Source organism: Donghicola tyrosinivorans, assembly GCF_003003355.1.
GTDB lineage: Bacteria > Pseudomonadota > Alphaproteobacteria > Rhodobacterales > Rhodobacteraceae > Donghicola > Donghicola tyrosinivorans.
On record NZ_PVTQ01000003.1, the window covers coordinates 1 to 113899 of the forward strand.

The following is a 113899-nucleotide window of genomic DNA, read 5'->3' on the forward strand; positions in this document are numbered from 1 at the left end:
ATCTCGACCCCTGCCGTGTTGATCACCGCGCCGATGCCGGTGGTGACGCCGCAGCCGATGTAGCAAATCTTGTCGAAGGGCGCGTCATCGCGGACCTTCGCCAGCGCGATTTCCGGCATCACAGTGTGCTGCGCAAAGGTCGAGCAGCCCATGTAGTGATAGATCGGAGTGCCATCCAGCATGCTGAAACGGGTGGTGCCATCGGGCATCAGGCCCTGACCTTGGGTATTGCGGATCGCGGTGCACAGGTTGGTCTTGCCCGACAGACAGCTAGGGCATTCGCGGCACTCGGGCGTATACAGCGGGATCACGTGATCGCCGGGTTTCAGGGTGGTCACGCCTTCGCCCACCTCAATCACAACGCCTGCGCCTTCATGGCCCAGAATGGACGGGAACAGCCCTTCGGGGTCCGCGCCAGAGCGGGTAAATTCGTCCGTGTGGCAAATGCCGGTCGCCTTGATTTCAACCAGAACCTCGCCCGCTTTCGGGCCTTCGAGGTTTACGGTCATGATTTCCAATGGTTTTCCGGGGGCCAAAGCCACCGCTGCGCGGGTTTGCATTCAGAAATTCCTCACCTAATCTGTGGGTGTAACGTAGGGGTATGTTTCCCCGCCATGCAATGGGAAGTCGAAAGGAATTAATATGAAAAAAGCGATAATTTTCGCAGCTTTCGCGACACTTGCAGCATGTTCTGCCACGGAAGAGGTGATCGGCGTCGATACCTCGGTCGAGGAGGCCAATATTCAGGCCGACAGCTGCCATTCGGAAGAGTACCGCCATCTACTGGGAACGCCGGTGTCCGAATTTGACGCGACCAAGGTCAGCGGCCCTGTCCGCGTCTTGGGCATGAACGACATCATGACCGAAGACTACCAGCCCCTGCGCCTGAACATTTTCTATGACGGCAACGGCACCATCATCAACATGTACTGCCAGTAATCAGGCAATGCAGTCCCGGTACCTGGTTTCCTCTGGGGGAAGGAATGATCAGATACCGGGGCTTTAGCGATGTCGCTAGATCATGTTTTCGCGGCGCAGAACGGCCAATCAAAGGCGGGCTTGCGGCGATTTCGTGAAACTGTCCTAAGAATGTCTTGATTTGCGCCCCGCGCGGCGCAACTCTTTAAGAATGAACATGCAATCGCCCCCGAATGTCACGGACATGCCCGAACAGGTGGCCTTTGACCGCCATGAGTTGGGCGCGATCCTTTCCCTATACGGCCGCATGGTCGCCGCCGGAGAGTGGCGCGATTACGGGCTGTCCCATTTGCGCGAAGCGGCGATCTTTTCAGTTTTTCGTCGCACCGCCGAGCACCCGCTTTACCGGATCGAGAAACGCCCCAAGTTACGTAACCGGCAAGGGATGTATTCAGTGATCGGGATGGACGGGCAGATCCTGAAACGCGGTCATGATCTGCGCGGTGTCCTGCGGGTGCTAGAGCGCAAGCTGATCAAAGCGGTCGAGTGACCCTGCGGCGGCTGGTCACCGGTCCGTCCCCCTGAGAGCCGATGCGGAAGATCGCGCTGTCCAGCGGCTCATAGGCCACGGACATGGTGCTGGCATTGGCGTGGATCAGAACATCTGCGTCCACCATCATGGCCACGTGGCCCTTCCAGAACAGCAGATCGCCTCTTTGAAGGGGCTCTTTCGGGTCCAGCAGATCGCCCAGTTCGGCCTCTTGCATATCGCTGTCACCGGGGCAGTCGATCCCGCAAGCGCGGAAGGCGGCCTGCACCAGACCAGAGCAATCAATCCCCCAAACGCTGTTACCACCCCACAGATAAGGCACGCCAAAGAAAAGCTGCGCCACGGTCGCCGGATCGGTCATCGGCTTGTTCGCGGGCCGGATATGCGGGCGCGGCACGAACCAGCCTTCAGAGGTTTGAAAGAACGCCCCTTCGGCCCCCGTGATTTGCAGGCGGCTGCCGTGGGACAGAGCCATGACCTCGGGCGATTTTAAATCCGCCGCGCTATAGGCGTGGCTGGCCGGAACGCAGATCGTGTGGCTGGTGATCGCAGGCGCACCCAGCGCATCGCTGCGCACCCAGCCCACATAGCCATCGCTGTGGGCCTGAACAAAGCTCATGTCGGCTTGGACCTCAATCACCGTCACATCGGCCCCATACAGCACCTGACGGTCCCGTTTCGGGTGATCGGGCGCGGGGTGCAGATCGGCGACCGGCGCGGTGATCCGCGCAGGTGTACCATCGACAAAACTCACGCCCTCAACCTGCCCCATAAGGCTGCGCAGGGCGGTTTGGCCGGTGCTGGCCAGACGTCTGCGGTCGGTCATAGGCCCAGAGCCTTGGGCAGCGCCGCGAACAGCGCGCGTGCCCCCTGCTGAACGCCGCCTTTGGGGCGGGCAGGCAGCGGCGACGGGCACCAGCCGTAAATATCGAAATGGGCATAGTGGCCCTGCCCCGCGAAGCGGCGCAGGAAAAGGGCGGCGGTTATCGAACCTGCAAAACCACCTGACGGAGCATTGTCCAGATAAGCAATACCGGGTTCAATCATGCTCTCATACGGGGCATGGAAAGGCATCTGCCACACGGGGTCGGCCATCTTGGGCGCAGCCTCGGTCAGGGCGGCGGCGAAGCCTGCGTCATCGGTGTAGAACGGCGCCAGATCGGGGCCGACAGCCACACGGGCCGCCCCTGTCAGGGTCGCCATACTGATGATCTGATCGGGGCTTTCCTCTGCCGCCAAGGCCAAGGCATCGGCCAGCACCAAGCGCCCTTCGGCGTCGGTGTTGTTGATCTCGACCGTCAGGCCATTGCGGGCGGTCAGGATATCACCGGGACGGAAAGAATTGCCCGCCACCGCATTCTCGACCGCGGGGATCAGGACGCGTAACTGCACGGGCCAGCCGCTGGCCATGATCAGCTCGGCCAGACCCAGCACCGTGGCCGAGCCGCCCATGTCCTTTTTCATCAGCCCCATCGATGCGCCGGGCTTGAGGTTCAGACCACCCGTATCAAAGCACACGCCTTTGCCCACCAAGGTCAGTTTTGGCCCCACCTTGCCCCAGCGGATATCGATCAGACGCGGGGCCTGTTCGGCGGCGCGACCCACCGCGTGGATCATGGGAAAGTTCTTTTCCAGCAGCGCCTCGCCGACAGTCACGTCGATTTTCGCGCCGTGCGCGTTGGCCAAAGCCGTGGCTGCAGCCTCTAGCTGGATCGGGCCCATATCGCTGGCGGGGGTGTTGATCAGATCGCGGGTCAGCGCCTCGGCGCGGGCCATGCGTTCGACGCGGGCGGCGTCCACACCTTCAGGCGCAACCAGCATCGCGCCAAGGGGCGCCTGATCCTTGTAGCGGTCAAACCGGTAGGTGGTCAGCAAAGCACCCAAGCATTCCTGTTCCAACTGATCTTCGGGGATACCGCCCGCCAAGCGAAACACCTTAGCGGCCAAAGACGGCACCGCCGCCGCCAGATGGAACCGGCCCCGTGCCCGCGAAGCGGCACTGCCATAACCCACCAGTGCCAACGCAGGGGCACCGTCTGGCCCCGGCACCATCAGCGCCTGACCGATCCCGCCTGAAAACGAAGACGCCCGAACCCAGATGGCCTGAGCGGGCGTCAAAGTTGTCTCAACGAAATTGTCCAGCGCCTCGCCCTCGATCGCGTAAAGCGGCAGGGCGTCAGCGGTATCGGGCGCAAATTCCAATGTCATAGCGGGCTCCTAGTTGCGGTCTTGTGGCAGAGCCTACTCTGCCACGCAGCGACCGCAAGCCCGCGCCGATCACACCTTACGCTGGTTCGCCCAAAGAGCGGCCTGCGTGCGGTTGTCCACGCCGATTTTCGAGTAGATCGACCGCAGGTGCATCTTCACGGTGGTCTCGCTCAGACCCAGCTCATTGGCCACGTCCTTGTTCGAGCGCCCTTCGGCCACCAAAAGCAGCACATCGCTTTCTCGGGCCGAGAGGTTTTCGATACGGGGCTTCTTGGGCTCGACCTTGCGGGTGAAGAATTCCGCCGGCAGGAAGGTTTCCCCCATTAGCAGAAAGCGGATCGCGTTGGCGAAGGCTTCGGCGCGGCTGGTTTTGGGGATATAGCCCTTGGCCCCCATAGACATCGCGTCATAGATCGCCTCACGCGGCAGATCGGACGAAATGATCGCAGTAGGCGTATTTGCCGAACGCTCAAGGATCTTGTTCAGGCCGGTCAGACCCGACACGCCGGGCAGGTTGTAGTCCAGCAGGATCAGATCATAGCTGTTCTCATCCACCAGATCCAAAGCCGCATCCAGATCGGACGCGGTATCAACCACTGCATCAAGCGCCGAGTTGAAATAGCGCATCAGGACGTCCAGCATCAGCTGATGATCATCGATCATCAGAATGCGCTTGGAGTTATTGTTCTCAGCGTTCATCGCACGCTCTCCGTTTCTTCTGATCCGCCTTTCGGGGACCGGGGTCAGTTTACTCCCGTCCGGATGGACGGATCGGGATTGCTGCACTGCCTGTCTGACACATCTGGTTTGACACCATGCCACTCCCCCAAATGACAAACGTCTAACCGATGTGCTCACCTCAGGTCGGCTCTCCGGTCCTTGCAGACGGGATGAGCGCCTTCGATCTGGTGTGAACGATCTGGCAGGCAATAGGCCCAACGAGGGTGAAGATACCGTAAGTACGCGGCACGTAAATTGCACTCATACCAATTACAAAGCCCAACATACGTAAGGAGTATCTTTGGATCGAACTGACTATTCGCCTTTATCTGTAAGATTACATTACATTTCATGCGACATCGCGACCTTGGTTAGCTCCCCCTTGAATCCAAACGTTTAAATCTCCTCGCAATTCCTTAAATTGCGGGGTATCCACGTTCAAATTTGGCTAGGAGGACGATGAATGAAGCACGCAAAACCGCTTCCGGGATATCTGGTACAAAGATATGAGGGCTGGCGCGCAACGACATACAGCGAAAACCAGGCTTGGTACCGCCGTCTTGCCAACGAAGGCCAACGCCCCCGCGCCATGGTAATTTCGTGCTGCGATTCTCGCGTCCATGTCACGTCGATCTTCGGAGCCGATCAGGGCGAATTCTTCATTCACCGCAACGTGGCCAACCTTGTGCCCCCGTATGAGCCCGATGGCGATCACCACGGCACCTCGGCGACTGTGGAATACGCGGTCACCGCGCTGAAGGTTTCACATCTGATTATTCTGGGCCACTCCAGCTGTGGCGGCGTGCAGGGCTGCCTGCACATGTGCAATGGCACCGCCCCCGAACTGGAAGAGACCACCAGCTTTGTCGGCCGCTGGATGGACATCCTGCGCCCCGGCTATGCGCAGGTCGATGCCATGAATCTGCCGACCGAGACCGAGCAGCTACGCGCACTCGAAAAGAAGGCAGTACTGGTTTCGCTCGAAAATCTGATGACCTTCCCCTTCGTCGCAAAAGCGGTCGAAGAAGGCGAACTTTCGCTGCACGGTCTGTGGACGGATATCGGCGAAGGCTCGCTGGAATATTACGCGCCTGAAGACGATAGCTTTAAGCCGGTCTAAACCGGCTTAAGCTTTCAGGAACTTGCGCGGCGCTGCAACGTGCTGTGCAGGTTCAATTCCTGCCGGAACAGCTTTTCAATTTCGTTCCGGCTGACATTGGCCCGCTTGGCGATAGCGCGGGCATCTTTCTGGGACATGGCACTTTTTACGGCCTTCCCACCAAGTGCTGCATACCCCCCGGAAAATACAGCCTGCTTAATTTGTTCTAACATCGTCTGCACCCCCAAGTGCTTGTAACGTTCTTAGGATACAGGCAGTGGCCTTTGGGGTATCTCTGACCCTTGGGATATTTTGATTGTTATTTGGTGTGTGCCAACACACGAACGTACGTACTGCGCGGGCAAACCCACACCTAAGATCATCCTTTTGCGCGCTAATGTTTTGGCACCTCGTGCCGTTACGTCAGCGCTGCCATATCACGGCCCCAGAGCACTGATTCTCTACCCCAAGGCCCCAGAACCCATGAAAAAAGGGCCGGACAGCGCCGACCCCTTTCCCAACAACAAGGCGGTGAGTGCTGCGATCAGCTATCGCTGACGCGCGCGATGATGGTGCATTCGCCATATCCTTCCAGAAGCGAGGCGTTGCAGATATCAAGCGCGATCGTGTCGGCAAGTTCCTGCGTGGCGAAATTGTTCGACAGGCCCGATACAACTTCCGGGTTCTGCTGCGAGCAGTCGTCGGGAACATTGCTGGGAAGTGTGGGCACCGCCATCGCGGCATAACCTTCGGTGTTGGCGGCCCAGTCAATCACATTGGGCTTGTCCCGTTCGCACATACGCGCGTCCACAATCAGGTGGCGTGTGCCGGGAATGCCCGTATCCATCAATGCCACAGGCGTATTGGTGCTGTCGGGCGCATTATACATGACCGGATTGCCCGTCGAATTGATCAGGGCCGCTTCGCTGGCCGCAAAACCTGCCACCGGCAAGAGAGCAACGGTGGCCGTGGTCACAAAGGTCTTGAAAGTCATAGCTTTTTCCTCGCGGTTGATATGCCCTGCCAACCAACCGGCGCGCCAAAACGTTCCGCTACAGACCTGCAATCACGGACCATGCAAGGATGCACGGAACAAAAAAGGCGCAGCCGGAAAGCTGCGCCTTTTGAAACTGTCAGGGCCAAGTCCGGCCAAGGGCTTAGCCCTTTTTCAGAACCCGCTTGCCCAGTGTCTCGGCAATCTGAACCGCGTTCAGCGCCGCGCCTTTGCGCAGGTTGTCCGAAACGCACCACAGGTTGATGCCGTTCTCGATGGTCACGTCCTGACGGATGCGGCTGATGAAGGTCGCATAGTCACCAACGCATTCGATCGGGGTCACGTAGCCACCGGGCTCGCGCTTGTCGATCACCATGATACCGGGCGCTTCGCGCAGGATGTCACGGGCTTCGTCTTCGTCCAGGAACTCTTCAAACTCGATGTTGATCGATTCCGAGTGGCCAACGAACACAGGAACGCGCACGCAGGTAGCCGTGACCTTGATCGAGGGATCCACGATCTTCTTGGTCTCGGTGACCATCTTCCATTCTTCTTTGGTGTCGCCGCTGTCCATGAACACATCGATCTGCGGGATCACGTTGAAGGCGATCTGCTTGGGGTAGACCTTAGGCTCTTTCTCCTGACCGGGGACGTACATGCCCTTGGTCTGATCCCAAAGCTCGTCAATCGCCTCTTTGCCGCTGCCCGACACCGACTGGTAGGTGCTGACAACAACGCGCTTGATCTTGGCGCGGTCATGCAGGGGCTTCAGCGCCACAACCATCTGCGCGGTCGAGCAGTTGGGGTTCGCGATGATGTTCTTTTTGGCGTAACCGTCTACGGCCTCGGGGTTCACTTCCGGAACCACCAGCGGCACGTCGGGGTCATAACGGTAGAGCGAGCTGTTATCGATCACGATACAGCCAGCCGCCGCCGCGATGGGGGCGTATTTCTTGGTCGCATCCGACCCGATTGCGAACAGAGCAATGTCCCAACCCGCGAAATCGAATTGCTCGATATCCTGGGTAGTGACTGTCTTGTCGCCAAAGCTTACTTCAGTGCCGAGACTGCGGCGGCTTGCCAGCGCAGCCAGTTCATCGACAGGAAACTGGCGCTCGGCCAGGATATTCAGCATTTCGCGGCCCACATTGCCCGTGGCGCCAGCGACGACGACCTTATAGCCCATAATCGGGTCCTCCGTTACATTACGGCGCGGGGTGTAGCCGAAACAGGGCCTGTGGAAAAGGGCTTCCCCCTGCACAAAGCATGTGAAAGATGGTCTTCACGCAAGAAAGTGACCAAAATGAACCGCCCCAGCCCCTTTTCGATTGGCGATCATCTGATTCCCGCAGGGACACGCCGGACCGTCGCCCTTCCTGTCAGCGTTCAATCGGACCATACGCCAGTGAATCTCTCGGTCCACGTGATCCACGGCAGCCGCCCCGGCCCCACGATGTTCGTCAGCGCAGGCGTCCACGGGGACGAAGTCATAGGGGTCGAGATTGTCCGTCGCCTGCTGCGCGCACCAGCTCTGAACCGGTTAGCAGGCACCCTGATGGTCATTCCGATTGTCAACGCCTTCGGCTTTCTGAACCGGTCGCGCTACCTGCCCGACCGGCGCGATCTAAACCGCAGTTTTCCGGGCCACCCCACCGGCTCGCTGGCAGGGCGACTGGCTCATATCTTCTTGAACGAGGTGGTCCTGCGCTGCGATCTGGGGATTGACCTGCACTCGGCCGCCATCCACCGAACCAACCTGCCCCAGATCCGTATCTCGGCCGGTCGGCCTCACCTGCTGGAACTGGCGCAGGTCTTCGGCGCTCCGGTCATCATGCGTTCCAAGCTGCGCGACGGCTCGCTGCGCGGCGTGGCCCAAGATCGCGGCGTAGAAATGCTGCTGTATGAGGCAGGCGAAGGCTTAAGATTTGACGAGATCGCCGTCCGGAACGGCGTTGCCGGTATCCTGCGCGTCCTGCACCATAAGAACATGATCGCCAAACGGGGTGTGCCCCATTCCAAAGCGACCCCACTGATCTCGACCTCATCCGGATGGTCCCGCGCCCCCATCGGCGGCCTCTTCAGGCCCTACAAGCAGCAGGGTGAAGTGGTGGTCGAAGGCGATATTCTAGGTGTCGTGGCCGATCCCTTCGGCGAGATCGAAGCCGAGGTCCGAGCCGAGGACGGCGGCATCATCGTCGGCCGCGCCGTCATGCCTGTGGTGAATGAAGGCGACGCCCTTTACCACATCGCTCAAATCGCCCGCCCCGCCAAAGGGGAAGAAACCATCGAACAGATCAACGCCGACCTTTTGGCCGCCCCGATGTTCGACGAGGACGAGATCATTTAAAATCGGTCCTCTGGCGGCGCCGATGGAATTGAGTATTTGAGCAATAAAGAAGTGCGGATCTGCTGCTTCTTTATTGCTCAAATACTCAAAATTCACGGGCGCAATCAGCGCAGTTTTTTCAAGAGTCGCAGAGACGGGTAGCCATCCGGCACCAGACCCTTGCTACGTTGGTAATTGCGCACCGCGTTGATCGTATTCGGACCGATCCGCCCATCAACGCCCTGAGTGCTAAAGCCCGCGCGGGTAAGGCGGTCTTGCAGTTCCTCGCGCTCAGAAAAGGTCAGGGCACGGTCGCCTCGGGGCCAGTTGGCCTGAATGGGGCTACCGCCTTTCAGACGATCACTCAGGTGGCCGACGCCGATCACATAGGCATCAGCGGTGTTGTAGCGCTCGATCACGTCAAAGTTCTTGAAGATCATAAAAGCCGCGCCATCGGCTCCGGCGGGTAGGAGGATCGAGGCCGAGCCAAAATCTGCGACGGGCTTTCCGTTTATATCTGTGACACCGCGGCGCGCCCAATCGCTCGGCATGTGTGTGATCTTGCGATTGGCTTGTGTGTAGTCGAAATCGCTTGGCAATTTGACCTCAACGCCCCAAGGCATGCTTTTTACCCAGCCAAATCGCGCCAGATACGCGGCGGTTGAGGCCAGCGCGTCTGTGGGATCATCGCTCCAGATATCGCGGCGGCCATCGCCGGTGAAATCGACAGCATAGGCCAGATAACTGGTCGGGATGAATTGGGTGTGCCCCATCGCACCCGCCCAAGAGCCGGTCATATTGCGGGGAGCAACATCGCCCGATTGCAAAATCTGTAGGGCAGCGATCAGTTGCTCTTCGAAAAAAGCGCCGCGGCGGCCTTCGTAGGCAAGGCTGGCCAATGCGCTGACCACATCGATATTGCCGCGAAAGGTGCCGTAGGCGCTTTCCAGTCCCCAAACCGCTGCAACGACTTCTTTGTCGACGCCGTAACGCGCCTCGATCGCATCAAGAGTACTTGCGTGTTTGCGCAGAGCGGCTTTGCCGTTCTTGATCCGTGCATCTGATGCGGCGCTGTCCAAATAGTCCCAGAGGGTCTTGGTGAACTCGGACTGGTTTCGGTCTTTCTCGATCACCGATGGCAGATAGCCCGCGCCGCGAAAGGCGTTGTTCAGGGTCGCATCGGAAATACCCTTCGCTTTCGCACGGGCGTGGAAGCCGACCAGCCACTGATCAAAACCGGAGTTGGAGGCGATATTCATGGCAGACGGGATCTCGGACTTTTTAGCGATGGCGGGGCGGGCGATGGGCCTAACGGCCAGCGGACTGTAGCGAAGTGTGGCCAGCTCTGCCACCTGCGTCTGGGGCAGATTGGTGGGGCGCAGACGCGGACGCTCTGGCGCCTCTAACCCAAAAGCAGAGGATGCACCCAACAAGAGTGCAAACGACAGCATTCCGGTGCGCGTGCCTGTGGTCATTCCGGTTGATCCTGCTCTTGTATGTTTCGTGTAAGTTTAGACCGATTTGGGGGCTATCACAAAGGTCTGGAAAGGCTGCCTGACGGAACTGTCATTTCTTTGCGCAAGAGCTTGCCGATTTTGCGCGTTTCGCAGGTTTGCCTGATCTTAAGGCACCAGAGGCGCGGGCACCTGTGCCATAGTGCCAATGGATTTCAGCAGGATGCCTTAATGATTACGCTTTTCGCCTTTTCGCCCGGTCTGACCGAACCCTCTGTAAGCCCGTTCTGCACCAAGGTGATTTATCTGTTGAAGATGGCGAACGCCGATTGGCAGCGCGAGAATATCCTTAATCCCCGCGCCATGCCCCACGGCAAAGTGCCTGTGGCCCAGATTAACGGTCAGATGATCGCCGACAGCCACTTGATCCAAGCGGCGCTTGAGGCCCGTGGTGCCGATTTTTACGCGGGCCTTGGCCCTGCGGCCCGTGCGACGGGGCAAGCGGTGATGCGGATGATCGAGGATATGCCCCTCAAGGCGCTGGTCCATGACCGTTGGGCCACGAAACATGCGTGGCCCATTTGCCGCGAGGCGTTCTTTGCCGATGTCCCCGGCCCTGTCCGTCATCTTGTGGGTGCGATGGTGCGGCGGCAGGTGGTGCGCGGCTTGGCCGCCGAAGGTCTGACCCGCATGACCGATGCCGAGCGGATGGCCATTGTCAGCCACGAACTACGCGCCCTCAGCGATCTGCGCGGGGACCAGCCCTTTGTGTTGGGAGAGACGGTGACAGCCGCTGACGCCGCCTGTCTGGCGGTTTTGGGGGCGATCAGCCATTTGCCGGTGGAAACGCCCCTGCGGGCGCGGGTGCGCGGGGATGCGGCCCTGATGGACTACATCGCCCGCGTGCGAGAGGCGATCATGCCCGCTTAATCGCGGGCGCTACGCTTGCGCGAGACCTTGCGGTCAATCCGGTCCTTCTTGCGCTTGGCCTTCACCAGTTTACGCTTATGGGGCTTGTTCGAACGGGGGCCACGGCCACGGGGCAACGGCTTGCCTTCGATCTCTAGCAGTTCCAGCGTCAGGCCACCGGTCACGGCGACTGCTTCGGCGATGCGAACGGTGACGCGCTGGCCAATTCCGATCAGCATGCCGGTCTCGGACCCCATCAGGGTCTGGCTTTCCGCGTCATGGACAAAGAATTCGCGGCCCAAGGTTCGGATCGGCAGCAGACCATCCGCACCGGTTTCATCCAGCTTCACGAAGGCCCCGAAACGGGCAACACCGCTGATGCGGCCGCTCATCTCGGCCCCGACACGCTCGGACAGGTACGCGGCCAGATAGCGGTCGGTGGTGTCCCGTTCTGCCATCATCGAGCGCCGCTCGGTTTCCGAGATATGCGTCGCGGTGGTGTCCAGACGCTCGATATCTTCAGGGCTGAGGCCGTCCTTGCCCCAACCGTGGGCACTGATCAGGCCGCGATGGACGATCAGGTCCGCATAGCGGCGGATGGGCGAGGTAAAATGCGCGTATTTCAGCAGCGCCAGACCAAAGTGGCCAAAGTTTTCAGGGCTATAGTAGGCCTGTGTCATCGACCGCAGGGTCGAAAGGTTGATCAGTTCCGCATCATCGGTCCCAGCCGCCGCTTTCAGCAGACGGTTCAGGTGGCGGGTTTGCAGAACCTGACCTTTGGCCAGCGTATAGCCTGCCTCGGCTGCGGTTTCGCGCAGAGCTTCCAGCTTGTCGGCGGGGGGCTCTTCGTGGACGCGGAACAGCAGCGGAGTTTTCTTTTTCTCCAGCGTCTCGGCAGCGCAGACGTTGGCCAGAACCATCATCTCTTCGATCAGCTTATGGGCGTCAAAGCGGTCCTTCATGGTGATAGACTGCACTTTGCCGTCATCGCCCAGAACTACTTTGCGTTCGGGCAGGTCCAGATCCAGCGGCTGGCGATCATTGCGGGCGGTCTTCAGCGCCTCATAGGCATCAAAGAGCGGGTTGATCACCTCATCCATCAGGGGCGTGGTCTGCTCATCAGGATTGCCGTCACGGCCCGCCTGCGCCTGCTCATAGGTCAGCGACGCCTGAGAGCGCATAATCCCCCGCACAAAGCGGTGGCCGATCTTCTTGCCGTTGGCGTCAATCCGGATTTCGCACGCGATACAGGCACGCGGCACCCCTTCGTGCAGCGAGCACAGATCACCGGACAAACGATCCGGCAGCATCGGCACCACGCGGTCGGGGAAGTAGCTGGAGTTCCCGCGTTTGCGCGCCTCAAGGTCCAGCGCAGAGCCGGGCGTGACGTAGTGGGCCACGTCCGCAATGGCGACCCACAAGACGAAGCCGCCCTTGTTCTGGGGGTTCTCATCCCGATAGGCCCAAACGGCGTCATCGTGGTCGCGGGCATCGGCAGGGTCGATCGTAACAAGTGGCAGATCGCGCAGGTCTTCGCGCCCTTTGAGGCCTGCAGGTTTGTGGGCGTCAGCCTCTTCCATCACCTTATCGGGGAAGGCGTCGGGGATGCCGTGCTGGTGGATCGCGATCAGGGACACCGCCTTAGGCGCGCTGGGATCACCCAGCCGTTCCACGATCCGCGCCTTGGGCAGACCCATGCGGTGGGCGGGTCCAGCAGATTCGGCCTCGACCAACTCGCCATCCTTTGCACCGCCGGTCAGGCCCGCAGGCACCAGCCATTCCTTGTCGCTGCCCTTGTCGATAGGCAGAATGCGGCCCCCTTCAGAGGTCTGCTTGAACACCCCAAGAAGGCGCTGCGCATTGCTGCCGATCTTGCGGATCAGTCGGGCCTCATAGTGGTGATCCTGCCCACGAATGGCGGTCAGCTTGGCAAGGATACGGTCCCCTGCCCCCAGCGCCGGATCGGTCTGGCGGCGGATGTACAGCAGGACCGGCTCGGGGCCTTCTCCGTGCCATTCCAACGGCTTACAGAACTGGTCGCCATCAATATCGGCCTCCAGCATCTGGCAGACGCTGACAGGCGGCAGCATGTCGGGATCGCGATAGGATTTCTTGCGCTTTTGCAGATGCCCTTCGTCCTCCAACTGTCGCAAGATCAGCTTGAGTTCGATCCGGCCAGCCCCTTTGATGCCAAAGGCTTTGGCAATGTCACGTTTGTTCGAGAGGGTCGGGTGCGCCTCGATCCATTCAAGGATTTCGGCTTTTGAGGGCATTTGCTTCATAACCGCGCCGTACCACAGGCAAAGCGCGGCGTCATTCACAATCCGTCAGAGCGTCTTGCGCATCATCAAATGCGGGATGCCGGCGTCATCGAATTCATCGCCTTCGGGCACAAACCCCAGCTTTTCATAAAAGCCGATGGCGCTGGTCTGCGCCCCAAGCATAGCCTGCGTGATCTGCGGATCATCCGCCATCTCATCCAGACAGGCGCGGATCAGCGCCGCGCCAAGACCGGTGCCACGCGCGGCAGGCAGCACGCAAACGCGGCCGATCTTGCCCGTGTCGCCCTTGGCCACGATCCGCGCTGTGCCCATCGGCTTGCCATCAATGGTGGCCAAGAGATGCGTGGCGACAGCGTCATATTCGTCCCGCTCAATCTCAGCGGGGACGCCCTGTTCATCCACAAAGACGGTAAAGCGCAGGGCCATGCAGGCCTCTAGATCATCGGTGCGGGTGATCACGATGCTCATGCGAAGTAGTCCTTCAGAATGCGGCTGTAGATGTCTTTGAGCTGGCGGATGTGATCCTCGACCACGAATTCATCGACGCGATGCATCGACTGCCCCACAAGGCCGCATTCGACCACAGGGCAATGGTTCTTGATGAACCGCGCATCCGATGTCCCGCCCGAGGTGCTGAGTTCCGGCACGCGCCCCGTCACCGCCTTGACCGCATCCACGATCATCGCGCTGAACGGGCCCGGCTGGGTCACAAAGCTATCGCCCGAGATATTGGTGCTCATCTGCACCTCAACCCCGAATTCGGAGGCCACACGGTCAGCCTCGGACCGCAGCCACGCGATCAGGCTGTCGCCCGTGTGGGCATCGTTGAAGCGGATATTGACCGTGGCCTTCACCTGATTGGGGATCACGTTGGTCGCCGCATTGCCCGTATCAATCGTGGTAATTTGTAGGGTCGAGGGGTCAAAGTGGTCAGTCCCCTCATCCAGCGTATGGCTTGCCAGACGATCCATCAGGCGCACCATAGGCGACATCGGCGTCTTGGCGCGATGGGGATAGGCCACGTGGCCCTGCTGTCCAATCACGGTGAACTTGGCTGTCAGCGACCCGCGACGACCAATCTTGATCATCTCGCCCATCTCATTGGGACAAGTGGGTTCGCCCACCAGACAGTCGGTCATCGCCTCGCCATGGCTGTCCATCCAGTCCAGCAAGGCAACGGTGCCGTCATGGGCGGGGCCTTCTTCATCACCGGTAATGGTCAGGACAATCGCCCCATCAGGCGGGCTGGATTTCACGAAATCCACGGCGGCTGCAGCAAAGGCAGCCACGCCCGATTTCATATCGCAAGCGCCACGACCAAACATGATCCCGTCCACGCTTTCCGCGCCAAAGGGGTCGTGTTTCCAGTCTGCCCGATCACCAATCGGCACCACATCCGTATGCCCGTTAAAGCCAAGCGTCCGCGCCCCCTTAGCCCCCCAGCGGGCAAACAGGTTCGGCGTACCATTCCGATCCACCCGAGTGCACTCGAACCCTGCGCCTTCCAGCAGATCAGCAAGCAAAACCAGCGCACCGCCTTCTTCGGGTGTCACCGAAGGGCAGCGGATCAGATCAGCGGTCAATTGTACGGGGCAAGTATCGGACATGGGGTGGCTCCTTTCAGAGGGCCACTCTTACCGCAAATCGCCCCCAAGAACAGGGGGGCGCATGCAATCCCATGCTTAGTCGAAGAACGGGTCCATCTGCGCGATGATGACCGAGTTCTCATCCAGAGCGCGCTGCATCAGTTCGCGCTCATGCTCGTCAATCTCGTGGCCCTGCTCTTCACGCTCTTTCAAGGTGCCGTAACCGGTCACATCCAGCGGGGCCAGATCGGCCTGCTTCAGGATCAGAACGGTTTCGCGCACGGCCTCGGCCTCATCCACGCCGCTGGCATAGCACATCAGCGCCGCGCCGGTCGCGCCCTTGGGCAATCCGTCGCCCTTCTTGCGGCCCACCTCGATCACAAGGGTATAGACCTGCTGGGGACGCTTTTCCTTTTTGGGCTTTTCCGCCTTGGGGGTGCCTTCAGGGGTCTGGGTCTCGTCGGTCATGGAATGCCTCTGATATGGGTGAAACGGGCAAGGGCGGACCACACCGGCCCGCCCCTATTATCTTGGCCTGATCGCCGGATCGGATCAGTCGCGCAGCAGCTCGTTGATGCCGGTCTTGCTGCGGGTCTTTTCATCCACGCGCTTCACGATCACCGCACAGTACAGGTTGATGCCGTTCTTCGAAGGCATGCTGCCCGAAACGACAACCGAGTAAGGCGGCACTTCGCCGTACATCACTTCACCGGTTTCGCGGTCAACGATCTTGGTCGACTGGCCGATGTAAACACCCATGCCAAGGACCGAGCCTTCGCGGATGATGCAGCCTTCGACGACCTCGGAACGAGCACCGATAAAGCAGTTGTCTTCGATGATGGTCGGACCCGCCTGCATGGGCTCCAAAACGCCGCCGATGCCAACACCACCGGACAGGTGCACGTTCTTACCGATCTGTGCGCACGAACCAACGGTCGCCCAAGTGTCCACCATCGTGCCTTCGCCCACATAGGCGCCAAGGTTCACGAAAGACGGCATCAGCACCACGCCGGGGGCGATGAAGGCGGACTTGCGGACAACACAGTTGGGAACAGCGCGGAAGCCAGCAGCTTTCCACTGGTTCTCGCCCCAGCCTTTGAATTTGCTGTCAACTTTGTCCCACCAGCCGCTGCCCTGCGGGCCGCCATCCTGAATTTCCATATCCTTGATGCGGAAACCCAGCAGAACCGCTTTCTTGGCCCACTGGTTCACATGCCAGTCACCGTTTTCGCGGCGCTCGGCCACGCGCAGGGTGCCACTGTCCAGTGCGTTCAGCGTGTCTTCGATCGCTTCACGGGTCTCGCCAGTGGTGGCAGGGGTGATCTGGTCGCGGGTTTCCCACGCCGCCTCAATGGCGGCTTCCAGCTGCGCGTTGGACATAGGCAGGCTCCTTGGCTCGGGGTCAAAGGTTCAAAACTCGACGGCTTTTAGCCCGTTTATCCGGCACTGTGAACGGGAAAGTCACATGTTTTACACGCCCGACTGGCAAAGACCTTTCGAAACAACTACCTATAAAGACAAGACACCAACCCGAGGGCCCTATGAAAGACGACCGCCAGAACCCCCTACCCGACGCCGAACGCGACATCCGCCTGGCCGAGGGGGTCCCGCGCACCCCGCAAACCCTATCGCCGTCCTACCAGCTGGCCTTCCACGATCTGGACTTTCTCAAGCATGACGCCCTGCGTCCCGTGCGCCTGCAACTGGAACTTCTCAAGCCCGAGATGATCCTGGCTGAACAGAAGGTCCAGTCCACCATCGTCATGTTCGGCGGCGCCCGCATCCCCAGCCCCGAGCGGCGCGATATGGCCCGCAGCCCTGCAATGGCCGAACTCTCGCACTACTACGATGAGGCCCGCGAATTCGCCCGCCTGATGACTGCGGAATCCCTAAAGTCCGGCGGCACCGAAAACGTCATCGCCACCGGCGGCGGCCCCGGCGTGATGGAGGCGGGCAACCTTGGCGCCCATGACGCTGGCGGCAAATCCATCGGCTTCAACATCGTGCTGCCCCACGAACAGGCACCAAACCCCTATGTGACGCCGGAACTCAGCTTCAACTTCCACTACTTCGCTGTCCGCAAGATGCACTTCCTGATGCGCGCCCGCGCCATCACCATCTTCCCCGGCGGCTTCGGCACCCTTGATGAACTGTTCGAGACCCTGACCCTCATCCAGACCAAACGCATGAAGCCGGTTCCGATCCTGCTCTTCGGGTGCGAGTTCTGGGAAAACATCATCAACTGGGACGCCCTGAAAGACGCAGGCACCATCGCCCCCGAAGACCTCGACCTCTTCCGCTATGTGGAAACCGCCGCCGAGGCCGTCGCGATCATCGAAGACTACGAAGCCAAGTCCTGATTTCATCTTGGCATAAATACCTGAAACGGCGCGCCCTTTGCCAAGAGCGCGCCGTTCTCGCATTCATCCCCCCGGACAAAACACGCAGTCAGAGCCGTCTCAGGAGAATATCTCCAACTCTGCCATGCTGCGCTGACGATCCACCGCGTTCAACTGGCGCAAATCCTTGCGGTAGGCCCGCGCGGCGCGAACCAGCGCGCGGAATAGGCGGCGCTGGCGGCGGGCGTAGAATAGATGCTCAGGATGCCACTGGACGCCCAAGGCAAAGGGCTCTGTCACGCTTTCCACCGCTTGGATCATCCCGCCCTCATCGCGGGCCGCAACCCGCAAACCGTCGCCCACCCGATCAACCGCCTGCGAATGCAGGGCGTTTACCGTCATCGGTTTTGTCCCTGCAATATGCGCCAATCGTGTGTCATCGCAAACCAGAACCTCTTTGCGGGGCAGGATGGTGTAGTATTTCTTGCTGGCCTTAAAGACCCCATAGGCATCCTGATGCAGCGTGCCGCCTCGGGCGACGTTGATCATCTGGCTGCCACGGCAAATCCCCATCACCGGCATCCCGATCTTCTGACACCGTTCGACGACACCGCGCTCCAACGCATCCCTTTCAGCGTCCAAACGGGCCGAGGTGACGATCTTGCCGCCATAAAGATCAGGCGAGATATCGTCGCCGCCGCCAATGATCACCCCGTGCACCTGATCCAAGGGCGCATCACGCCCCGCACCCCATCGCACAGAGCGGCCTCCGGCAATCCAGACGTTCAAGGCAATCAACGGGAATATCCGCCATCCAGACCGGTTCGAGGTCGTGACTGCGATAACAGGTCGGCTCATGCGGTCTCGGGGACCAGCCCCGCCTCATCCAGAATCTCACCGCAGCGATCCGCCCAAGTGCTCCGAAGCAAGGTGATCTTGCCGTGGTTTTCCTTCCACTCGGTTCGCAAACGCGCCATCAATTCGGGATCACACGCGATCTTCTCGACCAGCCACCAACGATGCCATTCCTTGGCCAAAGACCATTCGGGATCATCAATCAGACAATCCGGAAGGCGGAAGTGAAAAGTAGGACGGGCGTTAATCTCGTTCGCTTTTGAGGCACCAAGGATGGCGGTGACCTTGTCCGGATAGGCCTCCATCAACAAAGGCAGCATATCCAACCCACGGTTCCGGTCGGGACAATGAGCCAGATAGGTCTCGACCAACTGATCAGCCGAAGGCGCCTCGCCCAGATCGATCAGGTCAGAGACCAGACGGGTCGGATAGGCCTCGGTAAACGGGATGATCTGGCGCGAGCCGTCAATGGGCATAGCCTTGCGCATCCAGTCCTCGATCATCGCAAAAGCCATCAGGGGGCGCAGGATGCTGTGCACATCCGAACCTTCAGACTGCACATTCAGGTGGATGCCGAACCCGTAGAGAACGCCGTCACCGCTGCCCTTGGCCCCAGCATCGCGCAGGGCATGAATGCCACGATCCAACTGCTTCATCTGATCAAAGCTCAAAGGCTCGGTGACCACTTCGACGGGGATCACCTCGCGGCCCACTTTCAGACCCAAATCACGCAGCGCGCTTTTCTCGGCGTTGCGCAGGAAGATATCCAGATAGACCTCGAAATCGCCAAGGCTGCTGCCTTCCACAACCCAGATCGGATCTTTTTCAAGCTGCGCTTGGCCACCATAGGTCCGGGCTAGAATTCGGGCGGCCTTGTCTTCGGGCAGACCGCCAAATTCAATCTCCACGCCAATCCGGCGCGGATTGCCACGGCGGTCACTGGGGACAGGAAGGGGAGTATATTCGAACGTCATAAGCGCCTCTTTTACCCAATCAACGGGCAAAAGGCGCTTTTGGTTCCCGATTAACCGGCTTTGGTTTCGGCTTCGATCTGCGCGCGCGATTTGCGGGCGCGTTCGGTAGCCGATTTCAACTGGCCACAGGCGGCCATGATGTCCTCACCGCGCGGAGTGCGGATTGGGCTGGCGTAACCGGCTTTGTAGATGATGTCGGCAAAGCTCTCGATCCGCTCCCAATCCGAACGCTGGTAGGGCGAGCCGGGCCATTCGTTGAAGGGGATCAGGTTGATCTTGGCGGGAATGCCCTGGATCAGTTTGACCAGACGGCGGGCATCCGCGTCGGTATCGTTCACGTCCTTCAGCATCACGTATTCAAAGGTGATCCGCTCGCTGTTGGACAGCTTGGGGTAGGCACGCAGGGCCTCAAGCAGTTCCTTGATGTTCCACTTTTTGTTGATGGGTACCAGCTTGTCGCGAACCTCATCGGTGGTGGCGTGAAAGCTGACGGCCAGCAGACAGCCAATCTCTTCGGCGGTCTTGGCGATCTCGGGGACAACGCCGCTGGTGGACAGGGTAATGCGGCGGCGGCTCAGGCTGATGCCTTCACCATCCATAGCGATCTTCATCGCGTCACGAACGTTGTCAAAGTTATACAGGGGCTCGCCCATGCCCATCAGAACGATGTTCGACAGCAGACGGGGACGTTCGCCCGCAGGCTCACCGGGTTTGGGCCATTCACCCAGATCATCACGGGCCATCATGATCTGGCCGACGATCTCGCCCGCGGTCAGGTTGCGCACCAGCTTCTGCGTGCCGGTATGACAGAACGAACAGGTCAGAGTACAGCCCACCTGCGAGCTGACGCAGAGTGTGCCGCGATCGGTTTCGGGGATGTAGACCACCTCTACCTCATGGCCACCCGCGATCCGCACCAGATACTTGCGGGTGCCGTCCAGAGACACCTGCTTGCTGACCACCTCGGGGATTTCGATGACGAAATTCTCATCCAACTGGGCGCGGTAGCCCTTGGCCAGATTGGTCATCGAGTCAAAGTCGCGCACGCCCCACTGATAGATCCACTGCCAGATCTGGTTCACACGCATCTTGGCCTGCTTTTCCGGCGTGCCGATGGCCAGCAGCGCATCGCGCAGACCGTCGCGGGTCAGGCCGACCAGATTGGTCTTGCCACCCTCGGGCAGTTTGCGGGGCATGGTCAGTACGTCTTGAGTGATCGGTGCAGAGGCCGTCATGAGCGTTCATCCTTTGGGCTGAGCGCGCCGTATAGCGGATTCGTTAGAAAAACACAAAAGGAACCGAACGCGCCTGCGTCCGGCCCCTGTCATGTCAGGTATGCGTCTGGCTGATTACTGGGCGCAGCGCTTTTGAGCGTCGTCGACAGCAGCGGTAAAGCCGGTCAGCGAGAAAGTGTCTTTGGTCTGGGTACCACGGCTGGACACACCCACCAGAGTCGCATTCGCGCCGCGCTTCATTGCGGCAACGATCTTTGCGTCATCTGCGGGGTTCGCGGGCCATGCCCATTCACCTTGGGTGAACATGGGGAAGTTGGTGCCATCCACGGTCAGACCCACTTCAGAGCCGTCACGGAACGGATAGCCGCCGGTAAAGGCAACCTGCTGCGCAACACTTTGAGCAGGACGGAAGAACACCATCAGCTGGATTTCACCGCGCGACACCGAAACGACGCGACCGTCTTTCGTGTTTACAGTTTCTTTGGGCACAGAAACGGCCCAACATTCGCGGGGGTCCTGTCCCTCAAAGACGTTCCAATCCTGCATCACTGCAACCTGATTGTTCGACGTCTCTTGCGCAGATGCGCCTACAGCGATCATCGATACCAGTGCAGCTGCAAGCCCACGCGCAACCAATGCCTTCATATGTCCAGCCTCCGAGCTGTCATGCCTCTTCCCGTGATCCCGAATATCGAGGTTTTGGCACCTCGTGCCACGGGATCATTTTCATCTCGACGGACGGACTGTAACGTAAAACATCATGCAGGATAAAGCCCCTACGGCGGCTTTCTGCCAAGACCCTACGGAGACGTGAACCTATGTCAAATCCTGCCCCTCTGGCCGAACTGTGGCGCGGCGACCTTTTGGAAAGCCTTCATACGGGTCATGCGGTTATCTGCGACAGTTCAGGCCAGATCGTATGGTCCTGTGGCAACCCTGATACCATCATCTACCCCCGCAGTTCGGCCAAGATGATTCAGGCTTTGCCCCTTGTGGAATCCGGCGCCGCAGACGCGGCGGGCCTTGGTGTTCCGCAACTTGCGCTTTCATGTGCCTCTCACAGCGGCGAGGCGCAGCACACCACCCGCGTGGCCGACTGGATCGAAGGACTGGGCCTGAGCGAAAACGATTTTCGCTGCGGCGTCCAGCAACCCTCGCATTCAGAAACCCGAAGAACGCTTTTGTTGAACGGAGAGGCGCCTTGCCAATTGCACAACAACTGCTCGGGGAAACACGCAGGGTTTTTGACCCTGAACCGGCACCTTGGTGCGGGGGCCGAGTATGTTGAGGTGGATCATCCGGTCCAAACCGCCTGTAAGACGGCCTTTGAAGAGGTCACGGCCATGGACAGCCCCTGCTATGGCATCGACGGATGCTCGGCCCCGAATTTCGCGACCAGTGTTCACGGGCTAGCGCGGGCGATGGCGTCCTTTGCCAGCGCCCATACCCGTAGCGGCGTGCGGGCCGAAGCCCAGAGCCGTCTGGTGCAGGCCATGATCACTCACCCCGAACTGGTGGCGGGCACAGGACGCGCCTGCACAGAGTTGATGGGTGCGGCAGCGGGCCGCGCCGCGCTGAAGACCGGCGCAGAGGCGGTCTTCGTGGGGATGATTCCCGAAACCGGCTTCGGCATCGCGCTGAAAGTGGTGGATGGCGGTACCCGCGGCGCGGAATGCGCGATTGCGGCGCTGATGGTGCGGCTGGGAATTCTGGATGCCAATGATCCAGCAGTGCTGAAGCGCATGAACGCAGTGCAAAAGAACTGGCGCGGGATCGAGACCGGCATCATCCGCCCCGCCGCGCATCTGTTGTCCTGAGCCAGCTGTCTTAATCCAGCGGAGCGGGCGCTGGTCGCGCCCGCACAGGTTTTATTTATTCACGCCCACTGATTTCGGGGATCTCATGGGCCTCGGCCACCTCGACCGAGCCGCCCATCGCGATCATCGGACAGCCGCTGGCGATATCCAGCGCCTCTTGCAGGGTCGGAACCTCGATCACCGAAATCCCCATCGTGGGATTCGCGCCGCCGTTCGGGACCGTGCCGCTGACTGAAACCGTGTGGGACTGGCCGACCGGAAAGCCTTCGTCGATCCAGACGCCTGGATGATGGGCGACCCAGCGGTTCCATGCCTTGATGGTGTTGACCGCTTCATCGGGCGATCCGGGCTGTTCGCCCCCGTGATAAACGAAGAGAAATTTGGGCATTGATGCTTCCTTCAGAAATGACCTGAGCAAATGAAAAACGCGTGGCCAGCCTAGCCGGTCACGCGTGATTCGCATTGATCTGAATGAAGTGCAGCCCTTAGGCGACGAATTCGTCGCGGCTGTAGCCCTGAATATAAAGCAGCGCCGTCAGGTCACCGTGGTTGATGCGGATATCGCATTGCGCCGCGACCGAGGGTTTCGCGTGCAGGGCAACACCAAAGCCCGCGCGGCCCAACATGCCAAGATCGTTCGCCCCATCTCCGACGGCGACCACATCAGCCTCGGTGATGCCAAGACGGGCCGAGATTTCTTCCAGCGCCTGCACCTTGGCTTCGCGGCCCAGAATCGGGCGGCCCACATCGCCGGTCAGTGCGCCATCTGCGGCGATCAGCGTATTGGCACGATTTTCGTCAAAGCCCAGTTCTGCAGCCACTTTCGCTGTGAAGGCGGTAAATCCGCCCGAGACCAGCGCGCAGTAGCCGCCTTGCGCCTTCATGGTGGCCAGCAATTCCCGCCCGCCGGGCATGAATGTGATGCGCTCGGCCAGAACCTTGTCGATCACGTTCTCGGGCAGACCTTTCAGCAGGCACACACGCTCGGTCAGGGCTCCTTCAAAGTCCAGCTCGCCGTTCATAGCGCGGGCCGTGATATCTTTCACACGCTCGCCAACACCCGCCTCATCGGCCAGCTCATCAATGCATTCCTGCTGGATCATGGTGCTGTCCATATCCGCCAGCAGCATCTTCTTGCGGCGACCTTCGACGGGCAGGATCACAAGATCAACGCCTTGGTCCTGTAGGTCCGCCCAAACGTCCCACTGGTTATCGGGCAAAGTGTCCAAGGCAAACTCGGCTGCAACATCGGGCGCCAGCCACTGGATGTCGCCGCCGCCCCATGCGTTGCGCAGCGAATCGACCAGCACAGGCTGGAGCGCAGGATTGGCGGGATTTGTCAGAAGCGTTGCCACATACATGGGGGAAGTTTCCTATAGAAGACACGGAGCGTCGTATTTGGGGTCTCAAGCGGCGCTATAGCGACAAAATGGCTATTGTGAAAGCCCGCGAAGCCCCGTATCTGCGTCGGCGGGACACCTCTCCCCAACGAGAGGCGATTATCTGGAAGGGTACCAGCAATGGCTATCGCACAACCGGCAACGCGGCCGGCAAACCCGCGTTTTTCTTCTGGCCCCTGCGCCAAAATCCCCACATTCTCGCTGGATATGCTGTCGGACGCCGCACTGGGCCGTTCGCACCGCGCTGTCGTTGGCAAAGCCAAACTGAAGGCTGCCATCGAAGAAACCCGCGAACTGCTGGGGGTTCCTGCCGACTACCGTATCGGTATCGTGCCTGCCTCTGACACCGGCGCCGTCGAAATGGCGCTTTGGTCGATGCTGGGTGCCCGCAAAGTGACCATGCTGGCATGGGAAAGCTTTGGTTCGGGCTGGGTTACTGACGTTGTCAAACAGCTGAAGCTGGATGCCGAAGTCCGCACCGCAGATTACGGCCTGCTGCCCGATCTGGCGACCGTCGATTTCAACACGGACGTTGTGTTCACCTGGAACGGCACCACTGCCGGTGTCCGCGTGCCCAACGCTGACTGGATCGCGGCTGACCGTGAAGGTCTGACCATCTGTGACGCCACCTCGGCTGCGTTCGCGCAGGATCTGGACTGGGCGAAACTGGATGTGACCACCTTCTCGTGGCAGAAAGTCATGGGCGGCGAAGGCGCACACGGCATCATCATCCTGAGCCCCCGCGCTGTTGAGCGTCTGGAAAGCTACACCCCTGCATGGCCCCTGCCGAAGATCTTCCGCATGACCAAAGGCGGCAAGCTGATCGAAGGCATCTTCGTGGGTGAGACCATCAACACCCCCTCGATGCTGGCGGTTGAGGACTATCTGGTTGCCCTGAACTGGGCCCGTGAGATCGGCGGCCTGAAGGCACTGCAGGATCGTGCGGATGCAAACGCAAAGGTCATCTTTGACTTCTGCGACCAGAAAGACTGGATCGCGAACCTGGCAGAAGTGGCGGAAACCCGCAGCAACACTTCGGTCTGCCTGAAGTTCACCGACGATCGCATCAAGGACGGCGCTGTCTTCGCGAAAGCGGTTGCCAAGCGTCTGGAAAAAGAAGGCGTTGCGCTGGACATCGGTGCATACCGTGACGCGCCTGCCGGTCTGCGCATCTGGTGCGGTGCCACCGTGGAAACCGCCGACGTCGAGGCTCTGATGCCTTGGCTGGAGTGGGCTTTCGAAGCAGAAATCGAAGCGCAAGCCTAAGCCTTTCCCTACGGGGGCGCTGTGACGCCCCCGACCTTTCCCATAGAATTCTCAGATCAAAGGACCATCAAAATGGCTCCCAAAGTTCTCGTATCCGATAGCCTGTCCGAAACCGCAGTTCAGATCTTCCGTGATCGCGGCATCGACGTGGATTTCATGCCCAAGCTGGGTAAAGACAAAGACGCGCTGGCCGAAATCATCGGCAACTACGATGGTCTGGCCATCCGTTCGGCCACCAAAGTGACCGCAGCCCTGCTGGAAAAAGCCACCAACCTGAAGGTCGTCGGCCGCGCTGGTATCGGCACCGACAACGTGGACAAAGAAGCTGCCTCGAAGCACGGCGTGATCGTCATGAACACCCCCTTCGGCAACATGATCACCACCGCCGAGCATGCCATCGCCATGATGTTCGCCGTCGCTCGTCAGATCCCCGAGGCGTCGGAATCGACCCACGCGGGCAAGTGGGAAAAGTCCAAGTTCATGGGCGTCGAGCTGACCGGCAAGACCCTTGGCGTCATCGGCGCTGGCAACATCGGTGGCATCGTGTGCGACCGTGCCCGCGGCCTGAAAATGAAGGTCATAGCGTTCGACCCCTTCCTGTCGGAAGAAAAAGCCGAGAAGATGCAGGTCGAGAAAGTCGAGCTGGAAGAGCTGCTGAAGCGTTCGGACTTCATCACGCTGCACGTTCCGCTGACCGACGGCACCCGCAACATCCTGTCGAAAGAGAACCTGGCAAAAACCAAGCCCGGCGTGCGCATCATCAACTGTGCCCGCGGCGGTCTGGTGGACGAAGAAGCTCTGGCAGAGATGCTGAAGTCGGGCCACGTTGCTGGCGCGGCCTTCGACGTGTTCGCGGTTGAGCCCGCAGTCGACAACGTTCTGTTCAACCTGCCCAACGTGGTCTGCACCCCTCACCTGGGCGCGTCGACCACCGAAGCACAGGAAAACGTGGCCCTGCAGGTCGCCGAGCAGATGTCGAACTACCTGCTGACCGGCGCTGTTGAGAACGCGCTGAACATGCCCTCGATCACCGCTGAAGAAGCCAAGGTCATGGGTCCGTGGATCGAACTGGCAGGTCACGAAGGTGCCTTCATCGGCCAGATGACCGATGATCCGATCAAAGCGATCAACGTTCTGTATGATGGCGTTTCGGCCAGCATGAACACCGCCGCGCTGACCTCGGCTGTTGTGGCTGGCATCATGCAGGCGACCAACCCTGACGTGAACATGGTTTCGGCACCCGTCATCGCGAAAGAGCGTGGCGTGCAAATCTCGACCACCACTCAGGACAAGTCGGGCGCGTTTGAAGGCTACATCAAGGTGACCGTGGTTACCGAGAACTTCGAGCGTTCGATCGCTGGTACCGTCTTCAGCGACGGCAAGCCGCGCTTCATCCAGATCAAAGGCATCAACATCGACGCCGAGATCGGCGAGCACATGCTCTACACCACCAACGACGACGTACCGGGCATCATCGGCACCTTGGGTGGCGTTCTGGGCGACAACGGCGTGAACATCGCGAACTTTACTCTGGGCCGTAAAGCATCGGGCGCCGAGGCCATCGCGGTTCTTTACGTTGATGCTCCGATCGACGCGAACGTCGTTGCTGCACTGAAAGCAACCGGCAAGTTCAAGCAGGTCAAGCCGCTTCAATTCGACGTCAAGTAATCGTCGAAAAAGCGTGTTAACACAGGCCTGTCGCAGCGATGCGGCAGGCATTTTTTGTTCGGAGACTGTTTATGCGTCATTACGCCATCGGGGATATTCATGGGCATCTGGACAAGTTGCAGGGCGTCCATGCACTGATCGAGGCTGACCGCGCCGTGACCGGCGATCACGCTGCCCCCGTCGTGCATCTGGGCGATTTCGCGGATCGCGGCCCCGATGTGAACGGCGTGCTGGAATACATGATCGCAGGTCAAACCGAGGGCCGTCCGTGGATCAACATCCTTGGCAACCATGACCGGATGATGTGGCACTTTCTGCAAGAGGAAGAGCAAAGCGATCCGTTGCGGGACGATCTGCACTGGCTGATGCTGAACATCAACATCGGCGGGCGGAAATCGCTGGCCTCTTACGGGGTGGATGTGTCGGACGACCGTCCCGTCGCCGAGATTCACGCCGAAGGCCGCGCCAAAGTTCCTGCCGCCCATCTGGATTTCATCACCAGCTTGAAAGAGTATCACTGGGCCGATGATCTTTACTTCTGCCACGCAGGCGTGCGCCCAAATGTGGCGCTGGATGCGCAGGTGCAGGATGATCTGGTCTGGATCCGGAAGGACTTTCACGACCACCACGACAGCTTTGGCCCGCTGATCATCCACGGGCACACCCATCTGGACGAAATCACCCACTACGGCAACCGCCTGAACATCGACACCGGTGCCGCCTATGGTGGGCCGATTTCTGTGGTAGTGATTGAAGGCCGCGATGTGTGGGAGTTGACCGAAAACGGTCGTCGGCCTGTGACACCCGCCTGAAGACATAGAAACGGGGTGCCCAACAGGACACCCCGTTTTTTAACGTGCCATTTACGGCTTACGACAGACCGTGTGGCCAAACCGATACAACACTAGGTGGCGGCTTATAAATGTGAGACAAAAACTTACATTCAAACCCTGCCATATACCTCGTTAGGCGTACACCCTTTAGATAGAAATCGCGAAGTTGCAGTTTTGCTTGTTAAGTCCAATCCAGAACGATTTTGCCCGATTTGCCGCTGCGCATGATCTCGAACGCCTCGGCATAGTCGTCCTTACCAAAGCGGTGAGTGATCACGCGGCTTACGTCCAAACCGTTCTGAAGCATGGCGATCATCTTGTACCAGGTCTCAAAAATCTCGCGGCCGTAGACGCCTTTGATGGTGATCGCTTTGAAGACGATGCGCGACCAGTCCACGGGGCTTTTGCCCGGCGGAATACCCAGCAGAGCAATTCGCCCGCCCATCACCAGCGCCTCGACCATCTGGTCCAGCGCCTGCTGGTTGCCGGACATCTCTAGGCCCACATCAAAGCCCTGCTTCATCTTGAGGCGGGCGATCACGTCTTTCAGATCTTCTTCGGCCACGTTAACGGGGGTGACATCAGCCACCTGCCCTGCCAGCGAAAGACGGTCCGCGTTCACGTCAGTGATCACCACATGACGTGCGCCTGCGTGACGGGCCACCGCGGCGGCCATGATCCCGATGGGACCGGCGCCGGTGATCAGCACGTCCTCGCCCAACAGATCAAAGCTTAGCGCGGTGTGGACAGCGTTCCCCAGCGGATCAAGGATCGCGCCGATGTCGTCGCTGATCTCATCAGGCAGGGGCACCACGTTAAAGGCGGGCAAGCGCAGGTATTCAGCAAAAGCGCCCTGTTCATTCACTCCGATGCCCCGCGTTTCGGGGTCCAGATGGAACCGTCCCGCACGGCTTTGACGGCTGGTCTTTCCGATCAGATGCCCTTCGCCGCTGCACCGCTGGCCGATGGACAGCCCTTCCACGTTGCGGCCCATATCCACGATCTCACCTGCAAATTCGTGGCCAGTGACCAGCGGGACGGGAATGGTCTTTTGCGCCCATTCATCCCAGTTCCAAATGTGAATATCGGTGCCGCAAATGCCGGTCTTCTTGATACGGATCAGCACGTCATCGGGGCCAATTTCCGGCACAGGACGCTGTTCCTGCCACAGGCCAACGGCGGGCTGCGCCTTAACCAAAGCGCTCATGGTGTTGGGACGGGTCATGCGATCACTCCGATCTTGCGGCCAGCATTGGCAAAGGCGTTCAGGCCGAAATCCAGATCCTCGCGGGTCAGGGCGGCATTCATTTGGGTACGGATGCGGGCTTGGCCCTTGGGCACGACGGGGAAGAAAAAGCCCGAGACATAGACGCCTTCTTCGAACAGAGCATTCGCCATATCCTGCGCCTTTTGCGCCTCACCCAGCATGACGGGGACGATGGGATGCTCACCGGGCAGCAGGTCAAAGCCCAGATCAGTCAGCCCCGCGCGCCAGTACTTTGCGTTCTCGAACAGTTGCGCACGCAGATCATCGCCCTGCTCGACCAACTCCAGTGCCTTGAGGCCCGCAGCCACCACCGACGGCGGCAGCGCGTTTGAGAACAGGTAAGGCCGTGCCCGCTGGCGCAGCAGATCAATCACCGGCTGCGGTCCCGCGATATACCCACCCAATGCACCACCCAGAGCCTTGCCCAAAGTGCCGGTCAGGATATCCACGTCCACCTCTTGGTGCGCGGCAGTGCCTTCACCCTTCGGCCCCATAAAACCGGTCGAGTGGCAGTCATCTACCATGACAATCGCGCCGTATTGAGCCGCCAGATGGGTGATCCGCGGCAGATTGGCCAGATAACCGTCCATGCTGAAGACGCCATCGGTGGCGATCATGATGTGACGTGCGCCAGCCTCGCGGGCCTCGATCAGCTTGGCCTCAAGATCCGCCATGTCGGAATTAGCGTAACGGTAACGCTGCGCCTTACACAGGCGGATGCCGTCGATGATCGAAGCATGGTTCAGCGCATCGGAAATAATCGCGTCTTCCGGCCCCAGCAGCGGTTCAAATAGCGCGCCGTTCGCATCGAAACAGGCGGCAAAGAGGATCGCATCATCCTTGCCCAGAAACTCGGCCAGACGCTGTTCCAATTCGCGGTGCAGGTCCTGCGTGCCGCAGATGAACCGGACCGAGGCCATTCCGTAGCCATGATCATCCATCGCGCCCTTGGCGGCCGCGATCAGGTCAGGGTGATCTGCCAGCCCAAGATAGTTATTCGCGCAAAGGTTCAGCACCTGACGTCCGCCCACCGTCACCCGACCCGCTTGGGGCGAGGTGATCAGCCGTTCGCGCTTCATCATCCCGTCCGCTTCGATCTGATGAAGGGTTTCTGTGATCTGGTTCAAGAATGCGTTCGTCATGAATCACCTCCGTGTTTCAACGAAGGTTATCATGGCGGATTAGATTCCGAAATACCGGAAATCCGTCTTAAGGGAAAATATCCGTGATCGCGGATTAACCGTCCTGCACCACTAGAAAGACCTGCGCAGGGCCGGTCTCGGCGCTGATGGTGTGGGGCTGATCCACGGGATAACGGGCGGTGTCGCCTGCCTTCAGCAGTTCCACTTGCGTACCTGCCTTCAGGCGCACGATGCCACTGATGACCGTCAGATGCTCACGCGAGCCGCGCTTGTGCGGGTCACTGTCCAGAATGCCCCCTTCGGCAAAACGGATATCGTAGACCTCATGGCGGCCCACCTCTTCTGGCGGCGACAGAATACGGATCGAGCAGCCCTGCCCTTTGTTGTTGATCGTCGGCACGCTGGCGTCGCGCAGCACTTCGATCCCCGGCGCATCGGTCGCGCCTTCCAGAAGGCCCGCGAAATCCACCTGCAAGGCACGGGTCAGGTTCCACAGGGTGGCGATGGTGGGGCTGGATTCACCACGCTCTATCTGGCTGACCATACTGCGGGACACCCCTGACAGCTTGGCCACCGCATCCAGCGACAAGCCCTGATCGCGCCGTGCGGCCCGCAGGCGAGCTGGCAGCAGCGAAAGGACTTCGGTTTCGGGGGGCGTGCTATTGTCCGTCATAGCGGAAGTCATGCCACGTCCCCCGTTTGTGTCAAGTCAGACCGACACCGCTTGCATCACTTGGTCACGGCTGACCTCACCCTTCGGGCCGGACAGAGTGACCTGACCGCGACGCAGGGCGTAGAACTGGTCCGCAAGATCGAAGGCAAAGTCAAAGTACTGTTCCACCAGAACAATCGCCATATCGCCCCGTTCCCGCAGGTGAGAGATCACGCGGCCAATCTGCTGGATGATGTTGGGCTGAATGCCCTCGGTCGGCTCATCCAGCAGCAAGAGTTTCGGCTTGGTGATCAGGGCGCGGCCGATGGCCAACTGCTGCTGCTGCCCGCCCGAGAGGTCACCGCCACGGCGATGGCGCATCTCTTTCAGCACGGGGAACAGCTCATAAATCTCGTCAGGGACAAAGCGTTCGGACTTGGGCAAGCAGCCCATGCCGGTCTCTAGGTTCTCTTCCACAGTCAGCAGCGGGAAAATCTCGCGCCCTTGGGGAACATAGCCGACACCATTCTGCGCCCGCATGTGGGAACGCATTTTTGTCAAATCAACGCCATTTAGCGTAACTGCGCCACCCGATGGCAAATGCGTGCCTGCCAGCGCCTTCAAGAGGCTGGTTTTCCCAACCCCGTTGACGCCCATGATACAGGTGACTTTCCCTGTCTCAGCCTGCATCGAAATACCCGACAGGATTTGCGAAGCGCCGTAGTGCAGGTCCAGATTATCTACTTTCAGCATAACTCAGCGCCCCAGATAGACGTCAATCACGTCCTGATTGGAGGTCACGTGGTCAAGGCTACCCTCGGCCAGAACGGACCCTTCGTGCAGAACGGTGACTTTGCAGTTCAGACGGCGGACAAACTCCATATCGTGTTCAACCACCACAACAGCGCGGGTTTTCGCGGTGCGGACCAGCAGATCGGTGGTGTGCTCACGCTCGGGCGCAGTCATACCAGCGGCAGGTTCATCCACCAACAAAAGCTGCGGGTCTTGGGCCAGCAACATGCCGATCTCCAGCCACTGCTTTTGACCGTGGGACAGATAGCCCGACTGCTTTTCCAGATGATCCTTCAGGCCGATCTCTTCGGCCAATGCCTCAATATCCGCTTTTTCCTGCGCGTCAGGACGGTGGCGCAGGACCGAGAACGGACTGCGCGGGCGCTTCAGCGCCATGCGCAGATTTTCCGTGACAGTCTGCGCCTCAAACACGGTGGGGCGCTGGAATTTACGGCCCACACCGGCGTTCGCAATCTGCGCCTCGGTCATCTTCAGCAGGTTTTCGCTGCGGTCCCCCCACAGAATACGGCCCTCATCGGGTTTGGTCTTGCCGGTGATGATGTCCATGAAGGTCGTTTTGCCCGCCCCGTTGGGACCGATCACCGCCCGCATCTCGGCCTTACCGATCTGGAACGAGAGGTTGTTGATCGCGCGGAACCCGTCAAAGGTCACAGTGACGCCGGAGACTTCTAGCAAGGTACTCATTTGCTGTCTCCTTTGCGGAAGATGCCGTCAACCAAGCCCGCAAGGCCCTGCGGCGCAAAGAGGGTGACAAGGACAAAGCCCAGACCCAGCAGCACCTGCCACCAATCCACCCACTGGATGGTGTAGAAGCCCAAGGGCAGATCGGGGGCCTGACCGCCGGTGAACCATGTGGACGCCAGCGACACCGCAGCCGCGCCAATGACCGCGCCATAAAGACGCCCGCGGCCACCAATCGCGACCCAGACCGCCAGATAGATGCTGGCGATGGGGGCCATCTCGGCGGGGTTCACGATGCCCGCTTGGGGGTAATAGAGTGCACCGGCAATCGCCGCCATCACGGCAGTCAGGGTGAAAACCAGCAACTTGTAGTGTTCGACTTCATAACCAAGGAACCGCAGGCGGGCCTCATCATCGCGGATACCGCGAATGACCGAGCCGAACTTCAGGTCCATGATCCGCGACGCCAGCAGATACCCCAGCCCCAGCGCCAAGGCCGACGCCCACAGGAACCACAGGGACAGGATCGACTGGGGCACATGGCCCAGACCGGGGATGTTTTGCAGACCCGACAGGCCGTTATTGCCGCGCAAGCCGCTGTCGTTCTGGAACAGGTACAGGGACAGCGCCAGCGTCATGGCTTGGGTCAGGATCGACAGGTAGACACCCGTCACACGGCTGCGGAAAGCCAGCCAGCCAAAGACCAGCGCCAAGAGGCCCGGCACCGCGACCACAAGGATCAACTGCACCACAAGGCTATCGGCAAAGAACCAGATCGCCGGAATGTCCGAGCCACCCACAACGCCAAAAATCTGGTTGCCGATGGCATCGGACAACTCTTGCGGGGTCAGAGGCAGCGGTTGGCTGGTGGCGGCCTCCATGACGATGTTCTTGGTCCGCTCGAACATCAGCCACATGCCGATCAGGTAGCCGCCAAGGGCAAAGAACGCCATGTGGCCAAGGCTAAGGATGCCGCAGTAGCCCCACACCAGATCCAGCGCGATTGCTGCCAGACACAGGCACAGGGTCTTGCCCAAAGTCTTGACCATAGAGGTCGAGATCAGATCGCCGCCTCCGCCGGTGGAAAAGACCGACACGATCAGGGTGAACAGGAACAGCAGGAACAAAACAGCCGGCAGCGACGGGGTACGTTTGATGAAATCCATAACTTAGTTCCCCGCAGCGCGGCCTTTGAGGGCGATGATGCCCCGTGGCCGGAATTGGATGAAAAGGATCACCAGCAGGATCATGTAGGTCTGCGCGGCGAGGGTGTTCGACGGATTGAACCACTCGATCCCCTTCTGGGCGAAACCGATCACGGTCGCACCGGCCAGCGTGCCCCAGACGTTACCCACACCGCCAATGACCACAGTCATGAAGCTTTCTACGATGTAGTCCTGCCCCAGTTCCGAGGTCACTTTGGCAAAGAGGCCAATCGCAACGCCTGCGATCCCAGCGATGCCAGAGCCAAGCCCGAAGGTCAGCATGTTCACGCGGTCAGGGTTGATGCCCATCGAGGCCGCCATTTTGGGGTTCTGCGACACGGCGCGCACCTCAAGGCCCAGACGAGTCTTCTTCAGAACGAACAGCAGCAGACCAAGGAACACCATCCCCAGCACGAAAATCGCGATCCGGATATAGCTGATCGAGACCACATCGTTCAGCACCCAAGCCCCATCCAGCCACGCGGGCGAGGTCAGCGGACGCGCCTGCGTGCCAAAAATGTTCTTGGCCAGCTGTTGCAGCGCGATCGAGATGCCGAAGGTCGCCAGCAAGGTCTCAAGCGGGCGATGGTAGAGCCAGCGGATCACCAGACGCTCCATCGCGACACCAGCGGCGAAGGTCACTGCAAAGGCCAACGGCAAGGCGACGATCAACGACAGGGTGTAATCGGGGATAATCTGCTGCACCACATAACCAGTGTAGGCACCCATCATGATGAATTCGCCATGGGCCATATTGATCACGCCCATCACGCCGAAAGTAATCGCCAGACCAATCGCCGCGAGGAAGTAGATCGAGGCAAGGCTTAGCCCGTCCAGCGTCAGGTCGAACAGGCGGCCGACCATCACTTTGGTCTCAATGTCTTTCAGGGTTTTGACAGCGGCGGCGGTGACGGCGGCATCGGCTTCGGTGTAGGCGTCAAAATAGACGTGACCGTCCAGAAGCGCTTGCTTGCCCTCTTCGCTAACGTCCGTGGGAACAATGCCCTTAGCGGCCAGCGCGGCATAGGCACGGTCGCGGGCCTCGTCAGTATTCAGGGCGTGCAGCGCAACGCCGCCCACGGCAGCGCCTTCGATATTGGCCAGCAGCGCCTCTTTCACCTGCGCGGGGCTGATGTCGGCGGTGGCGATACCTGCACCCACCAGCAGGGCGTAGGCTTCGTCGTGCGTCAAATCGCGGCCGATCCTCAATTCTTTCGCAATATTGGCTTCTTCGGGCAGCGTTTCTGCCACCTGACGCTTGGTCGCCAGCAGCGGGTTCAGCGCCCCGCGGGTCGATACATCAAGCGAGCCCGCAAAGCTTTCAATCGCCGCCACACGCTCTTCGGTGGTTTCGGCGTATTGGATGGTCAGCAGGCGTTCCAGCCGCTCTTTACGGGCGGCAAGGGCGGGATCGGGATCAGGTTGCGCCTGCATCGCTGCGCGCAAGGCCTCAAGGTGCATGGGTTCAGACGCACGTTCAATGCTGGTCAGCGCGTCGGCACGAATGCGGGCGCTGTCATCATTCAGCTGGAACGGCACCAGCGCGGCACCAATCGCACGACGCACACCGGCGTTGGGCTTGATCTGAGAAAAAGGATCGTCGGCGACTTCGCCCTGATCGGCACCGGTGTCGATGTCGAAAACATGCAGGGTGTCGCGGTCCACCTCATTGGCAAAGACGAAATCGCCCGTGTCTTTGTTCTGATAGATTTCCTTGTCCTGCCAGCGGCGCAACATCTCGCGGGTCTGGGGCAGACCACTGGCGGACAGCGCCTCGATCACGGGACCGATGGTGCGGGCAGAGGGTTTGGCGATGTCTTTGCTATATTGCTGCATCAGCGCCTGCATGGAGTCCTGCGCGCTAGATGCGACTGGCAGGAGGAACATGAAAAGGCAGGCGACACACAACAGAGCGCAGGTACGAAAAATGCGCATGGGGTATTCCTGTCAGAGAGAAAGCGGGGGCCCGAAGGCCCGCCGCTAGGATCGTCTGATTAGTAGTTCGACTTCAGCTGAACGCAGGTCTCGGTCTCGGTGTTGTACATACCGCAGCCCAGATCTTTCCAATCCGAGGTCAGAACAGCCGATTCCGGCAGGAAGTCGGTCCACGCGTCGCCGGGAACCTCTTCGGTCTGGCTGATGATATCGAACTGGCCGTCTGCCTGAATTTCACCGATCAGAACCGGCTTGGACAGGTGGTGGTTCGGCAGCATGACAGCGGTGCCGCCGGTCAGGTTCGGGAACTCTTGACCGTACATGGCGGTACGGACTGCATCCACATCAGTGGTGCCAGCCGCTTCAACTGCGTTCACCCACATGTTGAAGCCGATGTAGTGGGCTTCCATCGGGTCGTTGGTCACGCGCTCTTCGCCAGCGAAGGCTTTCCATTCTTTCACGAACTCGGCGTTCACTTCGGTGTCTGCCGACTGGAAGTAGTTCCACGCGGCCAAGTGGCCGACCAGGTTGGTGGTATCCAGACCCGACAGTTCTTCTTCACCGACCGAGAAGGCCACGACGGGGATGTCTTCTGCCGACACGCCAGCCGCTGCCAGTTCTTTGTAGAAGCCGATGTTCGCGTCACCGTTGATGGTGCTGATCACGCCCACGCGCTTGCCGTCTGCACCCAGTGCCACCACGTCCGCCACGATCTTGGACCAGTCCGAGTGACCGAAGGGCGTGTAGTTCACAAAGATGTCCTCTGCCGCGATACCTTTGTCTTTCAGGTACTGCTCAAGGATCTTGTTGGTGGTGCGGGGATAAACGTAGTCGGTGCCAAGCAGCGCGAACTTTTCGATGCCCAGTTCGTCAAGGAAATAGTCAGTCGCGGGGATCGCCTGCTGGTTCGGCGCGGCGCCGGTGTAGAACACGTTCTTCGAGCTTTCCTCGCCCTCATACTGGACGGGGTAGAACATCAGGCCGTTCAGCTCTTCCAGAACCGGCAGCGCCGATTTGCGCGAGACCGAGGTCCACGACCCGAAGATGACGTCCACGTTTTCGACGGTCAGCAGCTCACGCGCCTTTTCAGCGAACAGCGGCCAGTCCGACGCGGGGTCCACGACCACAGCTTCCAGCGGGCGACCCAGCACACCACCTGCCGCGTTCTGCTTTTCGATCAGCATCAGCATGGTGTCTTTCAGAGTGGTCTCGGAAATAGCCATGGTGCCCGACAGCGAGTGCAGAACGCCGATCTTGATCGGCTCACCTTCGGCCGAGGCCATACCAGCGGACAGTGCAACAGCGGCGACAGCGCCCATAAAACGATTGATCTTCATAACTCCCGTTCTCCTTGTATAGCCCGGCGGCTCTGTTTCCGGCCGCTTTGGGATTAAGAAATGTCGCAGACGACCTTTGGCGCGTCGTCTTGCTGGACGCATCTCGCCTGCGACGGGTGCCTCTCAACAAGGCAGAACCCCCAAAACGGGACGTGAAAACCTGTGCAAGCGCACAATTTGTAATCAAAAAACCTCTGGCGCACAGTTTTTGGGCGAAAAATCAATGGATTTTGGGGGAATTCGTGACCGGACGTTATTCGGACAGAGAAGGGCTGTCGCGGTAATCTGTGCGGGACTCAGGGGTCAAAGGGGAGAGACACCATGACGGATATCGTAATTCTTGGCGGCGCACGCACCGCCATCGGCACCTTCGGCGGCAGCTTGGCGGGCATCGCCCCCAGCGCCTTGGGCGCAACCGTGGCGCGAGAGGCCATGCAGCGCGCAGGGATTGAGGGCGCACAGGTGGGGCATGTGGTCTTTGGCCATGTGATCAACACCGAACCACGGGACATGTATCTGTCGCGCATTGCGGCGATGGATGCGGGCATTCCGGACACCACGCCCTCGATGAACGTCAATCGCCTGTGCGGATCGGGCGCGCAGGCCATCGTTAGCGCCGCGCAATCGCTGATGCTGGGGGATGCGGACTTCGCCGTCGCAGGCGGCGCCGAAAGCATGAGCCGTTCACCCTACATCGTGCCCGGCGCGCGCTGGGGCACCAAGATGGGCGACATGCAGGCACAGGATATGATGCTAGGGGCGCTGAACTGCCCCTTCGGCACCGGCCACATGGGCATCACCGCCGAAAACGTCGCGGGCGAGCATGACATCACCCGCGAGGCGCAGGACGCCTTCGCACTGGAAAGCCAAAATCGGGCAGCGGCAGCCATCACGGCAGGCCACTTCAAAGAACAGATCGTCCCTGTTGAGGTGCGCGTCAAACGGGACATGGTGCCCTTTGAGGTGGACGAGCACCCCAAATCCACCACGCTTGAAGCTCTGTCCGGTCTACGCCCCGCCTTCCAAAAAGGTGGCACTGTCACCGCCGGTAACGCCAGCGGCCTGAACGACGGCGCAGCCGCACTAGTTCTGGCGCGGGCAGAGGCGGCAGAGGCCGCGGGCCTGAAACCCTTGGCCCGTGTGATCGGCTACGCCCACGCAGGCGTCCGCCCCGAGGTCATGGGCATCGGCCCCGTCCCTGCGGTCCAGAACCTGCTGGCACGCACCGGCCTCAGCATCAATGACTTTGATGTCATCGAATCCAATGAGGCCTTTGCCGCGCAGGCACTGGCGGTGAACAAGGAGTTGGGGCTGGACCCCGCCCGCGTGAACCCCAATGGCGGCGCGATTGCTCTGGGTCACCCTGTTGGGGCCACGGGCGCGATCATCACCGTCAAAGCCCTCTATGAATTGATGCGCACAGGGGGCAAACGCGCCCTGATCACCATGTGCATCGGCGGCGGACAGGGTATTGCGCTGGCGATTGAGCGAACCTGAGGCGGTTAATCCTCGATTCACCTGACTGGGGCATTCTCCGATCATCATTGACCGGAGAATCGCCTGATGGATCTGGCCACCCGACTGGCTCAGGAACGGCGCGCACGACTAGCCGCTGAACGCTTGCTTGACCTCAAGCAAGAAGAGCTTCGTGCGGCCAATCGCAAGCTGGGACGGCACGCCGAGGCGCTGACCGCCGATCTGGAAGAGACCCGCGCCGAGGTTGAGACGATCAGAAAGGACCACAATAGGGTTCTGATCGACCTTGGCGTCGCCATGACCAAAGCCGAAGTCGCAGAGATGCGCCTTTGGCAGGCGCTTGAGGCGGTGCAGGACGGCTTTGCCCTGTTTGACGAAAGCCGCCGTCTTGTGCTGGCGAATGGCGCCTATCTATCGCTCTTTGACGGGCTGGACAGCGTGCGCGAAGGGGCCACCCACGCCCATATCTTTGAAATGATGGCCGCAGAGGGCATCGTTGACCTTCAGGGGGAAACGCTGGCCGACTGGCTGGACCGGATGCAGGCCCGCTGGGACAGCGCCGCGCCCGAGCCTGAGGTTCTGCGTCTTTGGAACGGCCACTTCATAAAACTTGTGGACCGCCGCACGCCTCAAGGCGGGATGGTGACGCTGGGGGTCGATATCACTGATCTGATGCGGCTTTGGGCGGCGGTGCATTCGGTCCCGAACGGCTTTGTCCTTTATGATCAGGATGACCGGCTGATCACCTGCAACGACACCTTCAAACAATACTACGCCGACACTGCGCCTGCCCTGAAACCGGGCGCCGCGTTTGAGGACATCCTGCGCTACGGGTTGGAACGCGGCCAATATGCCGAGGCATTGGGCCGCGAAGAGGCATGGCTGGAAGATCGCCTGAATCGCTCGCGCACGGGGACCGAAGTTGAGCAACTGATGACCGACGGTCGCTGGCTGCGCATTCTGGAACACAACACGCCCGATGGCGGACGCGTGGGGCTGCGGGTGGACATCACCCAGATGAAAGAAAACCAGCGTGAGCTAAAGATCGCCAAAACCCGCGCCGAGGCCGCCAGCCACGCCAAATCCGCCTTTCTCGCGAATATGAGCCACGAAATCCGCACACCGATGAATGGCGTCATGGGGATGGCAGAACTGCTTGGCGATACTGAACTGGATGACGAACAGCGGCTTTATGTGGACACGATCCGCAACTCGGCCGAGGCGCTGCTGGTGATCATCAACGACATTCTGGACTATTCGAAGATCGAGGCGGACAAGATGATCCTGCACGCCGCACCTTTCGATCTGGAACGCTGCATCCACGAAATCCTGACCCTGCTGCAGCCCAAAGCGCGTGAAAAAGGGATCGCCTTGGTTCTGGATTACGATCTATTCATGCCCACGCGCTTTGTGGGCGATCCGGGGCGCATCCGACAAATCCTGACCAACCTGATCGGCAACGCGGTAAAATTCACCGAGGCCGGTCATGTGGCCGTGCGCGTGACTGGACATGCGGGCGACGACGGGTCTGCTGTGCATGTGGTGGTCGAAGACACCGGCATCGGCATCGCCCCCGAAATGGTCGATCACATTTTTGGCGAATTCAATCAGGTTGAAGGGGATCGAAACCGCAAATTCGAAGGCACCGGACTGGGGCTGGCGATCACGCGCAAACTTGTGGACCTGATGCAGGGCGAGCTTTGGGTTGAATCCGAACTGGATCGCGGCACCAGCTTCGGCTTTCGCCTGCCCCTACCCGCCGATGAGGCCAGCCATGAGGGGCACCGCATCGAAGGCGGCTTGCGCCATGTGCTGGTGGTCGATGATCTGGCCGTGAACCTGACCATTCTGGAAAAGCAACTGGGACTGGCGGGTCTGAAGGTTTCCTGCGCCTCTAGCGGGGCCGAGGCGTTGACCGTGCTGGAAAAAGGCAACGTCGATCTGGTTCTGATCGACCACCGGATGCCGGAAATGGACGGGTTGGAACTGGTGCAGGCGATGGTGGATCGGGGCCAATCCGTGCCGACGGTTCTTTTGTCGTCGAACCCCGGCGCTGCGGCCAATGATCCAGCCCGCATCCACCTGAAACGGGCGCTGCAAAAGCCGGTGCCACGGGCGCAGCTGCTGTCGGTGTTGGAAGAGGTGGCTGCTGACTGTCCGGCCCCCGCAGCGACGCCCGCCCCACCGGAACAGCCGCCGCACCTTGTCGTCATGGCGGCAGAGGACAACAAGACCAACCAGCTGATCTTCTCCAAGATGACCAAGGACTTGCCGATTGACCTGACCTTTGCGGGCAACGGCTTGGAGGCGATCGAACTGTACCCAAAGCTAAGGCCGGACATGGTGTTCATGGATATCTCGATGCCCGGCATGGACGGAAAAGAGGCGACCCGCCGCATCCGCGCGATGGAGGAAGAGCGGAACTGGCCTCCTGTCCCCATCATCGCCCTCACGGCCCACGCACTGCCCGAAGACCAGAAAGAGATGTTTGACGCAGGCGCCTCGGACTACATGACGAAACCCCTGAAACGGCAGGAGGTCACATCAAGGGTACTGGCGCACCCGTCGCTATGCACGGATCAGACGGCTGCTCTGACAAACACCCAGCGGTCGCCTTCGCTTAGGTCCGGCTGATAGGCGTAACCGCCCAGATCAAAGTTCTTCAGATCTTCCGGATCGGTCAGGCGGTGCTCCATCATGTAGCGGGCCATCGAACCGCGGGCCTTCTTGGCATAAAAGCTGACGATCTTGGGCGTGCCGTTCTTTTCTTCCATGAAGACCGGCGTGATCACGCGCAGGTTCAGGGCCTTCAGATCAACCGCACCGAAATATTCCTGACTGGCGCAGTTCACCAGAACCTCGGTCTGTGCGGCCTGCGCCTGAACATTCAGAGCCTCAGATATCTGCGCGCCCCAAAATTCATACAGATTCTTGCCCTTTGGGGTCTTCAGGCGGCTGCCCATTTCCAGACGGTAGGGTTCAATCGCGTCCATCGGGCGCAAGAAACCGTAAAGGCCCGACAGAATGCGCAGGTGATCGTCGGCCCACCGCATGGCGTCTTCGTCCAAAGTCTTGGCCTCAAACCCCTGATAGGTGTCGCCGGCGAAGGCATAGACGGCCGCCTTACGATCTTGCTCGCCGAAATTGGCAAAACGTTCGGCGTTCAACTGGCCCAGATTGTCACTGATATGCATCAACTTGGACAGGTCTTTCGCGGTCAGGTCACGGGCCACGGTCACCAGTTCTTCGGCCTGCGGCCAGAAATCGGGATGCGAGGTAGCGCCCTCGACAGGGGTCATGTCCATCTTTTTCGCGGGCGAAAGCACAGCCAGCATGTCAGTCTCCTTGGTCTTGCGCTTGGGTACCTAGCCCGCCTCCCGCAGGACGTCCAGAAACGCTTCGGCAAATCGTTCGGCGCGGCGGTCGCCAAGCAGGCGCTGCATCGTGCGCGGATCGTTGGGGCGCAACTCGGCCAGTTTGGCGATCTGCGCGCTTGTACAGCTGAGCGGTTTGTCCAGCCCATCCGGTCCGCGCAGCAGCTCGGCCTGCGCCTCCATCAACTGATCGTAAAGACTGGCAGCAGCGCGACCCGCGATTTTCCGGCGCGACGGGTGCATGGCCTGCGTTTCCGCCCCCGTGATCACCTGCAAGAAATCATCACCGTAGCGTTCCAGCTTTTTCGCGCCCACACCGCTGATCCGCGCCATCGCATCCAAAGTCGCAGGGCGGGTCTCGGCCATCTCGATCAGGGTCTTGTCGTTGAAGACCATATAGGCGGGCATTCCGGCGGTTTCGGCCAATGCACGGCGCTTGGCCTTTAGGGCCGAAAGCAGGGGCATATCCTCTTCAGACACCATCATCTTGATGGCGGGACGACGCGACGAGACAGATATTGTGTCTTTGCGCAGTGTGATCGACTGTTCGCCCTTCAGGATCGGGATCGCCGGATCGGTCATCCGCAGAGCCCCGTGGCGTTCGGGATCAGGGCGCACCAAGTCGTGCCCCATCATCTGGCGGAACACAGCCTGCCAGCCGCGCCGGTCAAATTCACGGCCCACGCCAAAGGTGGGCAGACCGTCATGGCCACGTTCGCGCACTTTGTCGGTGAGATTGCCGGTCAGGATATCAATCAGGTGGCCGCTGCCGAAATATTCGCCCGTGCGCAGGATCGCAGACAGGGCCTTGCGCACGGCCTCGGTCCCATCAAACGTCTCGGGCGGCTGATCGCAGAGATCACAGTTGCCACATGGCGCGGCCTCTTCGCCGAAATAGGTCAGTAGGGTCCGGCGGCGGCATTGCACAGCCTCGGCCAACCCAAGCAGCGCGTTCAGGCGGGCATGGTCGGCAAAGCGGCGTTCGGGCGGGGCAAGACCTTCGTCAATCTGGTTGCGACGCAAGCGGATGTCGTCGGCACCGAACAGGGTCAAAGTCTCAGCCGGGGCGCCGTCGCGGCCTGCGCGACCGATTTCCTGATAATAGGCCTCAATAGATTTGGGCAGGTCCGCATGGGCCACCCAGCGGATATCCGGTTTGTCGATGCCCATGCCGAAGGCCACGGTCGCGACCACGATCAACCCGTCTTCCTGTTGGAAACGGCGTTCTACGTCACGGCGGTCATCCGCCTCCATCCCGCCGTGATAATGGCAAGCGATGTGGCCGTCATCGCGCAGGGCCTTGGCGATGTCTTCGGTCTTTGCCCGCGTGCCGCAATAAACGATTCCCGAACGGCCCCGACGCGCTGCGGCATAAGACAGGATTTGGCGGCGCGGGCCGTCTTTGGCAGCAAAGGCCAGATGGATATTCGGACGATCAAAGCCGCGCAGAAAGCTGGTCGGAGCCTCACCGTCAAACAGCTTTTCCACGATTTCTGCGCGGGTTTCGGCATCAGCCGTGGCCGTGAAGGCCGCCAGAGGCACATTAAGCGCCCGCCGCAGCGCCCCGATCCGCAGATAATCGGGCCGGAAATCATGGCCCCATTGGCTGACGCAGTGCGCCTCATCCACAGCGATCAGGCGGACGCCGGTGTTACGCAACAGCCGTTCTGTCCCCATCGAGGCCAAGCGCTCTGGCGCCATATACAGCAGCTTTAACGCCCCATCGTGCAGGGAGCGAAGCACTGCATCGTTTTCTTCCTGAGAATTGCCGCTGGTCAACGCACCTGCGGCCACCCCTGCCTCGGTCAAGGCGCGGACCTGATCGCGCATCAGGGCAATCAGGGGCGAGATGACCACAGTCACCCCGTCCCGCACCAAAGCGGGCAGCTGATAACACAGGGATTTGCCCCCACCAGTGGGCATGATCGCCAGAACATTGGCGCCGTCGGTGACGGCGTCCACGATCTCTTGCTGGCCGGGGCGAAAGGCGTCGAATCCGAACACCTCACGCAGCAGGTGCTGTGCGGGTTTCATTGTCTGTATGGGTCATTCTGCTCGAGTGAGCGTGAATGTCCCATACTAAGAATTGGTAAACAAGACCCCGAAGGGCCTATATTTAGAGGAACAGCGCGATGTTGTTCTGCAGGATGATCCGGATCGCGATCAGGATCAGGAAGGCCACCAGCGGCGCAAGGTCCAGACCACCGGTTGCGGGCAGGAACTGGCGGATGCGGCCATAGATCGGCTCAAGAATGCGGTTCAAGCCGTCCCAGATCTGGCGCACCAGCGGCTGATAAGGGTTCAGCACCTGGAAATTGATCAGCCAGCTCATGATGATGTGGGCAATCATGATGAACCACACCACGTCGAGGATCAGCATGAGAATCTGGTAAAGCGAAGTCATCGGCACGTCCTGTTCTTTTCTGTCGCCCAAAGAGGTAAGAGCCCAATTGCGAAAGGGCAAGAGCAGGCAAGTGACGCAAGGTCCGTCTTTTCTCTGCTGCGGCGCGGCGTCATGGTCTTGAGATATTCATGCCAAAGGGATTTTCCATGTATCCATTCATTCGCATGGCCGCCTCTGTTTTCAAGCACCGCAAGGGTGGCGAATTCGCCATGACAGACACGCTGGAAAGCCAGCACATCTGCTGGCCGTGGGATCTGGACATGTGGATGGAGCTGAACAACGGACGCTCGCTCACGCTGTATGATCTGGGGCGGGTGCCTTTGGCGATGCGCACGGGTCTTGGCAAGACGCTGATGGATCGCAAATGGCTGATGACCATGGCGGGAGTTACCGTGCGCTGGCGGCGCCGGGTGCGGATGTTCGACCGCGTCACCATGAAATCCCGCGCCCTGTGTTGGGACGACAAGTTCTTTTACATTGAGCAATCCATGTGGCTGAAGAACGGCGAATGCGCCAGCCATGTGTTGTACCGCGTGGCCGTGACCGACAAGAACGGCATCGTCCGCCCGCCCCGCGTGGCCGAGGCGATGGGGATCACGGACCCCAGCCCGACGCCGCCCGATTGGGTGCAAGCGTGGACTACCGCTGAAAACCTGCGCCCGTGGCCGCCGATGCAAGACGCGGGCTGATTACTCTTGCCTTGACCCTGCGAAAACTGTTCTTTCGGGTTAGACTACCGAGGAATGTCCGCATGGAACGAGTTCAAGGCAACAGCGCAAAGCGTATCTGGGGCTGGTATTTTTTTGATTGGGCGAGTCAGCCTTACAACACGCTTCTTCTGACCTTCATCTTTGCACCTTACATCAAAGAGGTGATCGGGGACGGCGCGAAGGCTCAGTCCCTGTGGGGTTTGACCGTGGGGATCGGCGGCATTCTGATTGCGATGTTCTCGCCCATTCTGGGGGCGATTGCGGACACATCGGGCCAGCGGATGCGGTTCATCTGGCTGTTCTCGGGGATGTATGTGATCGGCTCGGCGGGCCTGTGGCTGGCGGCGCCTGAGGCGATGAACCTTGGGCTGGTGCTACCGCTGTTTGTCATCGGCCTTGTGGGGATGGAGTTCGCGACGACCTTCACCAACGCGATGCTTCCCGATCTGGCCCCGCGCGAGAAGATTGGCCGCATGTCCGGCAACGGATGGGCCTTTGGCTATGTGGGCGGTCTTTTGGCGTTGGCGATCATGCTGGTGCTGCTGGCGGATAACGCGACCACGGGCAAAACTTTTGTGGGTCTGGACCCGATCCTTGGGCTGGATGCCAGCCAGCGTGAAGGCACTCGCGCCGTCGGGCCGCTAACCGCGATCTGGTATATCGTCTTCATGATCCCGTTCTTCCTGTTCGTGCGCGATCCGAAAGGGGCCAAGGTCTCGGCCGGCGCGGTGCGTCATGCCCTGTCCGATCTGGCGCGCACTGTGCGGCAGTTGCCTCAGCACAAGGGTCTGTTTGCCTATCTGACCTCTTCGATGATCTACCGTGACGGTCTGAACGGCATGTATGCGTTTGGCGGCGTCTATGCGGCGGGCGTTCTGGGTTGGGGCGTGCAGGACACCGGCGTCTTTGGCCTGATCGCCATCATCTCGGGCGCGCTGTTTGCATGGCTTGGCGGCATGGCCGATGAATGGCGCGGTCCCCGCCCTGTGATCATCGCCAGCATTCTGGCCCTACTGGTCGCGGCGATCATGTGTGTGCTGGTCACGCCGACCTATGTGCTTGGCTTCGCGGTGCCTGAGGGATCAAAGCTGCCCGATATGACCTTCTACCTGATCGGCGCGATCATCGGCGCAGCAGGCGGCACGTTGCAGGCATCAAGCCGGACAATGCTGGTTCACCAAGCCAACCCCGAACGCATGACCGAGGCCTTTGGCCTTTATGCCCTAGCCGGTAAGGCAACCAGCTTTATTGCGCCATTTTCCATCGGTTTGGTGACGCATCTTAGCGGCAGTCAGCAAATTGGGGTTACGCCTCTGATTGTCCTTTTTGCTGTCGGGCTGTTCCTGCTACGCTTTGTTCCAAAGAACGGAGACAACACCGCATGGGCAGAAAATACGCACTGATCGCACTGGGGTTGTTGCTGGCCGCCTGCGGCAGCCCGCCAACCCCTTCGCAGACCTCGCTAGCAACCTCTACCGGCCGCGCCATGGCCTTTGGCGCGCCTGCGGCGGGCGTTGATATTCAGGCCGTCGCCAAGAATGTCTTTGGCGCGGAGAAACATGCTTCACCTCATCCCAGCGCATCTTTCGGGTCTTACGCCAAAGGCTGCGTTTCCGGTGCCGAGCAACTGCCCGAGACCGGCCCCACATGGCAGGCCATGCGCCTGTCGCGAAACCGGAACTGGGGCCATCCGGTAATGATCGACTACCTCAAGGACCTGAGCCAGAAGGCCGCGCGCCTGCAAGGTTGGAATGGGATTTACGTGGGCGATATCTCCCAGCCCCGCGGCGGGCCGATGCTGACCGGTCACGCCAGTCACCAGATGGGACTGGATGCGGATATCTGGATGCTACCCACAACGCGCCTGAACCTGAGCGCTGCCGAACGGGAAAGCATCTCTTCCATCTCGCTGCGGCGTTCTGCGGGTGCGTATACCAACGACAGTTGGACGCCCCAGCATCATGAACTGCTGAAGGCGGCAGCCTCGGACCCCCGCGTGGCGCGAATTTTCGTTTTCCCCGGCGCCAAGGTGAAGATGTGCAATGATGAAAAGGGCGACCGCAGCTGGCTACGCAAGATCCGGCCGTGGTACGGTCATCACTACCATTTCCACGTGCGCCTGACCTGTCCTGCGGGCGTTGCGGGCTGCGTCAACCAAGACCCGCCCCCCGCCGGAGACGGCTGTGACGACGCGCAGGCATGGGTGAACAACATCCTGAACCCGCCGCCGCCGGACCCCAATGCGCCCAAGCCCAAACCCAAGCGCGAGATCCGCATCGCGGACCTGCCGGGCCAGTGCGCGGCTATCCTCAGCCCACGCTGACCTAACGAACAGCTTGCTTATAAGGGGCGACTCCCCTTATGAGCCGTCCGTTCGCCGCCCCAAAAGCGGCGCGAGTTGCCGTCACCTTCGACAAAAAACGGACTGAAAAGCTATGACCCGAATTCTACCTGGCGTGATTGCCATGGCTGCTGTTGTGGTGGCCTCGAATGTTCTTGTGCAGTTTTTGCTGCTGGACGGACTGCTGACGTGGGGGGCCTTTACTTACCCGATCGCCTTCCTTGTCACCGATCTGATGAACCGCTTTTACGGCGCTGCTGCGGCCCGCCGTGTGGTGCTGGCGGGGTTCGTGACAGGGGTTGCGTGCTCGCTCATTGGCAGTCAAATTATGCTAGAGTTCGGACCCGCCGTACCGCTACGGATCGGGGTGGCCTCTGGCGTCGCATTCCTGACCGCGCAGTTGCTGGACGTGGCGATTTTTGACCGTCTGCGGCAGGGAACTTGGTGGAAAGCGCCGCTGGCCTCGACGTTGGTCGGCTCTATCATTGATACTGCCCTCTTTTTCAGCATCGCTTTCTCTGCTAAAATCAGCTTCGGAGAAAATGCTGATGCATCAACGGCTTGGGCGCTGGACCCGATGCCGTTTATGACCGCAGGGCCTGAGATGCCCCTGTGGATCACCCTTGCTTTTGCCGATTGGGGGGTCAAAATCGCCGTCGCTTTGATCGCTTTGATACCCTTTCGGGTAGCTACGCGAAACGTGACGATAAAAAGCGTCTAATTTCTTTTGACATGTCCAGAAACTGTGCCACCATCAACATAGAGAGCAACATGTTGAAAGGAGGTGGTCCAGTGTCAAGAAAGGTATTGGAGCGAGGTGTCGGGACAATCAGGAGGGACACCGCCTGAGGCAGCCCTTAGGCGCTGAACACTCTTGGTTGGCGCAGCCCTAACCGGCCCGCCTCCTGCAACTTTCGGAAGGGTCACCAAGCTCGCGGTGGCCCTTTTTCATTGCCGATTTGCCACGTCTGGCCCACGTATGGCAAACGTATGGCAAACGTACTGACGTGAGAGGGTCCCCAGTTGCTGAGGGTTAACGATAAAATCACCATTCAGGACTGGGAACTGACCGAGCAATTCACCCGCAGCTCCGGCCCCGGCGGGCAGAATGTGAACAAGGTCTCGACCGCGGTGGAACTGCGCTTTGAGGCCGAGCGCAGCCCGTCCCTGCCCGATCCGGTAAAACGGCGCCTGAAGAAGCTGGCAGGCCGACGCTGGACGCTGGACGGGGCGCTGATCCTACGGGTGGAAGACACCCGCAGTCAGGCCCGCAACCGCGACATCGCCCGCGAACGGCTGGTGGACCTGATCCTGAAAGCCACAGAAGTCCCCAAACGCCGCATCGCCACCAAACCCACCAAAGGATCGGTCCGGCGGCGTCTGGAGGCGAAGAAGCAGCGTGGGGAGGTTAAGGCTCTGAGGGGGAAGGTGGAGTAAGACAAGGTTGCAATTCTATCAAAGAGATAATCTATTACATTAACCACGAAAAAGAGAGTTGGTTAATATGCTTTCGGAAATGCTCTCAAGAATTGCCTCAGAATATGGTGAGGAGAGGAAAAAACCTTTCACAGGCAGCGAATTCGCAAACTTCATAACCCATGATTTGGCGACTGAGGCAAAGAAGCAAATTTCGCTTTGGCCGTTTGATTTGCGCCTGAAATCGTCAGCAGGAAATTCACAATGGGCAGCGGTTCCCTGGCTAGCATTCTTCGACCCATTGATAACGACGAGTGCACAGCACGGCTTCTACGTCGTTTATTTGATAAACCCATACTCAAAGAAGATTTTCTTGTCCTTCAACCAAGGAACAACGGCCATCTACAATGAGTACAAAGAAAAGAGGGGCCGAGAGGTTCTGAAAAACAGGGCCTTAGAGATAAGAGCCCGTCTTCCAGAATATACCAGAATGTTCAGTGAGCATCCCATCGAGCTCGGTTCAGATACTCGTTTGCCGGCTGGATATACAGCAGGACATGCATTTGGACGATCCTATGACGCCTACGGCGTAGGCGACGTGCAGCTACTGGATGACCTCAGAAATATGCTAGATGCATATCAGCTGCTGATTTCCAGAGGTGGGACTACGCCATCTGAAGTCCTGGCCGAAGAAGCTGAAACCACCGATATAATCGAAGCCCGCAGATATTCAGTCTCTCGTAGAATTGAGCGCGCACCCGGCGTACGAGGTAAAGTTCTACGCCTACGTGGTGATACTTGCGAAGGCTGCGGCATGAAGCCGAAGGCAGATTATCGGTATCGCGGACCTTTGGACAACACTCCATTGGATGTGCATCATGCGAGACCAATTAAGGAACTCAAAGAAGGTGAAGAAAAGCGCTATAGGATCCCAGAGGACTTTTTAGTTCTATGCCCAAATTGCCACCGAATGATCCATAAGCAAGATGATCCATCTGACTTGGAGCGATTGAAGCGGCAGATCTCTTTTAAATTCTCTAGAGAAGTCCTGTATTAAACCACAACCTCCATCCGTTCCTGCTCTCCAACCCCGAACACGCGCTTATAGCGCTCGATTTCGGCCGATGGGCCCATCGCTTTTTCGGGGTTGTCCGACAGTTTCACCGTGGGGCGGCCGTTCGCGCTGACCGCTTTGCAGACCAGTGAGAAGGGGGCGAGGGCGTCGTCTTCGGCCAGCCCCCGGAAATCATTGGTCAACAGGGTGCCCCAGCCAAAGCTGACCCGCACGCGGCCTGCGAATTGGGCGGCGAGGCTTTCGATCTGCGCCACGTCCAGACCGTCCGAGAAGATCACCAGTTTCTGGGTCGGGTCCTCGCCCCGATCTTTCCACCATTGGATGGCGGTTTCGGCCCCTGCCGCCGGATCGCCGCTATCAATCCGGATGCCGGTCCAGCCCGCCAGCCAATCGGGGGCGCGTTTCAGAAAGCCCTCGGTCCCGTAGGTGTCGGGCAGGATGATGCGCAGGTTGCCGTCATGCTCTTCGTGCCAGTCGGCCAGCACCTGATAGGGGGCCTTGGCCAGCGCGGCGTCATTTTCCGCCAGCGCGGCGTAGACCATGGGCAATTCGTGGGCGTTGGTGCCGATGGCCTCGACCTCTCGGCGCATGGCGATGAGGCAGTTGGAGGTGCCGATAAAGCGATCCCCCAGCCCCTCTTGCATGGCCTGTACGCACCAGTCCTGCCAGAGGAAGGAATGGCGGCGGCGGGTGCCGAAGTCCGCGATCTTGAGGTTCGGGACGCGGCGCAGGTGTTCCACCTTTTCCCAGAGTTTGGTCATGGCGCGGGCGTAGAGGACTTGCAGTTCGAACCGGCCCATGCGGTTTAGGACGGCGCGGCCGCGCAGCTCCATCAGCACGGCGAGGGCGGGGATTTCCCAGAGCATGACCTCGGGCCATGAGCCTTCGAAGGTCAGCTCGTACTGGCCGTCGATCTTTTCGAGGTGGTAGGGGGGCAGGCGCAGGTTCTCGAACCATTCCATGAAATCGGGGCGGAACATCTGGCGCTTGCCGTAAAAGGTGTTGCCGCGCAACCAGGTGGATTCCCCGCGCGACAGGGACAGGCTGCGGATGTGGTCCAGTTGTTCGCGCAGCTCGCCCTCGTCGATCAGGTCGGCAAGGCGGACCTTTTTGGAGCGGTTGATGAGGCTGAACTCGACCCGCGTGTCGGGGCTGTTGCGGAACACCGACTGGCACATGAGCAGCTTGTAGAAGTCCGTGTCGATCAGGGACCGGACGATCGGATCAATCTGCCACTTGTGGTTATAGACGCGGGTTGCAATGTCCATGGAAGGCCCCTTGTTGCGCTAACACCTGTCCGGTTTAGGGCATAAGCGGCGGAGCCTCAAAGGAATTGTCTGTGGGCTTTCTCAGAGGGCCTTGTTCAGCGGCGGGCGGTTTTCAAGGATATCCGAGAGGCGGCGCAGCAGGTCTACCTTGCGCACGGGTTTGGACAGGAAGTCGTCCATACCGGCCTCGATGCAGATGTCGCGGTCATCTTGCAGGGCGTTTGCCGTGAGGGCGATGATGTAGGGCTGCGGGATCGAGAGCTTGCGGATGCGGCGGGTCGCGTCCATGCCGTCCATTCGGGGCATGGACATGTCCATCAGCACGACCTCAGGACGCAGGGTTTCGGCCATCTCATGGGCTTGCACGCCGTCTTCGGCGAAATGCAGGTCCAGACCGTGACCAGAGAGGAATTTCTCGACCAGAATGCGGTTGGTCTTGTTGTCTTCGGCGACCAGAACACGGCGTCCCTTCAGGGCGGGATAGGACGCAAGGGGTTTGATTGGTGCCGAAGCCGCAGGTGCTGCGGTTGAGGCGACCAGTGTCGGGCGGCGCACCGCGCAAGGCAGCGGCAGGAAAAGCGAGAAGCAAGAGCCTTCGCCTTCGCTAGAGACAACAGTCAGATCGCCGCCCATCTGGTTCGCCAACTGGCGCGAGATCGCAAGCCCCAGACCGGTACCACCAAAGCGGCGGGTCGTGCTATCGTCGGCCTGTTGGTAATAACCGAAAATGCTTCTCATCGCGTCGGGCGAGATGCCGATGCCGCTGTCCGAAACATCGACGGCCAGACGGCAGGTCTGGGCCATCTTGATCGCCTGAACCGAAACGGTGACGCCGCCTTTTTCCGTAAACTTGATCGCGTTATCGACGACGTTGGTCAGAATTTGGCGGATGCGGCCCTCATCACCCATGACCATGGGCGGGTTCTCGGTCACTTCGAAATTCAGACGCAGGCCCTTGGCTTCGGCGCGGGGGCGCAGGGTTGCCTCAAGCTTGGTGAAGAATTCAGGCAGATCGAAGACGACAGGTTCGATTCCCAGCTTGCCTGCCTCAAGTTTCGACAGGTCCAGAATGTCGTTCACGATCCGCAGCAGGGACTGGGCCGAATCTTGCAGGCTGGTGACACAGACGCGGGCGCTGTCGGTCAGTTCCTCTTCGGCCAGAATATCCGCCATGCCGATGATACCGTTCATGGGGGTACGGATTTCGTGGCTCATGGTCGCAAGGAAACGGCTCTTGTCCTTTTCGCTTTGCTCGGCGTCGCGCTTGGCGCGGGTCAATTCGTCCTGACGGGCTTTGGAGTGGGTGATGTTCCGTTCCACCGCAATGGCCATCATCGGGCCGCCGCCTTGGGCGGGGATCGGGACCAGATTGGTCTCCATCCAGACTTGCTGGCCGGATTTGGTGTAGTTCAGGATTTCGGTGCGGACAGGGCGGCCCTCTTCGATGGCTTCGCGCAGGCGCATCACCGTCTCGGACGAGGTGAGCGGCCCGTGCAGCACGTCGGCGGGTTCACGGCCGACGACCTCATCGGCGGTATAGCCGGAGGTGCGCTCAAAGGCGTGGTTCACCCAGATGATCTTGCCGCTTGCATCAAACATCAGGACGTTGTCGTTGGCATGTTCAGCCACAGCTGCCAGTCGACGAAGATGCGTCTCTTTGGCTTTGATATCGGTATAGGCCCGGGAGAGGTTGGCGTTCATACGCCGCCACGCGGCAGCATCGCGACTTTGGCGTTGAAAGCTGGCGTTGGCAAAGTTGATCAGCCGGTACGAGATGTAGCCGACGACCACCGCCGAAACTGTCAATTCAAGCGCCAGATCGTTGTTCTTTGAGTTCACCCACAGGATCACCAAATAGACCGCGCCCGCAAGACTGTAGCCGACCACGCGGATCAGCCCTGCGATCCGGTTGAGATGCATCACCATGCCCGCGTTCGTCACCGTCGCCAGCAGGAAAATCAGCACGAAGAAATCCAGCGGTCCAGTACTGCTGACCACGCCAGCGATGACAAAGAAAGCGGCGACGCTGGCCGACTGGATGGCCGCCGTAAAATAGGACATGCGCAATTCGCGCGAGAGCTTACCCCCCATTGCCATACGCTGACCGGCGTTACGCAGATAGAGGTAGTCCAGCCATTCACCCACAGCGGTGATGAACAGCACCCAAGCAACCATGTGCAGGCTGGCTTCGTGAAACACGATAAAGGCGCTGACGGCGACAAAGATCAGCCGCAGGTGCAATTCGCCACAGCGGTTTTTCACATAGGAATCAAACAGAGCACGGGGCGAGCTAACCCGTGTAGGCAGTTCCTGATCGCTTTTGAGGGCATTCCCCTGCATATCGTCCGCGTTCCCAACGTTGGAAACAACAAGGCACTTATTTACACAAGCATGCCCATTCCAACGTTCAGCGGCACACCCGAACTTTACTTAACTCTAGCTGGAGCAACGACTTATTCAAAGACTGATTTAGGTCAATTGCACGGCACAAACGGGTATCTACGGTTACATCGTAGCCAAGCCGTGCTGCATCCAACGCGGAATATGCGACGCAAAAATCGGTCGCAAGTCCGGTTAACGTGACCGAGTTGACGTTAAGTTCACTTAGGGCACCGTGCAGGCCGGTGGGGGTTTCGCGGTCGTTTTCAAAAAAGGCGCTGTAGCTGTCCACGGTGCGGCGAAAGCCTTTGCGGATGATCAGGTCCGCCGCGTCTGTGTTCAGGTCTTTGTGGAACGCGGCGCCGCTTGATCCAATGACGCAATGGTCGGGCCAAAGCACCTGTTCGCCGTAAGGCATTTGGGTAAGGGCGAAGGGTTCCAGCCCTTCGTGCTGGCTGGCAAACGACAGGTGATCGGCAGGGTGCCAGTCCTGCGTAAAGACCCGCACATCAAAGTCATCAAGGATGGCGTTGATGCCCGGCACGATGGCGTCGCCGTCCGGCACGGCAAGGGCTCCGCCGGGGCAGAAATCGTTCTGGACGTCGATGACAAGCAGGGCAGAGCGGGTGGCGGACATGGGGGTCTCCGGACTGGTTAAGAGGGGCGCGATTGCCGGCGATCTGGGGCTGTGTAAAAGGTGAGGCCAGTTTTCACCATAAATATAAGGGACGAGCGGTCAATCTTGAGGCTTGATCGCAGCAAATCATGGGCGTAGATCGCAGCCCATGTATCATATTGCTGCACTCTACCACTTTACCCGTTTCGACGATCCTGCCGCCATTCAGGGGCCCCTTAAGGCTGTCTGTGAGGCGGGCGACGTGCGCGGCAGCCTGCTGCTGGCCCGCGAAGGGATCAATGGCACCATCGCTGGCCCGCGCGCTGGCATTGATGCGGTGATCGCCCATATTCGCGCTCTGCCCGGTTGTGCGGGTCTGGAGTGGAAAGAGGCGACGGCCGAGAAGGCGCCCTTTCCCCGCATGAAGGTGCGGCTGAAGAAAGAGATCGTCACGATGGGCCAGCCCGATGTGGACCCCACCGCCCATGTAGGCAACTACGTGGAGCCCGAGGACTGGAACGATCTGATCCGCAGCCCCGATGTGGTCACCATCGACACCCGTAATGATTACGAAGTGGCGATCGGCACCTTTGAAGGTGCGGTCGACCCGCTGACCAAATCCTTCCGCGAATTCCCCCAGTGGTGGGAAGACAACAAAGAGCGATTCCACAACAAGCGCGTCGCCATGTTCTGCACCGGCGGGATTCGCTGCGAGAAATCGACGAACTTCCTGCTGGGTCAGGGTGTGCCCGAAGTTTACCACCTGAAGGGCGGTATCCTGCGCTATCTGGAAGAGATGCCCGCCGAGGACAGCACATGGCAGGGCGAATGCTTTGTGTTCGACGGTCGTGTGTCCGTGGGTCATGGCCTGCAGGAAGGCCCCCATGAGCTATGCCACGCCTGCCGTCGTCCCATCCTGCCCGAAGACATGGACCGTCCCGAGTATGAGGCCGGTGTGAGTTGCCATCAGTGCGTGGACGAGACCTCGGACTCGGATAAGGCCCGCTTCCGCGAGCGTCAGAAGCAGATGCAACTGGCCCGCGCCCGCGGCGAGACCCATCTGGGCACCCTGCCGCTGGACGAGTAAGCCCGAGGCGCGATAAAGCAAACGAGACGCGGCGTATTTGCGCCGCGTTTTGCATTTTCAAGGACTGAGCGACCGATGACCTATGCGCTGCCTGTGCTGCTGCTGATTGCCTCGAACGTGTTTATGACAGCGGCGTGGTACGGGCATCTGAAATACCCTCATGCGCCGCTGCTGATCGTGATCTTTGCCAGCTGGGGCATTGCCCTGATCGAGTATTTTCTGGCGGTGCCCGCCAACCGGATCGGCCATGCCGTTTATTCCACCGCGCAGTTGAAGACCATTCAGGAGGTGATCTCTCTGGCGGTCTTCGCGGGGTTCTCGGTGCTGTTTTTGAAAGAGAGCCTGACGCTGAACCATTTGATCGGGTTTTCCCTGATCGGGCTGGGGGCGTTTGTGATTTTTAAAGGTCCGTTCTAGGCGGCTACCCGCCGGGGGCGCTGCCCCCGGACCCCCGAGGTATTTGTGCCAAGATGAAGGGGGCGCGGTGCTGGAGCATGCGAAAAGGCGCACCGTTTCGGGGTGCGCCTTGGGTCTTGAGGGAAAGGATTAGACCTTTTCATTGAAGAAGCTGTTTGCCTCTTCTTCGGCCTTTTCCTTGCCCCAGCCGTATTTCTCTTGCAGCTTGCCGACCAGCTTGTCGCGCTTGCCCGAAATCTCGGTCATATCGTCGTCAGTGAGCTTGCCCCACTGTTCTTTGGCGCCGCCTTTAAGCTGTTCCCATTTGCCTTCGATAATATCCCAGTTCATGTCAAATCTCCTTGTTTTATTGCGTTCTGGTCTTCGCAAGGAGAACGGCTGAGTGGGGAAAAGGTTCCTTTGGGATGCAGATTTTATAGGCTTAGCGGAAGGGCGTTCCGTGGCACCAGATCGTCAAGCTTTGACGGGTGCCGGAGGTAACGGGGCTGACGCGGTGCATCATGAAGCTGGGGAAGAAGGTAGCCGTTCCGCGCGGGAGCGGGGCTGCGAGGGTATCGCGGCCAGTCATGACCTCAAGCGTGCCACCAGCGTAATCTGACGGTTCAGACAGTTGGACGACCATGGTGAGTTTGCGACGTTCGGCCAGACGGCCTTCGCCGATATCCGAGTGCCAATCAAAGTGGCCGCCCGCGCTGGCGTGATAGGTGGCGACCTGTGCGCTTTCGGCGAATTCGGTGACATCAAAATCGAAGATGTCGCGGTTGGCGACGCGCACCAGATCAATGATGCGGTCCATAACCCATTCCGTGTCCGGTTGTTCATCAAGCCAGACCAGCTGCGCGCGGCGGTAATTGTGGTCCTTTTGCTGGCGGACCAGTTTTGCGTCACGGGGGGTGGCTGTGTTGGCGACTTCGACAATGCGGTCGCATTCAGAGGGGCTGAACGCCTCTGGAACGGTGTAGACAGTGATCATGGGGTGTGACCCGATAGAAATGCTTCAGGAAGGGGTCCGGATAGGGCGCGCCTTGGGGCACGTCTGATCTGTTTGCGACACGAGAGGCGGTTTGCGACAGGTTTCGACCCGTCGCATTCGCACGTTTTCGGCATGATGCAATGATGCCACGCTGCCCGTTGTAGCTGGGCAGCGTGTATGCGCCTAGCGCCCCGTGCGGAAGCGGTTCACGATGGGGTAGCGGCGGTCCATCCAGAAGGCGCAGTTGGTCAGGCGGGTGCCGGGGGCGGCCTGGTAGCGCTTCCATTCGTTGATGTGCAGCAGGTGTTCGGCGCGGACCACATCGGCGCGGTCAAAGCCTGCGGCCACCAGATCATCGACCGACTGTTCGTTGTCCACCAGACCCGTCAGGATCGCGTCCAGCACGTCATAGGGGGGCAGGCTGTCTTCGTCTTTTTGATCAGGACGCAGTTCGGCGCTAGGCGGTTTGGTGATAATGCGGGTCGGGCAGACCTCACCTTCTGGGCCCTGCATCCAATCGCGGTGATGGGTGTTGCGCCAGCGGCAGGTTTCGAACACGCGGGATTTATAGAGATCCTTGATCGGGTTATAGCCGCCGTTCATGTCCCCGTAGATCGTGCAGTAGCCCGTGGCCATTTCCGATTTGTTGCCGGTGGTCAGCAGCATTTCCCCGAATTTGTTCGACAGAGCCATCAGGATGGTGCCGCGGATACGGGACTGGATGTTTTCCTCGGTCACGTCCTCGGCCATGCCTTCGAACATGGGGGCCAGCGATGCAGTGAAGGCGTCGCGGGCGGGAGTGATCGGGACGGTGTGGTATTTGACACCGAGGTTCTCGGCGATCTCTTTGGCGTCCTCAAGTGAATGCTGGGAGGTGTATTCCGAGGGCAGCATGATGCAGCGCACGTTGTCCGCGCCCAGCGCATCGACAGCGACCATCGCCACAAGAGCGGAATCGATGCCGCCCGAGAGGCCCAGCAGCACCTTTTTGAAGCCGGATTTGTGGATGTAATCGCGCAAGGTAACAACCATCGCGTGATAGTCCTGCTCCCATGCGTCGGGGTGATCGGACAGGGGCTGGGGCTCGGCCGCCCAGCCATCATCGGTGCGGGTCATGGTGACGTGGGCGATGGCCTCTTCGAAGACCGGCATCAGGACCGCCAGTTTGCCGCCACGGTTCAGCACAAAGCTGCCGCCGTCAAAGGCCTGATCATCCTGACCGCCGACCATGTTCACATATACCAGCGGCATGTCGTTCTCGATCACGCGCGAGACCATATGCGCGACGCGGGTGTCGTATTTATCGCGGCGGTAGGGAGAGCCGTTGGGCACCACAAGGAACTCGGCGCCGGTTTCGGCCAGCGTCTCGGCCACGTCCTCATACCATGCGTCTTCGCAGATGGGGCTGCCGATGCGGACGCCGTTCAGCACGTAGGGGCCGTTCAGATCGCCACTGTCGAAGGTGCGCATCTCGTCGAAGACGTTGTAGTTGGGCAGGTGGTGCTTGTGCAGTTGGGCGTGAATCTTGCCGCCGAAGAGTATGAAATAGCCGTTGTGCAGGTTGTCCCCGTACATCACCGGTGCACCGATCCCCAAAGCAGGGCCATCGGCGGTTTCAAGAGCCAGTTTCTGAAGCTGCTCCATGCAGGCGATCTGCAGCGCGGGCTTGGTCACCAGATCCTGAGGGTTGTAGCCCAAGAGGAACATCTCGGGGCAGACGACGTAATCGGTGCCTGCGGCGCGGCCCTCTTGCCATGCGGCAAGGGCCTTGGCAGCGTTTCCGGCAAGGTCCCCCATTACGGGGTTCAACTGGGCCAGCGTCAGGCGGAAGGTATCGGGCATGTCAGCATCCCTGTCCTTGTTTCGTCGCGTCTTGGACACAACGCTTTAACAGAAAGCACGCGAAGGAAAAGAGATAGGGCAAAATCCGTTGCCCCTCTGGGGGGTGTCATCTAGGGTCTGCTATGGGATAGGGCTGAACGACCCCACAGTTGTTTGGAGGGCATTGTATGCATCACATCAAGGTATTGTGCGGAACCGTTGCGATTGTCGCGGCGCTGGGTTCACAGTTGTCGGCGCAGGACGCGGGCGAAGTGATCACCAAACAATACGATGACGGTGGCATCTATGAGGGCACCTTTAAGGATGGTCTCCAGCATGGCACCGGCACGTATCGCCTGCCGAACGGCTTTGAATATTCAGGCCAGTGGATTGACGGCGAAATCCGTGGCAACGGCACCGCACGCTTTCCCAACGGCTCGGTCTATGAGGGCGAGTTTACGAAGGGCAAGCCCGACGGCATCGGCAAGATCACCTTTGCCGATGGCGGCACCTACGAAGGCGAATGGCAGGACGGCCAGATCACCGGACAGGGTGTTGCGGATTATGCGACCGGCGTACGCTATGAGGGCGGCTTCAAGAACGCGATGCACCACGGTCAGGGCCGCATGGAAAGCCCCGGCGGCTATGTCTATGAGGGCGGCTGGGTCAATGGCGTCAAAGAGGGCAAGGGCACCATCACTTACCCCGATGGCGCGGTCTATGACGGCGAAATCAAGGACAACACCCGCGCCGGTCTTGGCACGCTGACGATGCCCGACGGGCTGGTCTATCAAGGCACATGGGCGAACGGGCAGATCAACGGCAGCGGCACGCTGAAGCTGGCCAATGGTGATGTCTATGAGGGCGAACTGGTTGACGGTCGCCGCGAAGGCGCGGGCCGTGTGACCTATGCCAACGGCGACACCTATGACGGGCAGTTCCTGAACGATCTGCGTCATGGCACCGGCACCTTCAAAGGCGCTGATGGGTATATCTACGAAGGCAGTTGGAAAGACGGCGAGATTCAGGGCTCGGGCAAGATGACCTACCCTGACGGCTCGGTCTACACCGGCGAGGTGGTCAAGGGCCTGCCCGAAGGCAAAGGTGATATCGTCTACCCCGATGGCAACCGCTACAGCGGCCAATGGCTGGCTGGCGTGATCGAAGGCGACGGCAAGATCGCCTACACCAACGGTCTGGTCTATGAGGGCGGCTTCAAGAACGCCCGCAACCACGGGATCGGCAAGCTGACCATGCCTGACGGCTATATCTACGAAGGCGAATGGCTGGATGGCGAGCGTCAGGGTCAGGGCAAGGCCACCTATGCGGACGGCACCATATATGAAGGCATGTTCGACAAGGGTCTGCGTCAGGGTCAGGGCAAAATCACCATGGCCGACGGCTTTGTCTATGAAGGCCAGTGGGTCAACGGCGAGATCAACGGCCAAGGTGTGGCCACCTATGCCAACGGCGATGTCTATCAGGGCCAGTTCATTCAGGGCAAACGTCAGGGCTTTGGTGTGATGAAATACGCCAGCGGCCAAGAGACCGAGGGCAAGTGGGACAACGGCGCACTGGTTGCAGACACAAATGATCCGCTGTCCGTCAGCACCACCATCCGCGCTCCCGTCACAGGTGAAAGTGCTGCAGCAGAAGCAGGCGGCGAAGCTGCGCCCTCGGATGCTGCGGCCCCTGAAGCCACAGATGCTGCGGCTCCGGCGAAAACTCCGGAGGAGGCTCCTGCCGAGGCCACCGAAACACCAGCCGAGCCAGAGACCCCCGCAGCCCAGTAATCAGATCACCGCGCCCTGATCCATCCGACGCAAGAGGCTGTCTGCCTCTTGCAGGACGGTGGCGCGGTGGTCTTCGTCCATCCGGTCCCATGTGTGGTACATATTCCCCATGCGCGGGTTCTTTGCGAACCGGTCCCGATGACGATCCAGAAAATGCCAATACAGCAGATTGAACGGGCAGGCACCCTGCCCCGTTTTCTGGCTGACCTTGTAGTGGCAGGTTTTGCAGTGATCGGACATGCGATTGATGTAACTACCTGAACTCACATAGGGTTTTGAGCCCAAGAGCCCGCCATCGGCAAACTGGCTCATGCCGATGGTATTGGGTGCCTCGACCCATTCATAGGCATCGGCGTAAACCGCCAGATACCATTCATGCACCTGCGCCGGATCAACCCCCGCCAATAGAGCAAAGTTGCCGGTGATCATGAGGCGCTGGATGTGATGGGCGTAGGCCTCGTCCTGCGTGGATTTCACGGCACAAGCCACACAGTTCATCCGCGTTTCCGCCCCCCAGTAGAAGGCGGGCAGGTTACGGCCATGCTCCAGCATATTGCTGGACATGTAATCGGGCCCTTGGAGGAAATAGATCCCCCGCACGTATTCGCGCCAGCCGATGATCTGGCGGATGAACCCTTCGACCGCATTTATCGGCGCTCGGCCCGCTTTGTATTCCGCTTCGGCAGCCTGACAGACCTCTAACGGGTTCAAGAGACCTGCGTTGATGTAAGGCGACAGGATCGAATGATAGAGCCACCTTTCACCCGTCAACATGGCATCCTGATAATCGCCAAACTTTGGCAAGGCGTTGATCATGAAATCCGCCATCGCTTCCAGCGCCTGATCGCGGGTGGAGGCAAAGAAGAACCCGTCCAGTGATCCGAAATGGTCCCCGAACCGGTCCGCCACCAGATCCAGAACCTCTTGCACGGTCTCATCGGGATCAAACCGCAGCGGACCTTTGTGGGTCACCTCATCGGGCGCGGGCTTGCGGTTATCGTGGTCAAAGTTCCACTTGCCCTCAGCAGGGTCATCCCCGTCCATCAAAAGGCCGGTCTTGCGGCGCATTTCGCGGTAGAAATACTCCATCCGCAAGGATTTGCGCCCCTCGGCCCAATCGGCAAACGCCGCGTGCGAGGCCAGAAAACGGTCATCGTTGAACATACAAACGCTGACGGGACAGTTCTCTAGCGCCTCGATCAGGCGGAATTCCCCCGGCTCGGTCGCCAAGACCTCATGGGCGTCGAATTCCTTGGCCCGCCGCATGAGTTCGCCGCAGATGCTGTCGCTGCCGTCCTCATCAAGGCGGCGATAGGCCACCTGCCAGCCCTCTGCCTGCAAAGCCGCCGCAAACTTGCGCATGGCGGCAAAAAGAAACGCGATCTTCTTGGGGTGATGCTTCACATAAGTCGCCTCATCGGCCACCTCTGCCATAACCACAACATCTGTCTCTTTGTCCCCTTCGCGCAAGGCAGACATATCCATAGACAACTGATCCCCCAGAACCAGAATAAGACGACGCTTGCGGCTCACCACGGGATTTCCTTCATGGCATAGTCATAAAATCCGCCGGAATGGGTAGGCTCTAACGCCTCCAATACATCCAAAAGACGCCCTGCCGCCTCTGCAGGTGCCACCGCAGGATGCCGCCCCAAGTACTTACGCGTGAACTCTGTCGCCACGGTCCCCGGATGCAGCGCCACGCAAATCGCTCCTTTGTGGGTCCGCGCCATCTCGATCGACGCCCCGCGCACGATCTGGTTCAGCGCCGCCTTGGCCGCCCGATAACTGTGCCAGCCCCCAAGCCGGTTATCGCCGATACTGCCCACCCGCGCCGACAACACAGCCACCACAGCGCGCCCTTCTTTCGGCAACAGGCGCAAACTATGCCTCAACACCAGTGCAGGCCCGATGCAATTCACCGCAAACTGTTCCGCCATAGCCTTGGCACTCAACTGGGCCAAAGATTTCTCCGGCGCAGCGTCCGCCACCTCCAAGGCGCCAGTCGCGCAAACGATCAGATCGAAACTCCCCTCCAGCCGCCCCAAAACACCCGCTACCGAGGCCTCATCCGTCACATCCAGCCCATCCACAGACCGCGACACACCCACAACCTCAAACCCGCGGCCCGAAAGCTCGGCCACCAACGCGCGCCCGATTCCTCCCGATGCTCCGATCACCAGCGCACGCCCCATGCCGCTCTGCTCCTGCTTCTTCTTTATTGCAAAAATACTCACGGCGCTTCGCCCGCCACGGCAAAGCCCCCTTTCAACATGGGCACTTAGGGCCGGATCGGGCCCAAGCAACATTTCCCGCTTTTCATCCGCGTTTTGCCATGTATAGATGCGTCCCATGATGACTTTGGGACATAATGCGTTCAACGCCGTTGGTGGCCGTGCTCTTGCACAGGCCCTGTCCCTACTTCTCCTAACTCGCCTCTGAGCGTGCCCGATGGGCGCGTCCGCTCAGAGGAGTCATCTATCGCGCCCCTGTTTCCCAATGAACAGCCTTCGGGCCCCGGAGAATAAAGCGAGATTCCTATGACCACTGCGACCAACCGCGTCAAAATTTTCGACACCACCCTTCGTGACGGCGAGCAAAGCCCCGGCGCGACCATGACCCATGACGAAAAGCTCGAAATTGCCGAGTTGCTGGACCAGATGGGTGTCGACATCATCGAGGCAGGCTTCCCGATCGCCTCGGAAGGCGACTTCCGTGCCGTGTCCGAGATTGCCCAGCGCAGCCAGAACGCCAGCATCTGTGGCTTGGCCCGTGCGAACTTCAAAGACATCGACCGCTGCGCCGAGGCTGTGCGCCATGCCGCCAAGCCGCGTATTCACACCTTTATCGGCACCTCGCCCCTGCATCGCGCCATTCCGAACCTGACGCAGGACGAGATGGCCCAACGCATCCACGAGACCGTGACCCACGCCCGCAATCTGGTGGATGACGTGCAGTGGTCGCCCATGGACGCCACCCGCACCGAGTGGGATTACCTCTGCCGCGTGATCGAAATCGCGATCAAGGCCGGTGCCACCACCATCAACATCCCCGACACTGTTGGCTACACTGCCCCCCGTGAAAGCGCGGATCTGATCCGCCGCCTGATCGAGACCGTGCCCGGTGCGGATGATGTGATCTTTGCGACCCACTGCCACAACGACCTTGGCATGGCGACTGCCAACGCACTGGCCGCTGTCGAGGGCGGCGCCCGCCAGATCGAATGCACCATCAACGGTCTGGGCGAGCGTGCGGGCAACACCGCCTTGGAAGAAGTCGTGATGGCGCTGAAGGTGCGCAATGACATCATGCCCTACACCACCGGCATCGATACCACCAAGATCATGAACATCTCGCGCCGTGTGGCTTCGGCCTCGGGGTTCTCGGTTCAGTATAACAAGGCGATTGTGGGCAAGAACGCCTTTGCCCACGAGAGCGGCATCCACCAGGATGGCATGCTGAAGAACGCCGAGACCTTTGAGATCATGCGCCCTGCAGATGTGGGCCTTGCGGGTACCTCGCTGCCCTTGGGCAAGCACTCGGGCCGTGCGGCACTGCGCGCCAAGTTGAACGATCTTGGCTACGACGTGGCTGACAACGAGCTGATGGACATCTTTGTCCGCTTCAAGGAATTGGCCGACCGCAAGAAAGAGGTCTACGACGAGGATATCGTCGCGCTGGCCCAAGCGGGCGCGGCCCCTGAGAGCAACCGCCTGAAGGTGAAGTTCCTGCGCGTGATCTGCGGCACCGAAGCGCCCCAGTCTGCCGATCTGATCCTGACTGTGGATGGCGTGGACCAGCAGGTGACATCTCAGGGCGATGGCCCCGTGGATGCGACTTTCAACGCGGTGAAGGCTTTGTTCCCGCACGGTGCCCGTTTGCAGCTGTACCAAGTGCATGCCGTGACCGAAGGCACCGACGCGCAGGCCACCGTAACCGTGCGTCTGGAAGAAGACGGCCGCGTTGTGACCGGTCAGGCGGCGGATACCGACACGGTTGTCGCCTCGGCCAAGGCCTATGTGGGCGCGCTGAACCGCCTGATCGTCCGCCGCGAGAAATCCGGCAAGGACACCAAGGAAGTCAGCTACAAAGACACCGTCTGATCCTTATCGGGATTTGAGGATTGAAGGGGCTGCCTGTTGCGGGCGGCCCTTTTTTCTTTGGCGTTTGACTTGGTGGTTTGCGCCGTTCTGTGAGTATTTAGGCAATTAGGAAGCGGATTTCGGGGCGTTGGGTGTCAGGGGTGTGCCCAGCCGAGTTGTTCGTCCTTGTGGTAGACCTCGGTCGGGTTGATCTCATCGGGATGGTTGAGAAGGGCGGCGTAGAAGTGGCGTTCCTCCGGTGCCTCATGGGTTTCATAGAACATGGGCGTGCCGCAGGTGGTGCAAAAGCCTCGGGTGCGGCCCGGGCTGCTGGCGTAGGTGGAAATCGGGCCGGTCAGTTTCCACGTGCCGTTCGGCTGGCCGATCCATGTGGTATAGGGGGACGCCGTGGCGCGGCGGCAGCTTTCGCAGCAGCAATGGCCGATCCAGTTTGGCGGGCCAGTCAGGGTAAAGCGGCACGCGCCGCAAAGGCAGCGGCCCGATATGGGGGACTGGGTCATGAGCGCCTTTCTTTTGCGGTGGTGATAGGCTTTGGCTGGCCAGCAGCCTATCACGGATTGGGGTGCGATACTGCTGACCGCTTGGGTGGGTGGCGCGAATTGGTTGAGACGGCTTTTTCTTTTTCAGCGTCCGTGGTTAGATCAACGCGGGAGAGGGAGGGCCAAATGCTGGCACGCTTCATTTGGGCAGTTGTTTTCGGGGTGATGACGGCTTCGGCTGGGATGGCGGAGGTCACTGTCTTTGCTGCATCCAGCATGAAGACGGTGCTGGACCGGATCATCGCAGGGCAGGATGTGCGGGTGTCCTATGCGGGCAGCGCGGCATTGGCGCGGCAGATTATTCAGGGTGCGCCTGCGGATCTGTTTATCTCGGCCAGTCCGGAGTGGATGGATGCGGTCGAGGCGGAAGGGCTTGTTACGGAGCGGCAGGATTTGCTGTCGAACCGTCTGGTGCTGGTATCCTATGATCCCGCGCCCCCCGTGGATTTGCGGAAGTTCGATATTCTGGCGGCTCTGAAGGGGGGCAAGCTGGCGATGGGGCTGGTGGATGCGGTGCCTGCGGGGATTTACGGCAAGGCGGCTTTGGAATCACTGGGGCAATGGGAGGCGCTGGCGCCCCATGTGGCGCAGGTGGACAATGTGCGCAATGCGCTGGCGCTGGTGTCCTCAGGCGCTGCACCGATGGGGATTGTCTATGCCACCGATGCGATGGCCGCGCCCGATATTCATGTGGTGGGCCTGTTCCCCAAGGACAGCCACCCGAAGATCATCTATCCGGTGGCAACCCTGAACGACCGCCCGACGACTCTGGCGGTTCTGGAACTGCTGAACAGCTATAAGGCCCGCAAGATTTTCCGCGCCGGTGGCTTTGAGGTGTTGGAGTGAGCTGGCTGTCCCCAGACGGATGGCAGGCCGTTGCTTTGTCCTTGCGGGTGTCTTTGGTGGCGACGGTGGTCGCGCTGCCCTTTGCGGTGGCGGTGGCCTATGCGCTGGCGCGGGGGCAGTTTCGCGGCCGGGGCGTTTTGAATGCAGTGGTGCATCTGCCGCTGATCCTGCCGCCGGTGGTCACAGGCTATCTGCTGTTGGTGGTTTTTGCCCCGCGAGCGCCTGTTGGCGCGGCACTGGATGCTTTGGGGATACGATTTGCCTTTCATTGGACTGGCGCGGCATTGGCGGCGGGGATCATGGGCTTTCCTTTGATGGTCCGTGCGATCCGGCTGGCGATCGAGGCGGTTGATCCGGGCCTAGAGGCTGCGGCAGGCACCTTGGGCGCCAACCGCTGGCGCGTGTTTTGGACCGTGACGCTGCCGTTGACCCTGCCAGGGATCATTGCGGGGGCGGTATTGGGCTTTGCCAAGGCCTTGGGCGAGTTTGGCGCGACGATCACCTTTGTCAGCAACATTCCAGGCCAGACGCAGACCTTGCCATCCGCGATCTACGCCTTTTTGCAGGTGCCCGGCGGTGAAGGGGATGCGGCGCGGCTGGTTATTGTCTCGGTCCTGCTGGCGTTCGGCGCTTTGGGCCTGTCTGAGTGGTTAGCACGGCGGGAGCGGCAGCGATGATCGAGATATGCATCCGTCATGAAGTGCCCGGCTTTGCCCTGACCTGTGATTTTACGGCTCCGGCGGGGGTGACGTGCCTGTTTGGCCATTCGGGATCGGGCAAGACCACTGTGGTCAACGCGGTGGCGGGGCTGCTGCGGCCCGATGCGGCGCGAATCTCGGTGAACGGGCGGATGCTGGAGGACAGCGGTGCGGGCCTGTGGTTGCCGCCCCATCAACGGCGGATCGGCTATGTGTTTCAGGATGCGCGGTTGTTTCCCCATATGACCGTGGCGGGCAATCTGGCCTACGGGATACCGAAAGAGCCCAAAGGCGCCGCTTGGGATCGGGTTATCGGGATACTGGGGATCGAGGCGCTGCTAGAGCGCAAGCCGCGGTCCCTGTCAGGGGGCGAGCAGCAACGGGTCGCCATCGGGCGGGCGCTGCTGTCTGGTCCGGATTTGCTGTTGATGGACGAGCCGTTGGCGGCCTTGGACGGACCGCGCAAGGACGAGATCTTGCCCTATCTGGAGCGGTTGCGGGACGAGGTGCAGATACCGATCCTCTATGTGAGCCATGCGGTCAGCGAGGTGGCACGGCTGGCGACCACCGTTGTTCTGCTGGAGCGGGGCCGCGTGGTGCGGTCGGGACCTGTGTCAGAAATCTTTGCCGATCCAACCCTAGTGCCGGTTTTGGGCGCGCGCGATGCGGGGGCCGTGCTGGAGGCGCGGATTGTCCGCCATCACGACGACGGGCTGACCGAGCTGTCCTGTGCCGGTGGCACCCTATGGCTGCCGCAGGTCAACGGCGCGGAGGGCAGTGGCCTGCGGGTGCGTATCTCGGCCAGTGAGGTGATGCTGGCGAAAGAGCGGCCCGAGGGAATCTCGGCGTTGAATGTGCTGGAAGGTATGGTGAGCGCGATCCGCATCGGGGACGGCCCCGGGGCGGTGGTTCAGTTGCAGGTGGGCGATGCGCAATTGCTGGCGCGGATCACGCGACGGTCTGTCGAAGCGATGGGACTGAATGAGGGCGCGCGGGTCTATGCGGTGGCGAAATCGGTGGCGGTAGCACGGGCCGATGTTGGGGCGGGCATACGCTAGATCTACTGTCTAACTTTTTGCCCGCATCAAGATATTGAGTATTTGGGCAATAAGGAAGCCAAAAGGCCCGCGCGAGATAGCGGGCCTTTTTGAGTATTTGGATCAAGAAGAAGGCCTTAGTTGGTGCAATAGGCCTGAAGTTGTTCTGCTGTGCGGATCGGCTCGGCGGGAACGGGGCGATCCATCGGAGCGTATTCGTTGGCCTCGGCGGGCAGCATGGTGACGCGGCCGCTGAGGAAGGGATCGGTGCTAGGGTTATCCGCAGTGGCGATTGCAAGTTGGATCGTCTCTTCGAGGATACAGCGGCGTTTGTCTTTCAGCAGCACGAAGCCGACCGACTGGGGGCCGCTGGCGCTTTCGATGTGGACAAAGCAGGCGGTCTGGTCGGCGGTGCAGAAGTCTGCGTGACGTTTGACGTAGTTCGCGACGATGTCCCGCGCCTGATAGCGGTAGATCGGGCCGGCGCTGGTGTTGATCACCGATTCAATCTCTCCGATCGTGGTGATGGCGTCGATCATGGCCACATAGGCGGTGCCGGAGGCGGGGTAATTCTGGGCTGCGCGATCTGTGGTTCCGCAGGCAGCAAGGGCGATGAGAGGCAGAGCTGAAATCAGGCGCATGGGAAAACTCTTTATCTGGCGGTAAGTTACGGGGCGGGAAAGAGCGGGTCGATCTGGCGCAGGGCCTGATCGGTGCCGTAGGGGGCGTTGATGACGAACATGCCCGAGCCGACCATCCGGTGGCCTTCGCGCACGGGGGGAAAGCGGACCTCATGGCAGAGGGCGTCAGGCAGGTTCTGGGCCTTGAGCGCCTTGATCATCGGGACATGCGCGTTTGATGTGAGGATCGGGTACCACAGGGCGATGATGCCCACGTTCCATTTGCGGTGGAGGTTCGCGATCTCTTTCGGGAGGCGGGCGTAGTCGTCCTTGATCTCATAGCTGGGGTCGATCAGCAGCAGGCCGCGGCGCGGGGTCGGCGGGCAGAGGCTTTGGACCAGTTCGAAACCGTCCTGATTGTGGGTGTTCGCGCCGGTACCGCGCATGTTCTGGCGCAGGGCGGCGAATTCCTTTGGGTGCAGTTCGGCCAGATGGATGCTGTCTGTCGGGCGCAGGAGCTGTGCCGCCAGCATAGGCGAGCCGGGGTAGGCCGCGTCGCCATGGGCTTTGCGCACGGCAGAGAGGGCCGCAAGATACGGATGATCGGCACGGATGCGGGCGGTTTTGAGGGCCTTTGTGATGCCCTCTGCGGCCTCGCCTGTTTTGACGGCCTCGGGGGCGGTCAGGTCATAAAGGCCACGGCCTGCGTGAGTCTCTATGTAAGTAAGGGGCTTATCCTTGGCCGTCATATACGAAAGCATAGCTGCCAGAAGCATGTGCTTTTGCAGATCGGCGGGATTTCCGGCATGATAGATGTGTTGATATGACAGCATACGGCCTTTTACCTATGCATTGCCCCTTATGGAAAGGCGGAATGGCGCTGATTTGATCGTCTTGGCCCCTTTTCGAGCGGGCAATGTCTTCTTATAAGGACGAGCGCCTGGACTAAATGGAGTCGCGGGCAAGAATTATTTACAGTGAGGCCCCCCACGATGGCGTTCTTTGGAAGTTTGCAGGGCGTATTTTCTTCTGACATGGCAATTGACCTGGGGACCGCCAACACCCTGGTCTACGTGAAAGGTCGGGGCATTATTCTGTCCGAGCCTTCCGTGGTGGCGTATCACGTCAAGGATGGCACCAAAAAGGTTCTGGCCGTCGGGGAAGATGCAAAACTGATGCTGGGTCGTACCCCCGGCAGCATTGAGGCGATCCGCCCGATGCGTGAAGGTGTGATTGCGGACTTCGACGTCGCCGAAGAGATGATCAAGCATTTCATCCGTAAGGTGCACAAACGCTCGACCTTCTCGAAGCCGAAGATCATCGTCTGTGTGCCCCATGGGGCGACCCCCGTTGAAAAGCGGGCGATCCGTCAATCTGTGCTGTCTGCGGGCGCACGCCGCGCCGGTCTGATCGCGGAACCGATTGCTGCGGCCATCGGTGCAGGCATGCCGATCACCGATCCCACCGGTAACATGGTTGTGGACATCGGCGGCGGTACCACCGAGGTGGCGGTTCTGTCGCTGGGTGACATCGTTTACGCGCGTTCGGTGCGTGTGGGCGGCGACCGGATGGACGAAGCCATTATAAACTACCTGCGCCGTCAGCATAACCTGCTGATCGGTGAGGCCACTGCCGAGCGCATCAAGACCAGCATCGGTACTGCCCGTATGCCCGACGATGGCCGTGGCGCTTGCATGCTGATCCGTGGCCGCGATCTGCTGAACGGTGTGCCGAAGGAAATCGAGATCAGCCAGGCGCAAGTCGCCGAAGCGCTGAGCGAGCCTGTGCAATCGATTTGCGAAGCTGTGATGACCGCGCTGGAGGCGACTCCGCCGGATCTGGCAGCGGATATCGTGGATCGTGGTGTGATGCTGACCGGTGGCGGTGCGCTGCTGGGTGAGCTGGATCTGGCCCTGCGCGAAGCAACCGGTCTGGCCATTAGCGTTGCTGACGATAGCTTGAACTGTGTGGCCCTTGGCACCGGTAAGGCGTTGGAATACGAAAAGCAGCTACGTCACGTTATCGATTACGACAGTTAAGCGCCCGCCGGGGCGCTTCGACCACCCGGGGTAGGCCTTGGCAAAGAACCGCGACACAAACGAACAGTATTTCGCACCGCTGCGCAGATTGGGCCTGGCGGTGCTACTGCTTTTGTTGGCCGGTATTTTCCTGATCTGGCGGATCGACAGCCCTCGTGTGGAACGGTTCCGTATGGCGGTGATTGACCGCGTGGTTCCCAGTATGGATTGGGCGATGACGCCGGTGACGGCCTCGATCGAGATGTTACACGATCTGCAAAGCTATGCGCGGCTGGTTGAACAGAACCAGCAGTTGCGGAACGAATTGCAGCAGATGAAGGCGTGGAAAGAGGCGGCCTTGCAGCTAGAGCAAGAGAACGCCCGTCTTCTAGACCTGAACAACATGCGGCTTGATCCGCAGCTGACCAAAATCTCGGGCGAGGTTATGGCGGACAGCGGATCACCGTTCCGCCAGTCGGTTCTGCTGAACGTGGGTGCGCGTGACGGGATCGTAGACGGTTGGGCGACCATGGACGGGATTGGCCTTGTGGGGCGGATCGCCGGTGTGGGTGCGCGGACCAGCCGTGTGATCCTGCTGACCGATACCAACAGCCGCGTGCCGGTGACCGTGCAGCCCTCGGGCCAGCGGGCGATGATCGTCGGCGACAACACCGCCGCGCCCCCCTTGGAGTTCGTGGAAAACCTTGATCTGGTGCGGCCCGGTGATCGGGTTGTGTCCTCGGGCGATGGCGGAGTGTTTCCTGCCGGTCTTCTGGTGGGTCAGGTGGCACAGGACCGCAACGGGCGGATGCGCGTGCGTCTGGCCGCCGACTATGAACGTCTGAAGTTCCTGAAAGTGCTGCGCAGCCAGCCAGCCGAGGCGATTGCCAGCACGGGCGACATCGTCTCGCCTTTGGCACCTGAGGGGCCGATGCCCCTGCCCGAAGGCGCCACCCCAGCAACCGCAGCCCCCGCCGAGGGAGAGCCCGCGCCGGAGGCACGCCAATGAGCGATGGCGCAGCACACCGCCGCTGGATGCTGCAGATCGCCTATCTGACGCTGGGGCTGTTGGTGATCTTTGTGCAGTTGTTGCCGCTGACCTCGATGCCCAGCCGGTGGGCGGGGCCGGATATGTTCACCGTTCTGACGATGGTCTGGATGCTGCGTCGTCCCGATGCGGTGCCGCTGGTGTTGGTAGCGATGCTGGGGCTGATAGCGGACCTTTTGTTCCAGCGTCCGCCCGGTCTTTGGGCGGCGATTTTGGTGGGGCTTAGTGATTTCCTGCGCCGCCGCGAAGAGGGGCTGCGCGACGCGCCGTTTCCGGTAGAATGGGGTGTAGTGGCGCTGGCCTATGTGGCAGGCAGCATCCTGTACCGCCTGATCCAGACGCTGTTTCTGCTGCCAAACGCACCTTTGGGGCTGACGGTCACGCAGATGATCATGACAATTGCCGCCTATCCGCCCTCGGTATTGGCGCTGAACTATCTGCTGGGGCTGCGCCGTGCGGCCCCCGGTGAGGTGGATGCATTGGGACACAAGCGATGAGACGCAGTGAACGGGACACGACCCTGAGCCACCGCCGCATCACGCGGCGCGGCCTGATTGTGGGCGGCTTGCAGGCAAGCTTTATTGCGCTGCTGGCGGCTCGGATGCGTCACATGCAGGTCAATCAGGCCGAAGAGTTCCGCCTACTGGCCGAAGAGAACCGTATCAAGATCCGTCTTTTGCCGCCCGCACGCGGGTTGATCGTGGATCGCAACGGCGCACCCATCGCTATCAATGAACCAAGCTACCGCATCACCATCGTGCCCGAAGATGCAGGCGATGTAGAAGAGGTGCTTGGCCGCCTGAGCCGTATCGTCTCGCTTGGGCCTGATGAGCTGACCCGCGCCCGCGCCGAATTGCAGCGGACCCGTGGGGCTCCGTTTCTGCCGGTGACCGTTGCGGACCGTGTCAGTTGGGAAGAAATCAGCAAAGTGGCGGTGAATGCCCCTGCCCTGCCCGGCATCACGCCCGAGGTCGGCCTGTCACGCAAATACCCGCTGGGTCCCGACTTTGCCCATGTGGTGGGCTATGTGGGGCCGGTGTCGGATTATGACCTATCCAAGATCGAAGAGCCGGATCAGTTGCTGCGCATTCCCCGTTTCCAGATCGGCAAAGTGGGCGTGGAATCCAAGATGGAGGACGCCCTGCGTGGCAGCGCTGGCACCAAGCAGGAAGAGGTCAACGCCGCTGGCCGCGTCATGCGCGAGCTTGAGCGCCGCGAGGGCATCCCCGGCGCCAATGTCCAGCTGACCATCGACCACAAGCTGCAAAGCTATATTCAGGCCCGTCTTGGCACCGAAAGCGCCAGCGCCGTTGTGATCGACTGCGAGAATGGCGACATTCTGGCCAGCGCCTCGGCCCCCAGCTTTGACCCGAACCTGTTCGTGCGTGGGATCTCGGTGGCCGATTATTCGGTCCTGCGGGATAATGACCACCGTCCGCTGGCGGCGAAATCGGTGCAGGATGCCTATCCGCCGGGTTCGACCTTTAAGATGGTGACGGGGCTTGCAGGGCTGGATGCTGGGGTAATCACCCCCAATGACACAGTTTACTGCCCCGGTCACTTTGAGGTCGGCGGCCGCCGGTTCCACTGCTGGAAGCGCGGCGGGCACGGGTCCATGGACCTGAACACCTCGCTTCGGGAAAGCTGTGACGTTTACTATTACGATCTGGCCCTGAAGGTCGGGATCGAGAAGATCGCCGAAACCGCCCGCAAGCTGGGTCTGGGAGAGCGCTTTGACGTTCCCATGTCCGCCGTCGCCAGCGGCCTGACCCCTGACAAGGAATGGAAAGTCCAGAACCGAGGCGAGGATTGGCTGATCGGTGACACGGTGAACGCCAGCATCGGTCAGGGCTTTTTGCTAAGCTCGCCCCTGCAGCTGGCGGTCATGAGTGCGCGGATCGCCACAGGTCGCAGTGTCAGCCCCCGCTTGGTGAAATCCATTGATGGCGTGGCCACCCCCGAACAAGGGGGCGAGGATCTGGGTCTGAACGAGGATTACCTGCGTCAGGTCCGGCGCGGCATGTTCAACGTGGTCAACAACCGCCGCGGCACCGCCTACAAATCGCGGATCGAGGACGAGGCCAACCGCATGGCGGGTAAGACCGGCACCGCGCAGGTCAGCAACCGCGTTGTGCGCAACGACGAAGTGCCATGGGCCGAACGGGACCACGCGTTGTTCGTTTGCTTTGCCCCCTATGAGCGGCCCCGCGTGGCAGTAGCGGTGGTGGTAGAACACGGCGGCGGCGGTAGCGCAGCGGCGGCCCCTATCGCACGCGATGTGACCCTAGAGGCCTTGTTCGGCGGCAAGCCACCGCTAACCGCCTATCCCAGCGCCGACCGTGAACGGATCGAGGAAGAGCGCCGTTTGATCGACGAACGCCGCCCCGACTACAACAGCGACGGAAGCAGCCGCGCATGAGTTATCTTGAATATACGGTGAAGTACGTCCCTTCAGGGGCGCGGAAGATCCTGTATCTGAACTGGCCGCTGGTCCTGCTGCTGACGGCAGCGGCGGGTATCGGGTTCTTGATGCTGTATTCGGTCGCTGGCGGCAGTTTGCGTCCTTATGCATGGGCACAGATGATCCGCTTTGCCATGGGCATGACAGCTATGTTCATCGTCGCCATGATCCCGATCTGGTTCTGGCGTAACATGGCAGCGGTGGCCTATGGGCTGTCGATCCTGCTGCTGATCTTTGTGGAGCTGTTCGGTGCCGTTGGCATGGGGGCGCAGCGCTGGATCGATCTGGGCTTCATCCGCTTGCAACCGTCCGAGTTGACCAAGATCACTGTCGTCATGCTGCTGGCCGCCTACTACGATATGTTGCCGGTCACCAAGGTCTCGCGCCCTTTGTGGGTGCTGGTGCCGCTGCTGCTGATCCTTGTGCCGGTGGCGCTGGTTCTGAAGCAGCCCGACCTTGGCACCGCATTGTTGCTGATGATCGGGGGCGGAGCGGTGATGTTCATGGCGGGCGTCCACTGGGCCTATTTCGGGGTGGTCATCGCCAGTGGCATCGGGATGATCGCCGCCGTTTTCCAGACGCGTGGCACCGAATGGCAGCTGCTGAAAGATTATCAGTACAAGCGGATCGACACTTTCCTTGATCCCTCCAGCGATCCTCTGGGGGCGGGGTATCACATCACCCAATCCAAGATCGCATTGGGCTCGGGCGGGTGGACAGGCAAGGGTTTCATGCAAGGCACCCAGACGCGCCTGAACTTTCTGCCTGAAAAACATACAGACTTCATTTTCACGACGCTGGCCGAGGAATTCGGATTTCTGGGCGGGATTTCCCTATTGACCATCTACGGGCTGATCATCGCCTTTTGCATTGCCACTGCCCTAAGCAACCGAGACCGCTTTTCCTCCCTTTTAACATTGGGGATCGCGATGACCTTCTTCCTGTTCTTTGCGGTGAACATGTCGATGGTGATGGGGCTGGCGCCCGTTGTGGGTGTGCCTTTGCCGCTGGTCAGCTACGGGGGCTCGGCAATGTTGGTGTTGCTGGTGGCCTTCGGTCTGGTCCAGAGTGCCCACGTACACAAAGCGAGATAGGTGATAGATGCTGAACATCCTTTTTGCAGCGCCCGAAGATTACTGGCCCGTCTATGAGGGGCTGCTGCGGGACGCGCTGGCCGCGAAGGGGATCAAAGCGAAGCTTGGCACCGATCTGCCACCCGAAGAGGTGGACTACATCGTCTATGCCCCCAATGACCGGCTGAAGGACTTCTCTCCTTTCGTGCGCTGTCGCGCTGTATTGGGTCTGTGGGCGGGGGTCGAGAAGATCGTAGGCAACAAGACCCTGACCATGCCGCTGGCGCGAATGGTGGACCCCGGTTTGACCGAAGGCATGCGCGAGTGGGTCACGGGGCATGTCATGCGCCTGCATCTGGAAATGGACCGGCATATCTTCGGTCAAGACGGCGTTTGGCGTCCCGAAGTGCCTCCCCTAGCGCGGCACCGCCCCGTGACGGTTCTGGGCATGGGTGCCTTGGGCGCGGCCTGCGGGCAGGCACTGGCGGCTTTGGGTTTTCCCGTGCGCGGCTGGTCGCGGAGCTTGCGGAAGGTGGAGGGGATCGAGACCTTTGCTGGCCCTGACGGATTGGCAGAAGCCCTGCGTGATGCAGCCGTGGTTGTGCTGCTGCTGCCCGATACGCCCGAGACCACAAATGTCCTGAATGCCGAGACTTTGGCGCTGCTGCGTAAGGGGGCCTTTGTTGTGAACCCCGGTCGCGGGCCGCTGATCGATGATGATGCCATGCTGGCCGCCTTGGACAGCGGACAGGTGGGCCATGCCACGCTGGACGTCTTCCGCACCGAGCCTTTGCCGGTTGGGCATCCCTATTGGGCCCATCCCAGTGTGACGGTGACGCCGCATATCGCCTCGACCACGCGGCCATCGTCTTCGGTGACGGTGATTGCCGAGAATGTGGCACGCACAGAAGCGGGCCTGCCGTTGCTGCATGAAGTAGACCGCGCACGGGGATATTGAGGGCAGGAGAGTTTGGGGGCTCTGCCCCCGGCCTGCGGCCTCCCCCGAGGTATTTTTTCCCAAGATGAAAGATCAGGGCAGCGGGTAGCCGAGGTCCGAGAAATCCTGTGCGTAGAAATCCGAGAGTCGGTCGATGAGATCGGGCGTGAGCAGATCGCGCCATGTGGCGTGATGGGTTTGGCGCTTTTGCGGGATCGACCGGTAGCTGAGGCCGGTTTTCGCGGCGAGGCGGGCGATTTCCCGGGGGAAATCTTCGAAGCGGTAAATGTCTTGGGCCTGGCTGAGACCGTTGAACGGATCGGTTTGCGGCAGGGTGTGGTGGCGGATGCGTTCTTCGCGGCAGGCACGGGAGGCGCCGCCGTCGATGGACGTGTCGCAGGTGATCGTGGCGAAGTCCTGAATCGAGCCTTCATAGCCGCGCAATTGGGTGAAATCCGCATAGGCCGAGATGAAGCGGTCTAGCGGGTGGCGGATGAAGGCAAAATGATAAAGGTCCTGCCAGCCGTCTTCGAAGGTTCCAAAGGCGGGCGGGTCATAGCGGTCCTGCCAGAGGCCCCTGCGAATACTGGAGCCTCCGGTTTTCGGAATATGGATGAAGACGCAATCGGGTGCGCGCAGGCGGAAGTTCGACATACCATGTCAAACGACCGACCTGCGGGGGTATCTTAGCCCTTGGTGATATCGTCGTAGGCTTTGAGGCGCTTGAGCAGCGCGGTCATTTCCGCCAGCGGGACCATGTTGGGGCCGTCGGAGGGCGCGTTATCGGGGTCTTCGTGGGTCTCGATAAACACCGCGCCGGTGCCGATGGCGATGGCGGCGCGGGCCAGAGGTTCGACGAATTCGCGCTGGCCGCCTGTGGAGGTGCCTTTGGAGCCCGGCATCTGGACCGAGTGGGTCGCGTCAAACACCGTGGGATAGCCGGTTGCGGCCATGATCGGCAGCGAGCGCATGTCCGTCACCAGTTGGCCATAGCCAAAGGTGGTGCCCCGTTCACACAGCATGATGTTCTCGTTTCCGGTGCTTTCGATCTTTTTGACCGCGTTGCCCATGTCCCAAGGGGCAAGGAACTGGCCCTTTTTCACGTTGATCGCCTTGCCGGTTTCACCGGCGGCCAGAAGCAGGTCTGTCTGGCGGCAGAGGAACGCGGGGATTTGCAGGATATCGACGACTTCGGCGGCTTTGGCGCAGTGCCAAGGCTCATGCACGTCGGTGATGGTGGGCACGTTGAATTCCTGCCCGATGGTACCAAGGATTTCGAGGCCTTTATCCATGCCAACGCCGCGCTGACCGGAGAGCGAGCTGCGGTTGGCTTTGTCATAGCTGGCCTTGAACACCCAGTTGATGCCTGCTGCCGCGCAGGCCTCGGCGATGCCGGTGGCCATCATGCGGGCATGCTCAAGGCTTTCCAGCTGGCAGGGGCCGGCAATCAGGGTGAAGGGAAGGTTCTGCGCGATCTTGATGTCGCGGACGGTGACGGTTTTCATTATTCGGTGCCCTCTTTGGTCAGGACGGATTCAATTCGTTCGACGTCGACGGGGTTGTTCAGTTCCCAGAACACGCGGCCGCGGCCTTCGACCTGCACGCAAGCCACGGACTGGCCGTTTTCCAAGAACCGCAGTTGTTCCAGACCTTCCAGCTTTTCCAACGCCCCTTCGGGCCAGCCGGTGTAGGATTTCAGCGCGTCAGGGCGATAGGCATAGACGCCCACGTGGTGGAAGACGGGGGTGTTGTCGCCGGTGGCCGGTTCATCGCCGGTGTAGGGGATCACCTCTTTCGAGAAGTAAAGCGCGTGGCCGTGGGTATTGAACACTGCTGTGGTGCCGCCTACGCGGCGTGCGCGGCGGTCGTCGCGGAAGTTGTTCAGGGTTTCCCCATCACAGCGCAGAACGGGGGTGGCCACGGGCAGATCGGGATCGGCCTTCATCGCCTCGATCAAGGCCGTCAGGAACCAGACCGGCGTCAGGGGCGCGTCCCCTTGCAGGTTCACCACCAGATCGGTGTCTTCGGGCAGTTGGGCCAGCGCCTCGGCGCAGCGTTCGGTGCCGTTGCGGGCGTGGGGCGAGGTCATCAGCACGTCGGCGCCAAAGGCGCGGGCGGCGTTGGCGATCCGGTCATCATCCGTGCAGACATAGACCGCATCGACACCAGGGGTAGCTTTGCCGACCTCCCACGTGCGCTGGATCAGGGGCTTTGCCACGCCGGTTACGCCATGCAACGGCACCAGAGGCTTGCCCGGATAGCGGGTCGAAGCATAACGGGCGGGAATCAGGATGACAGTGCTCATGCAACACCTGCGCGCAGACAGTCGTGGATGTGAAGGATGCCCTGAAGCGTGCCGTCTTCGGTGGTGACGCACAGGGTGGTGATTTTCTTGTCGTTCATGATGCCAAGCGCTTCGGACGCCAAGGCCCCTGCGCGGATGGTGCGCGGGTTACGGGTGGCGACCTGTCCGGCGGTTTTCGACATCAGGCCATCAAGGTTTCGGCGAAGGTCGCCGTCGGTGATGATGCCGGTCAGCTTGCCGCCTTCGGTCAGGGCGACGATGCCAAGGCCTTTGGCCGAGATTTGGACCAGTGCCTCGCCCATGGGGGTATCTTCGACCACCAAGGGCAGGTCCGCGCCCCCATGCATCAGGGCGCTGACGGGCAAAAGCTGCGCGCCAAGGCTGCCACCGGGATGGAAGGCCAGAAAGTTCTCTTTCTCAAAGCCGCGCAGCTTCATCAGGGCCACGGCCAGCGCATCGCCCAAAGCCATAGTGACCGTGGTCGAGGTCGTGGGCGCCATGCCGATGGCGCAGGCCTCTGGTGCGTCGGGCAGTTGCAGAACCACATCGGCCTGTTGACCCAAGGCGCTGTCGGGGCGCTTAGTCATGGCGATCATTCGGATCTGGAAGCGGCGTGTGTGGGCGATGATATCGGCCAGTTCTTTGGTTTCGCCCGAGTTCGAAATCAGAATGACCACATCCTGCGGGGTGATCATGCCAAGGTCGCCGTGCGAGGCCTCGCCCGGATGGACGAACTGGGCGGGGGTGCCAGTGCTGGCCAAAGTTGCCGCGATCTTGGCACCCACATGACCCGATTTGCCCATGCCCGAGACGATCACGCGCCCCGTCGCGGCCTTGATCATATGCACGGCGTCAGGAAGACCTGCGGGCGGGGTGGTGATCATCTGACCGATGGCGTCAACCTCGGTCTGCAGCACATCCCGCGCAATCTGGAGTACTTCGCTATCGGTCATGGGGCTTCCCGCACTAGTCCTGTTGCCAGCGGGTTTGCCTGAAATCCGCCCAAGGCGCAACTGCGGCGCGGTTCGGGGTCTTTTGAATAAAACGCGGCCCCTGCCCTTCTCGGGAAGCAGGGGCCGCTTGGAAAGCTGATCGGTAAGCCCGCCGATCAGCTCTTTTCGCGCATGGCAGTGAACATCGCGCCAAGCAAGGGGCTGAGCAGATAGTTCATGACTGTCTGCGTTCCGGTTTCCAGCATCGCCTGCGCGGGCATGCCCGGCAGCGCCTTGACGTTGGGCAGGGCGGCCAGTTCCTCTTCAGGGATACGGACCTGCACCGTGTAGTAGGAAATGCCCTTGGTCGCGTCGCGCGTCGCATCCGCTGGCACCAGCGAGACATAGCCCTTGACCGGCGGCGTCGTGCGGAAGCTGTAGGCCGAAAGCTGCACCCGCGCTGGTCCGCCAACAACCACATCGTCGATGTCGCTGGTCTTGACCTGCGTCTCAAGCACCAGTTCGGCCGTGGAAGGGACAATACTAAGCAGCGGACGATTGCGGTCCAGAACCTGCCCGATGGTGTTGATCTCTAGATCCACCACCTGACCCGCCGCAGGCGCGACGATCTCAAGACGGTTATAGGTATCCTGAGCCACCGACATGCGCTGGCGGATGTCATAGATGGTTTCCTGAACCGCCTGACGGCTTTCAGACACCTCACGCAACTGGTCGCGCTGGATTTGCAGGATACGCTCTTCCAGTTCGGTTTCCTGCTTGAGGGATGCCTCCATCCGCGAGCGCAGGATGCCGATTTCGCCAAGCAGGCCGGTTTCAAGGCGGCGGCGTTCGTCCATCCTCGTCTTGGTCACGATGCCTTTTTCGAACAGAGCGTTCAGGTTCGCGCGTTCTTCCTGCACGATGTCCAGCTGCTCTTGCAGGGCGGCCATCTGTTCGCGCTGGCCAACAAGACCGTCTTCGATCTGGGCGATACGCTGATCCATAATTTCATAGGTGCCGACCATCAGCGCATTGCGCGATTTCAGCACCGAGCGCTGGCTGTCCAGATGCTTGGCCAGTTCGGGATCGTTGTCCACCAGCGTCTGAAGCTCCGGCGAGACTGTCAGTTCATCCGAACCAGCCAGTTCCGCCATCAAGCGGGCCTCGCTGGCCAAGGCACTGGCTAGCTGACCGTTCAGAATGCTGATCTGTGCGTTGACGCGGTTGTCGTCCAGAATGGCAATGACTTGCCCCTTTTCAACAACGTCTCCTTCGTTGACGAGGATCTCTTTGACGATGCCGCCTTCCAGGTGATCGACGCGGACATGATCCCCTAGCACCTTGAACGCACCCGGCGCGACGACTGCGCTGGTCATCTGGGCAACGCTGGCCCAAACCACCAGACCGCCGAACAGACCAAAGCCTGCAAAGATCAGCCATAGCACCAACTGTCGCACACTGACCGGCGGAGCGGCTGGCAGTTTCGGCCCGGGAAGACGATCAGGAAAGCCTTTAGCGACCTGACGCTGATCGAAGTGATGTTCTGCCATGGTCATGCTTGCGCTCCTTTCCGTTCGTCGGTGCCCTCATTGGGAACGACGGTGATCCGTTTGGTCGGCTTTCCGGCTTCGAGTACCGGTTCAACCGAAGCTTCCAGCACCTCTTTGGCGGTCCCAAAGCGGGCCAGACGGCCATCTCGGATCAGAGCAGCATGTGTGACCTGACGCAGCAGGCTCATACGATGGGTGACTGCGATCACGACCGCACCGCGCGCGGTTGCGTTCTGGATCGCGCGGGCCAGCGCGGCCTCGCCTGCGGGGTCAAGGTTCGCATTGGGTTCATCCAGCACGATGATCTTGGGACGCCCCATGAAGGCACGGGCCAGACCGATCCGCTGGCGTTGACCTGCGGACAGGAAGCCACCACGGGGACCAACATCCGCGTTATAGCCACCGGGCAGGCCGAGGATCAGGTCGTGGACCTCTGCCTCTTTCGCGGCGGCGACGATATCGCTGGCGCGGGCCTCGCTGTCCATCAGGGCGATGTTTTCGGCGATAGTGCCACGGAACAGGTCCACCTGTTGGGGCAGAAAGCCCACGTATTGGCCAAGTTGATCCGACGGCCAGTCGCGCACATCCGCATCGTCGATGCGCACCGCGCCGCGGGCCAGCGGAATAAGACCGATCATCGCACGTGCCAAAGTGGTCTTGCCCGCACCCGACGGGCCGATCAGACCCAGCGAGTCACCAGGCTGCAAACCAAGCGAGATATCGTAGAGCAGCGGCTCGGACCGGCCGGGCAGCATGACGGTGGCATTCTGCACATCGATGCGGCCAGAGGGTTCGGGCAGCTCCATGCGATGCTCGTCCACGTGCTTCACGGCAGCCAGCATCGCGTTCAGACGCTCATTTGCCGCCCGCGCGTTGATCAGCGAACGCCAGCCAGAGATCGACTGTTCAACCGGCGCAGCCGCACGGCCCAGCAGGATCGATGAGGCAATCATCAGACCCGGTGAAATTTCAGCGCGAACCACAAGGATCACGCCCGCACACATCATGCCGATCTGCAGGAACTGGCGCACGCCTTTCGCCGCCGACGACATGATCGCCATTCGGTCAGTCGCGCGGGTCGAGAACATGATGGCCGAGAAGGCCCGCATTTTCCACCGCTCCAGCATCGCTTCGGATTTACCGTGGGCGCGGATCAGTTCGGCGTGGGTCATCATCTCGTCCACGGCGCGGTTTGCGTCCTTGGCCGAGGTCTGTGCCTGCTTTTCGCTTTCGCGGGTCATGATTTCGCTAAGAACACCAATCGCCGCAAGGGTCCCGATCCCCAGCACAGCAATCATGCCAAGCAGCGGGTGGAACATGAACACCAGAACGGTGAAGAACAGCGCCCACGGGGCGTCCAGCATCGCGACAAAGATCGGGCTGGTGACAAAGGTGCGCACTTCCTGAACGTCGCGCAAAGGCTCCGAGCCTTGCATCCCGTCGGGCAGACGCTTGTCGATCATTGCGCGCAGAACCATCGGGCTAAGACGGGCCTCAAGGCGGGTGCCAAGGCGGGCCACCAGACGTTGGCGCAGTGCGTCGAAAAAGAAGTAGAACAAAAGCGCAATAGCCGCGCCAGTCGTCAAAGCGACCAGCGTGGCTATGCTACCAGAGGACATGACCCGTTGGAAAAGTTGGATCATGTAAAGAGGTGCCGTTAAAATCAGCAGGTTTACAAAGATGCTCGTAACAAAAATCGCGGTGATCACACCACGTTGTCCCGAGAAGACGGTTTGAATTTTCATGGTTGCACGTGCCCCCCCCGGATACACAAAAAGCAACAAAACTAATTTCTGATCTTAACTGGCACCCTGGTCCAAGGCTGACCTTGGCCGGGGGGACCAGTGAAACATTCCTGAACCAGGGCTAGAAATGCCCGGGCTAGCGCACAGCCCGGGCATCCCATTCCTTATGCGACGAAGCCGTGATCGTCGTCGAAGCCATGCGGATCGTCGCTGACGACCACGTGGATTGCTTCGTACGAACCGGTGTCGCCCGACGACAGTTCGTTGATGCCAACCAGGTTCGACCACGGATCAGCTTCGTTGTCCTGACCCAGGTAACCGAACTCAACGTTCGCACCAGCAGTCAGACCCTTGATGGTCAGGGTCTCGCCCAGGAAGGTGATGACGGTGTCGCCAGCCACTTCCGAAACGTTGACGAGGTCTTCCAGCAGGTCGAATGCTTCGGCTGCAGAGGTACCACGGCCACCTTGGTTGTCGTTGACGCCGGCTTCCAGAACGTTGGTAACGCGGAACTGGATGTGATCGTTGTCCTGATCCATATCGAAGTCGTAGATGGTGTCCGAGCCCGAAGTCGTGGTGAACTCTTCGCCGTTCCACTCCAGATCGATGATGAAGACGTCTTTGCCTTCGCCGCCGTACAGGTGGTCAGTGCCTTCGCCGCCTTTGATGAAGTCGTTGCCTTCGCCACCCAGCAGGGTGTCGTTGCCAGCGCCGCCATCAAGGAAGTCGTCTGCGTTGCCGCCGTCGATGTAGTCAGCACCGTCTTCGCCGTACAGGCAGTCAGAACCGTTGTCACCTTCGATGGTGTCGTGGCCTGCGCCGCCTTCGATGGTGTCTGCACCAGCACCACCATTGAGCGAGTCATCACCGTTGTTGCCGTCGATGAAGTCGTTGCCGGTGTCGCCGTATGCGGTGTCGTTGCCTTCACCACCGTAGACGACGTCGTCTCCGGTGCCGCCGCTCAGCATGTCGTTGCCGTCGTTGCCGAACAGGGTGTCGTTGCCTGCGTTACCTTCAACGGTATCTTCGCCAGCTTCACCTTTGACCAAGTCGTTGCCGTTGCCACCGTACATCTTGTCGTCGTGGCCACCGCCATACATCTTGTCGGCGCCGTCGTTGCCCCACATGCAGTCGTTCTGCGAGCCGCCCCACATTTTGTCGTTACCCTGACCGCCAGACATGCTGTCGTTAAAGGTACCGCCCATCATGAAGTCGTTGCCCTTTTCACCGAACATCTTGTCACGGCCACCTTCGCCGAACATGAAGTCGTTGCCGTCGCCACCGCGCATCAGGTCACGGCCGTTAACACCGTGGGTGCCGGTGTCCATTGCGGTGTCCAGATCGGGAGCCGTTACTTCGATGACGTTCTGCTCGACTGCACCTTCACAGTAGTTTTCTTCGTAGGTGCAGAGCCAGTCTTCCAGCGCACGGATGCGGCCCGGTGCCAGAGTTGCCATGTCGCCGAACATGAAGTCGCGCTGCGCGCCACCTTCCATCACGTCGTTGCCAACGCCACCGCGCATGAAGTCAACGCCTGCGCCGCCGTTCAGATCGTCGTCGCCTTCGCCGCCATCAATGACGTCCGAACCACGGCCACCCTGGATAAGGTCGTCGTCGTCGCCGCCGTGGATGTAGTCGTTGCCGCCCTGGCCGTCGATGGTGTCATCGCCGTCGTCACCGAACAGGCAGTCGTCGCCCGAGGGATCGTAGAACTTGTCACCGGTGGTGCTGTCCGAACCGAACGACAGGTTGTCGCCCTGAGCGAAACGCTCGTCACCGAAGATTTCGTCGTTGCCCGAACCACCGATTACGAGGTCGTCGCCCAGACCACCGGACATGCGGTCGTCGCCGCCCTGACCAGCCATACGGTCGTGACCTGCGCGGCCGTACATGGTGTCGTGACCGTCGGTTTCCGCGTTCTCGGTTTCGCCATCGTCGCCCCACATGACGTCGCTGCCGCCTTCGCCGTCCATGACGTCGTTGTTCGAGCCACCGTACATGTAGTCGCCGGAATCGTCTGCGTAGTCGCCGTCAGCGTCGTCGCCGAACATGATGTCCGCGCCCGAGCCACCCAGAACGGTGTCAACACCGGTGCCACCCAGCAGGGTGTCGTTGCCAGCTTGACCAACGACGATGTCGCAGTTCTCGCCGCCGTCCATCCAGTCGTTGCCGTCCAGATCGCTGATAACGTCCGACTTAGTGGTCATATCCCAGTCGTCGCCGAACAGCGCGTCATTGCCGGTGCCGCCGTAGATCGCGTCATCGCCGCCCTGACCTTCAACGTAGTCCTGACCAGCTTGACCGTACAGTTTGTTGTTCAGCGCGTTGCCGAACACTTTGTCGTTGCCAGCGCCTGCATAGGCGTTGTCACCGGCATTGTTGTCGTTCAGGTCGATAACGTTCGCATCGGTGCCACCGCGCTCAAAAACGCCGTCGTTGAAGTTCTCGTCGGTTTTATCATCCGAGAACACGATCGGGCATTCGTCGTCAGGCAGAGCCCACTCTTCAGTCAGCTCGGGATAGCATTCAATGCATTCTTGATCGTCGGTGTGATCATGATCAGCCATGTCTTAACTCCTTGTTTTCGAAATAGAAGGCGGTCGAAAATTCCGGCACCAATAGTGCACCTTCCAGTCACGGGACGAGCGCCGCTGCGCGAGTCGCTTTCACCCTGCGAGGTCAGTTAACTGTTTTTATGTTGCGATCTATGCCCCCATTTGGGGACGAAAAAACTGTTTTATTTGAAGATGTTACGTCAGCGCTTGCAGGAGCGCTGCCCGCAACGTTCGAGAAGACCGCACCGATCACCAAACCCGCAATCAGTGCAACCGCCGCGAGGCGAATCCCGTGACCGACCTGACCTTTACGCTGGCCCTCGGCCACAGCGGCGGCGACGGTCTTTTCAATCACCGGCTCCAGCTCGATCCGCAGAGCGGCCTCCATCCGGTTCACCGATTCTTCCAAGCGATCCATACGGGCGACCAACTCGGAGCGGTCCTGCTCGGCTTTCTTGTCTGCCAGCGCGGCGAGGCCGGATTGCAGGGTCGAGAAAAGCTGCGTGTTGCGGTTCTGAAGCGCCGCCAGATCTTCACGCGTGGCGATGGGCGAAGGCGAGTTGTGCAAGAGCGTCGCAATGCGGCGCATGTCTGCACTGTTCAAGGTCGGCTGCGGATCGTTGCCCGCAGGCGCAGCGGCCGCAGATTTCTGCGCGGCTGCCTGGGCAGGCGCGGGACGCTCTGCCTGTGCCGCATCGGCGCGGAGCGCAACCTCTACAGCCGCAGCATTGGGCACTTGCGCCTGTACAACGGTCTGCTCGGTGTCTTCAGCCGCAGTGTAGTGTTCGTTCGTATTAATCTGATTCATGACGCCCTCCCGAGCATCGATTGCCACGTCAGGACCTGAGCCATTTCGGCGCGGCATCCGAGGTCAAGCTTGGACAGAACCCGTTTGGAATAGGTGCGGAAGGTCTCTTCCTTGACGCCTGCTTTTGTTGCGGCCTCACGGTAGGGCAGACCCAACTGCATCAAACCGGCGACGCGCGCCTCGGTCGGTGACAGACCCATCTTGCGGGCAAGCAGCTCGGTCCGTTTGGGATCTGGGCGGCGGGGCAACATAATCACTACCAGCGGGTTGTGATCGGTTTCGTCGGGATGGCGGAACAAGGCCACAGGAAAGCGGCTGCCGTCCTTAGAGGTCCGCAGGAACAAGATCAGTTCCTGGTCCTTACGCAAATCGCCGGACGAACATTCCTTGATAGCTTTAGCCAAAACCCGACCTGCCGACGCATCCGAGCAACGCAGCCGGCCATCCACATCACGAAGGAAGTCCGATGCGGACATCGATTCACGTGCGGCGGCATTGCAATGAAGCAAGGCGCCCTCACCGTCCACAATCATCACACCGGATTCGGTCCGTGTGGACACGGTCCAGAGAAGGGCGTTGTTAATGGCCGCTTCGTGGCTGGTGCGCAGCTCTTTCATGCTTTCGTCGCGAACCATCGGCCAGATCGCCCGCAGCACAGTGTCAGCCGCCCCCATCAAGGGCAGCCCTTCTTCGCGCAGCGCAACGTAATCTGTTACGCCATTATCCAGATCGATCGCAAAGCAGGTCCACTTGGTGGCGCAGTCGGGCAACCATGAAAATTCAGCATCTGCCTGTGAAAGAAGGCGTACCGAAGAGACCTGCACCGGACCATCTGCGCTGGGGACGCTAGGCGGAACGGCTGAGGCACCTTCGGATGCTTCGATCGTCGTCAGGAGGATGGGATTGCCCTGCATCTCAATCTTTGCGAGGGCGTAAGTTGTCAGTGCACTAAGAGATCTTTGAAAATAGTTTGTATAATGAATGAGGCCCGTGCGACGGGCCTTTGCCGGTGTAATCATCGTCCCCCCCGGAATGGAATGATACGAAGCCAAGCTAACACAGCGCCACACAACTTGAACGTGTGCATAGGTACTAGAGCAAACGTCTAACGGATCATATTTTTGCAAAACTTATTGATCATTTTAGTGGATTGCATACAACCTATACCCCACTTTGTGGTAAACTGACCTGCCCTTTCAAGATTAACGTTTTTGCAGCGCAGATTTTGAAATCCGAATCAATTGTTCTTTGCTGAACATAGATTGAGCGAAAACTCGCCTCCCCATATCAGGGTATGAATTTAGTCTTTTCAGTGCATTACAAGATAATAGGCGGAAATTTTCTCAAACATCGACAACGACGACCTTTATGACCTAATGTGTAGGAATACCCGACTACCTACCCCTTATTGTTTAATCTACCTTGGGGTGTATTATTGAGCCAAAGTTATTAAAGTTTTACTTTTGAAATAAGAGTTGATGCCGCCTGGAAGGGGCGTTTTAGAAATGTGCGTACATATAGTAAGTGCTAGCAAGCTGCTGACAGACATGTTCTCTAACATCTGTGGCTCTTGCGGCTGTCGCGTTGGGCAAACTGTGTCCAGCCTAACCCAGCTTGAACCTGTCGCCGAAGACGACCTGGTTCTCTATCATGTCCCCGAGCCTGAAGGCTCAATCCTGTCCGACATTCACGACTTTCGCGTTCGCCAACCAAATCTGCGCCTTATTATGGTCGCAGGTCGAGGGCTGCCCCGACATGTGCAGGATCTGCTTTCACCGCAAATGGCCGCCATTATCGATGAGGACCAATCCGCGAAAACGCTGATGGCCACGCTTACAATGGTTCAGGAAGGATATCGCATCGTTCGGATGAATGGCGAATACCACCAGCGCACCTCTGAGGTCCGCACGCCCGAGTTTTCCGTGCCCGATGACGACACCAGCGGCCTTTCGGAACGGGAACGCACGATCCTTGGACTGCTGCGCAATGGCGTTACAAACAAGGCGATTGCGAACCGTTTGGGAATTCAGGAAGCAACGGTCAAAGTGCATTTACGCGCATGCTATCGCAAAATTGGCGCAAAGAACCGCACACAAGCTGCAATCTGGGCGTCGGAGCGACTGTCAGAGGAAACACCAAGTCGGGCAAGCTAATCCAGCGCGATTTAGATGTAATCCATACTAACAAGAAACTGGACGCGCAGCCTATGGTTGTGCAAGAATTAGCCTATTCTTTACCAAACTATTTTAACGAGTCGTCATGGTCTGCCCCAAACGCACTCGGGCGTTACGCCCTCAACTGATCCTATTTGCCTGCGCCACCGTTTACGGGACGCCAATTGCCCTTGCGCGAGATGCCAGCCGGCCCGTCGACATGTCGATGATGGGCACACCCGGGCTGGTCGTGATGCCCGATGCCCGACAGGCACCGGATGCGCGTGCCTCGTTCTCTGTCTCGCACATGCGGGGAATGGACACGACAACACTGACTTTTCAGGCAAGCAAGCGGTTATCCGCGTCATTCCGCTACTCTGGCGTGGACGGCGCGATCAATCCGGATCAGGGGCAATCGACCTACTGGGACCGCAGCTTTGACCTGCGCTACAAGTTGCTGGAAGAGGGCAGATATCTGCCCGCTCTGACCGTGGGACTACAGGATTTCGCAGGCACGGGTTTGTTTTCAGGCGAGTATATTGCCGCCACCAAAACCGTGACGCCGCGGCTTGCGGTGACTGCGGGCCTTGGCTTTGGCCGTCTTGGATCGCGGAACCCGATTACAACCATAGGTGATCGCCCAGGTGTGACAGAATTTCTGGGCGAAGGCGGCATGTTCGCCGTAGACCGCTGGTTCAAAGGCGATGTTGCGCCATTCGGGGGCGTCAGCTGGCAAGCCACTGATAAGTTGAAGGTAAATCTGGAATATTCATCCGACGCCTACTCCGCAGAGAAAGAGGCAGGGATATTCGCGATCAACAGCCCGTGGAACGCCTCGCTTGAGTATGACTTAGGGCAGTTGGCCCAACTAGGCGTTTATACCCTGGGCGGAGATGAGTTCGGGGTACAGTTGACCTTCGGGATTGATCCGAAACGGCCAAAGATCGCAGGCGGCCGCGATGAGGCCCCATTGCCGATCCTGCGACGTCCGGCCCATAGCGCTGAAGATCTTGGTTGGACCACTCAGCAAGATGAGGTCCGCGATGCGGCATTGACCGTTCTGGATCAGGCATTTGAACGCGAGGGGCTTGCCGTTACGGGGCTTGAGCTGTCTGCCCACGAAGCCACCTTGCGGCTGCATAACCCGCGCTTTGATTCAGAGCCCCAAGCCATCGGTCGCGCCGCACGCACAATGGCGAATGTCCTGCCTGAATCGATAGAGACTTTTCACATTATCCCTGAGGTGAATGGCCTGCCGGTCTCTCGGATCACGCTGAACCGCAGTGATCTGGAAAATTTGCAGCATAAATCTGCCCGCGCCATCAACGGCAAAATGCAGGTCACCGACGCTGTCGGGGCAACTCCCGAACCGCGCGCCGATCTTTATCCCGACTGGCGCTGGGGCCTCGCGCCCTATTTGGCCCTTGGGTATTTTGACGTTGAACAGCCCGTCCGCGCCGATATCGGCATTCGGCTACGGGGCGAATACCGTCTGTCTGAACATTTCCGGATTCAGGGTGCAATCACCCATAGACTGATCGGCGATCTTGGCGACGGCGAGACGGAAGAGGACCCCTATCTGCCCGCGGTCAGAACCGACGGGTCCCGCTACTATCGCGATCCCACCGGCATCCAGTCGCTGACGCTTCAATATAATGGGCGACCGGGCAAGGATCTCTATTCGCACCTGACCTTCGGCTATCTGGAAACCATGTATGCGGGCATCGCCGCCGAAGTGCTGTGGAAGCCCGTAGACAGCAGACTGGCACTGGGGGGCGAGGTTGCCTACGTCCAGCAGCGGGACTTCGACCGGATGTTCGGCCTGCGGGACTATGACGTCGTGACCGGCCATCTGTCCGCCTATTATGACTTTGGCAACGGCTATCACGCCCAGATCGATGCGGGCCAATATCTGGCCAAGGATGTCGGCGCGACGCTGACCTTGCAGCGCGAATTGAACAACGGATGGATCTTTGGCGTGTTCGCCACCAAGACCAACATCACCTCGGAAGAGTTCGGCGAAGGCAGCTTTGATAAAGGCTTCTTCATGACCCTACCCCTAAGCTACGTGATGCTTGAGGCTGATCGTGGGACAAATTCGACCATGATCCGGCCACTCCAAAGAAACGGTGGTGCGCGGGTCACGGTGCCCAACCGCCTGTATGAACAGGTTCGCGACTACCACCGCCCCACTTTGGACGCCGAATACGGAAGATTCTGGAGATGACTTTGCGTGCCTTGATTTTAAGCACCGCGCTTGTTTCGCTACTTGGTGCATGCGGTAACGACGACCAACGGGTGCGGGACAAGCGCCTTGATTCCCTGATGCTGAACTCTGCACGGCAACTTGTCGGGATGGCTGTCGAGACGCCTGAGCGTGCCACCGCCGAACAGCTTAGACTGATTGGGCAAGAGATTGCGCAAACCAAGGGGTTTGGCATCATGATTGCGCAAACTCCGATGACCGGCGGTGCCGATCTTTTCGCCTTAGCAACCGTAGATGGAAGTTACACGGTTTGGGGGTCTGATTCGCAAATTACCGTCACCCTGGAGGGTCCGATGCTGATCGGGACGCGCGGTTTCGGGGATGATCTTATGTCAGCCGAAATCGGGCCTGTGAACGCGCTGCTTGCTGCGCGCAGCGAAGGGGACTATCAGCGGGTGCTCCGCTTTCTCGATGGCGAGAACAATGTACGGCAGTATGCCTATGATTGTCGCATCAGCGTGATCAATGATGACACCATGCAAGAGAATTGCACCAACCCTGACCATGCCTTCAAGAACCTATTCGAGTTCGACACCGAGACTGGCTTGGTCCGCCGGTCCGAGCAATGGATGGGCAGTGCGACGGGCTATCTGGTCATCGAAATAATATAATTAAAACAATAGGTAGAAATGAAAAACGGGCCCGCTGAAGGGCCCGTTTTACGTTGACAGTTGAAGCTGCCAATTACTTGGTGGAGCTGGACGAGCTACCACCATCATCGTTCGCGCGGTTCGCTGCACCAGCGATCAGCAGAAGTGCACCGGCACCTGCAACGATCGCACCAGTGCCAACACCGGTGACCGCAGCAGCACCAGCACCCAGTACGTTACCGGTGGTGGTTGCAGCGGTGGATGCGGGTTCGTTCTGAGCAAGCGCAACGCCTGCGGTCGACGCGATCAGCGCAGCCGCAGCGGTAAGCGTAACAAACTTTTTCATAATCATATCTCCAAAGCCAAACACCCGTTGCCGTAGCAACTAGGTCAGACTTGGTGTCGCACATTTTAATTTCATTTTCCAGATTGTTTTTTCCAAAAAACAACCTTTAGATGTGTATGTTCACATAGAGCTATTTCACAAAGTAACCCTTTAGTATTACCAAGTATGGCGGTTGTTTAATATGGTTGTTGGCGTATTAGAAACCCTTGACGAAGAACCCCAGATCACAGCCGGGAAACGTGCCTTTGATGTGATCTTTGGGCTTACATTGCTGCCGGTCCTGCTGCCTGTCATGGCCCTGATCGGACTGGCGATTTTGATCCTGGACGGCGCACCCGTGCTGTTCGTTTCGGAGCGCATGCAAAGCCGCTGGCGCAGTTTTGATCTGCATAAGTTTCGCACGATGCGGTGCTGCGATTGCGACGCTGGCGTGTCCGGCGGCGATAAAGAAGCGCGGATTACGCGCACTGGACGCTTCCTCCGCCGCTTCCGTCTGGACGAATTACCTCAAATTTTTAACGTTATTCGTGGCGACATCAGCTTTGTCGGCCCACGCCCGCCCCTTCGCAGCTATGTCGAGCAATTTCCCGAGGTCTACGCAGAGGTCCTGCGATCGCGCCCCGGAATTACCGGCCTGGCAACCATCGTTTACCATCGCCACGAAGAACGCATTCTGGCCGCTTGCCTCAGCGCTGAAGAAACGCACAAGGCCTACAGCGACCGCTGTGTTCCCCGAAAAGCGAAACTTGACATTATCTATCGTAAGAACGCGTGTCTCAGCCTAGATTTGTGGCTGCTTGCGCGGACTGTTGCCAGAGCCTAGAAGCCCTGCCAACTAAACGTACTATTTTAAGCATATTATACTTAAAGTTGTTTTTATCCAGAACTAGCCTGACTCGAAAAAATTCGGAACATTTCTTCCTATTAGGCATTTCTGAATGCCCTCGATGACAGGCTGGAGCGACACGGTTATCCGACAGGTGCTCTCGGCATGCTTTACAAATTGCTCATACGGCTGAACCGTCCCCAAAAGCGGCAGTTGATGCTGGCGTTGGACGTTTTGCTGGCACCATTGTCACTTGCGCTGGCATGTCTTCTTCTGAACGAGCGGACTTTTTTCGCCACCGCCACCTATGAGCAGGTGCTGATGCTGATGGCCAGTTGCGCTGCCTTTTCTTTAGGCATGACTGCCGCCCTTGGCCTGCACCGCGTCCGCCTGAATAGCTATGAGATGTCTGGCGTCGGCTTGACCAGCGTTGCTTCGGTTGTGGTGGCCTTTGCGACGTCGCTGGTCAGCGCAGGCTTTGGTTGGCCGATCTCGGTGCGGGTGTGGGTTGCGTTCTCGATTATCTTGATCATTGCGTCGGTCGCGTCCCGCGCAGCCATCCGGCAAATCCTGCTGGCGCTGTACCGACAGGGCGAAGGACGCATTCGGGTTCTGATCTATGGGGCAGGCCACACTGGCCAGCAGCTGGCCGCTGCCCTGCGCACAGACCGCACGGTTGAGCCTGTGGGATTCGTGGATGATAACCCGACCCTGCAAAGCCTCTCGATCAACGGGCTGCGGGTCTATTCGCCCCTGAAAATCAAGGAACTGTTCCAGCGTTACAACGTGGATCGCGTGATCTTGGCGATGCCCTCGACCAGCCGTCCACGCCAACAGCAGATTGCCCGCCGCCTGCGCGAGATGGGCTGTGAAACCAAGCTGCTGCCCTCATTCGCCGAGATGATGCAACGCTCACACGGAGAAAGCCGCCGGATTGACCACACAGCGATCCTGAACCGCTCGAACCTGGAGGATGAGCTGCCCCGCGTTTACGACGGCTATACGGATCGGGTGGTGATGGTTACGGGCGCTGGCGGCTCGATCGGGTCCGAGCTGTGTCGTCAGTTGCTGGAATGCAAGCCGTCGAAACTGATCCTGCTCGATCACAGTGAATTCGCGCTTTACGCGATGATGAAAGAGCTGGCGGCGCTGCGGTCAACGGTGCAATGCGTGCCGCTGTTGATGTCTGTGACGGACCGCCACGCGCTGGAGCGGGTGATGCGCCAGCACAATGTTCAGATCGTTCTACACGCTGCTGCCTACAAACACGTCCCGATGGTCGAGAATAACGCGCTGGCGGGCCTACAGAACAACGTTCTGGGCACCAAAGCTGCAGCAGAGGCAGCCCGCACAACAGGGGTCGAGCGGTTCATTCTGGTCTCGACCGACAAGGCTGTGCGCCCGTCGAACGTTATGGGCGCGTCAAAGCGGCTGGCCGAGCTTGTGGTTCAGGATCTGGCGACGCGTTGCAGGACCACGCGCTATTCGATGGTACGCTTCGGGAACGTATTGGGATCGTCGGGGTCGATCATTCCGCTGTTTGAGGAACAGATCGCTATGGGCGGGCCGGTGACGGTCACTCACCCCGACGTGACCCGCTACTTCATGACGATTCCAGAGGCATCGCGGCTTGTGCTCTTGGCGGGCTCATTCGCGCGGGGCGGCGATGTCTTTGTGCTGGATATGGGCAAACCCGTCCGTATCGCGCAAGTGGCGCGGCAAATGATTGAGGCTGCCGGTTATTCTGTGCGTGACGACAACAACAGCAACGGCGACATCGAGATTCGGTACATCGGCCTGCGCAAGGGTGAGAAGCTGCATGAAGAGCTGCTGATCGGGCAGGACATGCTGACCACACCGCACCCGAAAATCCTACGCGCCCGCGAAGGGCATCTGTCAGAGATCGAAGTCGCCGCAGCTTTGGCCGAACTGCGTAATGCTATTGAGGTAGGTGACACCGAATCAGCACGGAACGCGGTGTTCAAATGGGCGGCGCCGAAGGAAAACCGCCCCGCGATTCTTGCGGAGAAGGCGATTTCATAAGCCGCGGGTATCGCGCCAGTCCTGCATCAGTGCCTCTGCTGTTTGTGCCTGTGGCACCGGCAAATCCGACCGCGCCAAAAGCGAAGTGTCCAAGGTTGCGCGCTGTAACGCGGACTGCGGCGCCGGACGCCAGTCAAACGGAACCTTGGCGGCCTCTAGTATGCTTTGCATAGGCAGAGGCTGAGGTGCGGCGACGTTCAGCACCTTTGGAACTTGAGCGATGGGTCGTTGAACCAACGCCTCCAAAAGACGTGCCAGATCGACCGCGCCGATGTAGCTGCGCCGTGGCCCATGGCCATCTGCGAATCGGTCCAACTGCAACCGCGCATCCTGCTGCATGTGGTGAGCCAGTGAATCCGCCCCGAAAACATTGCTAAGACGCAAAATAATCGGGCACGCAGGACCAATTTTTTTGACCTCTTCTTCCATCGCAATTTTCGCCTGACCGTAGGGCGACGCAGGTGTCAAAATCTGGGTTTCAGCGGCGTTATCGCAGTCTCTTCCGTAGACTGCCTGGGTCGAGGCATGCAGCACGCGCTCTGCGCCGGTTCTGACGGCAATTTGCTGAGCAAGCCGGCCAAGAGCCACATTTTGGGCAAGCTCTTTTTCGTTACCGTAGCTAACACCCCAAAGGGCAATAATCCCTGCGATCTGCGGCGCGGCAGTCGCGCTGTCACTGGTGAAGCGGGCCACATCTTCGCGAGTCCACCAGAGGGGCTGAAAGCAAGGCGGCTGCGCCTGCCAGACGGCGCGCAATCGGCGGGCGACCTTTCCCGACGCTCCCAGAATAAGAATCTTTTCAGGTTTTCCAGCTACCGTCATCTGACCTTTCCCATGCGCCGCATCTGAACTGCGGAGTGTCCCAACAGCAAGGTTTTAGATAGGCGACAGGATGCAAATGCAACCCTTAAGAGATTCAAAACACTTGGCGACACACGCAAAAGCTGTCATCACCAATACAGTTTATAGTTGTGAGAATTACTGATGGTACGCGCTTTTGTTGTCCTTCTTCTCTGTACCGTGATCAGTGGATGTGCCCTCCCCCGCGGGGCCGCGCTGAAATCCGAGATGCTGAAAGGTGCCAAGGATGAAAACGCTCCGTTCCAGCTGGTTGAGATGAACACAACCGCGATGGCCATGGTCGAAAAATGGCCCGCGAAAGGTGCAAGTCTGGCTCACAGTTGGCCTGGTGGATCGCGCGGGTCTTTGTCGTACCGGATTACAGCCGGCGACGTGTTGGCCGTGACGATCTGGGACAGTCAGGACAACTCGCTGCTGACGGCGGCAGGGCAAAAGCAGACCAGTGTGACCGACTTGCTGGTCTCGCCCTCTGGCACCATTTTCCTGCCCTACGTCGGTGAAGTGAATGTAGCCGGTCAAAGCATCGAAAGCGCACGTAACACGATCGCCACCCGGATGGAGGCGATTGCCCCCTCAGCGCAGGTTCTACTGACCGCGCAACAGGGTCAGAACAGCACCGTACGTGCTGTCTCGGGTGTTGCCGCGCCCGGTGCCTATCCGCTGCCTGACAGCAATTATACCGTGCTGAATCTGCTATCCGATGCGGGCGGCGTGGCGCGTGACATGGACAATCCCGTCGTCCGACTGCTGCGAAACGGGGCGACCTACGAAACCTACGTTCAGGATCTGACCTCGAACGACGGCAATGATCTGGTTCTGCGGGGCGGAGACAAAGTGGTGGTGGAAGATCTGCCGCAAACCTTCATCGCAATGGGCGCGACAGGCAGCCAACAGCTGATCAGCATCAAGCATCCGCCCGTCAACGCGATTGAGGCAATCACGATGGCGGGTGGCCTGTCACCCGGACGCGCCGACCCGAAAGGCGTGCTGATCCTGCGGGAATACCCGCGAAATGCGATCCGGCAGGACACGCATGGGCCGCAGAAAGAGTCGGTGGTTTTCGCGATGAACCTGACCACTGCCGAGGGGCTGTTCGCAGCCAACAATCTGGAAATTCAACCTGATGACATCGTTTACGTGTCGGAATCGCCAGTGCCGTCTTTGAACGCAGCACTGAACCTGTTCCGACTTGGCGGCTCTAGCGCAACTGTCGCCGGCAATCTGGGGAACTGAATGACACCATGGAAATGACATTTTGCAAAGACACCGCCCAGCCCGTGACCCTGCCCGGTCGCGGACGAAATGGTACGCTGGTTGCCGTGGTCGTGACATACAACCGTCTGCCGATGTTGAAGCAGACGGTTGAACGCATTCTGGCAGAGCCACCCAGCGCGTTGCATCGGTTGGTGGTGGTGGACAATGCCTCATCGGAAGACACGGTAGCGTGGCTGGCCGCGCAAACGGACTCCCGCCTTGACGTGGTGCGCCTGCCTTCGAATTGCGGCGGCGCTGGCGGCTTTGCTGCGGGGCTGAGGCACGCGATGGATCATCACAACCCCGATTGGCTTGTCGTCATGGATGATGATGCCCGCCCTGCATCAGGCGTTCTATCGCGCTTTGCAGAAATGGACACCGGCAAGTGGGATGCATTGGCCGCAGCTGTTTACTACCCTTCAGGCGGCATATGCGAGATGAACCGCCCGTCGCGTAACCCGTTCTGGCGGCCGCGTGTCTTCGTCTCGACCCTGCTTGGGGTATTTAGGGGGCGGGCGCGGCAGTGCTATCACCTGCCCGACAGCGCCTTTAGCGCATCAAAACCGGTCGAGATTGATCTGACGTCCTTTGTCGGCTTGTTCTTGTCGCGCCACCTGATCAACGCAGTCGGCTATCCGGACGCGAACCTGTTTCTGTACGGGGATGACGTTCTCTACACCTTGCGGGCCCGCAAGAAGGGCATGCGGATCGCGATGGATAACCGCCTAAAATTTGAGCATGACTGCTCGACCTTCCAGCATGAGGGGCAGCGCGTGTTCCGACCGATCTGGAAGGTCTACTACCTCTACCGCAACGGCCTGATGATGTATCGCCGTGCAGCAGGACCCGTGTTTTTCTGGATGCTGCTGATGGTTCTGGCCCCCAAGTGGTACCTTAGCGGCAGGCGCTATGGCAGTGATCGGAAACGCTATCTGCGGGTTATGTGGCGTGCGGTTCGTGATGGCGCAAGGGGCGACACGATGCTGACCCACCCTGAAGTTCAGGCTTTGGCGCAACACCCTTAGGCGTTCAGAATCTCGCGGTAAAAGCGCCGCAGGAACAACAGGCCAAGGGTTAACCCTCCGAAGGACAGGCCGAACACATAAGGCAGGCTGACGTAATCGCTATGGTTCAACCCGTACACCGCATCTCGCGCCACCGAGGTCACATGAACCAACGGATTGAACCACAGAATATCCTGCGCCAGCTGCGGCAGGTCATCGACCAGATAGAGGATGCCAGAGGCGATCAACAAAGGACGGCTGATGATTCCCCAGATCATCTCCCACAGGGGATACAGCCCGAAAAGCACACAATTGATGGTCGCCGCCCCAAGGCCGATCATCGCCGCCATAAAGAACGACAGCGCCAAGGTGCCCATTTGCAAACTGATGCCCGTGTCCTGAACGGCCAGAACGCCGACAAACACAATGATCGCCACCGTCAGGTTTGTGATCCCGTTCAGAAGGAACCGCGCCAAAAGCGCATCCATCCAGGAGACCGCAGGATATCGCAGTAAGGGTCGCGAAAAATTAATGGATCTAGAGACAGTATTCTGGATCGTCACGTAAAGGCTGAAGGGTAGGTAACCCGATGCGTAGAAAAGCAAAAAGCTGTTGCCAATCGGCGGGGTGCGCAGCACCAGCGAAAAGCCGATCGACAGCACCATCAGTGCGGCGACGGGTTCGGCAATGGCCCAGAGATAGCCGCCCGGCGTCCGCCCGTAGGTGGTCGACATTTCCCGCAACATCAGTGCGACGATCGTCCGGTGGGCTGCCGGACGGGCAGGCGCATCAGATGGCAGTTTTACCGGCGCGGTGTGAGGTGACATCGGAATGCAAACTCTTTAAATACAGCTTAAATTACATGAATTGTTTTTTACTGTGCAGCGTTATTTAGCAAGGAATTTCATGTGAACGCGTCCAGCGATTCCCAAAACCCGTCTGAAGCCATGCGCAAGCGGGCCAAAGTCCAATTCCGCGCGCACGCTGCGGCGAAAGGGTCAATGACCGAGGAACAGCGCAAGCGCTGGCTGGCCCGCCGCAAGTTGATGGCCGCCAAAGCCGCCCGCGCAAAGGCACTGCCTATCCAAGGTCAAAAGGCCGGAGCAAAGCCAAAGCATGCCGCCAGACCGGCCCCTGTCAAACTAGCGCCACCGCCTCCGCCAGCACCCACGGTTATTGAGATTGCGCCACCCGCAGAACGGATGACTTTGAAGGCCCGCCACTGGGGTCTGATCGCAAGCTTTGTACTGGCGGTCATCCTGCCAACCGTGTTGTCGATCTGGTATTTGGTGGCGATCGCGCAAGATCAATTCGCCTCGCGCACGGGATTCACGGTCCGCTCGGAAGAGGGCGGCAGCGCGACGGATTTGCTTGGTGGTCTTGCCAGCATCACGGGCGGAAATGCCAATGGCGACGCGAATATTCTGTTTGAATATATCCAAAGCCAAGAGATCGTCCGGCGGTTGGAAGACAACGTCAACCTCAACCAGATGTTCGCGCAGAACTGGCCGAACGATCCGGTCTTTGCTCTATGGCCTGACGCCTCGATTGAGGATCTGGTTTGGTTCTGGGACCGGATTTTGAAGGTGTCCTTCGATCAAGGGACGGGCATGATCGATCTGGAGGTCAGAGCCTATACGCCTCAGGACGCGCGAACCATCGTGCAAGAGATCGTCGCCGCCAGTCAGGAATTAGTGAACGAGATCAACGCAAACGCCCGCGATGACCTGATGCGCTATGCAGAATCCGATCTGGCCGCTGCGCTGGAACGTCTTAAAGGTGCGCGTCAGGCGCTGACCGAATTCAGGACGCGCAACCAGATTGTCGATCCGAATGCCGATATTCAGGGACAGATGGGCGTGGTGAACACCTTGCAGCAGCAGCTTGCCAACGCCTTGATTGAACTGGACCTTTTGACGGGACGCACGCCAGAAGGGGACCCGCGACTGGAACAGGCCGAACGACGGATTGAGGTGATCCGCGAACGGATCGCCAGTGAGCGGGCGGATTTCGTGACCAACCAACTGTCGGACGGCGGGCGCGACTATCCCGCTCTGCTGGCTGAATACGAAGGGTTGGTCGTTGATCAGCAATTTGCCGAGGAAACATATCGCAGCGCTCTGGCTGCACTTGATCTGGCGCGAGACAAGGCCTCTCGCCAGAGCCGGTATCTTGCGACCTATGTCGCGCCGACAATGGCCGAATCCGCCGAATACCCGAAACGCCTGATGTTGATCGGCCTGATCGCCCTGTTCCTGACCCTGATCTGGAGCATTCTGGCAATGATCTACTACAGCCTGCGCGACCGCCGCTAAGGTTAACGGGGCGTTAATCAGGTAAACGCTCCTTTAACACCCCGTTGGCCGATCCGTTCCAATGTCCTTCGCGTCACATGGAATGGAGGCCTCGATGGTCAGCAGCACTTCTCCCCGGCTTAATCTGCCCTTGATCCAGCCCTCGCAGGCGCAAAAACACGTCACCCATAACGAAGCCCTGATGCATCTGGACGGTATCACCCAACTGGTGGTTACCGCCTTCGATCAAAGCACCCCGCCCGAGGCGCCCATTCCCGGGGATATCTACGCGCTGACGGATGCGCCCTCGGGCGTTTGGGCGCCCTACCCCGAGCATCTGGCGATGGCGTCGGACAACGGCTGGATCACCTTTCTACCGCAAGAAGGCTGGCAAGCATGGGATCTGACCAGTGGTCGGTGCATGGTTTTGGGCGCTGAAGGCTGGCACCCGTTGCTGGATGATTTGCAGAACCTAACGTCCCTTGGGGTGAACGCCAGCGCGGACAGCACCAACCGACTAACCGTTTCATCGGATGCCAGCCTGTTCAACCACGCAGGCGCGGGCCATCAGATGAAGCTGAATAAGGCCACTGCTGGTGACACCGCCAGTCTGCTAATGCAGTCGAATTGGTCCGGCCGCGCCGAGATCGGTCTGAGTGGCGATGACAACCTGCATATCAAAGTCTCTGCCGATGGGGGCACCTGGACCGAGTCCCTCGTGATCGATGGCGCGAACGGCCTGATCGGCGGCGCGGCTGTTCAAGTCGATGCCTATGACCAGACCGCAGGGCGCCTGATGCGGGCAGACTACGGATATGGGCCGGGCTCGGTGGTTGGCTCGGTCGCGATGACGGATGGACTGCCATCTGGTGCCGTAATCGAGCAAGGTGAGAATGCGAACGGCAGCTACGTGCGTTTCGCCGATGGCACCCAGATTTGTCGCGCCGAAATCGCTGCAACGGAGCCTGTCACGACCGCAAGCGGAGCCCTGTTTTCGTCCAGCGCCATGCTGTGGACCTACCCCGCTCCCTTTGCCGAAAACGCAGCGCCAACTGTTACCGGAAGCTGCGACCAAGGCTGCTGGGTTAGTCGTGGGACCACATCGCCTGTCGACGTTGAGTTAATCGGGTGGAGCGCGACAGAAACTTCGGCTTATACCATTGATATCATTGCGATAGGTCGATGGGCGTAGACTGAACAGAGTGGGCGGCAAAACGCGTTTTGTCGCCCATATTTTTCAACCTGAACAATAGTCATCTAGCGGAATACACCCGTTTTTGCTAAACCAAAGCAGATAATGAGGGACTTCTTTAATGACTACAAATTTTCTGCTTGTTGGTGCTGGTTTGTCATCCGCAGTGATTGGCCGGCATCTTGCCGAAGCCGGTCACAAGGTAACGATCTTTGAAGGGCGCGACCATATTGGCGGCAACTGCCACACCGAGCGGGATGCCGAAACCGGCGTCATGGTCCACATTTACGGACCCCATATTTTCCACACCGACGATGAAGAAGTCTGGAACTACGTAAACAGCTTCGAAACCTTCCTGCCCTATAAAAATCGCGTAAAAACAACGTCGCAGGGCGCGGTTTATTCTCTGCCGATCAACCTGCACACCATCAATCAATTCTACGGAAAAACCATGCGCCCCGATGAGGCGCGCGCCTTTATCGAACAGCAGGCGGATACCTCAATCGAAAATCCACAGACTTTCGAAGAGCAGGCGCTGCGCTTTGTGGGCCCCGACCTGTATGAAGCCTTTTTCAAAGGCTACACCATGAAGCAGTGGGGCTGCCATCCCAGCGAACTGCCCGCATCGATTCTCAAGCGTTTGCCCGTACGCTTCAATTACGATGACAACTACTTCTTTCATAAATTCCAGGGCATGCCGGAAAACGGCTATACCGCGATGATCGAGAAGATTCTGGATCACACCAATATCGAAGTACGTCTTTCGACGATGTTCGATTCCGCAACCACGGAGGGATATGATCACGTGTTCTACTCGGGTCCGCTTGACGGGTACTTTGGGTACAAGTTGGGCCGCCTTGGGTATCGCACACTGGATTTCGAAAAGTTCACCGACACGGGCGATTATCAGGGCACCGCGGTTATGAACTATGGGGATGTGGACGTTCCCTTCACCCGCATCACTGAACACAAACATTTCTCCCCGTGGGAAGAGCATGAGGGCACCGTTTGCTATCGCGAATTCAGCCGCGAAGCGCAGCCCGAGGATACGCCCTATTACCCGATCCGCATGATGGATGAAAAAACCCTGCTGGCGGATTACGTACGACTGGCGAATGAAACGCCGAACGTGACTTTCGTCGGTCGCCTTGGCACCTACCGCTATCTGGATATGGACGTGACAATTCGCGAAGCACTGGACACAGCGCGCCAGTTCAGCGATTGCCTGACAAACGGCGCGGCAATGCCCGCCTTCGTCAAGTCACCGCTCTAAAAGAAAGAGGCGGAGCCTTGTGCTCCGCCACATATCCGAATGCAGTTTGTCCTCTTTATCGGCCAGCACAAGGTCGGCTCGTCCTCGATCCAGGACTATATGGCCCGAAACTATGTGCGGTTGGTCCAATCCGGCATTCTCTATCCGATGATTGACGCCGAAGGTCAGACCATGGTTCTGGCACGGCAGATCATGGGCTACGATATGGATCAGTCCCTGCCCATGAACATCCGCGAAGGCCACAATGCGCTGGCCTATCGCCTGCTTTATGAGACCGGCAAAGGCATTGAGATGCCCGAATATCACCGGGGCACGCCGCGCAGTCATCAGATGTTCCGGACCGTCAAGAAGCAGATCGAATATCTGCAACCCGAAGCGGTCATTCTGGCCGGAGAGGTGTTTTCCCAATTCGGGGCCGTCGATCCATCGCTGATCCGCCGGATGCTGGACGAATTTCCAGACGCTTCCTTCCGCGTGATCGCCACTTTGCGTCGACCCGACGCCTATCTGCCGTCATGGCACAGTCAGCGCCTGCGGTACGGAGAGAAAATCCGCCCCCTAAACGCGGGCGGTGCAGCCGAGTACTTTCCGACGATCCACTTTGATTATCGCCATATGTTGCAGGGCTGGGTCGAAGAACTTTACGACACCGAAATCGCCCTCCGCGATTACCGCGAGGTCCTGGCTGCGGGTGGCTCGGTCGAGGATTTCAAAGAACAGTCCTGCCTGAACTTTCCCGCAAATCTCGAAACGTACCGCGAAAAGAATCCCAGTCTGCACCGCGCTTTGGCGGAAACGGGTCGGCTTGCATTTCATGAACTGGACCAGATCGAGGCTTTCTCGGTTCTCGAATTCCTGACCGAACTAGGGCCGCAACTGGATCTACCGGACAGCGCCCAAATCGAAATGTTCGGCACCGAAGTGCGGCGTCAGATGTTTGATGCCTTCCAAGAGCCGCATCGCTATATCAGCGATCTTTGCGACCGAGACCAATTTTTCGAAGACATAGATGAGATGCTGGTCACTCTTCCGGTCCCCCAGTCAGAGGCGTCACGTGCGGCCAAGGCCCAAATCCAGCGCCACGCGAATAACGTTCACGCGCCGCTGGCAAGAGACTGGCTGAAGGCCCACTGCAACGGGGCCTGACGGGCGCGCCTTAAGCGGCGCGCTTCAACTTTTTGTCCCAGTATTCCTCGGTGGTTAGCTTGTCGTAACCCTTGCGGTATTCGGCACGCAGACGATCATGCTCTTTGGCAAACTTGCGGAGCAGTTTGATCATCCGCACCCCCAGTTTAAACGCGCGAAGACGCTCCATCTGCACAGTATACCCCTTGAGGCCGGTGCTGTTCAGATAGGTTACGCGGTGCGCGCCGTAAGCTGGCCCCAGCAACCCCCGTTCGCCCATATTCAAAACCAGACGGTCGGCGAATTTGCGGTAGAAGGGGAACAGGTGACCATTCAAAGTCGGATAGAAGACCGCTCGCTTGAACCGCGCTGATTTATGGAAAAAGCCACGGCGCTGCTTCAAATCCAGCTCGGACACGTCGCGCCATGCTTCTTTCTTAATCAAGGCTTTGATGTCTGCACGGCGCTGAGCCATATCTGCGTGTTCATCAAAGAAATCAGGACCACGCATCACATCTTCGATCGCCATCAGCAAGGCTTCGGCTGTCTCGTAGTGGAACCGCATCAAAGCACGTGCCAAGAAAAACAGCGAAACTTTATTGACGCCCCAACCACTGCGCTTCAGTTCATCAAATACCAGATGGTGCAGGAGGTGATTTCTAAGGTCCAGATATAGTGTCTGCGCACTTTCTTTCTCGGTGAAGTCATCCTGGAACGACACCACGCCATTCAACACGCGGATCGAGAAATCATTCGCCAGCGAGAAGCTGATATCATCCCCCCGCACAAAGAAGGGGAATGGGTGGTGCTTTACCTCTGAAACGGGGAAAGCAAAGAACCACCAACCGCCATACATGGTGGGATGGAAATGGGTAAGCCCTTCATCTTCCATCACCATGATCTGCCCCCAATCGCGCAAATCGCGCCCCATATGCAGCGGTTTGCAGGTGCCATCAAAGAAGGCGCCCGCCTCCCACATGCACCACTTGTGGGTGTTGTTGATCATCGCGCCCGCAACGGCAGCATTTTTCCGCTTTGCCAGCGACAGATAGGCGTAGGCGCGATGGATATTCTCCATGTGGAAAGATGCATCGTCATCCATGAACAGAACATGGGTAAAGCCTTTATCCTCTGCCTCACGCAGACCACGGGCGAAACCACCGGCACCGCCCAGATTTTCATTTAAAATCGGCGTGACGCGCTCGGTCGGTGCAATCTCGGCGCTTTGGCCGTTGTCCACCACCTGAACATGCATGTTGTTGCCGTCGGGATGCGCCGCGATAAAGGCATCCAGACGCGAAACTGTGCGGCGCACCTCTTCTTCACGTTTGAAGGTCGTGATGCTGATCGCCAGCTTGGGTTCCTGACGTGCGGGCGTGCGCGTGATGTAACGATGACCCGACACAAGGACATCTTCTTCCAGTGCGCGGACCTCTGCGTAAATCATGCCGCGCGGCGTATCTTCTTTGAAGACAGAGAGGTCAAGCAGCAGCGGAACGCTGTCTTCCAAAGTTGTGGTTTCGTTGTTCAGCAGTTCCCACGATTCATGAGGCTGCGCGTGGAAAACTTTGATCTCAACACGGCCGGAACCCGTAATCTCAAGGTACAGATCATCCAGATCACAGTCGTTCTGCCACTTACCGATGCTGAGGGCATTGAAGTAGGTGTTAAACGAAACGACCGCGCCCTCTTTCAACTCTAATGTGCGGGCGGTTTGCGAAAACGCAACTGGACCGTGGCGACGGAAATACAAATCCTGTTCCGTGCAGATGCCAGGCTCTGGCAACATGAAATTCTGCAATACGATCATCTCAACTCCACTCTTAAAGAGGTGACTCGCCATTCGCCAAACAGCTTAGGGGCCAACAATTAATGAAGTCTTGATAAACCTATGCGTGTAAAATTCAAAGCACCTAATCTCAATAATTGCGTTTCATCAGCCCTGATCCAGTCGTAAGTTGTACTCATGTATCTCGATCGCTTGATCCAGATCCGAAAAATACGTGGCTTTTCCGTCTTCCAGCACGATTCCGGCGTCACAGAACTCTCGCACCTGCTTGAGGTTGTGGTTCACCATGATCGCGCTGCTTTCTTCCATCCGCTTACGAAAAACCGCGCGGGCTTTTTGAGCGAATCGCGCATCACCGGCTGCCGTCGTCTCATCCACCAGATAGGTGTCAAAGCGAATCCCCATTGAGGCACCGAAGGCCAGACGCGAATGCATCCCTGCCGAGTAGGTGCGCACAGGCATGTAGAAATGCTTACCCAGCTCTGAGAAATCTTCAACAAAATGGAGCAGCTGGTCGGTGTCCACCCCGTAGATCCGCGCGATGAAACGGACGTTCTGGGCACCCGTCAGCTCTCGATGAAAGCTGCCGCCAAAGCCCACAGGCCACGAAATGCTGCAATCGGTGATGATCCGCCCCGAATCGTAAGACATCGATCCTGCAATCATCTTGAGCAGAGTGCTTTTTCCCGCCCCGTTCCGCCCCAACAGCGCAAGGGATTTGCCTTCGGGCAGTGTCATCGTCAGGTTGTTGATGACGGTCTTTCGTGTCCCGCCAAGCTTGAACGTCTTGGTCAGGTTTTCAAATCGGATCATACAAATATACTTGCTCAAACGCGGTCAGAAACGACCTGTCTATCCATAGCCGCCTCGGTACAAATCCGTCAAATCTAGAAAAATCCGACGCGATTGCCACGCGCCTGCCCTCTTTCCGCCGCGCCTCGGTACAGCCAGCCCGCCACACTTGACACAAGTGAGTGGGACGAAAAAATGCTGACATTTTCAGGTGTAACTGGAACGGGCGAAGCCCGCTTTGACCTTGATCTTCGGAGCTTACAGCAAAGCCCAGATGGCACGCTGATCTATGGGGTCACCGGCACCGGAGGTGGCCTTTCAGTTTGGGAAATCGGCGCAGATGGTGCGCTGGTTTTGCGGCAAACTGTCAGTTTCGAGAACAGTCCATGGCTGGCCAACCCTGAGGTCGCCTGCATTCTCATGATACCTGACAGCGCATTTCTGGCGCTTTCCCTGTCCGCAGAGGGCCTTTACGGCTTTGAAATTGGCACTGATGGTCTGTTCGCCACTGATCTCGGGCAATCGGCCTACGGGGCCACTGGATACACAACTGCGCTGACCACATCCCCAAGCGGGTACGTCATGGCGACTTCCGAAGGGTACGATGTCACAACCCTCTGGGTCACAGGCGAGAGCCAAACCACATCAAAGCAAATTGCGGGCACAGTAGCCGAGCTTCAAACGATCTCAACCAGTAGCGGAACTCTTCTCTTTGCCAGCAATGCCACGAAGGACGCCTTACAAGTCTATACGGTCAACAACTCCTCTCTGATGCTATCCGACACGATCGGGGCGGCGCAGGGCCTTGGGTTGGACCGCCCGACAGATATCGAGGTTATCGCCGCCTATGACCAGATTTGGGCCACCGTTGCGGGCGGAGGCAGTAGTAGCCTTTCCGTGGTGAAGGTGTCCTCGACCGGCCAAGTTGAATTGTCCGACCACGTCATCGACGCGGCCACGACTTATTTTCAGAACGCCACAACACTTAGCAGCTTTGCGCACCAAGGGCGCAGCTACATCCTAACATCCGGAGGCGACGGCGGCGTCAGCGCATTTCTTTTGCTGCCAGACGGCACTTTACGACATGTTCAATCCCTCTATCTTCCCGATCTACCTACGATCACTGACCTGCTGGTCATCACCGAATCCCCATCTCCGATTGTGCTGGCATCAACAGAGAATGGCATTGCAAGCTTTACCTTGGACTTACCGGACCAAGGCGCCATCGGCACCGCGACCTCTGGTCATGACATCCTGACCGTAAACCATGAAGAAATGGCAAACGGGCTTGAGGGGGATGACATTTTCCTGATCAACGGCGCCGCTACGATCACTGGAGGCAGCGGCGCGGACATCTTCCGGCCTGCGCGTGATGTCAGCGCGTTCACCATCACAGACTTCGATCCGGACGCGGACCGGTTGGATCTATCACAGCTGACATTTCTGCGGTCCCTGTCCCAAATTCAGGTCGAGACCACCAACAGCGGCGCAACCGTGCGCTACCAAGGGCTAGAGATCACGATCCACTCTGCCAGCGGCGCATCCTTATCCGCCGATGAGGTTCTGCAAGATGCCCTGCCGCCCGAATTTCATTTGCTGGGGATCGGCACATCAGAGGTTGGCACCGCGGACCGTGACCGGATGACGGGCACGCTTTATGGGGACACTCTGCTGGGGGGTGGCCGCGTGGATACAATCTTTGGCGGCGCAGGCGACGACCTTTTGAAAGGCGGAAGCGGTGGCGATATCTTGTGGGGAGAAACCTCAAACGACACTATATACGGGAACTTCGGCCATGATCGCATCAGCGGCGGCAGCGGAGATGACCTGCTACTGGGACAAGCGCACAATGATCGTCTTTGGGGCAATGAAGGGGCCGACCGACTGTTCGGCCACCTTGGAAACGATAGTCTGTTCGGTGGTGGTGGAGATGACCGATTGGCTGGCGGGAACGGCGCTGACAGCCTGAAGGGGGATGCCGGTGCGGATTACGTGGACGGGGGTGGTGGTAACGACCGGCTCATTGGTGATGCGGGCAACGATAAACTGCTGGGTGCCGCGGGAAATGACATGCTGATCGGCGGGGATGGGCGCGACAGCCTTAACGGCGGTACCCATAGCGATACCTTGATTGGCGGTGTGGGGATCGACTTTCTCATCGGCGGCGCGGGAAACGACCGCTTGCGTGGGGGGCCTGACACGGATCACCTGCGCGGAGGCGACGGTGCGGACAGGTTCATCTTTTTCCCCGGAGAGGGGCGCGACTGGATCTATGACTTTGACGTGACCCAAGATCGTTTGGTGCTGGGAGAGATAAGCAAAGACCAGCTTTCCTTCCGCCCCACCAACTGGGGCCTCGCGATAGACTTGCCCGACGGGATGATCGGGCTGCGCGGGTTGGATGATGTCCCCGACGACTGCTTTGTCTTTATCTAAGCGGTCACAGCCAGTCTATCTGCCCCGCCAGCGCGGCCAAATCTGTATAACCGATCAGGCGCAATGTGCCTGTTTCGAAGGTCAGGTTAGTATCATCGCCTTCAATCGCAGCGATCTGTGCCAGATCCCCTTCTGTCGCCGCGTCAGAGTAAATCTGCAGGCGATCCCCCTCCGAAACGGAAAAGTCAAAGATCCAGTCGTTCGCAAAACCGGCGCGATAGACAAAGCAATCGGCACCTGCCCCGCCCCAGAGGCGATCAAAGCCTGCGCCGCCGGACAGCGTATCTTGCCCCTCTTGCCCGAAAAGCCTGTCGGTGCCACCACCGCCCGTCAGCACGTCATCGCCCGTGCCCCCGAACATCTGATCAACCCCGCCACCCCCCGAAAGCAGATCGTCGCCGCCGCCGCCAGCCAGCGTATCGCGACCAGTGCCACCCCAAAGCTTGTCCATATGGGCGCCTCCCAACAACCGGTCGGCACCGATGCCCCCCGACAAACGATCCCGCCCCTCTGCGCCGATCAGCGTATCGGACCCGCCGTGACCAAACAGAACGTCATTCCCACGCGAGGCGGCCAAGCGATTGTCACCGATATTGCCTCGCAACAGATCGTTCCCCACACCAGAGCGAGCATCCTCAATCACTGTGCCCTGAGCGATCACCAGATTTCCCGCCAGACCCGCCACGTCAGAGACCGCTCCGCCCCGCAGGTCCAAGCGGATGCCATCCTGTGCCGCGCTGAAGTCCAGCAGATCCCGACCGGAAACATCGTAAAGCGTCATAGTCACCGGCACCCCCGCTGCGGCCATGCCTAGCAAGGCGCTGTCCTGCGTTGCCGATCCGTCCAAGGCATATCGGGTATCCCCCGCACTAGCGCTGGTGTCCCTTGGCGCACCATATAGGCTCTGGATCGCGGCGATATCCACGGCCATCGGCGTCACAGCAAGCGCATAGCTTGCGCCGACCAGTGGGTTCTCGGTCTGGCTGAAATAGGACATCACCGACAACTGGTAACTGTCATGGGCAAAGATCGCATCCTGCCCGTAGCTTGCCCCGCCGTTGTAGTTCCCCTGATGGCCCAGTCCTAGGGCATGGCCAATCTCGTGCAGATAAGTTTGATAGGTATAGCTGCCCACCTCTTCCCCGTACCGGGCCTGCCAATCGGCGCTAATATTGACGAAAGCCGAGCGGATTTCTCCGTTCAGAAACCGCGCATTCGCATATGCGCCGCTTTGTGTGCTGGAGAATGTAATCCCTCTTGCATCGCCCCCTTCAACGAAGATCAGGTCCGCGACCGAGGCCCAAGCCCCCAAAGCCTGCCACGCCATCGCCCGCCCAGCGCTATCCAACGCGCTGGTGTTCACCTCAATCACATTTGCGGCAAAGGCATGGGGCGAGATTCCCTGATCTTGCCAGTATCCTGTGGTTAGATATGTAGCCATCGCATCAATGGTATCAGGCGACGCACTAATCGCGACCGATTGCGACCTCACCTCGGTTATCGAAGGCGCGGTAACCTCGGCAGCAGCGGGGGCGAAACAATAGATGCACATGACGAACCTCCGTGAAACACGGGGTTCTGCCTAAGGGTCCATTCCTAGTATCCGGTTTACGCGACCCGCCCTACGGCCAAGAAAATTCTGCGAATTTTCTTATATTTCGCCAGTCCTTACCGTCAAAAGCAGAAGGGCGCCCCTAGGGACGCCCTACACAATCTTTCACTGAAATCAGAGCGTTGCCATCAACTCATCGATCCCCGCCTGAGCCACTTGCATGTCCTGCGCGGGGGTGCCAGAGCTGACACCAATCCCACCGACACAAGCGCCATCCACCATCACAGGCAGACCGCCGCCAACCACCATCAAACGGCCGCCGATGGCGCTGTTGATACCGTGGGTCGGACCTTCGGGCTGGCTGATCGCACCATATTCATGGGTCGCTTTCTTGGCGCCCGAGGCGGTGAAGCTTTTGTCGATCGCAATGGTGATGCTGGTGACTTTACCGCCATCCATACGCTCGAACGCGACCAGATTGCCGCCATCGTCCGTGATCGCGATGCACATGGGCACACCGATCTCTGCCGCTTTGGCGCGGGCTCCGGCCAGCATGACAGTCGCGTCGTTCAGATCCAGTCGGGTTACAGTCATCATCTTGGTATCTCCTTATCCGGCCTTGGCCACACGGCGGGCGGCATGCAAAAGCGGCTCGGTATAGCCCGAGGGCTGTTCTGCGCCTTTGAACACCAGATCACAGGCCGCTTTGAACGCGGGGCCGTCGTAATCCGGTGCCATCGCGCGGTAATCGGGGTCATGGGCGTTCTGCGCGTCCACCTTCACGGCCATCCTCTTGAGCGAGGCCATAACCTCATCCTCCGAGCAAACTCCGTGCATCAGCCAGTTCGCCAGATACTGAGAACTGATCCGCAGGGTCGCGCGGTCTTCCATCAGTGCCACATCATTGATGTCCGGAACTTTCGAACAGCCAATGCCCAGATCAACCCAACGCACCACATAGCCAAGGATCGACTGGCACGAGTTATCCAGCTCGCGCGTGACTTCCTCATCGCTGAGGTTGCGGCCCACCATCAGCGGCGGGGTTAGCAGAGCGTCAAGGCTAGCTTTCTCACGCCCTTTCAGGGTTTCCTGAAGCGCAGGAACATTAACCTGATGGTAATGGGTGGCGTGCAAAGTGGCGGCTGTGGGGCTGGGAACCCACGCGGTGTTCGCGCCGGCCTTAGGATGACCGATTTTGACCTCCAGCATCTCGGCCATCGCATCAGGCTTGGCCCACATGCCTTTGCCGATTTGCCCTTTGCCGTCCATGCCAGCGGAAAGGCCCGCATCCACGTTCCCGGCCTCATAAGCGGACAGCCACGCGGCGTCCTTCATCTCGCCCTTGGGAATGACGGGGCCCGCCTGCATCGAGGTGTGGATTTCGTCGCCCGTACGATCAAGGAAACCGGTATTGATGAACACACAGCGGTCTTTGACCTCATAGATACAGGCCAGCAGGTTGGCCGACGTGCGACGCTCTTCGTCCATGACGCCCAGTTTTACGGTATTGCGAGGCAGGCCAAGGATGTCTTCGACACGGGAATACATCTCGTTCGCGAAAGCCACTTCTTCGGGGCCGTGCATCTTGGGCTTCACGACATAGACCGACCCGTGACGCGAGTTGTTGTTGGTGCTACGCGCCAGATCATGCATGGCCGCGGCCACGGTGATGGCGGCATCCAACATGCCTTCGGGGGTCTCTTGGCCGTCCAGCAGAACCGCATCTGTGGTCATCAGGTGACCCACGTTGCGGACCAGCAAAACAACGCGGCCGGGATGGATGACCGGCGCGCCTTCCGGCGACAGGTAGGTCACGTCAGGGTTCAAACGGCGGGTCATCACCTTGCCACCCTTTTCAAAGCTCTCTTCCAGATCGCCTTTCATCAGACCAAGCCAGTTGGCGTAGACCGCGCATTTGTCTTCGGCATCCACTGCGGCAACCGAATCTTCGCAGTCCTGAATGGCAGTCAGGGCGCTTTCCAGACGGATGTCAGAAATATGGGCAGGATCATCCTTGCCGATGGGCGAGTCCGCGTTGATCACGATCTGGATCAGCAGACCGTTCACCTTCAGGAACACATCGCCCTTTTCCATGTGGCCCGCGAATTGCGACGGATCGGCAAGGCCGGTTTCATCCCCATCCACGGTCACGAACAGAATGCCATCGCGCACGTCCATCGCCTGAACACCTGCCCAACTGCCACCAGCCAAAGGGGCAACTTTGTCCAGATGGGCGCGACCCCATGCGATCACCTTCGCGCCACGTTCAGCGTCATAGCCGCCCGCCTTAGCCGTGCCGGGGATCGCATCAGTGCCGTAAAGCGCGTCATAGAGAGAGCCCCAACGCGCGTTCGCCGCGTTCAACGCAAAACGAGCATTCATCACCGGCACCACCAACTGAGGGCCTGCAACGGTTGCGATCTCAGGGTCCACGTTCTGGGTGCCCATAGTGAAGGGCGCGGGCGCGTCTACCAGATAGCCGATCTCACGCAGGAACGACTGGTACTCGGCGGCATCGATGGCCTTACCGGCGCGAGCCTTGTGCCAGTCATCAATCTGGCTTTGCAGCGCATCGCGCTTGGCCAACAGCGCTGCGTTCTTGGGCGCCAGATCCCGCAGCATAGCGGCATAGCCCGCCCAGAAATCATCCGCGCTCACATTCAGCAACACTTGCTCTTCAACCAGCTTGGCCAAAGGAGCTGCGACCTTCAGGCCGTGACGTTCGACATATTCCGACATGGCGTCCTCCAATTAACTACACGTCAGATAGCGCGATCTCTCTTGCAGTGTGAGAAATTGAAATTACTTTTTCACTATGCGGAAAGGGAGGGTCCGAAAATGAAATCACCCAAGGACGGAGTGCAGTCAGTCAGCCGTGCGCTTGGCCTGTTGCAAGAACTCGCGCGATCAGACGATGGTTTGCGGGTGTCGGATCTTGCGCGCAGCACCGGTCTGGCGGTTTCGACAACCCATCGCCTGTTAACCACATTGGAGCAACACGGGTTCACCCAGTTCGAGACCGAGACAAGCCTTTGGCATGTGGGACGCGAGGCATTCACTGTGGGCAGTGCCTTTGGTCGTCGGCGCAATTATATCGCGCCCGCCTTGCCCTTTTTGCGCCGTCTGCGGGACGCCACCCGCGAAACAGCGAACCTTGGAATTCTGGATGATGACCAATTGATCACGGTCTCTCAGGTGGAAAGCCGCGAAATCATGCGCGCCATCTCGCCCCCCGGCGGGCGGGTTCCAGTGTTTTGTAGCGGTATGGGCAAGGCTATTGTCTCGACTTGGCGGGACGAGGATATCCTGTCGCTGGTCACCCGCGCGGGACTGCCACGCATGACGGCCAAGAGCCTGCGCAATCCCGATGAAGTTCTAAAAGACATCGAAAAGACCCGCGCCCGCGGCTATGCGCTGGATGATGAGGAACACGTCACCGGTCTGCGTTGCGTCGCCGCCGAGGTCTGGTCGCCTCAAGGCGAGGCAGTCTGCGCCATCTCTGTCTCTGGTCTGGCGGCGCGTCTGGACGCCGCTCGTATCGATGAGATCGGCAAGCATGTGCGCAAAGCCGCCAATGACCTGACCGAGCGTTTGGGCGGAACCCACCCCGATCTCTAGCAGCCCGCCAATGGTCCAGTTTACCCCAAACGCGCCTTCGAATTGAGGCGCGCCGGATGACAAGTGCCTAGTGCAAACCCGCCCCTGCCCTGAGGCCGGAAACGAATCACATATGCCAAAAATCGGACGATCGGCGGCCGCGATTGGACCGTGTGATGGTTTGCGCCAAGTTTTTAAGGCGCTGACCGCCCCTTTCCTCATTAAAATCCCGAAAATTTTCGGATATACCGGAAGTACTCGTTAGTATATCTAACTGTCAGACGCGCGTATCCGATGCGTTGGTATAGAAATTTTGGTTACCGTATTTCTGATTTTCGCAATTCTATAGTTGCATTTCATAGGCCAAATTCGTGGACGCATTCTGATTGAGTCCGGTGTCAGTCGAGTGGGGTTATACCCCTTGGGATATATCAACGGATCATTTGAAAAAATTTTAGAGAACGGCCGTAACTCTTTTACACCCACCCGTGCAAAAACGTACCGCCGTACTCATTCGGACAAGGGCACTAGATAAAGCCGGAAACTAAATCCAATCTTAATTCGTAACTTCCATAAGCCTCATGACCGATGAGGCCTCAGCGGAGCGAAAGGAATTGAGATGCGACACGCTGTTCAGAAAATTGCCAGTCTGGCTTTTGCTGCTGTTGTTGCGTTTTCAGTGAGCGGCGATGCTGCGCAGGCGGCCAGCTCATTGGCTGCACAATGCGCAAAAGCCCCGGTAATCAAGGTCGTTGCGAACCAGGTTCCAGCTCAACTGACCACCCAGCGTCCTGAAGCCTACGCCAAGAAAATGCGTGCCGGCTGGCGGGTCCAAGGTCTGACTGTCCTGAAACGTCAGTTCGCGGCGCAGATCAGTTGGGACGTGGTTTCCACCTCTCAGGGCAGTTGCCTTCGGATGCGTGAGGTTACAGTTCGTGCTGGTGAAATTCCACCGAAGATCTGGATCAATCCATCTATTCGGGTGAATAGCTGTGAATACAAGATCACCATGCGGCATGAATTAGAGCATGTGAAAAATCACAATACATATCTCACTCAATTCAAGACAGGTGTGAAATCCAATTTCCCCAAGATGCTCGGTCGGAATGGATATGTGATGCTGCATAATGGCCGCTCGACTGCACAAGCACAGGCGCAAATACGTAACTCTGTCACGCAAATCCTTCATGCCATAAATCGTAAGTATGACGCGATTGCGGACAAGAAGGACCAGCACATGGATACGCCCAGCAATTACCGACGTGAGTTTGCGTCTTGCCGGTAGTTCACCGCGAAGGCCCATAAAAACAGGCGATTTTCCGTTGCACGAAAATCGCCTGTTCTTTGAAAATACCGCATTTCTCTTTCTGAATCAGACTGCTAGTGTGCCGAAAAATAATTAGGTAGCCTCATGGTCGATTCCACTGGTGTTCGCCTTTCCGAGTTTTTCTCTCTTTTCCCGAAATCTAATTTCTGTGCAGGTCGTATTTTTTCGACCAAATGGACGAAGGTTCTCTCGGCGTTTTCGGGATTACTGATGCTGACAGGACTGCCTGCACAGGCAGAGTCTCTGATCGCTCGCTGCAATGAAGCGCCAGCGTTGACCATCACCCGCA

Annotated in this window: 104 protein-coding genes (1 of these 104 cut by a window edge); 46 read left to right on the top strand and 58 right to left on the bottom strand. The window is 59.4% G+C overall.

The window, feature by feature from the left end:
- Nucleotides 1–560 (bottom strand): alcohol dehydrogenase catalytic domain-containing protein (locus tag CLV74_RS04785; RefSeq protein ID WP_170107984.1); only part of this gene is annotated, 560 nt, incomplete at its 3' end.
- Between the two features lie 82 nt (nt 561–642).
- Here CLV74_RS04785 and CLV74_RS04790 point away from each other — a divergent pair.
- Complete coding sequence (locus CLV74_RS04790) at nt 643–939, top strand: I78 family peptidase inhibitor (RefSeq protein ID WP_106263095.1); 297 nt, start codon at nt 643–645, stop codon at nt 937–939.
- Nucleotides 940–1129: 190 nt separating this feature from the next.
- Entirely contained in the window at nt 1130–1468 is a 339-nt protein-coding gene (locus tag CLV74_RS04795) for a DUF2794 domain-containing protein (RefSeq protein ID WP_106263096.1), read from the top strand.
- Here CLV74_RS04795 and CLV74_RS04800 read toward each other — a convergent pair.
- From CLV74_RS04800 to CLV74_RS04810, 3 genes are all read right to left on the bottom strand, one after another.
- Entirely contained in the window at nt 1452–2294 is an 843-nt protein-coding gene (locus CLV74_RS04800; protein WP_106263097.1) for a C40 family peptidase, read from the bottom strand. The two genes, CLV74_RS04795 and CLV74_RS04800, sit on opposite strands and share 17 nt — an antisense overlap.
- Nucleotides 2291–3676 (bottom strand): leucyl aminopeptidase family protein, encoded by a 1386-nt coding sequence (locus tag CLV74_RS04805; protein WP_106263098.1) that lies wholly within the window; start codon nt 3674–3676, stop codon nt 2291–2293. Before CLV74_RS04805 ends, CLV74_RS04800 begins: the two co-directional genes overlap by 4 nt.
- A 69-nt stretch (nt 3677–3745) precedes the next feature.
- Nucleotides 3746–4375, bottom strand: coding sequence for a response regulator transcription factor (locus tag CLV74_RS04810; RefSeq protein ID WP_106263099.1), 630 nt, complete (start codon nt 4373–4375; stop codon nt 3746–3748).
- A 484-nt stretch (nt 4376–4859) separates the two neighbouring features.
- On the opposite strand from CLV74_RS04810, the gene CLV74_RS04815 reads away from it, so the two are divergent.
- On the top strand, nt 4860–5516 hold the full coding sequence (locus tag CLV74_RS04815; protein WP_106263100.1) for a carbonic anhydrase: 657 nt from the start codon (nt 4860–4862) through the stop codon (nt 5514–5516).
- Nucleotides 5517–5530: 14 nt separating this feature from the next.
- Here the strand turns inward: CLV74_RS04815 and CLV74_RS23355 are convergent, their stop codons facing one another.
- The 3 genes from CLV74_RS23355 to CLV74_RS04825 all read right to left on the bottom strand — a co-directional run bounded on the left by CLV74_RS23355 (nt 5531) and on the right by CLV74_RS04825 (nt 7675).
- On the bottom strand, nt 5531–5653 hold the full coding sequence (locus CLV74_RS23355; protein ID WP_281260641.1) for a hypothetical protein: 123 nt from the start codon (nt 5651–5653) through the stop codon (nt 5531–5533).
- Between the two features lie 386 nt (nt 5654–6039).
- A complete protein-coding gene (locus tag CLV74_RS04820; protein WP_106263101.1) occupies nt 6040–6489 on the bottom strand; it encodes a hypothetical protein in 450 nt (149 codons plus the stop codon).
- Nucleotides 6490–6652: 163 nt separating this feature from the next.
- Entirely contained in the window at nt 6653–7675 is a 1023-nt protein-coding gene (locus tag CLV74_RS04825; RefSeq protein WP_106263102.1) for an aspartate-semialdehyde dehydrogenase, read from the bottom strand.
- Nucleotides 7676–7792: 117 nt separating this feature from the next.
- Here CLV74_RS04825 and CLV74_RS04830 point away from each other — a divergent pair, with 117 nt between their 5' ends.
- Nucleotides 7793–8836, top strand: coding sequence for a succinylglutamate desuccinylase/aspartoacylase family protein (locus tag CLV74_RS04830; protein WP_106263103.1), 1044 nt, complete (start codon nt 7793–7795; stop codon nt 8834–8836).
- Nucleotides 8837–8940: 104 nt separating this feature from the next.
- Here the strand turns inward: CLV74_RS04830 and CLV74_RS04835 are convergent, their stop codons facing one another.
- Complete coding sequence (locus CLV74_RS04835; protein WP_106263104.1) at nt 8941–10290, bottom strand: lytic murein transglycosylase; 1350 nt, start codon at nt 10288–10290, stop codon at nt 8941–8943.
- A gap of 210 nt (nt 10291–10500) precedes the next feature.
- Here CLV74_RS04835 and CLV74_RS04840 point away from each other — a divergent pair, with 210 nt between their 5' ends.
- A complete protein-coding gene (locus CLV74_RS04840; protein WP_170107985.1) occupies nt 10501–11199 on the top strand; it encodes a glutathione S-transferase family protein in 699 nt (232 codons plus the stop codon).
- Here the strand turns inward: CLV74_RS04840 and rnr are convergent.
- The 5 genes from rnr to dapD form a co-directional block, all read right to left on the bottom strand.
- Nucleotides 11196–13460: a ribonuclease R gene (gene rnr / locus CLV74_RS04845; protein WP_106263106.1), complete on the bottom strand. Its 2265-nt coding sequence runs from the start codon at nt 13458–13460 to the stop codon at nt 11196–11198. The genes CLV74_RS04840 and rnr overlap by 4 nt on opposite strands.
- A 45-nt stretch (nt 13461–13505) precedes the next feature.
- Nucleotides 13506–13928: a GNAT family N-acetyltransferase gene (locus tag CLV74_RS04850; RefSeq protein WP_106263107.1), complete on the bottom strand. Its 423-nt coding sequence runs from the start codon at nt 13926–13928 to the stop codon at nt 13506–13508.
- Complete coding sequence (gene dapE, locus CLV74_RS04855) at nt 13925–15067, bottom strand: succinyl-diaminopimelate desuccinylase (protein ID WP_106263108.1); 1143 nt, start codon at nt 15065–15067, stop codon at nt 13925–13927. Before dapE ends, CLV74_RS04850 begins: the two co-directional genes overlap by 4 nt.
- A 75-nt stretch (nt 15068–15142) precedes the next feature.
- Nucleotides 15143–15514, bottom strand: coding sequence for a hypothetical protein (locus CLV74_RS04860; protein ID WP_106263109.1), 372 nt, complete (start codon nt 15512–15514; stop codon nt 15143–15145).
- An 84-nt stretch (nt 15515–15598) separates the two neighbouring features.
- Nucleotides 15599–16426 (bottom strand): 2,3,4,5-tetrahydropyridine-2,6-dicarboxylate N-succinyltransferase, encoded by an 828-nt coding sequence (gene dapD, locus CLV74_RS04865; RefSeq protein WP_106263110.1) that lies wholly within the window; start codon nt 16424–16426, stop codon nt 15599–15601.
- 161 nt (nt 16427–16587) lie between these two features.
- Here dapD and CLV74_RS04870 point away from each other — a divergent pair, with 161 nt between their 5' ends.
- Entirely contained in the window at nt 16588–17406 is an 819-nt protein-coding gene (locus CLV74_RS04870) for an LOG family protein (protein WP_106263111.1), read from the top strand.
- Nucleotides 17407–17505: 99 nt separating this feature from the next.
- Here CLV74_RS04870 and CLV74_RS04875 read toward each other — a convergent pair whose 3' ends face one another.
- The 4 genes from CLV74_RS04875 to CLV74_RS04890 all read right to left on the bottom strand — a co-directional run bounded on the left by CLV74_RS04875 (nt 17506) and on the right by CLV74_RS04890 (nt 21094).
- A complete protein-coding gene (locus CLV74_RS04875) occupies nt 17506–18243 on the bottom strand; it encodes a gamma-glutamyl-gamma-aminobutyrate hydrolase family protein (RefSeq protein WP_106263112.1) in 738 nt (245 codons plus the stop codon).
- Nucleotides 18240–19214, bottom strand: a complete 975-nt coding sequence (locus tag CLV74_RS04880) for an amidoligase family protein (protein WP_106263113.1) — start codon at nt 19212–19214, stop codon at nt 18240–18242. The genes CLV74_RS04875 and CLV74_RS04880 overlap by 4 nt, the downstream gene beginning before the upstream one ends.
- 50 nt (nt 19215–19264) lie before the next feature.
- Entirely contained in the window at nt 19265–20449 is a 1185-nt protein-coding gene (rlmN, locus tag CLV74_RS04885; protein WP_106263114.1) for a dual-specificity RNA methyltransferase RlmN, read from the bottom strand.
- 114 nt (nt 20450–20563) lie between these two features.
- Nucleotides 20564–21094 (bottom strand): invasion associated locus B family protein, encoded by a 531-nt coding sequence (locus CLV74_RS04890; protein ID WP_106263115.1) that lies wholly within the window; start codon nt 21092–21094, stop codon nt 20564–20566.
- A 173-nt stretch (nt 21095–21267) separates the two neighbouring features.
- Here CLV74_RS04890 and CLV74_RS04895 point away from each other — a divergent pair, with 173 nt between their 5' ends.
- Nucleotides 21268–22266: an asparaginase gene (locus CLV74_RS04895; RefSeq protein ID WP_106263116.1), complete on the top strand. Its 999-nt coding sequence runs from the start codon at nt 21268–21270 to the stop codon at nt 22264–22266.
- A gap of 55 nt (nt 22267–22321) precedes the next feature.
- On the opposite strand, the gene CLV74_RS04900 is transcribed toward CLV74_RS04895, so the two are convergent.
- Together CLV74_RS04900 and serB are read right to left on the bottom strand one after the other, a co-directional pair.
- Nucleotides 22322–22654, bottom strand: coding sequence for a YciI family protein (locus tag CLV74_RS04900; protein WP_106263117.1), 333 nt, complete (start codon nt 22652–22654; stop codon nt 22322–22324).
- A 97-nt stretch (nt 22655–22751) separates the two neighbouring features.
- Nucleotides 22752–23627, bottom strand: a complete 876-nt coding sequence (gene serB / locus CLV74_RS04905; protein ID WP_106263118.1) for a phosphoserine phosphatase SerB — start codon at nt 23625–23627, stop codon at nt 22752–22754.
- A 159-nt stretch (nt 23628–23786) separates the two neighbouring features.
- Between serB and CLV74_RS04910 the strand changes: the two genes are divergently transcribed.
- The 3 genes from CLV74_RS04910 to CLV74_RS04920 all read left to right on the top strand — a co-directional run bounded on the left by CLV74_RS04910 (nt 23787) and on the right by CLV74_RS04920 (nt 27412).
- Complete coding sequence (locus CLV74_RS04910; protein ID WP_106263119.1) at nt 23787–24932, top strand: phosphoserine transaminase; 1146 nt, start codon at nt 23787–23789, stop codon at nt 24930–24932.
- A gap of 72 nt (nt 24933–25004) precedes the next feature.
- Nucleotides 25005–26600, top strand: coding sequence for a phosphoglycerate dehydrogenase (serA, locus tag CLV74_RS04915; RefSeq protein ID WP_106263120.1), 1596 nt, complete (start codon nt 25005–25007; stop codon nt 26598–26600).
- A 71-nt stretch (nt 26601–26671) separates the two neighbouring features.
- The gene (locus CLV74_RS04920) at nt 26672–27412 is read left to right on the top strand and encodes a metallophosphoesterase (RefSeq protein ID WP_106263121.1); all 741 of its coding nucleotides are present in this window, start codon (nt 26672–26674) and stop codon (nt 27410–27412) included.
- 202 nt (nt 27413–27614) lie between these two features.
- On the opposite strand, the gene tdh is transcribed toward CLV74_RS04920, so the two are convergent.
- The 8 genes from tdh to urtA all read right to left on the bottom strand — a co-directional run bounded on the left by tdh (nt 27615) and on the right by urtA (nt 36447).
- Complete coding sequence (tdh, locus tag CLV74_RS04925; RefSeq protein WP_106263122.1) at nt 27615–28658, bottom strand: L-threonine 3-dehydrogenase; 1044 nt, start codon at nt 28656–28658, stop codon at nt 27615–27617.
- Complete coding sequence (locus CLV74_RS04930; protein WP_106263123.1) at nt 28655–29842, bottom strand: glycine C-acetyltransferase; 1188 nt, start codon at nt 29840–29842, stop codon at nt 28655–28657. The genes tdh and CLV74_RS04930 overlap by 4 nt, the downstream gene beginning before the upstream one ends.
- A gap of 94 nt (nt 29843–29936) precedes the next feature.
- A complete protein-coding gene (locus tag CLV74_RS04935; RefSeq protein WP_106263124.1) occupies nt 29937–30515 on the bottom strand; it encodes a helix-turn-helix domain-containing protein in 579 nt (192 codons plus the stop codon).
- 36 nt (nt 30516–30551) lie between these two features.
- Nucleotides 30552–31247, bottom strand: a complete 696-nt coding sequence (gene urtE, locus CLV74_RS04940) for an urea ABC transporter ATP-binding subunit UrtE (RefSeq protein WP_106263125.1) — start codon at nt 31245–31247, stop codon at nt 30552–30554.
- Nucleotides 31248–31250: 3 nt separating this feature from the next.
- On the bottom strand, nt 31251–31991 hold the full coding sequence (gene urtD, locus CLV74_RS04945; protein WP_106263126.1) for an urea ABC transporter ATP-binding protein UrtD: 741 nt from the start codon (nt 31989–31991) through the stop codon (nt 31251–31253).
- Nucleotides 31988–33154 (bottom strand): urea ABC transporter permease subunit UrtC, encoded by a 1167-nt coding sequence (urtC, locus tag CLV74_RS04950; RefSeq protein ID WP_106263127.1) that lies wholly within the window; start codon nt 33152–33154, stop codon nt 31988–31990. Before urtC ends, urtD begins: the two co-directional genes overlap by 4 nt.
- A gap of 3 nt (nt 33155–33157) precedes the next feature.
- Nucleotides 33158–35128, bottom strand: coding sequence for an urea ABC transporter permease subunit UrtB (gene urtB / locus CLV74_RS04955; RefSeq protein ID WP_106263128.1), 1971 nt, complete (start codon nt 35126–35128; stop codon nt 33158–33160).
- A gap of 59 nt (nt 35129–35187) precedes the next feature.
- Nucleotides 35188–36447 carry an urea ABC transporter substrate-binding protein gene (urtA, locus tag CLV74_RS04960; protein ID WP_106263504.1) on the bottom strand — a complete coding sequence of 420 codons (1260 nt, stop codon included), beginning with the start codon at nt 36445–36447 and terminating at the stop codon, nt 35188–35190.
- Nucleotides 36448–36786: 339 nt separating this feature from the next.
- On the opposite strand from urtA, the gene CLV74_RS04965 reads away from it, so the two are divergent.
- Together CLV74_RS04965 and CLV74_RS04970 are read left to right on the top strand one after the other, a co-directional pair.
- Nucleotides 36787–37962: an acetyl-CoA C-acyltransferase family protein gene (locus tag CLV74_RS04965; protein WP_106263129.1), complete on the top strand. Its 1176-nt coding sequence runs from the start codon at nt 36787–36789 to the stop codon at nt 37960–37962.
- Between the two features lie 66 nt (nt 37963–38028).
- On the top strand, nt 38029–40575 hold the full coding sequence (locus tag CLV74_RS04970; protein ID WP_106263130.1) for a hybrid sensor histidine kinase/response regulator: 2547 nt from the start codon (nt 38029–38031) through the stop codon (nt 40573–40575).
- Here the strand turns inward: CLV74_RS04970 and yaaA are convergent.
- From yaaA to CLV74_RS04985, 3 genes are all read right to left on the bottom strand, one after another.
- The gene (gene yaaA, locus CLV74_RS04975) at nt 40521–41276 is read right to left on the bottom strand and encodes a peroxide stress protein YaaA (protein WP_106263131.1); all 756 of its coding nucleotides are present in this window, start codon (nt 41274–41276) and stop codon (nt 40521–40523) included. The two genes, CLV74_RS04970 and yaaA, sit on opposite strands and share 55 nt — an antisense overlap.
- A 30-nt stretch (nt 41277–41306) precedes the next feature.
- The gene (gene recQ, locus CLV74_RS04980) at nt 41307–43349 is read right to left on the bottom strand and encodes a DNA helicase RecQ (RefSeq protein ID WP_106263132.1); all 2043 of its coding nucleotides are present in this window, start codon (nt 43347–43349) and stop codon (nt 41307–41309) included.
- 82 nt (nt 43350–43431) lie between these two features.
- Entirely contained in the window at nt 43432–43719 is a 288-nt protein-coding gene (locus CLV74_RS04985) for a YggT family protein (protein ID WP_106263133.1), read from the bottom strand.
- Nucleotides 43720–43865: 146 nt separating this feature from the next.
- Between CLV74_RS04985 and CLV74_RS04990 the strand changes: the two genes are divergently transcribed.
- From CLV74_RS04990 to CLV74_RS05015, 6 genes are all read left to right on the top strand, one after another.
- The gene (locus CLV74_RS04990; protein WP_106263134.1) at nt 43866–44408 is read left to right on the top strand and encodes an acyl-CoA thioesterase; all 543 of its coding nucleotides are present in this window, start codon (nt 43866–43868) and stop codon (nt 44406–44408) included.
- A gap of 62 nt (nt 44409–44470) precedes the next feature.
- Nucleotides 44471–45832 carry an MFS transporter gene (locus CLV74_RS04995; RefSeq protein ID WP_106263135.1) on the top strand — a complete coding sequence of 454 codons (1362 nt, stop codon included), beginning with the start codon at nt 44471–44473 and terminating at the stop codon, nt 45830–45832.
- An 83-nt stretch (nt 45833–45915) separates the two neighbouring features.
- Nucleotides 45916–46752 (top strand): penicillin-insensitive murein endopeptidase, encoded by an 837-nt coding sequence (gene mepA / locus CLV74_RS05000; protein WP_425430970.1) that lies wholly within the window; start codon nt 45916–45918, stop codon nt 46750–46752.
- A gap of 112 nt (nt 46753–46864) precedes the next feature.
- Complete coding sequence (locus CLV74_RS05005) at nt 46865–47491, top strand: queuosine precursor transporter (RefSeq protein ID WP_106263137.1); 627 nt, start codon at nt 46865–46867, stop codon at nt 47489–47491.
- Nucleotides 47492–47793: 302 nt separating this feature from the next.
- The gene (gene arfB, locus CLV74_RS05010) at nt 47794–48207 is read left to right on the top strand and encodes an alternative ribosome rescue aminoacyl-tRNA hydrolase ArfB (RefSeq protein WP_106263138.1); all 414 of its coding nucleotides are present in this window, start codon (nt 47794–47796) and stop codon (nt 48205–48207) included.
- A 67-nt stretch (nt 48208–48274) separates the two neighbouring features.
- Nucleotides 48275–49243: an MrcB family domain-containing protein gene (locus tag CLV74_RS05015; protein WP_106263139.1), complete on the top strand. Its 969-nt coding sequence runs from the start codon at nt 48275–48277 to the stop codon at nt 49241–49243.
- Here the strand turns inward: CLV74_RS05015 and pncB are convergent.
- The 3 genes from pncB to pncA all read right to left on the bottom strand — a co-directional run bounded on the left by pncB (nt 49240) and on the right by pncA (nt 53545).
- Nucleotides 49240–50529 carry a nicotinate phosphoribosyltransferase gene (gene pncB, locus CLV74_RS05020; RefSeq protein ID WP_106263140.1) on the bottom strand — a complete coding sequence of 430 codons (1290 nt, stop codon included), beginning with the start codon at nt 50527–50529 and terminating at the stop codon, nt 49240–49242. The genes CLV74_RS05015 and pncB overlap by 4 nt on opposite strands.
- An 81-nt stretch (nt 50530–50610) precedes the next feature.
- On the bottom strand, nt 50611–52869 hold the full coding sequence (locus tag CLV74_RS05025) for an ATP-binding protein (protein WP_106263141.1): 2259 nt from the start codon (nt 52867–52869) through the stop codon (nt 50611–50613).
- Between the two features lie 67 nt (nt 52870–52936).
- On the bottom strand, nt 52937–53545 hold the full coding sequence (pncA, locus tag CLV74_RS05030; RefSeq protein WP_106263142.1) for a bifunctional nicotinamidase/pyrazinamidase: 609 nt from the start codon (nt 53543–53545) through the stop codon (nt 52937–52939).
- 148 nt (nt 53546–53693) lie between these two features.
- On the opposite strand from pncA, the gene trhO reads away from it, so the two are divergent.
- Nucleotides 53694–54611 carry an oxygen-dependent tRNA uridine(34) hydroxylase TrhO gene (gene trhO, locus CLV74_RS05035; RefSeq protein WP_106263143.1) on the top strand — a complete coding sequence of 306 codons (918 nt, stop codon included), beginning with the start codon at nt 53694–53696 and terminating at the stop codon, nt 54609–54611.
- Between the two features lie 75 nt (nt 54612–54686).
- Complete coding sequence (locus CLV74_RS05040) at nt 54687–55028, top strand: DMT family protein (RefSeq protein ID WP_106263144.1); 342 nt, start codon at nt 54687–54689, stop codon at nt 55026–55028.
- Between the two features lie 129 nt (nt 55029–55157).
- On the opposite strand, the gene CLV74_RS05045 is transcribed toward CLV74_RS05040, so the two are convergent.
- The 3 genes from CLV74_RS05045 to CLV74_RS05055 form a co-directional block, all read right to left on the bottom strand.
- Complete coding sequence (locus tag CLV74_RS05045; RefSeq protein WP_106263145.1) at nt 55158–55358, bottom strand: CsbD family protein; 201 nt, start codon at nt 55356–55358, stop codon at nt 55158–55160.
- Nucleotides 55359–55449: 91 nt separating this feature from the next.
- Nucleotides 55450–56001, bottom strand: coding sequence for a prolyl hydroxylase family protein (locus CLV74_RS05050; protein ID WP_106263146.1), 552 nt, complete (start codon nt 55999–56001; stop codon nt 55450–55452).
- 183 nt (nt 56002–56184) lie between these two features.
- Nucleotides 56185–57843, bottom strand: a complete 1659-nt coding sequence (locus CLV74_RS05055; RefSeq protein ID WP_106263147.1) for an NAD+ synthase — start codon at nt 57841–57843, stop codon at nt 56185–56187.
- Between the two features lie 167 nt (nt 57844–58010).
- On the opposite strand from CLV74_RS05055, the gene CLV74_RS05060 reads away from it, so the two are divergent.
- The gene (locus tag CLV74_RS05060) at nt 58011–59615 is read left to right on the top strand and encodes an MORN repeat-containing protein (protein ID WP_106263148.1); all 1605 of its coding nucleotides are present in this window, start codon (nt 58011–58013) and stop codon (nt 59613–59615) included.
- Here the strand turns inward: CLV74_RS05060 and CLV74_RS05065 are convergent, their stop codons facing one another.
- Both CLV74_RS05065 and CLV74_RS05070 read right to left on the bottom strand, forming a co-directional pair.
- Nucleotides 59616–61148: a cryptochrome/photolyase family protein gene (locus CLV74_RS05065; RefSeq protein WP_281260642.1), complete on the bottom strand. Its 1533-nt coding sequence runs from the start codon at nt 61146–61148 to the stop codon at nt 59616–59618.
- Nucleotides 61145–61810, bottom strand: coding sequence for an SDR family NAD(P)-dependent oxidoreductase (locus CLV74_RS05070; RefSeq protein WP_106263149.1), 666 nt, complete (start codon nt 61808–61810; stop codon nt 61145–61147). Before CLV74_RS05070 ends, CLV74_RS05065 begins: the two co-directional genes overlap by 4 nt.
- A gap of 345 nt (nt 61811–62155) precedes the next feature.
- Between CLV74_RS05070 and CLV74_RS05075 the strand changes: the two genes are divergently transcribed.
- Nucleotides 62156–63718 (top strand): 2-isopropylmalate synthase, encoded by a 1563-nt coding sequence (locus tag CLV74_RS05075; protein WP_106263150.1) that lies wholly within the window; start codon nt 62156–62158, stop codon nt 63716–63718.
- Nucleotides 63719–63852: 134 nt separating this feature from the next.
- Here the strand turns inward: CLV74_RS05075 and CLV74_RS05080 are convergent, their stop codons facing one another.
- Complete coding sequence (locus tag CLV74_RS05080; protein WP_106263151.1) at nt 63853–64218, bottom strand: GFA family protein; 366 nt, start codon at nt 64216–64218, stop codon at nt 63853–63855.
- Between the two features lie 165 nt (nt 64219–64383).
- On the opposite strand from CLV74_RS05080, the gene modA reads away from it, so the two are divergent.
- From modA to modC, 3 genes are read left to right on the top strand one after another with little or no spacing between them, the layout of a single operon-like run.
- The gene (gene modA / locus CLV74_RS05085) at nt 64384–65103 is read left to right on the top strand and encodes a molybdate ABC transporter substrate-binding protein (RefSeq protein ID WP_106263152.1); all 720 of its coding nucleotides are present in this window, start codon (nt 64384–64386) and stop codon (nt 65101–65103) included.
- A complete protein-coding gene (gene modB, locus CLV74_RS05090) occupies nt 65100–65780 on the top strand; it encodes a molybdate ABC transporter permease subunit (protein ID WP_106263153.1) in 681 nt (226 codons plus the stop codon). The genes modA and modB overlap by 4 nt, the downstream gene beginning before the upstream one ends.
- Nucleotides 65777–66859, top strand: coding sequence for a molybdenum ABC transporter ATP-binding protein (gene modC / locus CLV74_RS05095; protein WP_106263154.1), 1083 nt, complete (start codon nt 65777–65779; stop codon nt 66857–66859). The genes modB and modC overlap by 4 nt, the downstream gene beginning before the upstream one ends.
- A gap of 116 nt (nt 66860–66975) precedes the next feature.
- Here modC and CLV74_RS05100 read toward each other — a convergent pair whose 3' ends face one another.
- A complete protein-coding gene (locus CLV74_RS05100; RefSeq protein WP_106263155.1) occupies nt 66976–67479 on the bottom strand; it encodes a hypothetical protein in 504 nt (167 codons plus the stop codon).
- Nucleotides 67480–67505: 26 nt separating this feature from the next.
- Nucleotides 67506–68291: a 23S rRNA (adenine(2030)-N(6))-methyltransferase RlmJ gene (locus CLV74_RS05105; RefSeq protein ID WP_106263156.1), complete on the bottom strand. Its 786-nt coding sequence runs from the start codon at nt 68289–68291 to the stop codon at nt 67506–67508.
- A gap of 159 nt (nt 68292–68450) precedes the next feature.
- On the opposite strand from CLV74_RS05105, the gene CLV74_RS05110 reads away from it, so the two are divergent.
- Genes CLV74_RS05110 through CLV74_RS05135 form a run of 6 tightly spaced genes read left to right on the top strand, consistent with a single transcriptional unit; the run spans nt 68451 to nt 75016 of the window.
- Nucleotides 68451–69497 (top strand): rod shape-determining protein, encoded by a 1047-nt coding sequence (locus tag CLV74_RS05110; RefSeq protein ID WP_106263157.1) that lies wholly within the window; start codon nt 68451–68453, stop codon nt 69495–69497.
- Between the two features lie 37 nt (nt 69498–69534).
- Entirely contained in the window at nt 69535–70485 is a 951-nt protein-coding gene (gene mreC / locus CLV74_RS05115) for a rod shape-determining protein MreC (RefSeq protein WP_106263158.1), read from the top strand.
- Nucleotides 70482–71021: a rod shape-determining protein MreD gene (locus CLV74_RS05120; RefSeq protein WP_106263159.1), complete on the top strand. Its 540-nt coding sequence runs from the start codon at nt 70482–70484 to the stop codon at nt 71019–71021. Before mreC ends, CLV74_RS05120 begins: the two co-directional genes overlap by 4 nt.
- A complete protein-coding gene (gene mrdA, locus CLV74_RS05125; RefSeq protein WP_106263160.1) occupies nt 71018–72943 on the top strand; it encodes a penicillin-binding protein 2 in 1926 nt (641 codons plus the stop codon). Before CLV74_RS05120 ends, mrdA begins: the two co-directional genes overlap by 4 nt.
- Nucleotides 72940–74079, top strand: coding sequence for a rod shape-determining protein RodA (gene rodA / locus CLV74_RS05130; RefSeq protein ID WP_106263161.1), 1140 nt, complete (start codon nt 72940–72942; stop codon nt 74077–74079). Before mrdA ends, rodA begins: the two co-directional genes overlap by 4 nt.
- Nucleotides 74080–74086: 7 nt before the next feature.
- Nucleotides 74087–75016: a 2-hydroxyacid dehydrogenase gene (locus tag CLV74_RS05135; RefSeq protein ID WP_106263162.1), complete on the top strand. Its 930-nt coding sequence runs from the start codon at nt 74087–74089 to the stop codon at nt 75014–75016.
- A 72-nt stretch (nt 75017–75088) separates the two neighbouring features.
- Here the strand turns inward: CLV74_RS05135 and CLV74_RS05140 are convergent, their stop codons facing one another.
- The 9 genes from CLV74_RS05140 to CLV74_RS05180 all read right to left on the bottom strand — a co-directional run bounded on the left by CLV74_RS05140 (nt 75089) and on the right by CLV74_RS05180 (nt 85804).
- Complete coding sequence (locus CLV74_RS05140; RefSeq protein WP_106263163.1) at nt 75089–75649, bottom strand: sulfotransferase family 2 domain-containing protein; 561 nt, start codon at nt 75647–75649, stop codon at nt 75089–75091.
- 32 nt (nt 75650–75681) lie between these two features.
- A complete protein-coding gene (gene kdsA, locus CLV74_RS05145) occupies nt 75682–76500 on the bottom strand; it encodes a 3-deoxy-8-phosphooctulonate synthase (protein ID WP_106263164.1) in 819 nt (272 codons plus the stop codon).
- Complete coding sequence (locus CLV74_RS05150; protein ID WP_106263165.1) at nt 76500–77300, bottom strand: 3-deoxy-manno-octulosonate cytidylyltransferase; 801 nt, start codon at nt 77298–77300, stop codon at nt 76500–76502. The genes kdsA and CLV74_RS05150 overlap by 1 nt, the downstream gene beginning before the upstream one ends.
- Entirely contained in the window at nt 77297–78253 is a 957-nt protein-coding gene (locus CLV74_RS05155; protein WP_106263166.1) for a KpsF/GutQ family sugar-phosphate isomerase, read from the bottom strand. Before CLV74_RS05155 ends, CLV74_RS05150 begins: the two co-directional genes overlap by 4 nt.
- 155 nt (nt 78254–78408) lie before the next feature.
- Nucleotides 78409–79788 carry an HlyD family type I secretion periplasmic adaptor subunit gene (locus CLV74_RS05160; RefSeq protein WP_106263167.1) on the bottom strand — a complete coding sequence of 460 codons (1380 nt, stop codon included), beginning with the start codon at nt 79786–79788 and terminating at the stop codon, nt 78409–78411.
- The gene (locus CLV74_RS05165; protein ID WP_106263506.1) at nt 79785–81527 is read right to left on the bottom strand and encodes a type I secretion system permease/ATPase; all 1743 of its coding nucleotides are present in this window, start codon (nt 81525–81527) and stop codon (nt 79785–79787) included. Before CLV74_RS05165 ends, CLV74_RS05160 begins: the two co-directional genes overlap by 4 nt.
- A 164-nt stretch (nt 81528–81691) precedes the next feature.
- Nucleotides 81692–84094 (bottom strand): calcium-binding protein, encoded by a 2403-nt coding sequence (locus CLV74_RS05170; protein WP_106263168.1) that lies wholly within the window; start codon nt 84092–84094, stop codon nt 81692–81694.
- Nucleotides 84095–84206: 112 nt separating this feature from the next.
- Nucleotides 84207–84890 (bottom strand): hypothetical protein, encoded by a 684-nt coding sequence (locus CLV74_RS05175; protein WP_106263169.1) that lies wholly within the window; start codon nt 84888–84890, stop codon nt 84207–84209.
- On the bottom strand, nt 84887–85804 hold the full coding sequence (locus CLV74_RS05180; RefSeq protein ID WP_106263170.1) for a helix-turn-helix transcriptional regulator: 918 nt from the start codon (nt 85802–85804) through the stop codon (nt 84887–84889). The genes CLV74_RS05175 and CLV74_RS05180 overlap by 4 nt, the downstream gene beginning before the upstream one ends.
- An 867-nt stretch (nt 85805–86671) precedes the next feature.
- Here CLV74_RS05180 and CLV74_RS22755 point away from each other — a divergent pair.
- From CLV74_RS22755 to CLV74_RS05195, 3 genes are all read left to right on the top strand, one after another.
- Complete coding sequence (locus CLV74_RS22755) at nt 86672–87043, top strand: response regulator transcription factor (RefSeq protein ID WP_170107986.1); 372 nt, start codon at nt 86672–86674, stop codon at nt 87041–87043.
- Between the two features lie 226 nt (nt 87044–87269).
- Nucleotides 87270–89270: a YjbH domain-containing protein gene (locus tag CLV74_RS05190; RefSeq protein WP_170107987.1), complete on the top strand. Its 2001-nt coding sequence runs from the start codon at nt 87270–87272 to the stop codon at nt 89268–89270.
- Nucleotides 89267–89920 (top strand): YjbF family lipoprotein, encoded by a 654-nt coding sequence (locus tag CLV74_RS05195; protein WP_106263173.1) that lies wholly within the window; start codon nt 89267–89269, stop codon nt 89918–89920. Before CLV74_RS05190 ends, CLV74_RS05195 begins: the two co-directional genes overlap by 4 nt.
- Before the next feature lie 73 nt (nt 89921–89993).
- Here the strand turns inward: CLV74_RS05195 and CLV74_RS05200 are convergent, their stop codons facing one another.
- A complete protein-coding gene (locus CLV74_RS05200) occupies nt 89994–90245 on the bottom strand; it encodes a hypothetical protein (protein ID WP_106263174.1) in 252 nt (83 codons plus the stop codon).
- A 223-nt stretch (nt 90246–90468) separates the two neighbouring features.
- Between CLV74_RS05200 and CLV74_RS05205 the strand changes: the two genes are divergently transcribed.
- Complete coding sequence (locus CLV74_RS05205; protein ID WP_245888476.1) at nt 90469–91068, top strand: sugar transferase; 600 nt, start codon at nt 90469–90471, stop codon at nt 91066–91068.
- 168 nt (nt 91069–91236) lie between these two features.
- On the top strand, nt 91237–93114 hold the full coding sequence (locus tag CLV74_RS05210) for a polysaccharide biosynthesis protein (protein WP_106263176.1): 1878 nt from the start codon (nt 91237–91239) through the stop codon (nt 93112–93114).
- Here CLV74_RS05210 and CLV74_RS05215 read toward each other — a convergent pair.
- Nucleotides 93109–93936 carry an NAD-dependent epimerase/dehydratase family protein gene (locus CLV74_RS05215; protein ID WP_106263177.1) on the bottom strand — a complete coding sequence of 276 codons (828 nt, stop codon included), beginning with the start codon at nt 93934–93936 and terminating at the stop codon, nt 93109–93111. The genes CLV74_RS05210 and CLV74_RS05215 overlap by 6 nt on opposite strands.
- Before the next feature lie 162 nt (nt 93937–94098).
- On the opposite strand from CLV74_RS05215, the gene CLV74_RS05220 reads away from it, so the two are divergent.
- Both CLV74_RS05220 and CLV74_RS05225 read left to right on the top strand, forming a co-directional pair.
- Complete coding sequence (locus CLV74_RS05220; protein ID WP_106263178.1) at nt 94099–95208, top strand: polysaccharide biosynthesis/export family protein; 1110 nt, start codon at nt 94099–94101, stop codon at nt 95206–95208.
- Between the two features lie 8 nt (nt 95209–95216).
- On the top strand, nt 95217–96254 hold the full coding sequence (locus tag CLV74_RS05225) for a glycosyltransferase (protein ID WP_245888465.1): 1038 nt from the start codon (nt 95217–95219) through the stop codon (nt 96252–96254).
- On the opposite strand, the gene CLV74_RS05230 is transcribed toward CLV74_RS05225, so the two are convergent.
- On the bottom strand, nt 96251–97060 hold the full coding sequence (locus CLV74_RS05230) for an ABC transporter permease (protein WP_106263179.1): 810 nt from the start codon (nt 97058–97060) through the stop codon (nt 96251–96253). The genes CLV74_RS05225 and CLV74_RS05230 overlap by 4 nt on opposite strands.
- A 174-nt stretch (nt 97061–97234) precedes the next feature.
- On the opposite strand from CLV74_RS05230, the gene CLV74_RS05235 reads away from it, so the two are divergent.
- From CLV74_RS05235 to CLV74_RS05250, 4 genes are all read left to right on the top strand, one after another.
- Complete coding sequence (locus CLV74_RS05235; RefSeq protein WP_170107988.1) at nt 97235–98548, top strand: KpsE/RkpR family capsule polysaccharide export protein; 1314 nt, start codon at nt 97235–97237, stop codon at nt 98546–98548.
- A gap of 94 nt (nt 98549–98642) precedes the next feature.
- Nucleotides 98643–99719 (top strand): DUF2793 domain-containing protein, encoded by a 1077-nt coding sequence (locus tag CLV74_RS05240; RefSeq protein ID WP_106263181.1) that lies wholly within the window; start codon nt 98643–98645, stop codon nt 99717–99719.
- 121 nt (nt 99720–99840) lie between these two features.
- On the top strand, nt 99841–100992 hold the full coding sequence (gene glf / locus CLV74_RS05245; protein WP_106263182.1) for a UDP-galactopyranose mutase: 1152 nt from the start codon (nt 99841–99843) through the stop codon (nt 100990–100992).
- A gap of 39 nt (nt 100993–101031) precedes the next feature.
- Nucleotides 101032–102138: a hypothetical protein gene (locus CLV74_RS05250; RefSeq protein ID WP_106263183.1), complete on the top strand. Its 1107-nt coding sequence runs from the start codon at nt 101032–101034 to the stop codon at nt 102136–102138.
- Nucleotides 102139–102148: 10 nt separating this feature from the next.
- Here the strand turns inward: CLV74_RS05250 and CLV74_RS05255 are convergent, their stop codons facing one another.
- Both CLV74_RS05255 and CLV74_RS05260 read right to left on the bottom strand, forming a co-directional pair.
- Nucleotides 102149–103927 (bottom strand): glycosyltransferase, encoded by a 1779-nt coding sequence (locus CLV74_RS05255; protein ID WP_170107989.1) that lies wholly within the window; start codon nt 103925–103927, stop codon nt 102149–102151.
- 126 nt (nt 103928–104053) lie between these two features.
- Nucleotides 104054–104719, bottom strand: coding sequence for an ABC transporter ATP-binding protein (locus CLV74_RS05260; protein ID WP_106263185.1), 666 nt, complete (start codon nt 104717–104719; stop codon nt 104054–104056).
- A 174-nt stretch (nt 104720–104893) separates the two neighbouring features.
- On the opposite strand from CLV74_RS05260, the gene CLV74_RS05265 reads away from it, so the two are divergent.
- The gene (locus CLV74_RS05265) at nt 104894–107134 is read left to right on the top strand and encodes a calcium-binding protein (protein WP_106263186.1); all 2241 of its coding nucleotides are present in this window, start codon (nt 104894–104896) and stop codon (nt 107132–107134) included.
- A 4-nt stretch (nt 107135–107138) separates the two neighbouring features.
- On the opposite strand, the gene CLV74_RS05270 is transcribed toward CLV74_RS05265, so the two are convergent.
- From CLV74_RS05270 to CLV74_RS05280, 3 genes are all read right to left on the bottom strand, one after another.
- The gene (locus CLV74_RS05270; RefSeq protein WP_106263187.1) at nt 107139–108686 is read right to left on the bottom strand and encodes a M10 family metallopeptidase C-terminal domain-containing protein; all 1548 of its coding nucleotides are present in this window, start codon (nt 108684–108686) and stop codon (nt 107139–107141) included.
- A 174-nt stretch (nt 108687–108860) separates the two neighbouring features.
- Nucleotides 108861–109283 (bottom strand): GlcG/HbpS family heme-binding protein, encoded by a 423-nt coding sequence (locus tag CLV74_RS05275; protein WP_106263188.1) that lies wholly within the window; start codon nt 109281–109283, stop codon nt 108861–108863.
- A 12-nt stretch (nt 109284–109295) separates the two neighbouring features.
- Complete coding sequence (locus CLV74_RS05280) at nt 109296–111425, bottom strand: malate synthase G (RefSeq protein WP_106263189.1); 2130 nt, start codon at nt 111423–111425, stop codon at nt 109296–109298.
- A 99-nt stretch (nt 111426–111524) separates the two neighbouring features.
- On the opposite strand from CLV74_RS05280, the gene CLV74_RS05285 reads away from it, so the two are divergent.
- The 3 genes from CLV74_RS05285 to CLV74_RS05295 form a co-directional block, all read left to right on the top strand.
- A complete protein-coding gene (locus CLV74_RS05285; RefSeq protein ID WP_106263190.1) occupies nt 111525–112304 on the top strand; it encodes an IclR family transcriptional regulator in 780 nt (259 codons plus the stop codon).
- Nucleotides 112305–112902: 598 nt separating this feature from the next.
- Entirely contained in the window at nt 112903–113568 is a 666-nt protein-coding gene (locus CLV74_RS05290; protein WP_106263191.1) for a hypothetical protein, read from the top strand.
- 252 nt (nt 113569–113820) lie between these two features.
- Nucleotides 113821–113899, top strand: the 5' end (the start) of a protein-coding gene (locus tag CLV74_RS05295) for a hypothetical protein (protein ID WP_106263192.1). It continues 626 nt past the right edge of the window; only the first 79 of its 705 coding nucleotides appear in the window; the start codon lies at nt 113821–113823; its stop codon lies beyond the right edge, outside the window.

What these genes read in the sequence shown, in the direction of transcription:
- CLV74_RS04790 (WP_106263095.1), top strand. Translation starts at nt 643, where the DNA reads ATGAAAAAAGCGATAATTTTCGCAGCTTTCGCGACACTTGCAGCATGT.
- CLV74_RS04795 (WP_106263096.1), top strand. Translation starts at nt 1,130, where the DNA reads ATGAACATGCAATCGCCCCCGAATGTCACGGACATGCCCGAACAGGTG.
- CLV74_RS04800 (WP_106263097.1), bottom strand. Translation starts at nt 2,294, where the DNA reads ATGACCGACCGCAGACGTCTGGCCAGCACCGGCCAAACCGCCCTGCGC.
- CLV74_RS04805 (WP_106263098.1), bottom strand. Translation starts at nt 3,676, where the DNA reads ATGACATTGGAATTTGCGCCCGATACCGCTGACGCCCTGCCGCTTTAC.
- CLV74_RS04810 (WP_106263099.1), bottom strand. Translation starts at nt 4,375, where the DNA reads ATGAACGCTGAGAACAATAACTCCAAGCGCATTCTGATGATCGATGAT.
- CLV74_RS04815 (WP_106263100.1), top strand. Translation starts at nt 4,860, where the DNA reads ATGAAGCACGCAAAACCGCTTCCGGGATATCTGGTACAAAGATATGAG.
- CLV74_RS23355 (WP_281260641.1), bottom strand. Translation starts at nt 5,653, where the DNA reads ATGTCCCAGAAAGATGCCCGCGCTATCGCCAAGCGGGCCAATGTCAGC.
- CLV74_RS04820 (WP_106263101.1), bottom strand. Translation starts at nt 6,489, where the DNA reads ATGACTTTCAAGACCTTTGTGACCACGGCCACCGTTGCTCTCTTGCCG.
- CLV74_RS04825 (WP_106263102.1), bottom strand. Translation starts at nt 7,675, where the DNA reads ATGGGCTATAAGGTCGTCGTCGCTGGCGCCACGGGCAATGTGGGCCGC.
- CLV74_RS04830 (WP_106263103.1), top strand. Translation starts at nt 7,793, where the DNA reads ATGAACCGCCCCAGCCCCTTTTCGATTGGCGATCATCTGATTCCCGCA.
- CLV74_RS04835 (WP_106263104.1), bottom strand. Translation starts at nt 10,290, where the DNA reads ATGACCACAGGCACGCGCACCGGAATGCTGTCGTTTGCACTCTTGTTG.
- CLV74_RS04840 (WP_170107985.1), top strand. Translation starts at nt 10,501, where the DNA reads ATGATTACGCTTTTCGCCTTTTCGCCCGGTCTGACCGAACCCTCTGTA.
- rnr (WP_106263106.1), bottom strand. Translation starts at nt 13,460, where the DNA reads ATGAAGCAAATGCCCTCAAAAGCCGAAATCCTTGAATGGATCGAGGCG.
- CLV74_RS04850 (WP_106263107.1), bottom strand. Translation starts at nt 13,928, where the DNA reads ATGAGCATCGTGATCACCCGCACCGATGATCTAGAGGCCTGCATGGCC.
- dapE (WP_106263108.1), bottom strand. Translation starts at nt 15,067, where the DNA reads ATGTCCGATACTTGCCCCGTACAATTGACCGCTGATCTGATCCGCTGC.
- CLV74_RS04860 (WP_106263109.1), bottom strand. Translation starts at nt 15,514, where the DNA reads ATGACCGACGAGACCCAGACCCCTGAAGGCACCCCCAAGGCGGAAAAG.
- dapD (WP_106263110.1), bottom strand. Translation starts at nt 16,426, where the DNA reads ATGTCCAACGCGCAGCTGGAAGCCGCCATTGAGGCGGCGTGGGAAACC.
- CLV74_RS04870 (WP_106263111.1), top strand. Translation starts at nt 16,588, where the DNA reads ATGAAAGACGACCGCCAGAACCCCCTACCCGACGCCGAACGCGACATC.
- CLV74_RS04875 (WP_106263112.1), bottom strand. Translation starts at nt 18,243, where the DNA reads ATGAGCCGACCTGTTATCGCAGTCACGACCTCGAACCGGTCTGGATGG.
- CLV74_RS04880 (WP_106263113.1), bottom strand. Translation starts at nt 19,214, where the DNA reads ATGACGTTCGAATATACTCCCCTTCCTGTCCCCAGTGACCGCCGTGGC.
- rlmN (WP_106263114.1), bottom strand. Translation starts at nt 20,449, where the DNA reads ATGACGGCCTCTGCACCGATCACTCAAGACGTACTGACCATGCCCCGC.
- CLV74_RS04890 (WP_106263115.1), bottom strand. Translation starts at nt 21,094, where the DNA reads ATGAAGGCATTGGTTGCGCGTGGGCTTGCAGCTGCACTGGTATCGATG.
- CLV74_RS04895 (WP_106263116.1), top strand. Translation starts at nt 21,268, where the DNA reads ATGTCAAATCCTGCCCCTCTGGCCGAACTGTGGCGCGGCGACCTTTTG.
- CLV74_RS04900 (WP_106263117.1), bottom strand. Translation starts at nt 22,654, where the DNA reads ATGCCCAAATTTCTCTTCGTTTATCACGGGGGCGAACAGCCCGGATCG.
- serB (WP_106263118.1), bottom strand. Translation starts at nt 23,627, where the DNA reads ATGTATGTGGCAACGCTTCTGACAAATCCCGCCAATCCTGCGCTCCAG.
- CLV74_RS04910 (WP_106263119.1), top strand. Translation starts at nt 23,787, where the DNA reads ATGGCTATCGCACAACCGGCAACGCGGCCGGCAAACCCGCGTTTTTCT.
- serA (WP_106263120.1), top strand. Translation starts at nt 25,005, where the DNA reads ATGGCTCCCAAAGTTCTCGTATCCGATAGCCTGTCCGAAACCGCAGTT.
- CLV74_RS04920 (WP_106263121.1), top strand. Translation starts at nt 26,672, where the DNA reads ATGCGTCATTACGCCATCGGGGATATTCATGGGCATCTGGACAAGTTG.
- tdh (WP_106263122.1), bottom strand. Translation starts at nt 28,658, where the DNA reads ATGACCCGTCCCAACACCATGAGCGCTTTGGTTAAGGCGCAGCCCGCC.
- CLV74_RS04930 (WP_106263123.1), bottom strand. Translation starts at nt 29,842, where the DNA reads ATGACGAACGCATTCTTGAACCAGATCACAGAAACCCTTCATCAGATC.
- CLV74_RS04935 (WP_106263124.1), bottom strand. Translation starts at nt 30,515, where the DNA reads ATGACGGACAATAGCACGCCCCCCGAAACCGAAGTCCTTTCGCTGCTG.
- urtE (WP_106263125.1), bottom strand. Translation starts at nt 31,247, where the DNA reads ATGCTGAAAGTAGATAATCTGGACCTGCACTACGGCGCTTCGCAAATC.
- urtD (WP_106263126.1), bottom strand. Translation starts at nt 31,991, where the DNA reads ATGAGTACCTTGCTAGAAGTCTCCGGCGTCACTGTGACCTTTGACGGG.
- urtC (WP_106263127.1), bottom strand. Translation starts at nt 33,154, where the DNA reads ATGGATTTCATCAAACGTACCCCGTCGCTGCCGGCTGTTTTGTTCCTG.
- urtB (WP_106263128.1), bottom strand. Translation starts at nt 35,128, where the DNA reads ATGCGCATTTTTCGTACCTGCGCTCTGTTGTGTGTCGCCTGCCTTTTC.
- urtA (WP_106263504.1), bottom strand. Translation starts at nt 36,447, where the DNA reads ATGGGCGCTGTCGCCGCTGTTGCACTGTCCGCTGGTATGGCCTCGGCC.
- CLV74_RS04965 (WP_106263129.1), top strand. Translation starts at nt 36,787, where the DNA reads ATGACGGATATCGTAATTCTTGGCGGCGCACGCACCGCCATCGGCACC.
- CLV74_RS04970 (WP_106263130.1), top strand. Translation starts at nt 38,029, where the DNA reads ATGGATCTGGCCACCCGACTGGCTCAGGAACGGCGCGCACGACTAGCC.
- yaaA (WP_106263131.1), bottom strand. Translation starts at nt 41,276, where the DNA reads ATGCTGGCTGTGCTTTCGCCCGCGAAAAAGATGGACATGACCCCTGTC.
- recQ (WP_106263132.1), bottom strand. Translation starts at nt 43,349, where the DNA reads ATGAAACCCGCACAGCACCTGCTGCGTGAGGTGTTCGGATTCGACGCC.
- CLV74_RS04985 (WP_106263133.1), bottom strand. Translation starts at nt 43,719, where the DNA reads ATGACTTCGCTTTACCAGATTCTCATGCTGATCCTCGACGTGGTGTGG.
- CLV74_RS04990 (WP_106263134.1), top strand. Translation starts at nt 43,866, where the DNA reads ATGTATCCATTCATTCGCATGGCCGCCTCTGTTTTCAAGCACCGCAAG.
- CLV74_RS04995 (WP_106263135.1), top strand. Translation starts at nt 44,471, where the DNA reads ATGGAACGAGTTCAAGGCAACAGCGCAAAGCGTATCTGGGGCTGGTAT.
- mepA (WP_425430970.1), top strand. Translation starts at nt 45,916, where the DNA reads ATGGCCTTTGGCGCGCCTGCGGCGGGCGTTGATATTCAGGCCGTCGCC.
- CLV74_RS05005 (WP_106263137.1), top strand. Translation starts at nt 46,865, where the DNA reads ATGACCCGAATTCTACCTGGCGTGATTGCCATGGCTGCTGTTGTGGTG.
- CLV74_RS05015 (WP_106263139.1), top strand. Translation starts at nt 48,275, where the DNA reads ATGCTTTCGGAAATGCTCTCAAGAATTGCCTCAGAATATGGTGAGGAG.
- pncB (WP_106263140.1), bottom strand. Translation starts at nt 50,529, where the DNA reads ATGGACATTGCAACCCGCGTCTATAACCACAAGTGGCAGATTGATCCG.
- CLV74_RS05025 (WP_106263141.1), bottom strand. Translation starts at nt 52,869, where the DNA reads ATGCAGGGGAATGCCCTCAAAAGCGATCAGGAACTGCCTACACGGGTT.
- pncA (WP_106263142.1), bottom strand. Translation starts at nt 53,545, where the DNA reads ATGTCCGCCACCCGCTCTGCCCTGCTTGTCATCGACGTCCAGAACGAT.
- trhO (WP_106263143.1), top strand. Translation starts at nt 53,694, where the DNA reads ATGTATCATATTGCTGCACTCTACCACTTTACCCGTTTCGACGATCCT.
- CLV74_RS05040 (WP_106263144.1), top strand. Translation starts at nt 54,687, where the DNA reads ATGACCTATGCGCTGCCTGTGCTGCTGCTGATTGCCTCGAACGTGTTT.
- CLV74_RS05045 (WP_106263145.1), bottom strand. Translation starts at nt 55,358, where the DNA reads ATGAACTGGGATATTATCGAAGGCAAATGGGAACAGCTTAAAGGCGGC.
- CLV74_RS05050 (WP_106263146.1), bottom strand. Translation starts at nt 56,001, where the DNA reads ATGATCACTGTCTACACCGTTCCAGAGGCGTTCAGCCCCTCTGAATGC.
- CLV74_RS05055 (WP_106263147.1), bottom strand. Translation starts at nt 57,843, where the DNA reads ATGCCCGATACCTTCCGCCTGACGCTGGCCCAGTTGAACCCCGTAATG.
- CLV74_RS05060 (WP_106263148.1), top strand. Translation starts at nt 58,011, where the DNA reads ATGCATCACATCAAGGTATTGTGCGGAACCGTTGCGATTGTCGCGGCG.
- CLV74_RS05070 (WP_106263149.1), bottom strand. Translation starts at nt 61,810, where the DNA reads ATGGGGCGTGCGCTGGTGATCGGAGCATCGGGAGGAATCGGGCGCGCG.
- CLV74_RS05075 (WP_106263150.1), top strand. Translation starts at nt 62,156, where the DNA reads ATGACCACTGCGACCAACCGCGTCAAAATTTTCGACACCACCCTTCGT.
- CLV74_RS05080 (WP_106263151.1), bottom strand. Translation starts at nt 64,218, where the DNA reads ATGACCCAGTCCCCCATATCGGGCCGCTGCCTTTGCGGCGCGTGCCGC.
- modA (WP_106263152.1), top strand. Translation starts at nt 64,384, where the DNA reads ATGCTGGCACGCTTCATTTGGGCAGTTGTTTTCGGGGTGATGACGGCT.
- modC (WP_106263154.1), top strand. Translation starts at nt 65,777, where the DNA reads ATGATCGAGATATGCATCCGTCATGAAGTGCCCGGCTTTGCCCTGACC.
- CLV74_RS05100 (WP_106263155.1), bottom strand. Translation starts at nt 67,479, where the DNA reads ATGCGCCTGATTTCAGCTCTGCCTCTCATCGCCCTTGCTGCCTGCGGA.
- CLV74_RS05105 (WP_106263156.1), bottom strand. Translation starts at nt 68,291, where the DNA reads ATGCTGTCATATCAACACATCTATCATGCCGGAAATCCCGCCGATCTG.
- CLV74_RS05110 (WP_106263157.1), top strand. Translation starts at nt 68,451, where the DNA reads ATGGCGTTCTTTGGAAGTTTGCAGGGCGTATTTTCTTCTGACATGGCA.
- CLV74_RS05120 (WP_106263159.1), top strand. Translation starts at nt 70,482, where the DNA reads ATGAGCGATGGCGCAGCACACCGCCGCTGGATGCTGCAGATCGCCTAT.
- mrdA (WP_106263160.1), top strand. Translation starts at nt 71,018, where the DNA reads ATGAGACGCAGTGAACGGGACACGACCCTGAGCCACCGCCGCATCACG.
- rodA (WP_106263161.1), top strand. Translation starts at nt 72,940, where the DNA reads ATGAGTTATCTTGAATATACGGTGAAGTACGTCCCTTCAGGGGCGCGG.
- CLV74_RS05135 (WP_106263162.1), top strand. Translation starts at nt 74,087, where the DNA reads ATGCTGAACATCCTTTTTGCAGCGCCCGAAGATTACTGGCCCGTCTAT.
- CLV74_RS05140 (WP_106263163.1), bottom strand. Translation starts at nt 75,649, where the DNA reads ATGTCGAACTTCCGCCTGCGCGCACCCGATTGCGTCTTCATCCATATT.
- kdsA (WP_106263164.1), bottom strand. Translation starts at nt 76,500, where the DNA reads ATGAAAACCGTCACCGTCCGCGACATCAAGATCGCGCAGAACCTTCCC.
- CLV74_RS05150 (WP_106263165.1), bottom strand. Translation starts at nt 77,300, where the DNA reads ATGAGCACTGTCATCCTGATTCCCGCCCGTTATGCTTCGACCCGCTAT.
- CLV74_RS05155 (WP_106263166.1), bottom strand. Translation starts at nt 78,253, where the DNA reads ATGACCGATAGCGAAGTACTCCAGATTGCGCGGGATGTGCTGCAGACC.
- CLV74_RS05160 (WP_106263167.1), bottom strand. Translation starts at nt 79,788, where the DNA reads ATGACCATGGCAGAACATCACTTCGATCAGCGTCAGGTCGCTAAAGGC.
- CLV74_RS05165 (WP_106263506.1), bottom strand. Translation starts at nt 81,527, where the DNA reads ATGAAAATTCAAACCGTCTTCTCGGGACAACGTGGTGTGATCACCGCG.
- CLV74_RS05170 (WP_106263168.1), bottom strand. Translation starts at nt 84,094, where the DNA reads ATGGCTGATCATGATCACACCGACGATCAAGAATGCATTGAATGCTAT.
- CLV74_RS05175 (WP_106263169.1), bottom strand. Translation starts at nt 84,890, where the DNA reads ATGAATCAGATTAATACGAACGAACACTACACTGCGGCTGAAGACACC.
- CLV74_RS05180 (WP_106263170.1), bottom strand. Translation starts at nt 85,804, where the DNA reads ATGCAGGGCAATCCCATCCTCCTGACGACGATCGAAGCATCCGAAGGT.
- CLV74_RS22755 (WP_170107986.1), top strand. Translation starts at nt 86,672, where the DNA reads ATGGCCGCCATTATCGATGAGGACCAATCCGCGAAAACGCTGATGGCC.
- CLV74_RS05190 (WP_170107987.1), top strand. Translation starts at nt 87,270, where the DNA reads ATGATGGGCACACCCGGGCTGGTCGTGATGCCCGATGCCCGACAGGCA.
- CLV74_RS05195 (WP_106263173.1), top strand. Translation starts at nt 89,267, where the DNA reads ATGACTTTGCGTGCCTTGATTTTAAGCACCGCGCTTGTTTCGCTACTT.
- CLV74_RS05200 (WP_106263174.1), bottom strand. Translation starts at nt 90,245, where the DNA reads ATGAAAAAGTTTGTTACGCTTACCGCTGCGGCTGCGCTGATCGCGTCG.
- CLV74_RS05210 (WP_106263176.1), top strand. Translation starts at nt 91,237, where the DNA reads ATGCTTTACAAATTGCTCATACGGCTGAACCGTCCCCAAAAGCGGCAG.
- CLV74_RS05215 (WP_106263177.1), bottom strand. Translation starts at nt 93,936, where the DNA reads ATGACGGTAGCTGGAAAACCTGAAAAGATTCTTATTCTGGGAGCGTCG.
- CLV74_RS05220 (WP_106263178.1), top strand. Translation starts at nt 94,099, where the DNA reads ATGGTACGCGCTTTTGTTGTCCTTCTTCTCTGTACCGTGATCAGTGGA.
- CLV74_RS05225 (WP_245888465.1), top strand. Translation starts at nt 95,217, where the DNA reads ATGGAAATGACATTTTGCAAAGACACCGCCCAGCCCGTGACCCTGCCC.
- CLV74_RS05230 (WP_106263179.1), bottom strand. Translation starts at nt 97,060, where the DNA reads ATGTCACCTCACACCGCGCCGGTAAAACTGCCATCTGATGCGCCTGCC.
- CLV74_RS05235 (WP_170107988.1), top strand. Translation starts at nt 97,235, where the DNA reads ATGACCGAGGAACAGCGCAAGCGCTGGCTGGCCCGCCGCAAGTTGATG.
- CLV74_RS05240 (WP_106263181.1), top strand. Translation starts at nt 98,643, where the DNA reads ATGGTCAGCAGCACTTCTCCCCGGCTTAATCTGCCCTTGATCCAGCCC.
- glf (WP_106263182.1), top strand. Translation starts at nt 99,841, where the DNA reads ATGACTACAAATTTTCTGCTTGTTGGTGCTGGTTTGTCATCCGCAGTG.
- CLV74_RS05250 (WP_106263183.1), top strand. Translation starts at nt 101,032, where the DNA reads ATGCAGTTTGTCCTCTTTATCGGCCAGCACAAGGTCGGCTCGTCCTCG.
- CLV74_RS05255 (WP_170107989.1), bottom strand. Translation starts at nt 103,927, where the DNA reads ATGATCGTATTGCAGAATTTCATGTTGCCAGAGCCTGGCATCTGCACG.
- CLV74_RS05260 (WP_106263185.1), bottom strand. Translation starts at nt 104,719, where the DNA reads ATGATCCGATTTGAAAACCTGACCAAGACGTTCAAGCTTGGCGGGACA.
- CLV74_RS05265 (WP_106263186.1), top strand. Translation starts at nt 104,894, where the DNA reads ATGCTGACATTTTCAGGTGTAACTGGAACGGGCGAAGCCCGCTTTGAC.
- CLV74_RS05270 (WP_106263187.1), bottom strand. Translation starts at nt 108,686, where the DNA reads ATGTGCATCTATTGTTTCGCCCCCGCTGCTGCCGAGGTTACCGCGCCT.
- CLV74_RS05275 (WP_106263188.1), bottom strand. Translation starts at nt 109,283, where the DNA reads ATGATGACTGTAACCCGACTGGATCTGAACGACGCGACTGTCATGCTG.
- CLV74_RS05280 (WP_106263189.1), bottom strand. Translation starts at nt 111,425, where the DNA reads ATGTCGGAATATGTCGAACGTCACGGCCTGAAGGTCGCAGCTCCTTTG.
- CLV74_RS05285 (WP_106263190.1), top strand. Translation starts at nt 111,525, where the DNA reads ATGAAATCACCCAAGGACGGAGTGCAGTCAGTCAGCCGTGCGCTTGGC.
- CLV74_RS05290 (WP_106263191.1), top strand. Translation starts at nt 112,903, where the DNA reads ATGCGACACGCTGTTCAGAAAATTGCCAGTCTGGCTTTTGCTGCTGTT.